Source organism: Paenibacillus sp. Cedars, assembly GCF_003184205.1.
Taxonomy (GTDB): Bacteria; Bacillota; Bacilli; order Paenibacillales; family Paenibacillaceae; genus Paenibacillus_AQ; species Paenibacillus_AQ glucanolyticus.
Map to the genome: position 1 here is coordinate 2,771,860 of NZ_CP020866.1, position 115,343 is coordinate 2,887,202.

Annotated in this window: 99 protein-coding genes, 1 pseudogene and 1 riboswitch (1 of these 101 running past the window's edge); of the genes and pseudogenes, 26 read left to right on the plus strand and 74 right to left on the minus strand. The window is 47.7% G+C overall.

What is annotated here, in order from left to right; translation table 11 throughout:
* The first annotated feature begins 33 nt into the window (after positions 1-33).
* Positions 34-684, plus strand: a complete 651-nt coding sequence (locus tag B9D94_RS14410) for a hypothetical protein (protein ID WP_148247329.1) — start codon at positions 34-36, stop codon at positions 682-684.
* Between the two features lie 1,198 nt (positions 685-1,882).
* Here B9D94_RS14410 and B9D94_RS14415 read toward each other — a convergent pair.
* From B9D94_RS14415 to B9D94_RS14445, 7 genes and pseudogenes are all read right to left on the minus strand, one after another.
* Positions 1,883-2,167 (minus strand): hypothetical protein, encoded by a 285-nt coding sequence (locus B9D94_RS14415; RefSeq protein ID WP_036639133.1) that lies wholly within the window; start codon positions 2,165-2,167, stop codon positions 1,883-1,885.
* Positions 2,168-2,340: 173 nt separating this feature from the next.
* Positions 2,341-4,197, minus strand: a complete 1,857-nt coding sequence (locus tag B9D94_RS14420) for a terpene cyclase/mutase family protein (RefSeq protein WP_148247330.1) — start codon at positions 4,195-4,197, stop codon at positions 2,341-2,343.
* Between the two features lie 369 nt (positions 4,198-4,566).
* Entirely contained in the window at positions 4,567-5,946 is a 1,380-nt protein-coding gene (locus B9D94_RS14425) for an extracellular solute-binding protein (RefSeq protein ID WP_148247331.1), read from the minus strand.
* Between the two features lie 48 nt (positions 5,947-5,994).
* Entirely contained in the window at positions 5,995-6,864 is an 870-nt protein-coding gene (locus tag B9D94_RS14430; RefSeq protein WP_006210627.1) for a carbohydrate ABC transporter permease, read from the minus strand.
* A gap of 64 nt (positions 6,865-6,928) precedes the next feature.
* Positions 6,929-7,879, minus strand: coding sequence for a carbohydrate ABC transporter permease (locus B9D94_RS14435; RefSeq protein WP_148247332.1), 951 nt, complete (start codon positions 7,877-7,879; stop codon positions 6,929-6,931).
* A gap of 295 nt (positions 7,880-8,174) precedes the next feature.
* The gene (locus B9D94_RS14440; protein ID WP_367613825.1) at positions 8,175-8,498 is read right to left on the minus strand and encodes a DUF554 family protein; all 324 of its coding nucleotides are present in this window, start codon (positions 8,496-8,498) and stop codon (positions 8,175-8,177) included.
* A gap of 38 nt (positions 8,499-8,536) precedes the next feature.
* Positions 8,537-9,024 (minus strand): annotated as a pseudogene (locus B9D94_RS14445) (recombinase family protein).
* A gap of 211 nt (positions 9,025-9,235) precedes the next feature.
* Between B9D94_RS14445 and B9D94_RS14450 the strand changes: the two are divergent.
* Positions 9,236-9,784: a GNAT family N-acetyltransferase gene (locus B9D94_RS14450; RefSeq protein ID WP_040680710.1), complete on the plus strand. Its 549-nt coding sequence runs from the start codon at positions 9,236-9,238 to the stop codon at positions 9,782-9,784.
* A gap of 322 nt (positions 9,785-10,106) precedes the next feature.
* On the opposite strand, the gene B9D94_RS14455 is transcribed toward B9D94_RS14450, so the two are convergent.
* The 11 genes from B9D94_RS14455 to B9D94_RS14505 all read right to left on the minus strand — a co-directional run bounded on the left by B9D94_RS14455 (position 10,107) and on the right by B9D94_RS14505 (position 28,970).
* A complete protein-coding gene (locus B9D94_RS14455) occupies positions 10,107-10,589 on the minus strand; it encodes an SRPBCC family protein (protein ID WP_036639145.1) in 483 nt (160 codons plus the stop codon).
* 39 nt (positions 10,590-10,628) lie between these two features.
* Positions 10,629-10,928, minus strand: a complete 300-nt coding sequence (locus tag B9D94_RS14460) for an ArsR/SmtB family transcription factor (protein ID WP_253806162.1) — start codon at positions 10,926-10,928, stop codon at positions 10,629-10,631.
* A gap of 348 nt (positions 10,929-11,276) precedes the next feature.
* Entirely contained in the window at positions 11,277-12,878 is a 1,602-nt protein-coding gene (locus tag B9D94_RS14465) for a CehA/McbA family metallohydrolase domain-containing protein (protein WP_148247334.1), read from the minus strand.
* 266 nt (positions 12,879-13,144) lie between these two features.
* Positions 13,145-16,504 carry a glycosyl hydrolase gene (locus B9D94_RS14470; RefSeq protein ID WP_148248793.1) on the minus strand — a complete coding sequence of 1,120 codons (3,360 nt, stop codon included), beginning with the start codon at positions 16,502-16,504 and terminating at the stop codon, positions 13,145-13,147.
* Positions 16,504-18,549: a glutaminase family protein gene (locus tag B9D94_RS14475; protein ID WP_148247335.1), complete on the minus strand. Its 2,046-nt coding sequence runs from the start codon at positions 18,547-18,549 to the stop codon at positions 16,504-16,506. The genes B9D94_RS14470 and B9D94_RS14475 overlap by 1 nt, the downstream gene beginning before the upstream one ends.
* Before the next feature lie 160 nt (positions 18,550-18,709).
* Entirely contained in the window at positions 18,710-20,368 is a 1,659-nt protein-coding gene (locus tag B9D94_RS14480; protein ID WP_148247336.1) for an extracellular solute-binding protein, read from the minus strand.
* Positions 20,369-20,440: 72 nt separating this feature from the next.
* Positions 20,441-21,337: a carbohydrate ABC transporter permease gene (locus B9D94_RS14485; RefSeq protein WP_006210615.1), complete on the minus strand. Its 897-nt coding sequence runs from the start codon at positions 21,335-21,337 to the stop codon at positions 20,441-20,443.
* A 12-nt stretch (positions 21,338-21,349) separates the two neighbouring features.
* A complete protein-coding gene (locus B9D94_RS14490; RefSeq protein WP_006210614.1) occupies positions 21,350-22,276 on the minus strand; it encodes an ABC transporter permease in 927 nt (308 codons plus the stop codon).
* Positions 22,277-22,321: 45 nt separating this feature from the next.
* Positions 22,322-25,399: an alpha-mannosidase gene (locus tag B9D94_RS14495; RefSeq protein ID WP_148247337.1), complete on the minus strand. Its 3,078-nt coding sequence runs from the start codon at positions 25,397-25,399 to the stop codon at positions 22,322-22,324.
* Positions 25,400-25,439: 40 nt separating this feature from the next.
* Positions 25,440-27,659 carry a hypothetical protein gene (locus B9D94_RS14500; RefSeq protein WP_148247338.1) on the minus strand — a complete coding sequence of 740 codons (2,220 nt, stop codon included), beginning with the start codon at positions 27,657-27,659 and terminating at the stop codon, positions 25,440-25,442.
* 165 nt (positions 27,660-27,824) lie between these two features.
* A complete protein-coding gene (locus B9D94_RS14505) occupies positions 27,825-28,970 on the minus strand; it encodes a GntR family transcriptional regulator (RefSeq protein ID WP_148247339.1) in 1,146 nt (381 codons plus the stop codon).
* A gap of 313 nt (positions 28,971-29,283) precedes the next feature.
* Between B9D94_RS14505 and B9D94_RS14510 the strand changes: the two genes are divergently transcribed.
* The 5 genes from B9D94_RS14510 to B9D94_RS14530 all read left to right on the plus strand — a co-directional run bounded on the left by B9D94_RS14510 (position 29,284) and on the right by B9D94_RS14530 (position 37,218).
* Positions 29,284-31,338 carry a GxGYxYP domain-containing protein gene (locus tag B9D94_RS14510; RefSeq protein ID WP_148247340.1) on the plus strand — a complete coding sequence of 685 codons (2,055 nt, stop codon included), beginning with the start codon at positions 29,284-29,286 and terminating at the stop codon, positions 31,336-31,338.
* Positions 31,339-31,946: 608 nt separating this feature from the next.
* A complete protein-coding gene (locus B9D94_RS14515; protein WP_006210608.1) occupies positions 31,947-33,041 on the plus strand; it encodes a GerAB/ArcD/ProY family transporter in 1,095 nt (364 codons plus the stop codon).
* Positions 33,038-34,594: a spore germination protein gene (locus B9D94_RS14520; RefSeq protein WP_006210607.1), complete on the plus strand. Its 1,557-nt coding sequence runs from the start codon at positions 33,038-33,040 to the stop codon at positions 34,592-34,594. The genes B9D94_RS14515 and B9D94_RS14520 overlap by 4 nt, the downstream gene beginning before the upstream one ends.
* A gap of 34 nt (positions 34,595-34,628) precedes the next feature.
* Positions 34,629-35,756 carry a Ger(x)C family spore germination protein gene (locus tag B9D94_RS14525; protein WP_253806186.1) on the plus strand — a complete coding sequence of 376 codons (1,128 nt, stop codon included), beginning with the start codon at positions 34,629-34,631 and terminating at the stop codon, positions 35,754-35,756.
* Between the two features lie 107 nt (positions 35,757-35,863).
* A protein-coding gene (locus B9D94_RS14530; protein WP_107338560.1) for an IS3 family transposase occupies positions 35,864-37,218 on the plus strand; the annotation gives its coding sequence in 2 pieces (ribosomal slippage) (positions 35,864-36,317 and positions 36,317-37,218; 1,356 coding nt in all).
* Positions 37,219-37,523: 305 nt separating this feature from the next.
* Here B9D94_RS14530 and B9D94_RS30985 read toward each other — a convergent pair.
* The 7 genes from B9D94_RS30985 to B9D94_RS14560 all read right to left on the minus strand — a co-directional run bounded on the left by B9D94_RS30985 (position 37,524) and on the right by B9D94_RS14560 (position 45,190).
* Complete coding sequence (locus B9D94_RS30985) at positions 37,524-37,700, minus strand: hypothetical protein (protein WP_006210706.1); 177 nt, start codon at positions 37,698-37,700, stop codon at positions 37,524-37,526.
* 230 nt (positions 37,701-37,930) lie between these two features.
* Positions 37,931-38,662 carry a DUF4184 family protein gene (locus tag B9D94_RS14535; RefSeq protein ID WP_063479530.1) on the minus strand — a complete coding sequence of 244 codons (732 nt, stop codon included), beginning with the start codon at positions 38,660-38,662 and terminating at the stop codon, positions 37,931-37,933.
* A 178-nt stretch (positions 38,663-38,840) separates the two neighbouring features.
* Positions 38,841-39,839 (minus strand): LLM class flavin-dependent oxidoreductase, encoded by a 999-nt coding sequence (locus B9D94_RS14540; RefSeq protein ID WP_006210708.1) that lies wholly within the window; start codon positions 39,837-39,839, stop codon positions 38,841-38,843.
* A 23-nt stretch (positions 39,840-39,862) separates the two neighbouring features.
* Positions 39,863-40,345 carry an Rrf2 family transcriptional regulator gene (locus B9D94_RS14545; protein WP_063479529.1) on the minus strand — a complete coding sequence of 161 codons (483 nt, stop codon included), beginning with the start codon at positions 40,343-40,345 and terminating at the stop codon, positions 39,863-39,865.
* A 416-nt stretch (positions 40,346-40,761) separates the two neighbouring features.
* Positions 40,762-41,412 (minus strand): response regulator transcription factor, encoded by a 651-nt coding sequence (locus tag B9D94_RS14550; protein ID WP_006210710.1) that lies wholly within the window; start codon positions 41,410-41,412, stop codon positions 40,762-40,764.
* A gap of 6 nt (positions 41,413-41,418) precedes the next feature.
* Entirely contained in the window at positions 41,419-44,511 is a 3,093-nt protein-coding gene (locus tag B9D94_RS14555) for an ATP-binding protein (RefSeq protein WP_148247341.1), read from the minus strand.
* Positions 44,512-44,560: 49 nt separating this feature from the next.
* Positions 44,561-45,190, minus strand: coding sequence for a C40 family peptidase (locus B9D94_RS14560; protein WP_006210712.1), 630 nt, complete (start codon positions 45,188-45,190; stop codon positions 44,561-44,563).
* Between the two features lie 876 nt (positions 45,191-46,066).
* Between B9D94_RS14560 and B9D94_RS14570 the strand changes: the two genes are divergently transcribed.
* The 3 genes from B9D94_RS14570 to B9D94_RS14580 all read left to right on the plus strand — a co-directional run bounded on the left by B9D94_RS14570 (position 46,067) and on the right by B9D94_RS14580 (position 48,191).
* Positions 46,067-47,266 carry a cytochrome P450 family protein gene (locus B9D94_RS14570; RefSeq protein WP_148247342.1) on the plus strand — a complete coding sequence of 400 codons (1,200 nt, stop codon included), beginning with the start codon at positions 46,067-46,069 and terminating at the stop codon, positions 47,264-47,266.
* A gap of 347 nt (positions 47,267-47,613) precedes the next feature.
* Positions 47,614-47,877 carry a hypothetical protein gene (locus B9D94_RS31905; protein WP_367613817.1) on the plus strand — a complete coding sequence of 88 codons (264 nt, stop codon included), beginning with the start codon at positions 47,614-47,616 and terminating at the stop codon, positions 47,875-47,877.
* The gene (locus B9D94_RS14580) at positions 47,874-48,191 is read left to right on the plus strand and encodes a hypothetical protein (RefSeq protein WP_172963948.1); all 318 of its coding nucleotides are present in this window, start codon (positions 47,874-47,876) and stop codon (positions 48,189-48,191) included. The genes B9D94_RS31905 and B9D94_RS14580 overlap by 4 nt, the downstream gene beginning before the upstream one ends.
* Here B9D94_RS14580 and B9D94_RS14585 read toward each other — a convergent pair.
* The 4 genes from B9D94_RS14585 to B9D94_RS14600 all read right to left on the minus strand — a co-directional run bounded on the left by B9D94_RS14585 (position 48,178) and on the right by B9D94_RS14600 (position 53,192).
* Complete coding sequence (locus tag B9D94_RS14585) at positions 48,178-49,101, minus strand: VanW family protein (RefSeq protein WP_036639174.1); 924 nt, start codon at positions 49,099-49,101, stop codon at positions 48,178-48,180. The genes B9D94_RS14580 and B9D94_RS14585 overlap by 14 nt on opposite strands.
* Before the next feature lie 183 nt (positions 49,102-49,284).
* Positions 49,285-50,535, minus strand: a complete 1,251-nt coding sequence (locus B9D94_RS14590) for a multidrug effflux MFS transporter (RefSeq protein WP_148248794.1) — start codon at positions 50,533-50,535, stop codon at positions 49,285-49,287.
* A gap of 128 nt (positions 50,536-50,663) precedes the next feature.
* The gene (locus tag B9D94_RS14595; protein WP_076151971.1) at positions 50,664-52,226 is read right to left on the minus strand and encodes an ATP-binding protein; all 1,563 of its coding nucleotides are present in this window, start codon (positions 52,224-52,226) and stop codon (positions 50,664-50,666) included.
* 183 nt (positions 52,227-52,409) lie between these two features.
* The gene (locus B9D94_RS14600; protein ID WP_148247345.1) at positions 52,410-53,192 is read right to left on the minus strand and encodes a DUF3889 domain-containing protein; all 783 of its coding nucleotides are present in this window, start codon (positions 53,190-53,192) and stop codon (positions 52,410-52,412) included.
* A gap of 290 nt (positions 53,193-53,482) precedes the next feature.
* Here B9D94_RS14600 and ureA point away from each other — a divergent pair, with 290 nt between their 5' ends.
* Positions 53,483-54,127, plus strand: coding sequence for an urease subunit gamma (ureA, locus tag B9D94_RS14605; protein WP_148247346.1), 645 nt, complete (start codon positions 53,483-53,485; stop codon positions 54,125-54,127).
* Positions 54,124-55,836, plus strand: coding sequence for an urease subunit alpha (gene ureC / locus B9D94_RS14610; protein WP_006210724.1), 1,713 nt, complete (start codon positions 54,124-54,126; stop codon positions 55,834-55,836). Before ureA ends, ureC begins: the two co-directional genes overlap by 4 nt.
* A 78-nt stretch (positions 55,837-55,914) precedes the next feature.
* On the opposite strand, the gene B9D94_RS14615 is transcribed toward ureC, so the two are convergent.
* Both B9D94_RS14615 and B9D94_RS14620 read right to left on the minus strand, forming a co-directional pair.
* Positions 55,915-56,985 (minus strand): acyl-CoA dehydrogenase family protein, encoded by a 1,071-nt coding sequence (locus B9D94_RS14615; RefSeq protein WP_148247347.1) that lies wholly within the window; start codon positions 56,983-56,985, stop codon positions 55,915-55,917.
* A gap of 67 nt (positions 56,986-57,052) precedes the next feature.
* Positions 57,053-58,864, minus strand: coding sequence for a DUF3658 domain-containing protein (locus B9D94_RS14620; RefSeq protein WP_148247348.1), 1,812 nt, complete (start codon positions 58,862-58,864; stop codon positions 57,053-57,055).
* Positions 58,865-59,076: 212 nt separating this feature from the next.
* On the opposite strand from B9D94_RS14620, the gene B9D94_RS14625 reads away from it, so the two are divergent.
* Complete coding sequence (locus B9D94_RS14625; RefSeq protein WP_148247349.1) at positions 59,077-60,399, plus strand: glycosyltransferase family 2 protein; 1,323 nt, start codon at positions 59,077-59,079, stop codon at positions 60,397-60,399.
* 9 nt (positions 60,400-60,408) lie between these two features.
* Here the strand turns inward: B9D94_RS14625 and B9D94_RS14630 are convergent, their stop codons facing one another.
* Both B9D94_RS14630 and B9D94_RS14635 read right to left on the minus strand, forming a co-directional pair.
* Positions 60,409-60,612 (minus strand): hypothetical protein, encoded by a 204-nt coding sequence (locus B9D94_RS14630; protein WP_006210728.1) that lies wholly within the window; start codon positions 60,610-60,612, stop codon positions 60,409-60,411.
* Positions 60,613-60,636: 24 nt separating this feature from the next.
* On the minus strand, positions 60,637-61,035 hold the full coding sequence (locus tag B9D94_RS14635) for a hypothetical protein (RefSeq protein ID WP_040680719.1): 399 nt from the start codon (positions 61,033-61,035) through the stop codon (positions 60,637-60,639).
* A 239-nt stretch (positions 61,036-61,274) separates the two neighbouring features.
* Between B9D94_RS14635 and B9D94_RS14640 the strand changes: the two genes are divergently transcribed.
* The gene (locus B9D94_RS14640; RefSeq protein WP_253806163.1) at positions 61,275-63,884 is read left to right on the plus strand and encodes a glycosyltransferase; all 2,610 of its coding nucleotides are present in this window, start codon (positions 61,275-61,277) and stop codon (positions 63,882-63,884) included.
* A 121-nt stretch (positions 63,885-64,005) separates the two neighbouring features.
* Here the strand turns inward: B9D94_RS14640 and B9D94_RS14645 are convergent, their stop codons facing one another.
* From B9D94_RS14645 to csaA, 14 genes are all read right to left on the minus strand, one after another.
* On the minus strand, positions 64,006-64,755 hold the full coding sequence (locus B9D94_RS14645) for a glycosyltransferase family 2 protein (protein WP_036639260.1): 750 nt from the start codon (positions 64,753-64,755) through the stop codon (positions 64,006-64,008).
* Between the two features lie 18 nt (positions 64,756-64,773).
* Positions 64,774-65,469, minus strand: a complete 696-nt coding sequence (locus B9D94_RS14650; protein ID WP_006210732.1) for a galactosyltransferase-related protein — start codon at positions 65,467-65,469, stop codon at positions 64,774-64,776.
* A gap of 29 nt (positions 65,470-65,498) precedes the next feature.
* Positions 65,499-66,452, minus strand: a complete 954-nt coding sequence (locus tag B9D94_RS14655) for a glycosyltransferase family 4 protein (protein ID WP_148247350.1) — start codon at positions 66,450-66,452, stop codon at positions 65,499-65,501.
* Between the two features lie 184 nt (positions 66,453-66,636).
* Positions 66,637-67,185: an NUDIX hydrolase gene (locus B9D94_RS14660; protein WP_063479514.1), complete on the minus strand. Its 549-nt coding sequence runs from the start codon at positions 67,183-67,185 to the stop codon at positions 66,637-66,639.
* Positions 67,186-67,209: 24 nt separating this feature from the next.
* On the minus strand, positions 67,210-67,746 hold the full coding sequence (locus B9D94_RS14665) for a GNAT family N-acetyltransferase (RefSeq protein WP_148247351.1): 537 nt from the start codon (positions 67,744-67,746) through the stop codon (positions 67,210-67,212).
* A gap of 141 nt (positions 67,747-67,887) precedes the next feature.
* Positions 67,888-68,790 (minus strand): metal ABC transporter permease, encoded by a 903-nt coding sequence (locus B9D94_RS14670; protein WP_063479512.1) that lies wholly within the window; start codon positions 68,788-68,790, stop codon positions 67,888-67,890.
* A complete protein-coding gene (locus B9D94_RS14675) occupies positions 68,787-69,725 on the minus strand; it encodes a metal ABC transporter permease (protein WP_006210737.1) in 939 nt (312 codons plus the stop codon). Before B9D94_RS14675 ends, B9D94_RS14670 begins: the two co-directional genes overlap by 4 nt.
* Before the next feature lie 3 nt (positions 69,726-69,728).
* The gene (locus B9D94_RS14680; protein ID WP_063479511.1) at positions 69,729-70,457 is read right to left on the minus strand and encodes a metal ABC transporter ATP-binding protein; all 729 of its coding nucleotides are present in this window, start codon (positions 70,455-70,457) and stop codon (positions 69,729-69,731) included.
* 1 nt (position 70,458) lies between these two features.
* Entirely contained in the window at positions 70,459-71,430 is a 972-nt protein-coding gene (locus B9D94_RS14685) for a metal ABC transporter solute-binding protein, Zn/Mn family (protein ID WP_040680720.1), read from the minus strand.
* The gene (locus tag B9D94_RS30995; protein ID WP_156515066.1) at positions 71,411-71,554 is read right to left on the minus strand and encodes a hypothetical protein; all 144 of its coding nucleotides are present in this window, start codon (positions 71,552-71,554) and stop codon (positions 71,411-71,413) included. The genes B9D94_RS14685 and B9D94_RS30995 overlap by 20 nt, the downstream gene beginning before the upstream one ends.
* A gap of 477 nt (positions 71,555-72,031) precedes the next feature.
* Entirely contained in the window at positions 72,032-72,628 is a 597-nt protein-coding gene (locus B9D94_RS14690; RefSeq protein WP_006210742.1) for an AAA family ATPase, read from the minus strand.
* 85 nt (positions 72,629-72,713) lie between these two features.
* Positions 72,714-73,142 carry a GNAT family N-acetyltransferase gene (locus tag B9D94_RS14695; protein WP_063479510.1) on the minus strand — a complete coding sequence of 143 codons (429 nt, stop codon included), beginning with the start codon at positions 73,140-73,142 and terminating at the stop codon, positions 72,714-72,716.
* A gap of 7 nt (positions 73,143-73,149) precedes the next feature.
* Positions 73,150-73,542, minus strand: a complete 393-nt coding sequence (locus B9D94_RS14700; RefSeq protein ID WP_006210745.1) for a VOC family protein — start codon at positions 73,540-73,542, stop codon at positions 73,150-73,152.
* A gap of 121 nt (positions 73,543-73,663) precedes the next feature.
* Positions 73,664-73,993 carry a chaperone CsaA gene (gene csaA / locus B9D94_RS14705; RefSeq protein WP_148247352.1) on the minus strand — a complete coding sequence of 110 codons (330 nt, stop codon included), beginning with the start codon at positions 73,991-73,993 and terminating at the stop codon, positions 73,664-73,666.
* A gap of 328 nt (positions 73,994-74,321) precedes the next feature.
* On the opposite strand from csaA, the gene B9D94_RS14710 reads away from it, so the two are divergent.
* The 5 genes from B9D94_RS14710 to B9D94_RS14730 all read left to right on the plus strand — a co-directional run bounded on the left by B9D94_RS14710 (position 74,322) and on the right by B9D94_RS14730 (position 79,727).
* The gene (locus tag B9D94_RS14710; RefSeq protein ID WP_051449171.1) at positions 74,322-76,001 is read left to right on the plus strand and encodes a spore germination protein; all 1,680 of its coding nucleotides are present in this window, start codon (positions 74,322-74,324) and stop codon (positions 75,999-76,001) included.
* Positions 76,001-77,101: a GerAB/ArcD/ProY family transporter gene (locus B9D94_RS14715; RefSeq protein WP_148247353.1), complete on the plus strand. Its 1,101-nt coding sequence runs from the start codon at positions 76,001-76,003 to the stop codon at positions 77,099-77,101. The genes B9D94_RS14710 and B9D94_RS14715 overlap by 1 nt, the downstream gene beginning before the upstream one ends.
* On the plus strand, positions 77,098-78,408 hold the full coding sequence (locus B9D94_RS14720) for a Ger(x)C family spore germination protein (protein ID WP_172963949.1): 1,311 nt from the start codon (positions 77,098-77,100) through the stop codon (positions 78,406-78,408). Before B9D94_RS14715 ends, B9D94_RS14720 begins: the two co-directional genes overlap by 4 nt.
* Positions 78,405-78,590 carry a hypothetical protein gene (locus tag B9D94_RS14725; protein WP_006210750.1) on the plus strand — a complete coding sequence of 62 codons (186 nt, stop codon included), beginning with the start codon at positions 78,405-78,407 and terminating at the stop codon, positions 78,588-78,590. The genes B9D94_RS14720 and B9D94_RS14725 overlap by 4 nt, the downstream gene beginning before the upstream one ends.
* Before the next feature lie 204 nt (positions 78,591-78,794).
* Positions 78,795-79,727 (plus strand): L-lactate dehydrogenase, encoded by a 933-nt coding sequence (locus tag B9D94_RS14730; protein WP_148247355.1) that lies wholly within the window; start codon positions 78,795-78,797, stop codon positions 79,725-79,727.
* Positions 79,728-79,811: 84 nt separating this feature from the next.
* Here B9D94_RS14730 and B9D94_RS14735 read toward each other — a convergent pair whose 3' ends face one another.
* Positions 79,812-80,399 (minus strand): LysE family transporter, encoded by a 588-nt coding sequence (locus B9D94_RS14735; protein ID WP_063479506.1) that lies wholly within the window; start codon positions 80,397-80,399, stop codon positions 79,812-79,814.
* 130 nt (positions 80,400-80,529) lie between these two features.
* Between B9D94_RS14735 and B9D94_RS14740 the strand changes: the two genes are divergently transcribed.
* The gene (locus tag B9D94_RS14740) at positions 80,530-81,084 is read left to right on the plus strand and encodes a helix-turn-helix domain-containing protein (protein ID WP_172963950.1); all 555 of its coding nucleotides are present in this window, start codon (positions 80,530-80,532) and stop codon (positions 81,082-81,084) included.
* Positions 81,085-81,161: 77 nt separating this feature from the next.
* Here the strand turns inward: B9D94_RS14740 and B9D94_RS14745 are convergent, their stop codons facing one another.
* The 10 genes from B9D94_RS14745 to B9D94_RS14785 all read right to left on the minus strand — a co-directional run bounded on the left by B9D94_RS14745 (position 81,162) and on the right by B9D94_RS14785 (position 90,117).
* Positions 81,162-81,938, minus strand: a complete 777-nt coding sequence (locus tag B9D94_RS14745) for an ABC transporter permease (protein WP_148247356.1) — start codon at positions 81,936-81,938, stop codon at positions 81,162-81,164.
* An 18-nt stretch (positions 81,939-81,956) separates the two neighbouring features.
* Complete coding sequence (locus tag B9D94_RS14750) at positions 81,957-82,733, minus strand: ABC transporter ATP-binding protein (RefSeq protein ID WP_148247357.1); 777 nt, start codon at positions 82,731-82,733, stop codon at positions 81,957-81,959.
* A 13-nt stretch (positions 82,734-82,746) separates the two neighbouring features.
* Positions 82,747-83,763, minus strand: coding sequence for an ABC transporter substrate-binding protein (locus B9D94_RS14755; protein ID WP_148247358.1), 1,017 nt, complete (start codon positions 83,761-83,763; stop codon positions 82,747-82,749).
* Positions 83,756-85,210 (minus strand): aryl-sulfate sulfotransferase, encoded by a 1,455-nt coding sequence (locus B9D94_RS14760; protein ID WP_148247359.1) that lies wholly within the window; start codon positions 85,208-85,210, stop codon positions 83,756-83,758. Before B9D94_RS14760 ends, B9D94_RS14755 begins: the two co-directional genes overlap by 8 nt.
* Positions 85,211-85,246: 36 nt before the next feature.
* Positions 85,247-85,789 (minus strand): MarR family winged helix-turn-helix transcriptional regulator, encoded by a 543-nt coding sequence (locus B9D94_RS14765; protein WP_063479501.1) that lies wholly within the window; start codon positions 85,787-85,789, stop codon positions 85,247-85,249.
* Positions 85,790-86,240: 451 nt separating this feature from the next.
* The gene (locus tag B9D94_RS14770; protein WP_063479500.1) at positions 86,241-87,404 is read right to left on the minus strand and encodes an MFS transporter; all 1,164 of its coding nucleotides are present in this window, start codon (positions 87,402-87,404) and stop codon (positions 86,241-86,243) included.
* A gap of 73 nt (positions 87,405-87,477) precedes the next feature.
* Positions 87,478-87,577, minus strand: a riboswitch (purine riboswitch).
* Positions 87,578-87,626: 49 nt separating this feature from the next.
* Positions 87,627-88,040, minus strand: coding sequence for a VOC family protein (locus B9D94_RS14775; RefSeq protein WP_006210760.1), 414 nt, complete (start codon positions 88,038-88,040; stop codon positions 87,627-87,629).
* Positions 88,041-88,158: 118 nt separating this feature from the next.
* On the minus strand, positions 88,159-88,503 hold the full coding sequence (locus B9D94_RS31500; RefSeq protein WP_228029974.1) for a helix-turn-helix transcriptional regulator: 345 nt from the start codon (positions 88,501-88,503) through the stop codon (positions 88,159-88,161).
* Between the two features lie 10 nt (positions 88,504-88,513).
* Positions 88,514-88,810: a DUF6597 domain-containing transcriptional factor gene (locus tag B9D94_RS31505; protein WP_228029973.1), complete on the minus strand. Its 297-nt coding sequence runs from the start codon at positions 88,808-88,810 to the stop codon at positions 88,514-88,516.
* Between the two features lie 62 nt (positions 88,811-88,872).
* Positions 88,873-90,117, minus strand: a complete 1,245-nt coding sequence (locus B9D94_RS14785; RefSeq protein WP_148247360.1) for an aminotransferase class I/II-fold pyridoxal phosphate-dependent enzyme — start codon at positions 90,115-90,117, stop codon at positions 88,873-88,875.
* 333 nt (positions 90,118-90,450) lie between these two features.
* Between B9D94_RS14785 and B9D94_RS14790 the strand changes: the two genes are divergently transcribed.
* The gene (locus B9D94_RS14790) at positions 90,451-92,283 is read left to right on the plus strand and encodes a glycoside hydrolase family 30 beta sandwich domain-containing protein (RefSeq protein WP_148247361.1); all 1,833 of its coding nucleotides are present in this window, start codon (positions 90,451-90,453) and stop codon (positions 92,281-92,283) included.
* A gap of 62 nt (positions 92,284-92,345) precedes the next feature.
* On the opposite strand, the gene B9D94_RS14795 is transcribed toward B9D94_RS14790, so the two are convergent.
* The 13 genes from B9D94_RS14795 to B9D94_RS14855 form a co-directional block, all read right to left on the minus strand.
* Positions 92,346-93,002 (minus strand): flavodoxin family protein, encoded by a 657-nt coding sequence (locus B9D94_RS14795; protein ID WP_253806164.1) that lies wholly within the window; start codon positions 93,000-93,002, stop codon positions 92,346-92,348.
* A gap of 221 nt (positions 93,003-93,223) precedes the next feature.
* Entirely contained in the window at positions 93,224-93,874 is a 651-nt protein-coding gene (gene catA / locus B9D94_RS14800) for a type A chloramphenicol O-acetyltransferase (protein ID WP_148247363.1), read from the minus strand.
* Between the two features lie 233 nt (positions 93,875-94,107).
* Positions 94,108-96,324: a stalk domain-containing protein gene (locus tag B9D94_RS14805; RefSeq protein ID WP_063479496.1), complete on the minus strand. Its 2,217-nt coding sequence runs from the start codon at positions 96,322-96,324 to the stop codon at positions 94,108-94,110.
* A gap of 178 nt (positions 96,325-96,502) precedes the next feature.
* Complete coding sequence (locus B9D94_RS14810) at positions 96,503-97,123, minus strand: histidine phosphatase family protein (RefSeq protein ID WP_006210766.1); 621 nt, start codon at positions 97,121-97,123, stop codon at positions 96,503-96,505.
* Between the two features lie 27 nt (positions 97,124-97,150).
* Positions 97,151-97,531, minus strand: coding sequence for a VOC family protein (locus B9D94_RS14815; RefSeq protein ID WP_006210767.1), 381 nt, complete (start codon positions 97,529-97,531; stop codon positions 97,151-97,153).
* 109 nt (positions 97,532-97,640) lie between these two features.
* Entirely contained in the window at positions 97,641-97,940 is a 300-nt protein-coding gene (locus B9D94_RS14820) for a hypothetical protein (RefSeq protein WP_231888069.1), read from the minus strand.
* 180 nt (positions 97,941-98,120) lie between these two features.
* Positions 98,121-98,633 carry a GNAT family N-acetyltransferase gene (locus tag B9D94_RS14825; RefSeq protein ID WP_148247364.1) on the minus strand — a complete coding sequence of 171 codons (513 nt, stop codon included), beginning with the start codon at positions 98,631-98,633 and terminating at the stop codon, positions 98,121-98,123.
* A 25-nt stretch (positions 98,634-98,658) separates the two neighbouring features.
* Entirely contained in the window at positions 98,659-99,213 is a 555-nt protein-coding gene (locus B9D94_RS14830; RefSeq protein WP_036639319.1) for a GrpB family protein, read from the minus strand.
* 343 nt (positions 99,214-99,556) lie between these two features.
* On the minus strand, positions 99,557-100,285 hold the full coding sequence (locus B9D94_RS14835; RefSeq protein ID WP_063479824.1) for a class I SAM-dependent methyltransferase: 729 nt from the start codon (positions 100,283-100,285) through the stop codon (positions 99,557-99,559).
* 165 nt (positions 100,286-100,450) lie between these two features.
* Entirely contained in the window at positions 100,451-100,726 is a 276-nt protein-coding gene (locus B9D94_RS14840) for a CD3324 family protein (protein WP_063479493.1), read from the minus strand.
* 168 nt (positions 100,727-100,894) lie between these two features.
* On the minus strand, positions 100,895-102,409 hold the full coding sequence (locus B9D94_RS14845) for a serine hydrolase (RefSeq protein ID WP_148247365.1): 1,515 nt from the start codon (positions 102,407-102,409) through the stop codon (positions 100,895-100,897).
* Positions 102,410-102,737: 328 nt separating this feature from the next.
* The gene (locus B9D94_RS14850) at positions 102,738-102,974 is read right to left on the minus strand and encodes an N-acetyltransferase (RefSeq protein WP_148247366.1); all 237 of its coding nucleotides are present in this window, start codon (positions 102,972-102,974) and stop codon (positions 102,738-102,740) included.
* Positions 102,975-103,006: 32 nt separating this feature from the next.
* On the minus strand, positions 103,007-104,110 hold the full coding sequence (locus B9D94_RS14855; protein WP_148247367.1) for a threonine aldolase family protein: 1,104 nt from the start codon (positions 104,108-104,110) through the stop codon (positions 103,007-103,009).
* Positions 104,111-104,370: 260 nt separating this feature from the next.
* Between B9D94_RS14855 and B9D94_RS14860 the strand changes: the two genes are divergently transcribed.
* The gene (locus B9D94_RS14860; protein ID WP_006210776.1) at positions 104,371-105,294 is read left to right on the plus strand and encodes a cation diffusion facilitator family transporter; all 924 of its coding nucleotides are present in this window, start codon (positions 104,371-104,373) and stop codon (positions 105,292-105,294) included.
* Between the two features lie 415 nt (positions 105,295-105,709).
* On the opposite strand, the gene B9D94_RS14870 is transcribed toward B9D94_RS14860, so the two are convergent.
* Positions 105,710-107,491: an ABC transporter substrate-binding protein gene (locus tag B9D94_RS14870; RefSeq protein WP_148247368.1), complete on the minus strand. Its 1,782-nt coding sequence runs from the start codon at positions 107,489-107,491 to the stop codon at positions 105,710-105,712.
* 397 nt (positions 107,492-107,888) lie between these two features.
* On the opposite strand from B9D94_RS14870, the gene B9D94_RS14875 reads away from it, so the two are divergent.
* Genes B9D94_RS14875 through B9D94_RS14890 form a run of 4 tightly spaced genes read left to right on the plus strand, consistent with a single transcriptional unit; the run spans position 107,889 to position 111,918 of the window.
* Entirely contained in the window at positions 107,889-109,379 is a 1,491-nt protein-coding gene (locus B9D94_RS14875; RefSeq protein WP_036639333.1) for a spore germination protein, read from the plus strand.
* A 3-nt stretch (positions 109,380-109,382) separates the two neighbouring features.
* Positions 109,383-110,507 (plus strand): GerAB/ArcD/ProY family transporter, encoded by a 1,125-nt coding sequence (locus tag B9D94_RS14880; RefSeq protein WP_006210780.1) that lies wholly within the window; start codon positions 109,383-109,385, stop codon positions 110,505-110,507.
* The gene (locus B9D94_RS14885) at positions 110,473-111,705 is read left to right on the plus strand and encodes a Ger(x)C family spore germination protein (protein ID WP_253806165.1); all 1,233 of its coding nucleotides are present in this window, start codon (positions 110,473-110,475) and stop codon (positions 111,703-111,705) included. Before B9D94_RS14880 ends, B9D94_RS14885 begins: the two co-directional genes overlap by 35 nt.
* A 12-nt stretch (positions 111,706-111,717) precedes the next feature.
* Entirely contained in the window at positions 111,718-111,918 is a 201-nt protein-coding gene (locus B9D94_RS14890; protein ID WP_148247369.1) for a CLC_0170 family protein, read from the plus strand.
* Positions 111,919-112,020: 102 nt separating this feature from the next.
* Here B9D94_RS14890 and B9D94_RS14895 read toward each other — a convergent pair whose 3' ends face one another.
* Together B9D94_RS14895 and B9D94_RS14900 are read right to left on the minus strand one after the other, a co-directional pair.
* Entirely contained in the window at positions 112,021-113,301 is a 1,281-nt protein-coding gene (locus B9D94_RS14895) for a histidine--tRNA ligase (RefSeq protein ID WP_148247370.1), read from the minus strand.
* A 252-nt stretch (positions 113,302-113,553) separates the two neighbouring features.
* A protein-coding gene (locus tag B9D94_RS14900) for a catalase (RefSeq protein ID WP_148247371.1) crosses the window boundary here: on the minus strand, positions 113,554-115,343 show its 3' portion. 277 nt of this gene lie beyond the right edge of the window; the window shows 1,790 of its 2,067 coding nt (coding positions 278-2,067); the start codon falls outside the window, past its right edge; its stop codon occupies positions 113,554-113,556.

Genomic DNA, 115,343 nt, shown 5'->3' on the forward strand with positions numbered 1-115,343 from the left:
AATTATGGAAAATATTAGGTTGGGGGAGTTATTTTGAAAGGACAAAAATCAAAAATTATAATCTCATTTCTATGTGGTGCTATATTTTTCTCAGGAATTACTTATGCAGCTGAGAATTATTTAAAAGCTACTCCTGTAAAATATAACAAATTACAGATTAATGGTTCTGAAACAAAATTGGAAAATCCTATCGTAACTATTAATGGTCGCTTATATGGTCCTTTAAAGGAGTTAGGCCAGGAAGCTGGTTTTTCCGTTTCATCTGGAAGTACAATTTATTTAAATAGATTCGAAAAACTTCCAATTACTTTCACACGTGACAATGTATCAATTACATTAAACTCTCTTACTAAAATTGATAAAAGCGTCCAACTAAACGTTACAATAAAAAATAATCGTGATCAGAGTGTCAAAATAGATCTTTCTCAAATTAGAGCCGATGATAATGTTAAGGGTAGAAAGATGTACACTACAAGTGAGTTATCTTCCTTCGCACCAATAAATGATAACTGGAGCCTAACTTCAAAAGGATTTTTAGATAATCAAATTGATAGCAAAAGTGAAGTCACTGGCAATATGAAGATAGGTATTACGGAAGGGACAAAAAACGTACATTTTTACTTTGAATCACGCAGCATACCAGCCTCATTTCCCTTCTATGTTGATACAGAAGGGCTGTTATAATTCATCATTATGTTAAAAAGTCTAAAGCAACACTAAGAGCGGAGAACGCAACTCAAAAAGCCAAAGATTCCAATTCCTTTGTTTCTTTATCGAAGGACGGTAAAGTGATCCGGAAATACACGGATGGACATATGACCGAGGTGAGCTATGATGGAGGATTTAAGGAACTCACATTCGATATGATTGAACTTTTGGTTAATAGGGTAATGCAATTTCCAACTCTTAAATGAGAAGGTTCATGTTAATGAACTTACACTTTAAGAGTCAGCTGTAGGAGATTTACGAAAATTAAAATTAAGAAGCTTACCGCTAGATTGCGGTAGGCTTCTTGCTTTTATCAGGACGTTCGTGGGGGAATATGGATCTTGGGGCACCTTCAAAGATATCCGATGCTGGCCTTGGAGCACAAAATTGGCAGACTCATACGTGAACAAGTAGGAAGGTTGTCTACCGTCATAGAAGTAAAAGAAACCAGGAAGCAAATAGTGGATCATATTAACCTTAGTATTCGACTTTTTGTAATGCTTCTCAAGTTGGGCCAGTAACGCCTTATCGAAGCTGGAGAGAGATCTCAGCAGCCAAGATCTTTAACCCCTAAAATATTGACGGATACAGACATAAAGTTACCTAAGGGAACTTTATTCAGACATATGTACAAAATACGAGTTTTGTGAAATAGACTCTCGGGAAAACTTAGTAATCATTGATTTCATACAAAAACCTTCAGACAGAGATATTATTTTGTGGTTGGTTCTCACTCATCTGTTTCTCGGCCCATATTGGTCTTTCTGGTTGCTTCTGGTTCTTTGAACTTTCTCTAAACTATTCTGGAACATTCAATTGGTCGTCGATGTGGTATTTAAGTTCGGTTTTCCAAAGTTCAAAAACAGATTTCATGATACGTCTAAATTACCGATTCCGCATTCCTTGGTTGTTCAAAGGTTTTTTCTTTCGAGTTCAATTCCAACATTCCAATTACTGTAAATATGGTTACATATACAACTATAACCATTTTTAAACCTACTATACATAACAAGACATGACATGCTGTCTCACCAAGCTACCCAACTCAGTAAATAAAAAAGCCGCGGATTCCCGCGACTTCTTCAACCGAACCAAACGAAGGTGCATAAACCAAACTTGCCCTATTTAAGCACCCTCTATTTTTCAACAAACAAAAACTAAAACCATTTCCTGCTTAGCCTCTTCCCCATACCATATTCCACATGCGTCTGCGATGATATCCATTTTGAGGATCGACACCGCATTCCATAAGCCACTTCGCTGCATTTTCTTTTTGACAAGGAGTAACCGGTACTCCCAAGCAATTGGACAATTCATCAATCATCCCACAGCACCTGTTATAGTCTCGCAAATCCTCGCAGCGTTTCTTGCAGAGAATTCCATACACTTGATGGAAGTATCTCGGATTCATCATTTTGCCTCGAAACGTTCCCATTAGTTCAGGATCAAGATATGCCATCTGCCTTCTCCTTTCGCAAGCTTCTTTTCATTCTCCTCAGGATTGAATAATAAATACAGTAAATGCTTATTGTTAGCTGGTTCCGCTTCCGACAATTCGTCGGTAATAAAAGCATATGCTATGTTTCCAATATGGACAGGGTGTATAACCAGAAGGCTTCGGAATATGATGAATTAGGGCTGTTTTTGGTACTTCTGCACATAATGGCTCAAGGTAAGCAGCGGCCAGACCAGCGGATAACTGTGATAATGAATATAAAAATGTCCCGGCAAACCCGCACCGGCAGGATATGTGGTTCTCCTGCCTTCTTGTCGGTTCCACTCTATTAAACGAAGGATCCCCTGATCGATCACCTCGGTTGGATTGTCGTGAACTGCAATCAGCGCATCCAAAGCCCATGCCGTATGAACGACCGTAGAGTATGGAGCCGGATTATATTTCTTAATGAAATCGCTCCGACAGGACTCGCCCCATCCCCCGTCCTCATGCCGGATTCTCAACAGCCAGTCCACGGCCCGCCGGATCGCAGGATGATCTGCCTGCAAGCCGGCAGCAGCCATTCCAGTCACCGCTGCCCATGTGCCATAGATAAAAGACACTCCCCACCGGCCATACCAGGAGCCGTCGCTCTTCTGCTTCTTCACGAGCCAGTCTAAACCGTCTTGAATGCGCGGATGGGATAAACGCAGTTTCAAGTGATTCCCGAGCAGCTCCAGCACCCGGCCGGTAATATCCGCGCAGGAAGGGTCGGCGGCAGTTTCAGCAAAATGCGGTATTCGAAATAAACGTATAATCGACGAGACACTGTTCTTCTCAAAAGCAGCCCATCCTCCATCATCATTTTGCATACGGAATACATATTGAATTCCTTTTCTCCATGCCGCGCTGTAGTCACTCTCCTGGGCTGCTAACCTGGTAAGTACGCGAATAACCGCCTGTGTATCGTCAACATCCGGATTGGCCGTGTTGCTCTCGGAGAATCCCCATCCACCGGAGGTACGATGCCGTGAGTCTCTTTCCGACTCCTGCTTCTCCAAATGCTGCAAGGAAAGAAGATACTTCGCAGCTCGCAGAATTGCGGCATCTTCCGTTGATACTCCTGCCTCCTGGAGGGTATAGGCAATCAGTGCCGTATCCCAGACGGTTGATGGGGAGTTTTGAATGTGCAGCGACCCGTCGCGCGCAGTGTAACCGAAAGAAACCAAGCCTTCTACCGCTTGCTTGATCATCGGTGAGTCCGTCTTATATCCAATGGCAAGCAGAGAATAAATCATAAAAAAGGTCGCGCTGGCATAGCTGTATTGTGTTCCGTCATTCTCAATATTTTGCAGGAGGATTTGCTCTGTTTTTTTAAGTGCGCTTCTCGACAGATAACCTTTTTTCTTTCTTTCCCGTGTGCGATTTGAACGTCTCGGTTCACGTAGTTTATGAAAATGCTGTGTTACAAACAGATGATGGATGTTGATCTCCCGAGGATGATGAAGCTTAAACTTGCGGTGGCCGAGGATCAGCAAGGAAGCAAAATGACTGCGGACATACGAGCTCCAACGGTAATAACTGAAAGAACTTGATTTGGGAAGCTGTATCAAATACAGGGGCAGCGGGAAAAAACGAGGCCAAGGATAGAGCCCGTTTAGCGCCAGCATGAATTTAGTCGAAACATGGGCTTGCTCCACACCGCCATGCTGTACAATATACTCCTCAGCCTTCTGCATCATAACGTCTTCCCGGCTTGCACAACCGGATAGCAACAGGGCTGTATAAGCTTCGACCGTAGAAGACAGATGGCCCACTTCATCGTCGTACTGCTTCCATGCGCCGTTTGGAGCCTGACGCTGCTTCAGACGCTGCGCGAGCTGCGGAATTAGCTCCGGCTTGGTATCCAGGTTTTTCAGAAGAATGATCATATTGGCATCTGTCATCGGCCCCGTTTCAAAAAGAAATCTCCAGGATCCGTCCGGAAACTGTAAGGATTTGAGATGCGAAATATAGGTTTGAATCTCTGTCTGTACGGTCTTCAGCCGACCCATTGTCGTCTCAACTCCTTGCCACATTGATAGGGTATCTCGTCACAAGAACCTGTTTTTTTATCGTATGTGGGGACAAAGCATCCGGTAGAGGCGTTTAGTCTCGGGTACATCCGCATATTTTGCACCAGGCTTAAAAGCCTGATTCCCATATCAGTAACCAGCAGCAGCAAATATCCTGAAAATATGCCGGGCTCCATTCCATCTCATAAAAAAACCGGCCACTTGGGCCGGCTTCATATCTTCACTTGATTTGGACCATGCACATTTTACAATAAACTGGAATATATTGCATATTGGCTCATATAATCATCATGATTAGGCCTGTCTCTGAGGAGCTGCGCGCTTTATGCAGTCCTCTTGTAACCTACCTTACTTAAGATTAGCAGACCATTTCTCTGCACGTGCCTGCAGATCATCCAGAAACTTCTGAATATCCGGTGCATGACCGGATGCAGCCTGGCTAATAAATCCGTTAATGGCTGGAGCGATGTCGCTCATATAGAACGGATTGGCTTCATCCATGAGTTCCGAGTGGCCAACTTCCGCGATTTCAAGCGCTTTTTTCACAAATTTATCTTCCGGTGTTACGAAATCAGCGTTTTTCAATGTGGGGGTATTCGAGAAATTTTCATACATATATTTTTGCGTCATGTAACTCGTCAAGAACTTCATCACTTCCCATGACGCATCCACATCTCTTGCATTCTTTGCCATGATGAACGGGTCGACTGCAACCCAGCCTTCGCCTTTTGGACCCAGGTTCAATACCGGCTCAAATCGGTCCAGCAGCTCTTTATTCTGCTTCGAACGGTATTCACTCATGGTTGAACCGCCGGTAGAATCCAGCGCGATGGCAATGTTGTTCTTCTCAAGCCCGAAATTCTCGGCACCCTGGGCGTTGACGAAACCGGCCGGCGGCAGCTTGGCAGCTTCCTTCAGCCATTCCAGCACCTTCACCATTTCCGGTGTGTTGAGATGCCACTTGATGTTCTTGATATCTTTCAACGACCCTTCCGCTCCCTTCGCGCCAAAAGCAAGGGTAAGCGCAACAAAGGTAGATCCGTTTAACGAGTTGCCGCTCCAATACAGGCCGAAATTGTCTTCACCGGTTTTCGGGTTTTTGCCGGTCATTTTCTTAGCTTTATCCAGAATTTCTTCCGGACCAGGCTGTGCGGTGAGTGTATCCACTCCCCAGTCTTCAAACAGCTTCTTATCATAGATAGTCATCCGGCGACCAAGGGCGACAGGAATGCCAAATTGCTTGCTGCCATCCGGGGATTTGGTGCTGTAGGAATTGTTCATGATGCCTTCCAGATAAATGCTGGGGTCAAATGAGGTGTCCTTTTCAATCAGATCGTCCAGATCCCGCAGCAGTCCTTCCTGATACCATTGGGAAGCAAAGGCTCCGCCCGTGTATAATACATCCGCGTCCCCGGAGAGCAGCATGGCCGTTTGTTTTGCTTTTACGTTCTCCCATGGGATTTGATATACCTCAAGTTTAATGTTCGGATACATTTTCTTGAACGTTTTATCCAAATATTCGTTAAGGCCGATCGTCGGATTCCCTGTCAACGCATCAATCCCGTTCTCGAGCTGCCAGCCTGCCAGCGCAACGCGAACCGTTCCTTGCATATCAGACACTTTCTCAATTTGGACGCCGCCGGTTACGTCTTTTCCCGAACTGCCAGTGCAAGCGGCCATCGTAAACACAAGTACAAAAGACAGAATAAGCAGTACCGTCTTCTTCATATCAGACACACCTCCGTAAAAAATATATGAAATTCGCGTAACGCGGGATTACTGCTTGATACCGGAGAGCGCAATGCTTTCGATAATATAACGCTGCAGGAACATATAGACGACGATAACCGGAATCAGACTCGTTGTGGTTGCCGCCATAATGATCGAAGGCTGTTGATTGATCCCGTTGTTATAGGTAAACATCGCCAGACCAATCTGAATGGTGTATTTGGTAGCGGATTTCAGAATCAGCAGCGGCCATAGCATATCGTTCCAGACGCCAAGGAACAGCAGAATAACCATGGTGGCGATAATGGGTGTACAGAGCGGAAGATAAACCCGGCTGAATACGGTAATTTCCTTGGCCCCATCCAATACCGCGGCTTCCCTTAAACTGCCGGGTAATTGATCAAAAAACGCCTTGGCTAAAAAAGTACCGAAAGCATAATTCATCGCCGGCAAATAAAAAGCCAGATAGTTGTCAACCAAACCGAGCTTGCTGAACAGCAGATACTGAGGAATCATCGTCATTTCGAATGGAATCATCATCGTGCTTAAGGCCAGCAGCAGAACGAAGTTTGCCCCTTTGAAGCGGAGTTTGGATAAGGCATATCCGGACAAAAGCGCAGACAACGAGCTGATGACAATGACCCCTGCACTAACAAGTGTTGAATTGCCAATATATCGAAACATATTGATGTTAGTGAAAGCGGCTTCATAAGTTCGGATCGAAGGCTCCTCCGGCCATATTTTGGGCGGGAAAGAGATATTGAGTCGTGCCCCCCAATCGAAGCTGGTCACGAGCATCCATAGGAACGGCACAATCATAATAAATGAACCCAGCAGCAGGGCCATTGTTAAAATAAGCTGTTGAAGTGTGATTCGTTTACGGCGTACAGGTTCCTTGGGTAAGGCTGAATCGATCATAGTTACCCTCCTGTCTTGTGAATTTACGGTTCCCTAAGGTTCCCGAATCGGCAAGGCGACCGAGTTAGTCTAAACTGTCTTTACGGCGGTTAAGCAGCATGAGGAATGCCGTCAGAATGAGTATGATCAGGAACAGTAAGTAGGATACGGCAGTGGCCAGACCCATCTGTGAAGCAAGGAACGCATTCCGGTAAATGTACAGCACGACCGTCATCAAGCTTCCTCCTGGATTGCCAGCCGTTCCCCCGATTAACCAGACATCGGTAAACCGCTTCATGCCGCCAATGGTTCCCATAATGAGCATAAACACAAAGATTGGACGCAAATAAGGAATCGTGATATACCACCACTTCCGGTACGTTCCGGCTCCATCCACTTCTGCTGCTTCGTAAAGATCCCGAGGAACACTTTGTAATCCGGCCAGGAAAATGATCGTGTTATACCCGAGCGCGCCCCACAAACTCATCAGCACAATGCTGTACCGTGCGACTTCAGGATTCGTGAACCATCCAACAGGATCCATGCCAAACAAGCCAATAACAAAGTTGATCAGTCCCTCCTTGGACGGAAAGAACAAGAACGAAAACAAGAGGCTTGTCGCAACTCCGGATACCACATTGGGCAGAAAATATACGGCTTTAAAAAAATTACGTCCCAGATTCCACTTCAAGTTGTTAATGAGGCTGGCCAGAATAAAAGACAGTACAATACCAAGCAGAACAGACCATATCCCCATCATAAATGTGTTTGTAAGCGCTTGCCAAAATAAGGAATCCTCCAGTGCGTATCGGTAGTTGCTGAGGCCCACCCAAGCGCCCGATAAATTGAGCCCAGATGTCTGATGAAAACTCATGAACAGCGCGGCGAACATGGGATAGATGGCAAATACCACAACCCCGATAATAAGCGGGGCACTGAATAGATAGCCCATCCAGTCATTGCGTGTAAACCTGAATCTTCGTTTAGCCATACTCCGATGATCCGCAGTCCATTTCCCTTCTGGGGTGGATGACAAACTGATCCTCCTCCTTTCGTTAATAACCGGATTCATGCCGGTGATTGGACAAGCGATCATGTCCATTCTGTACATGGTTATGTGGACGAATCCGGATTATGTGTTATTCTTTTTTTCACAGATGCGAACGTAAGAACAACATAGGTGTGACGACTCCTCATCGGCAGTGTATGCAATGGCCCACATCTAGGTGTATGCCTATTCCGAATAAGGAATCATAATAAATATTATGTAAACTAAAAAACGAAGAAAACCGTCCATCTCAGATATCTAACCTGAAATTGACGGTTCATCATCACATACCCAGCATCGTCTTAAGCGTAATAAACACAACCGGAATCAGCAGCGCTGGGATTAGATTCATCGTTTTGAAATGCCGGATGCCTAGTATGCTCAAGCCAGAACTCAGAATCAAGATTCCCCTAACAATGGATATTTCGGTTAACAGCTCCGGTGTGATAAAAACCAACACAGCACCGGCCAGAACATAGAATAATCCTTGCCAACAAAATAGTACAATGGCTGATAAAATAATACCGATACCAAAGGTTGACGCCAGGCGGTAGATAATCCTTCCGCTAGATTGCCTGTCGAAAATCTGGACACCGCATGCTTGAATCGCTGTTCGATCAGGGGTCTCGCTGGAAGATTCTTTCTTTACACTTTAATTTGGGATAAAGAATAGTCTTTGCTTTCATACATCTTTATGGCAAGCATGATTTTTTTTGATTCAACCTTCGGTCTCCCTCCATTTCTTCCCCTAGCTCTAGCTACCGTCAGTCCATCTTTTGTTCTTTCACTAATGATATCTCGTTCCAATTCGGCTATGCTAGTTAACATTCTAAAGAAGAATCGTCCCATTGCTGTTGTCGTGTCAATCTTATCCTGAATGGATACAAAATTAATGCCTTTTGCTTCAAAATGTTCCATAAGTTCAACTAAATGCTTGGTACTTCGACTGATTCGGTCTAATTTATAGACAACCACTGTATCGTCTTTGCGCAAAACTTTAAGAAGTTCATCTAACTGTGGACGGTTATGTCTTTTTCTTTAAAGGTCTCATCAACCCCATATTGATTCAATGCATCGAGTTGTAATGATAATGACTGATCTTGTGTGCCAACACGTGCATAACCAAATTTCAATACAAACATCCCCTTTCATACCAAAAACGGTTGTTTTTGATACGTTAACCCTCAATGCTAAGTGGCATTTATAAAGATAATTCTGATACAATATTGTTAAGCAAGAGGGCCAGATTATGGAATAATAGCTGTACTAAGATTGAAAATTTAAAATAATTTTATTAGGCTAAAAATTAGTAACCATCACGTTAACCTGTTCAAAGGGGGAAATATGAAATTGGATCCAAACATGATTAAGTTTCGAAGGCTTATATTCGAAGATTTACCACTTATGTATGACTGGATTAGAAATGACCGTTTTGTTAACCGTTTTTGGGCTTACAACAAAAAAGAACCTTATGAAAAGGTAACCCAAGAGTTTTCTGATTATATCAAAAGGGTTGAACCAACTGATCCGTATCTAATTCTTTATAATGATACTCCTATTGGTTATATACAAACATTCAATTGGAGTGATTATCCAGTATTTGAAAAGTATGTTGATCTAACTAATTCAGCCAGTTTAGACCTATTTATAGGAGAAGAGGAGTATAGAAATAAAGGACTTGGCACAAAAATTCTGTCACGTTTTCTAAGTCAGTTTGTTTTTTCCGATGAAAGTGTAGATAGGTGTATTATTAATCCAGAGGTTAACAATAGTATAGCTATACGAGCCTATGAAAAAGTTGGGTTTCAGATTATTAAAATGGTCCCAGATATCCCAGAAGAACCTGGACCTGTTTTTTTCATGAGTTTGGATCGTCATAATTTCCAAGGATAGATATCATAAAAAGAGTGATTCTTAATCAGTATCCTGTTTATTTTGTGAAAAAATCAGCAACTTTTTATGACGGAAAACCCTGTTACGACACAGATCTTTCACTTTTTCACAAGGTTACTTTCCGATTTCATGTTAAATACTTTCAAAACGCATACCCCGTCCAGTTTTTGATGGAGGTAAAATAAAGTTTTATTCCACAATCGAGCCCGTTTGTTGAAGAAACTTCGCCAAATGTCATATTGTTTTCCAACCGTGAAACAGTGAGACTACTATTCAATCTAAAAAAGACATTCAATAAAGTTCATGCTTCTGTTTTGATTAGTTATTTTTGAGGGTTATTTCTGTTCGATAAATGTTTAACTAAAACATCAAACATGTTGTTCCATCCCTGTTCAGAACCATCTCTAAATTCACGATGCGCCTTTTCAATGTCTTCTGTGGTCCATCCTTGTTCATGAGGAACCACTATTTCTTGTGTGAAAGTCATTTCGCAGCCACCATCTATGGGTTCTAATAATACGGTTATTCGGTCTATCGTTTCGCTATATTTTGGGATTTGAAATGTAAATACTAATTTGAAGGGTTTATCGATTTCAAGATATTTCCCAATAGCTTCTCCTTCTTTGGGGTCCCTAATCCTATAAGACCCTCCGACGCAAAAATCATTCTCTACAAAATTAGCTTTTTCTTCTGGATTAAATAGCCATTTACTCATCATTTCTGGGTTTACCCACGCATCAAACACTCTTTCCGCAGTGAATTCAAAACGACGTGTCATTGTTAGGGTAGTTGTTGAAGTGATCATCTCAATCATCCTATTCATAATAATTTTATCGTAATAAGTTTATTGCAGTTCCTCCTTTTTAGCGTTACTAAGCTCACGTTCAAGAGCGTCAAACTGTCTGTTCCAAAAATGTTCGTAAAAGCGCAGCCAATCCGTTGCAGATGATAAGGATTCGGCATTAAGGCGACAAGTATGTGTTCTACCTTTTACACTCCTATCAAGAATGCCTGCCCGTTCTAAGACTTTAATATGCTTAGAAATAGCTGCTAAAGACATATCAAAAGGTGCGGCCAATTCCGATACTGTACGTTCTTGAGAGGCAATAAGACGAACAATTTCTCTTCGTGTTGGATCAGCCAAGGCGTGGAAAACACTATCTAGATTATTATTTTGTTCAACCATATGGTTAAATATAATGGATATACAATAATAAGTCAACCACTCAGTTAAATATTAAAACCCTGATTTTTCTACTTAGATTAGAAAAATCAGGGTTTTATATTCCAAAAAATGTATTACCATATATTATCTGTGTTTTGTCGGCAATGCCCCATATAGTAGGTGGCTTTATTGAGCTGTTAAGTACCATAACAATTAGCTAAAACTGCCCCACTCCCAATCGCTCCTTCTTAAGCAGCGGGATAATTAACGTCATGAATAAACAAGACTGCCGACAGATCGGCAGTCTCTTTCATGCATTGCATGTATTCAGTTTTGTTCCGAATGGTTCCCATGTTTGTTCGGTTTACTATCTACAGAAACGAAGATGGGATTGGAGTAGAACCACAGATCACTATAATTTCGTTTGTTAATTTCCGCAAAACGCATCTCATGGTCTTCGATGTCCGTCTTAGGATCCATTAACGGATTACCGTTACTTGTTTCTCCTGCTACATTGACCCCAAGGTTGGTACCTCTTAGACGGAAATATTGATCCTTCGTGGCTACGGTTCGATATGTGATCACGTAGTATCCGTCCCGATCGGTCTTCCAGTCTTTGCTTGTAAACCGCTTAACGACTTTGGTAGAATCGTTGGTACTCTTGCTATATGCAGCCGTACCTGGCTGTGCCTTACCTATTACATCCCCTGCGATCAGATCGACATGATCCACCTTTACAGCATCGCCATTGTTATTTTTCTTCGGGCTTTTGAAGCGGATGGTGATCTCGATGGGCGTTCCCTTCTTAACATGAAGATCTCCACCCATTTCTGCCTGTTTGTTACCATGACGGACCTGGAAGTCCAGTGCGTTAATCAAATCGCCGAAGACAGAGAATGATTTACCTGAACGCATACCGTCCAATACGCTTTGCATGTCTTGGCCTTGTATCCAAGTGTAATTCTTGGCGTATTGACCTGGCCAATATCCGCTGGAATACAACCGGTTTTCACTAATCTCAAAATGCGAATCCGAATTCGTGAAATTCCAGAACTCGCGTCCTTCTCCGAGCAAAGCATCCCATACGCCGCCAACCTTGGCGATCATGAAGTCAGCGCCGCCATAAGTTCTGTTTTCCGGCGTTGTCAGGTTTAAGCCGCCTCGATCCGGCTCCATCTGATTCCCGGGCATGCCTTCCATTCCAAATACGACGTTCGGAGCCATGTTATTGAAGTCGCGAATGTCCGCAATGGTGTACACGGTTTTTCTAGAGGGATGGTTGAGCAAGGCGTAACTGCTATTCCGATAATTCTTCTCCAGCCAAGCCAGTGCCGTGCGAGCATCCTCCCGTGTCGTAAATGCCCTGCTTCCTTGTTTATTCCAATTCGCAACATCTGCGGGGTCGAACAACGATTCTTCACGGTTGGTGAACAGATACTCAAATTGACTGACGGCCTTCAGGCTAGATTCTGAGCCGAATTTGCCCGCAATAATACCGATACCCACATGCTCATAGGTAGGCATATCCCATTCAAACCCCGAGAAGATAATTTTGTTCTTATATTTCCCTGCTGCCTGAAGCTGCTTGATTCCGGGAACCTGGTACTGGGCCAGTCCCTGAGAGAGCGGAATAGGTCCGCCAGCAATCGCATTCCCATCTTCATCCCGTGTAGAGGTTCGAAGATGATCAGAAATTGCAATCCAGTCCAGATTGTACTCCTGAAATCCATGGTCCAGCACTTCTTGCAGGGATTGACTGGCATCATCGGATTGATAAGTATGTGCGTGGTACTCACCCGTCATCCATTTACCGTTACCTTCCGGCTTAAACTTGTAATCTTCTTCCTTCGCCGCATGGACAACCATGCCTTGCGAAAGAATGGACAAGCTGAGCGCCAAAACCATGATGGTTTTCTTCTTCAGCTGCACTTAATGGCACCTCCGAGTTGAAATAGTCACCGAACCATCTAAGCTTAATGCTCCAGGATTAGGAGATTGTCATCACAAATCGTTGATTGTGTAAGAACCGAGTCTTCAATTTTTCGACTACTAAATCTCGATGCCTTCCAGCAGGTTGAATATCCGATATTTAAAGTTTCAACACAATAATGGTATACATATTATATATTATGTAAACTTATGAGATGACGACAATGACTATAACCTACGCAGGGCTATAGTCATTTGGGGATATCTTAGTTATGACTGCGATCTTTTTCCCGGATTCGTGAACGACGCACCAACTTTACCTGTCCATTCACTCCAGAAGGCAATGCTGATTTTCCATATAAATTCTCAAGAGTATTCGCTGCACGTATAGTGATTTGGTTGTTCCCCTGCCCTGCATAGGACGTGATATTCCAGTGATAAGGCGGCCATAAACGGACACCTGCCTCCCTCTCATTCACATATAAGCAAGCTGTCTCCCTGATATCCTCGGCTTCCAGCCATAACTCATCATCTGATGCTAGTCGGAGTTGAGCCATATCCAAATTTACTTGCTGAGTGTAATCTCCCGCTCCTGAATAATAAGGATAGCCGGCCGAGTCCCAAGAACCAAACATATGTTCCGACTCCACATTTAGTGTCATATGACCTTCTATTATAAATGGTCCTAACAGAAAGGCTGGAAACGAGATCGCCGCCATCGGCTCCAATAAAGATACCGTCAGAATCTCCAGCTCATTCTCGCCCGCAACCAAATGCTTAGTGATATCTACACGCTTATAGTGGGAGTCCTGCCAAGTTGATGGGCGCAGCGCATCTTGCCGGACGCCATTAACAAAAATCTCAAGATTCCGCCTGCGCTGCAGGAAACCGATATGTGAAGGGATGTTCTGCTCAACATCGTCCAGAACCAGCTCTATCTCAGTCGGCCTGTCACTTCCGGATTTATTCGAAGGACCAGAACGACTCGCAGACTGCACAAGGCCTATCAATTCCTGTGTCATGGTAAACGTAGTCCGATACGTATTCACCTGTCCGGGCATCGTTGCATTCATTTTGGACTGTCGGTCATTCAAAGTGACCTGCCATTGATCGAGCAGAAGAACGTTCGGCTCAGTGGTTTGGAACTGCCATGGATCCTGCAGAATAGCCACAACTTCGGAGATGCTGTTCTCTTCGCTCCTGTTAAAGAACGTATGTTCTTGATGCATATATGAACTCTCACCAGATGTAACCGAGAATATGCGTAGCTCTCCAGGCGCAAAGGATAGAGTTGCACCATGGCTCAACTGCTGAACCTTTCCGCTCTTCAAGTCCCATTCTTCTATACAATCCTTCGCTGCTCCTGGATCCAGCCTGATCGTGACAGACTGCTCTGACCAATTCATCAGCCAAGTATGCAGCTGATTGTCGAACATACGTTCCACATAGATCAAATCCCGATTTCGCCCATCTTCAAGCTGCCAACGCAGGGTCGGTGAAATCCTTAGCAGCCTGCTTACATGAACACAAAATCGCTCAAACAGATCTGGCAAGGGTACCTTCTCTTGCTCATCAAGAGTTGCAGCAGTGTCGTTACATACTCCCTCTTCCTGGTCATGGTCACGTGCAGAACTATGATTGTTATCCATGATCATGGACGCTTCATGAGCCGTATCCTCTAGGGAATAATACTGAGTGTATCCCTTCCCCATTGCATATATTTCACCATGCCGCGGATGCGGCTGAAATAGCTCATTCATAAGCTTCGTCAGCTCTGGATCCTGCCGCATACGCTCGCTATGCTTCGGAATAGCCCCTACCGCAATGAGCGTTCCGCCCTGTTTAACGAAGGAAACAAGCCTCGCGGCGACATCCTTGGACATCACCTGAATCCCCGGCATGATCAAAACCGAATATATGTTCTCATCCCCGTAAAATCGATACCCTGCTCCAGGAACGATTTCTGCCTCTCTCAGCTGGCATTCATCGACATAATCATAATCAATGGAGCTGCGAAGCAGGCGATCTGACAAGATTGAGAACCATTTGTCAGCAGAAGGATGTTGATCCGATTGCCCGGACAGGAACATACATTCGTACACCGTGTGGATAGGGGACAACAATAGCACTTCGGGCTTCCGCTTCGTCGAAGCACCCAGTACACTCAAACGTCCGATATAATCAGCAAAGGACTGATAATGCGGCCAATGCGGCGCATGTTTGAATTCGGTCGGCGGGAAATCGGTCTTCCGGTATCCTGCAAATGAATAATAGAATGCATGAGGGATGAACAGGTTCACACCCAGAAATGCCATGAAATTCGCATCCAGCCGCCGTTGGCGCATGGAGTAGCCGTGACCGCTTGCACCGAAGGATTCGCAGATCACTCGTTCCTTCCCGTTCAGTTGTGCGACAGAGGCCGCTGTTTTAACGGACACGATGCGGTGTGGATTCTCCTTCGTGCCGATGCCCGCCGTGAGATAATCCACCCCTGCGTAATGGAACTGCTGCAGCACCCGCGTCTGATTCCCTTGGGATCGGGCCTGTCCCCAGACCGGCTCCTCCAGCGTATGACCGATGTATAACAAGCCATATTGCTCACACCATGTCCGGATAGCTGCATGATAGCCCTCAACGTACCAGCGGGTAATCGAATCATAATATTGCTGTTTGGTTGAGCGGCTGCCATCCGCCATGCCATATAATAAAGCGCCTAGTCTTGGGACCAGATCATACCCGTTCTCCTCTTGAAACCGCTCCCTCATCCCAAATGTCCAAGCAAAAACCATGCCCGGCAAGGTAGCGCCTACATCATTCACCGCCGTTCGGATCGCCTCCACGCCGAAGAAACCATCATGGATCATAAGCCCTGGCTCGTCGGTAAACACACCTTGAATGGTGGAGCCGTAATATTTCTGCAGAGGCAGAAACGGTTCATATGCCATCTGAATGAAGGTCTGAACGGCTTCCGGATTAAGTGTATCCAGATAATACCCTTGGGCAAACGTGATGCCTTCCGCGATTTCGCAGGACCAACAGGCCAGCACGATATAGGCGTCCTCCGTAGTCGGAGTCCAATCCCGTCCCCATAAATGTGTAATATCTTCGGGATCGTCATGCAGCAGCCATTCCTCGTCACTCCGGGTAGCACGATAAGCCAGAATGGCGATTAGCTCATTATGATCATGGCAGGCAAAATCCAGCCGTATTGCTTCTGAATCTGCCGCGCGCGAATACCTTTTCTCCTCCACCCTTAAGTAATGCATGCGATATTCCGGATGCTGCCGCGTCAGCTTACCGCCCAGCGTGCCGCTTGGCCAATTATCCTCATCGTACAGCCAAACCACCATATTTCGTTTCTCGCACTCCATTGTGCAGAATTCCAGTACCTCCATAAATGCTGGCGACAGGTATGGAATTTGCATACCATGACGAGCATGCAGAACGACACCCCCAACACCCGCTTCAAACATCGCTTGAATCTGGCTCTCCAGTTCCGCCTTCTCAAGCTCATAGTTCAAAAACCAAAAAGGCTGCGGACGATACGCGGCTTGCGGATTCATAAATTCCCGCTTCAATAGGTTGAAGTCCATACGAGCTTCCGGCTTAACGTTATTCACCTGCATCACCTGTCTTCACTCGAATTTGCGGTTGATTCATTCATGAACTCTTTCATGAGAAGTTGGATGAAGAATCCCCCGACAACGGAACGATTCTGGAAATTCATCTGCCTGCCGGAGATCGTGTCATACCAATCCGTTACCGGGACGCGAGCGGAGGTCTCATTCATGAAATCCCATAAAGGCGAGATCAATGATTGGAACAACTCCGGCGTAGTGCTCATAGAGGCACACCATACCAGCCAATCGGATTTTGTATACGTATCGCGGCTGTCCAGCGGATAGCCATACCGGTTCTGTTGCTGCTGGTAATATGCCAGCTCTTGAACCGCAACCTCTTCCGGAAACAGGTGCAAACCAAGCAGGCGGTCCCACACCAGATTGTATTTCATGCTCCATGAATCGTTCGGACTGTCAAAAGTCAGTTTATAGTGATCTCCGGCATCAGCCATGGCTACCCATTCATTGGCCATCTTCTGCGCGGCTTCAAGGTAAACGGCTCCTTCCTGTAAATTGAGTTTGTCGCACATATACGCATAAGCAGCAATGCCCAAGATCGCCTTAATGGAGAGGTTGGCGTTGTGTGCCAAATGTCCGGCAAAATCATCGGTACACAGCTGATTTTCAGGATCAAGTCCGTTCTGAAGTAAATACCCCGCCCATTTCGTAAGAAGACCCCAGTGTTCCCGGGCAAACTCCGCATTTCCCTCATACTTGCTCACCGCCGCAGCCATCAAGAGCATGTTCCCGCATTCCTCAATCGGCATTTGGTATTCAAGCTTGTTCTCGCCGTAAACCTGTCCGTTAGCCTTAGGATAAGTCCCTGCGTCATGCGGGGCAAAATCAAACGTCCAATCACGGCTCATGGCATATCTATAAATCGGACGCATCATGCCTTTAATCAATTCAAGGTTATATCGAAGGAACAACGGAATCGACGGGTAGCTGACATCGACGGTAGCGATGCATCCATTACTGAAATTCTCTTTGGAGAAAAATAGAACAGCTCCCGCTTCATCGGTTACCAATTTATGCGCGGCAATCGCCTGTCTGTACGTTAACGCCAGGATGTCCCTATACTTCTCACCGCCTGCGGCTTGGCTCTCGGTCAGCAGTTCCCGATTAAAGCGATCACATCTTCGCTGGATCTCTTCATATTGCTGGGCGCTCATTAACAGCATGTCTCGGAACGTTAACCCGTTTCGTTTCCAGTACGCATCCAGCGGTTTGTGAAAATATTCGATAGCGTGAACATCGTCATACGCAAGCATCAGGTACTGAGTCACTGGCTCTTCCTGGATGACACCCATATCAATCTCTGCTGCCATGATCGGCATGTTATCGGAAACAGCTCTCGGCTTCTGAGTATCATCTTCCGCCGGTAATTGACCGCTTAGAACATACGACTCACGAGTTGATGCGGAATGAATGACCGTCTGGATACGAGGCGTTCGAGGAACCGCCAAATAGACGTATCCCCAATCGATTCTCGTATCGTCCCCGGCAAGTTTTAGCACCGGCTGTTCCACGGTGCCCATCGACATGGCATTCCATTGCCCATCCATCACATGATGCTCCCAAGTCACCTGTTGATCCGGTGTATCAACACACCATTCGCCTGTCACATCGAAATAGATTTTCACTTGATGTGATGCTCCATCCATAGAACGAACCTCATACGTCACATAGGTGACCGGCCTTGATAACACATCGAGATCATCCAGCAATAGAGGTGTGGTGAACCGAACCTGAAGCTCGATGCCTTCCCCCTGGAATGTATACCGGGTGGTTACTGGCTCGACCGTCAGATCGGTTTGATCAAGCGTCTCAGGTTCTTGGAAATGGGTTGAATCCTGCATACCCACTCTCCCCATAAAGCGTCGGGTCTTGCCATCAATGATCGCAAGTCCCACCATACCATGGATCTTGTTCGTCCAATGCCGGGTATGATCATCGTACAGTTGATCCGCAGCGGACCATACGCTGAAATAAGGATCTACGGTTACCAGAGGTACGGACGGAGGTCTAAAAGGTCTGAAATTCGTTGTCATCTACCTTCAACTCCTTTAGTTTATTCTTCATGACGCCAAGGATCTCCTTGCGATTGGGAACTTAATACGGCGAAAGGCCTCGCCCTCCTTGTGCGTCAAGGTGCTGCGAAGCCTTTTGAGGTTTGCCGGACTCCCTTATTAAGGGAAGTCATGATTACGGTCAGTTCGGCATTTGGACAGTCACTACTTCTTTTCCTTGCAGATTTTCGTTCGTGAACTGCATGGCTTTCTCATATCCGGTGTTTCGGAGCTGCTCGCGAAGGTCGTTAATGATGCTCATCGCAGCTTCATCCGATTTGGCAAACACTGCTTCCTTCCAGGCATCTCCCATTCGATCCATCGAAGGTTTCAACATCTCCCATTCCGGTGCTTTCGTAATCACATCACCCGGATTATACGCTGTAATGACATGAATACCGTTCGGACGGAGGATTTTGCGAGCTTGCTCCATGGCATCAAGCCGTTCCTGTTCGGCCCAGATATCTCCCCCGGCAGCGGAATTAATACGGTCCAGACCCGTCAGTGATTCAAGGCCGATGCTGATGCCCTCGTTCTTGCGTTGCTTCATGTTGGTATCCGTGCTGAATTTGTCAAACCATTCTTGATTGGCAGCAGGCTTGCCGTCCTTCATGTCCCAGTGGACGCCCTGCACCCCGTACCGGGCCAGCATGAAGCCTTCGTCCGAAGCCATGAAATCGAGAAATTTCAACGCTGCGTCAACGCAGGCGCCCTTGCAGTTCTTCGTGATCGCTGTCACGTTATTGCCTTGAATACCAAGATCCACCGGCCGGTTCGGCTCAACGTCCGCACGCTCCAACGGACCGAGTGGAATGTAGTCGCTTCCTGGATGGGAGGTGACATATTCCTTGGAGGCGTCCAGTATAGCCGGGTAATGCGCGGCTAGGATGGCGATGCGACCTTGATTGATTTTCTCCTTGGCGATCGGATCTGTCTGAGTAAAGGCTTCAGGATCCAACAGCCCTTCCTCGACCAGCTTACGATAGAACAGCGTGTATTCTTCATAGCCTTTGGTGAAGAAGTCACGTTCTACCGTTCCATCGCCTTTGTCAACATAGCTGGCCCCTGAGTAGAACATGGTGTTGCCGATACCCACGGCCCAGCCGTTGCTGAACCCGCCAAGCGGAAAGACCGGCTGGCCGTTCTCCTGCAGCTTGGCGTCCTTGATTTTTTTGAGGAAGTTATAGAAATCCTCCTTCGTCACGACAGACTGCGGATCGACGCCGACCTTCTCGGCGATGTCCTTGCGAACATAGAAGCCGTAGAGCCAATCCATGCCGTCCTCGTTGGTCGCAGGCTGATTTTGGAGGAGTAAATATTTTTTGCCGTCATAAGCATCAATCGCTTTTTCGTATAATGCAGGCGGTACGTTTTCTTCCACTATGGATTTGGACAGATTCGGGTAATCCTTCAATTTGTCGGATATGTCAACCAATTGTCCTTCCTTGGCCGCCTTGATGATGCCGTCCAGCTCCCCTCCCCATGCGGGACCGGTATAAATATCCGGTAAATCCTGCGTGGCGAAGATCTGGTTGACCTTCTCCGTCTCACTGCCTTTGGTATATTCCCACTGAAGGGTAACACCGGTCTTCTCCTTAATGACTTCCTCCACAGGAGTTATCGTATCGGAGCCGTTGGAACCGTTCCAATTGTGCAGTATTTTGAGTTTGTATGAATTCTCTCCTTCAGCGCCTTCTCCGTTATCTCCGTTCCCTGATGAATTCGTGCAGCTGATCAACAAACCGCTTACCATGATGGACACGAGCAATAGGGATATGCCTTTCGACCAAATCCTGTTCAAACCAATCGCCTCCTGGAATATGGATTTCCATGATCTTGTTACAAGCCTTTGCAAATTCCGGGTCAGGATGACCTAACCTTTAACCGAACCGATCATAACCCCCTTTACGAAATACCGCTGCAGAAATGGATAAATACACAATATCGGGAAGACCGTGATGACAAGCAAGGCCATGCGGAGCGATTCTGGCGTTGCTCCTGCGCCGCTGGTACCTCCAATCGTCTGTCCGCCCTGCTGGGCTGCGCGCTGCATCGAATTGGATAGCGCCTCTGCTTCCGTCAGCATTTCTTGCAATAGAGTCTGCACCGGAATCAAATCCTTGTTGGATACGTAATAAGCACCCGAGAACCAGTCATTCCAATGCGACACCCCGATAAAGAGCGAGATGGTGGCCAGCACCGGCCCGGAAAGAGGCAGTATAATCCGCAGGAAGATTTGAAAATCGCCATACCCGTCGATGCGGGCCGATTCCTCCAGTTCCTCCGGGATCCCTTGCAGAAACGTCCGAATGATGACGATATGCATGAAATTGAACAGCATGGGCAGCACGTATACCCAGAAGCTGTTGATCAGATGCAGTTTCTGAAGCGTAATGAAGAATGGGATGAACCCGGCACTGAAAATCGTAGGCAAAAAGATATAAAAGGTAAAAAAGGAACGGCCCGGCAGCGTCTTTTTGGAAAGCGCATAGGCCATAAGCGTAGACAGGACCACATGCAGGAAGGTTCCCAGCACGGTGCGCATGAGCGTAATTTGATACGCTTTCCAAATGCGGGCGTTATCGAACACTTGGGCATAGTTTTCAAGCGTAAATTTACGAGGAAGGAAATAAATCGCCCCCTGCATCGAATCCTTGCCGTCATTCAGGGAATAAGCCAGGATGTAAATAAACGGGTAGATCATGGAGAAACCAACCAAAGCAAGAAAGGTATAGTTCACGATTGAGAACAGGGACCATTTGCGTTTCATAACGTCACCTCCTTAGAACAGGGATACATCACTGACTTTGCGGGCGATCCGATTGACGGTCAGAACCAGGATAAGCCCGATAATGCTTTGGAACAGTCCGACAGCCGCGGCGTAGCTGAGACGCCCTTCCCGGATACCGGAGTTGATCGCGTGCACGTCGAGTACGCTGCCCATGCTCGCGGTTGCAGGTCCATTCAGGAGGAGCAGCTGCTCATAACCCGCACTCATCAGATTGCCTACGGCGAGAATGAATAATATGATGGCCACATTGCGGATACCTGGAAGCGTTATGTGCCACATCTGCCGAAATCGGCCTGCGCCATCCATCTTGGCAGCCTCGTACAGCTGCTGATCTATACCCGCAATGGCGGCCATAAAGATAATGGAATTCCAACCGATGTTCTTCCAGATATCGGAGCCCACAATCATCTGATAGAACCAGGTGGGGTTGTTGAGAAACTGGATCGATTCCGTTCCTAATGAACCCAGTAAGTCATTGACCGGACCACCATACGGAGTAAGCAGTCTTTGCATCAACGTGACCACCACGATCCAGGATACGAAGTACGGCAAGTAAGATAGGGTCTGAATCGTCTTCTTGAATTTCAATTTCCGGACTTCATTTAACAGGAGTGCAAGAATGATCGGCATCGGAAATCCGATCAGCAGCTTCATGAGGCTGATGATGACGGTGTTGCGGATGATGTCGCCGGATTGATAATAATTGAAAAATTGTTCAAAGTACTTGAAGCCTGCCCATGGACTCCCCGTGAATCCGCCGACAAAGGTATAATCCCTGAAGGCGACTTGAATTCCATACAGAGGCACGTAGGAGAACAGGAAAAACCAGACAATGCCGGGCAGCATGAACAAATAGAAAAGCTTGTGCTGCCAGATTCGCTTCATCAATCGATGGTTTGTTATTCGTTGCTTAATCACATTCCCACCTCTCCTTTCTCATGGGGGGCGGGTAGACGCCCCTGCTTATACCTGCGGTAATTTTAATCGCAGCGTGATGATTTGAAATGGCGTGAAGGCTAATGCGATCTCCGATGACTCGGCAATCGGAAGCGGTGAAAGGATGTTCTCCATCAGATCAGCCATCCAGGCTTCGAGTGCCTGGAATCCAAGCCGGAGGGCCGCTTTGGCATGAGTTCCGGAAGTTTCATACAGCCGGATGATGATGTCATCGCCATCCTCGGCTTTCTTGACGGATTCCACCATGATGTACGGATGGTCCGGCTCCACAAATGCTGTCGTATAAGGCAATTGTCCGTTCTCCGGATCGGGCGGAGATGACATGGAAACCGTTCGAAGCGGGATGTTCAGTTCATGACCTCTTCGATAGACTTCGGCCTGCACATGGTTTCCTGGATGCGGATATAACGAATACGTGAACGCATGTTCTGCACGATCCGCTGCCGGATCCGGATAGGAGCTGCTGCGCAGCAAGTTCAGATCCAGCACGTTCTCGATGACCCTATGGCCATACTTGCAATCATTGAGCAGTGCGACTCCATAATCCGGTTCGGACAAGTCGATCCATTGATGTGCGCATATCTCATCTTTCGCGAAGTCCCACATCGTATTGCGGTGAGTCGGCCTGCTCAAGCTGCCGAACTGGATCTCGCAATGGACCTGATCGGCACGGATATGAACCGGAAAAGAGGTGCGCAGCATTTTACCGTCTTCTCTCCAGTCCGCGCGGGTCTCGAAATCAATCCGTCGGCTGCCCTCTGTCAGAACTACGGTTTGGGAGAGCGAGGACTCCCCGTAGCTGTATTCGAAGAACAGCCCGATTCGTGGACCATCGCGAAGCTCGCGGATGCGGCGCAGAGTTAACGGCATGCCCGGATTTACTGCATAGTCATGACGGAAATCCCAAGCGTCCCCATTGTCATGATAGACGCGAAGGTCATTGCCCAGACGGCCTTGCGGGATGACTTCACGAGCCTCGGCTTTATCCAGAATCGAGAGGATGGCACCGTTTTGATCAAATTGCACGATAAAGGTATCGCTCTCTATGCTGTGTCCTTCAGCTGTAACACGTATTCCCGAATCCCAGGTTTCCGGAACCATCTCAATGCTGGACGCTGCTTCATCCTCTGAGCTTAGATCAACTCCATCTGCGATCACGGTATAGCCCATAGACGGAACCCGCACTTTGCGCCATCGTCCTTCCATGTGAAGCCATTCCTCTCGTGTCCAAGGCAGTGAATTGAATACCACGATCCTTGCGGAGCCATCAACTTGAGATGTAATGTGATCGGCTAAAAAGCTGTAGGTGTCCGTGATCATGGCTTCTGTCTGCTGTAATAGTTCCTCATACCGTATGAGCGACTCATCGTACACACGCTGGATGGAAGAGCCCGGAAGGATGTCATGGAACTGATAGAGAAGCACTTCCTTCCAGATCGTCTCCAGCAGCTCGGATGGATAAGACCGTCCTAACCGGGCGGCCGCCAATACGGAGGCGAACTCCAATTCGCGCAGCGCTTTCTCCATCTTGCGGTTATACCGCTTGCTTCTAGCCTGACTGGTGAGGGTACCTTGATGCTTCTCCAGATAAAGCTCGCCGCGCCAAGTCTGGAATCTCGCCCGCTCTTTATTCAGCCGTTCGAAGAATTTCCACGAAGGCTCCTGCGTGACGGGGGACAGGCCAAGCAGGTTCTTCTCTCGTGACAGCCGCTCCAGATGCTCCTCACCGGGACCACCGCCACCGTCTCCGATCCCGAAGAGCATCAGCGCATGACCGGATACATTTTTATCCAAGTACTCTCGCTCTGCCTTCACGATGGAACGCGGAGCCGCCGGACTGTTGTAGGTATCCTCGGGCGGCATATGCGTCAATACGGCCGAGCCGTCGATCCCCTCCCACAGAAAGGAATGGTGCGGATACCGATTGTATTCGCTCCAGGAAAGCTTCTGGGTCATCATGTAATCGACGCCGGATTTCTTCAATATTTGAGGCAAGCTGGCGGAGTATCCGAACACGTCCGGCATCCAGAGCGACTTCATCTCCAGCCCGAATTCCTGCTGAAAGTAACGTTTGCCGTATAAAATCTGGCGCACCAGAGATTCGCCCCCGGGTACATTGGTATCCGACTCCACCCACATGGCACCTTGGGGTTCCCATCTGCCTTCGCGTACCCGCTCCTTGATCTGGGCATACAGCTTGGGATAACGCTGTTTGATCCACTCATACAGTTGGGGCTGGCTTGCGCCGAACACATAATCAGGATAGCGTTCCATCATGCGCAGCGCGGTTGAGAACGTTCTGGCTCCTTTACGGATCGTCTCCCGGATCGGCCATAACCAGGCTAAATCGATATGTGCATGGCCAACGGCGCTGATGGTGAGGACATGATCTCCTCCCTGCAAGCTCAGCTGCTCACCCAATCGTTTTTTCGCTTGCTCTAAGCGCTCTTCTGAAAACTCTGCCAGCAGCATAGAGACGTCATAGAGCGTCTGATACATCCTCTCCTTGCGGGCGCTTCCGTCAGGAAGCTGCTCTGCCGTTTCCAAGAGCACCTCCGTATCGTAGTAGAGGCTTCGGATATCCTCCCGGCTGATCGCAATCATTGCCTCTTTCAACGTTCCTCCCCGGTAGTTACCGAATAAATCGTTATTGCCCCCATCAGCCCACACTTCAATTTCCTGCCCGTTCATAAACATCTCATGAAGCTGGACAACACGCTTGCCGGGGAGCCCTAATGAAAAATCGAATTCAGAATTAACGGTGGTCAATCCTTGTACAGGTGATCCTTCTTGATCGACCAAACACAGCTCACCGCTCACATCCAGCAGCAGGACAACGTTTTCGCTTGGGCTAGCTTCCGGAATCCTGCCTGAAAATCGAAACCAGGCACAGTCCCACAACAATCCCCATCGCTCTCCATGAGCGAGTGTAACTTCCGTGCCGGACATTCGCTCTTCGTAAGTTACCGGCTCGGGAGTCACCCATGCCGTCACGTCCAACTCGGCAACCGGCTTATAAATGGCCTCCCGAAGTTTATCCAACATCTGTTTTAACGGCTCTCGTCTGATCGGTTCGTATGGCATGATGATCAACTCCTCTCTATTACATCAATCTGTTGCAGGATCAGGAGTTAGGAGCCCAATTGACATGAAGCTCTGCATTGTTCTCGTTCCCATGCTCGTATCGAAGAAGCACCGTCCTCGACTCTGGATCCCACTCCCAGATCGCAGGTATCGCTTGATCTTGGACCACATAGTGGGCGGATATCGGTTCGGCCGGACAATACAGCCGCGCTGCTGCCTGCATGTTGGCCGGACCTTTTGCTACAAATCGGAATCCTGCGGCGGATTTGGACAGACCTTCTATGCGGGAGGAAGCAGCCATGACGAATACTTCCCCAACTGGTGGACGTCCGGCTTCAACATCATAGAGCAGTGCTTGTTCTCCGGCATTCAAAGCCACCTGGCGCAGAACAGGCAGTTTCGAGTCAAACAAGTCAACAACCGGGCCTGGAATGACCAGCCGTTCATCGTTGACCGATTCATCCAGCGCAGAGGCGATAATGTAAGGCCCACGTTTGATCTTAAAATACGGCTTCGGATGCCATTGGAGATCTGGCCCGTGAAGGGTCTGAAGTGTTTCTTTCACGGACTGGCGCAGGCGGTCAGCCCCTGTCTTGGATAGGGAGAAGCTTGCCGGATGCTCCTCCAGCCAGCAAACCGCTCCTTTTCCTATCCGATGAACGCCCTCTCCCATCCCCTCAAGGCCAAGCTGTTCAAACAAATGCGCTCGAGGGGAGATGTACGTCGTTTCGTTATCTCCCACTTTGCTGTCCTTGCCGTTATAGTTCCACCATCCACGAATGCCGTGATAAGGGTCACTGTCATCGCCGACGTAGATTAACGCCCCGCCATCGTGCACCCACTGCGCAAGTGCATAATGAATGTCCGGATACTCCGGCTTGATGAATTCATAACTCAGCACAAGCGCGCGGTAGGATGCCAGGTAACCCGGATACCGCCTCACATTATCGAGCTGGAGCGGACGAACCGGAATTCCGTGTTTCAGCAGCGGCAGCGCAAGACCGTAAAAAGGGGAGAAATCCAGCAGCTCCGTATCGCCATTCTCCTGGAACCCCTCAGGATCCGTTCCATCGTATTGACCGGCTTCGGGTGCTTTCGGGTCGGGCTTCATCCGCTGAAACATTGCAGAGTCTGCGATCAGAACACCCACTTGTAACGAATCGCCTTCTGTTTCAATCACATCCTGGTCCATATTGCCGAGCGTGTGCATGACCTGCAGTAGCGTTGTTGCATAGTCAGCCGGGATATGCTCCTTGCCAGAGCCATGATCAGATGGATAAGTTCCTTTAAAGATTCTTCGCGGCCAAGGTGAGACTTCGTAATGGGCGACACCCGGATGCAGAAGCGAGGCAACAACGGTCTTCAAATAGTTCTGTTTGTAATCCGTCCAGGTGTGATTCGGATTATCTTCGATCGGATCATGCAAGAACCACATGCGCCGATCCGTTCCCCGCACCAGCTCCTGCATGATGCCGTATTCAAGGTAAGCGGTTTCAAAAGTGCGTTCCTTGCGCACCCCTTCATACACATTGGGGGTCCTCGATGTACCCGTCCAGATTTGGGCGATATAGCCGTCGATGGATGGAAGCTCAAGGAGCCCGGATTGGGGACTGACAATTCGCCACTGCGTGTAATTGATCAAGCTATGGGTCGGGACATAGAACCGAAGCACGCGGCCGTAGCGTCTTAACGCATAATCCTTCATCTCGGCACATAAGCGGTCCAGAACGCGGGTATATAAATACGCTTTCAATTTCGAAGCCCGATATTGTGCATCAGGCGATGCGTGAGGCGGAATCCACGGTTCTTTGTAATACAACTGCCACTCCCGTTTGAAAGCCTCTGAATATCCCCCGTTCACCCAGAATTCAGGCTCCTCCAGATGGATGGCCTCCACGCCGGCATCAACGGCAATGCGTATTCGATCTGCTATATAGCGGGCGAAGGAAATGGTGGGCACCATGTAAGGAATAAGCGGCTGATCGCCGTGAAGGATCATCTCCCCGTGACGGTCCGTTTGGGCTTCATCCCAATGCGAACGGCCATCAACCTCGCCATCCAGGTAGCTGTTGTATGTTCCCCAAGCGACTCCTGTCATCAGATGGACGACGTATCCTTTTTCCTTCCATGTCTGAATACGTTCCGGCATCGTATCATCAATCCCGTAGACCATCACAAAGTCGGTCTGCAGATCATAATCGGGATGATACGCAGCCGATTCCTGAAATCCGGTCCGTTCTTCCTTTCGATCTCTTGTCACATGCTTAGCCTCCCTGCTCGTGTTGGATATGGGTTGCGTGTATATTATCCATCATTTTCTAGAATATAATATATAATATTAATATATTCAATATGTTTTTTTGTATCAGCATGAAAAAAGCCTTCTCCGCTTTTATACGGAAAAGGCTTTTCTTCTTCGAGCATATCAGGTTTTGGGAACGGTCCCCGAGGTTTGACGTATCACCAGTTCGGGTTCGATCAACACTTTGCTGTAACTCTTCATTTCTCCTTGATCACGCAATATGTCCAGCAGCTTGCTGGCCGCCCGGTATCCCATATCCCGCTCGAATTGCTTAACATGTGTAAAGATGCTGAATTCCTCCACGATGGAAGTGGGGTCATCGAAGCTTACAATCGATACATCTTCCGGTACGCCTAGTCCCGCTTGCTTCGCCATCTGATAGATCTGCACACCCAATCTTCCGTTAAGCGATATGTATGCCGTCACCATTCTGTTTCGGATATAGCGGTATAAGGGGTGGGCTTCCGCATCCTTCAGCACGCTGAGCGGCTTGAAGTCCGTAATCATATGAGCTGGATTGATTAGCGCGCCCTTGTCTTTCAATCCGTCCATATACCCTTCGATCCGCTCCTGTACCGTGACGGTTTGAAGCGGAGAATCCGAGCAGATGGCAATATCCCGGTGACCAAGCTCCCACAGATGCTCAACCGCGAGCCTTGTGCCGATTCTTCCATCGGCCGCAATATAATGTGTCTCGACTCCGGGCAAATACCGGTCCATGAGTATAAACGGAAAACCGGATAACTTCATGCCGAGTATCTCTTCGTTATAATTCTCCTCATCAACCGGGAAGATAAGCAGTCCTTCTGCGCCCAGCGCTTTCAGTTCTTTAATGGCGTTCTTTTCCTTATCAAGCTTCCCGTCGGTCAACATGATCATGCTGCGATAGCCTTTCTCATTCAGAGCTTGCTCAATGCCGTCAATGAGCCTGATGGCAAAATAATCATGGATGGTGGGCATAATCACGCCAACCAATCCGGTTGTTGTTCCTTCCCTCCCCTTAATCGCAACCACGGCCGTTGATGTCGCCGGCGGGATATCCGCTTCTTCCGCTACAAAACTGCCTTTGCCCGGTACGCGAGCAATCAATTTTTCATTCGCTAATCCCGTTAAGGCATTCGCCACCGTGATTTTACTGACATGGAACTGATCCATCAGTTCCTTCTCTGTCGGTATGCGATCACCGGGCTTCATATTTTCTGATGCTATAACGTGTCTGATATAGTCCTGGATTTGTTGATACAACGGAATACGATCATTTGCACTCATTCTAATCACATCACCAATTCATTCATAATATTTGAAATATATAATATATCCTTACACATACAAGCGCAATAAACAAGCGTGAGCATATCCGCATTTAGAAACGTCATAACCTCGTTATCATGCTCTTTTTTATAAATGACTGATTCCCAAGAACGGTAGGAAGTTTTGTCGAATCCCTTGAAAAGTTATATTTGTATATATTTAATATGTGTTGTGATGCGATGTGTTACATGGCCAACCGGCCGCAAAAGGAGGACAGATGTTGCAGATACACACGCTCCAATTTTGAACCATAACAAGGAGTGAATTCGCCATGGCTCGTAGATTCACGCTTCTCTGTTTAGCCTTCCTCTGCGCTTTTTCTTTAACAGCTGGCGCAGCCTACGCTTCCGATGCGGATGTACAATCCGCTAAACCTGACGGCTCCACAAAACGCGAACTGCCAAGTTTCAAGAAGCCGAAGCACCTGGACGTTGCCGATATTTATGATGCGCCAGGTGATGTCAAATTGCTGCTAGGAACCTTGCAGGGAATCGTTAACAGGGAACAACCCCGAATCTATCTGATTGAATCCCAGGAAGAAGGCAAATGGACCTGGCTTGAGGATATGGACGTGCCTTACACGCTTCATCCAGATTATTGGGAAGTGTTCTCTGCTTATCGCAGCGAAGCCAAAGGCATGATTGTATATGATCCTGAGGTACCTGATACGATTAATGTCGCTACCACGCTCGCAGGACTGAAGAATGCCGTGGTTGCCAGCCCGGAGCTGGCCGTCAAATTGTCGAAAGCTCCGTATAAACTGAAGATCCTTGATGATCTGCGAGGTCAATTCAATAATCGGATTGACGCTTACACCTGGCAGTATGAGAACCTGTGGAAGCAGACGACACATCAGATGTTAATCGGACTTGATCCGGATACAGCGATTCGCATTCCTCCAGGTCTTCCTGAATCATTTGTTACGATTGCCGAGGAGAAGGAGCAGGTTCGGGATGCAAGCAATCGGAATACGTATTCACTCGACCTGTCCTCTCACCTGGGAACATCAGCAGTTTATCTTCGCTTTGATGATGCCTTCACCCAGGATGGTTGGGGGCCTGCGGTACACGAAGTAACGGTCAAAGCTGATGGCACAGAGATTGCGCACTTCATTGCGGGAACCCCGGAAGAAGAAGCCTATCTCTATGACAGACAGAATTCCAAATTTGCCGAAGGTCAAGGCGGTCACCGCTTCGCCGACAACGGCAATTATTTTGTATATAAATTCTCCCATCCTGCCGGAACGAAGAGCTTGACCGCCGAAGTGGATATGTGGAACCAGTACAAGGTTTCAGCCGGGAATATTCAGCCACCCTCCGCCGAGCAGCGTGAACCTTATGCGTATTTAAGAGATTACGCTGTCGCCAATAAAGCAATGGTATTCTGGCTGGATTCCAACGTGCCTGAGCAGAAAGCGCTCTTCGAGAAAATCATGTCTGATGTCAAACCGGGTACCCCTTATCTCGGCTGGTTCAGCAATGATGTAGAAGGCGAGTTCAGCTCGGTCGAGATTGCGTCCCGTTATGGCGTTTATGTTCTGGCGGCGGATTGGTTCAGCAATCTGACTGTTTTCTCGGGAACCAAGCCGAATTTAAAATTGGCGAAAACGCCTCCCAGGCCCGCCCTTGAGAACAAAATCTATGTGACCTATACCTTTACCGAAGGCGATAATTTTCAGTATAATCAGCATCGCATGCGCGTGATGTGGGATGATCCGGCCAGAGGCAAAGTTCCGATTAACTGGACTTCCAGCCCGCTGCTCTACGAGGGTGCCCCTGCGATATTGAATTATTATCTGAACACGGCAACCGAGAACGATCTGCTGATTGCAGGACCTTCCGGTGCCGGCTACTTCTATCCGGGTCCGTGGCCTGATGCAAGCTTCCGGCCATTCCTGCAGCAGACAGAACAATATTTGAAAAAGACAGGAATGACGATCCCTTACGTGCTGAATCGGGTTGACGGTCAGAACATCCCGCTCACCCCGTTTAAAGCATCCGCTTACGAGAAGGATTATAAGGCGCCCGGACTTTTCATTAGCTATGAAGACAACTATGGCATAGAAATCCTTGGCGGGAGCATGCCCGTCTCTACGATTCGCGGCATTAGCACGGCGCAAGACGGATTAAAGGTCCTTCAAGAAGCGAAAGCGAATTGGGACGGCAAATCGCCGCTGTTTATTTCCTTCGGCTTGCTCGCATGGAGCATGACCCCATCCGATGCACTGGCGCTTACCGAGCAGCTCGGAACGGATTTCAAAGTGGTCCGTGCCGATCATTATTTCTCCTTAATACGAGAAAGCTACAACTTGCCCGCTGCCAAGTAGATAATGGCTTACTAGCACTCAGGAAAATTCATAGAGGCGTCCTAACCTGAGAAATCGGGTTACGACGCCTTTTGTACATGGTGCTTATTACGATACACACCTGCCAAACATGATGGCAACGGCATTTTCGGATATATACTTAATATCATTAATTACATTTAATTAATCACGTTAACTATAAATGTTTAATCGCATTAATTATAATATTTAATTACATTAACTATTGATGTAATGTCCTCCTTAATAGTATGATTCCATCCATTCAGTGCCCTTTCTGATGGAACTGTGATCTGGTTTGAGATGCTCAATGTACAGGCGCGATGCAAGCGTGCCTGTTTCTTTTTTTGCCCAGCCAGGTTGTAGCCCATGATTCCAATAATTATTTCTTGGGTAATCGCAAAAACCACACACATTCGACATAAGGCATGTCGTTGCTCAGAAATGAACCATCCGTCATATTCACTGAGCAAGCAGATACTGGTTCGTATTGGATCTCATACCTGTCGTGATAAGAATACTCATCCAGCGTAGCGTACATAAATTTCAGCAAATGGTAAATACTCACTGTATTGAATTAGCATGTATTCCCCCATATGGAGACTAGTATAATGCCCACTAGCAAAAAGATATCCATCATTGACGTTTTCTTTATCATGCTGCTTTCCTTAGGGATTACCAACCATGTCATCTTGATCCCGCTGCTGCTACAAGCCGCAAGCCGCGATGCATGGATGGGCACGATTGTGACCATGATTCTTCACATCGGCTGGGTGTATATTCTCTACTTCATCATGAAGCGAACCCACAACCAATCCATATTTGCCTGGTTTCAAGAGCATTTTGGTAAGACGGTTGGCCGAATATTCATTACCATCTCGAGCTTCTACTTTTTTGTGATGGCGATGGTCATATTAAGAGAAACCACAACGTGGATCAGGGTCACATACTTGCCTCAAACTCCCAAAACGGTTGTTTCGTTGGTCCTTGTACTGTTATGTGTATATGTGGCCTATAACGGAATTCGTTCGATAGCCATCATATCCGGAATTCTGCTGCCCTTCGTATGGTTATTGGGACATTTTGTGGCTGTATCCAATCTGGAGTACAAAGATTATTCCTTGTTAACGCCGCTATTTGTCGAGGGCTATACTCCCACGCTGAACAGCATGGTCATTGCGGCAGCCGGCTTTATGGAGATGATTGTCCTGATTTTCTTTCAGCATCATATGAAACGCAGGATGAATTATTTTTATATCGTGTTACTGTCACTGCTGTTAGGTGGATTAACACTCGGCCCGTTAATGGGAGCGATCGCCACATTTGGACCAATTCCTGCCATGCAGGCACGCTATCCGGCATACGATCAGTGGATGCTCGTCACGATCACGAAATATATAACGCATGTCGACTTCTTGGCATTGTATCAGTGGATCTCGGGTACACTCATCCGAATCTCCCTGTTTCTGTTCATTATCACCGACGGCATGGATCTCAAGAAGCCAAAACACCGGGCTTGGACGTTGTTAGTGCTCGGGGTTATCCTATCCATACTGACTCTGAATTCTACAATTGATAGACAGATCGAATTATTCGTCCTGGGAAAATATTCGCTGGCTTTCCTCTGTTTCGTTGCATCCTTAACGCTAGTCATTGCTGTCGCTGTTTCATTTAAAGCTAAGAACAAGGGAGGTCAGAAAACATGAAGCACCATAGAATCCGAAATCGAATGCTCCAGCGTCAACCTAAAGCAAGCGGAGAAGAAGTGAAATCAGCTCCAGAAGCGACAGCAGATGAGGAAAAAGCTGATCTGGAATCATTGAATGAAGAATCTTTGCGTGCCATGTTTTCCTCTTCCGCCGATGTCATCATCACCTCATACCCCGGTAAGGACAAAGGAGCGGTTCCTGTTCTCCTCCTCTATTGCGAAGGAATGATCAATTCGATGGTCCTTACGCAGTATGTACTCCCGAATCTGGAGCATAAGCTGGGGGACTCATCGGAGTGGGATGAGCTTTCCAACATGCTGGATAAGTCGATGGAATGGAACCGGGTGGAGCAGCATGTCGAAGTGATGAAGCAATTGTTTGCGGGACGTCTGATTCTGTTCTTTTCAACCCATCAATGTTTTTACTCCATCGACATTGCCAAGATGCCGAAGAGACAGCCGGAGGAGTCCAACACTGAGGTCGCCATCAAGGGTGCGCGGGACGGGTTTACCGAAGATATTAGCACCAATGTGGCACTCATCCGCAAAAGGCTGCGCACCGCCTCGCTGCATCATGAGCGGTCGGTCGTCGGGGTCCGCAGTCAAACCAAAGTATCGCTCCTTTATATTTCCGATATTGTGCGTCCGGAGTTTATCCAGGAAGCCAAGAAACGCCTGGATGAACTTAAAGTCGATGCTCTGGTCACCAGCGGTCAGTTGGAGGAAGGCATCTGTAAGTCATCACTGTCCCTGTTTCCGCTCGTTGATTATATCGGAAGACCCGATTTCGTGGTTGAATGCTTGCTTCGCGGGCGATTTGTTTTTTTGGTTGACGGGTCGCCGATGGCCATCATCGGTCCGTGTAATCTCATTGAGCTGTTAAAATCCCCCGAAGATTCGTATTTCCCGTTTTATTTTGTCACATTCGAACGGTTGCTTCGGTTATTCGGTCTGCTCATCGCCATATTCCTGCCTGGTTTTTGGATCGCATTGACCAGTTATAACATGGACCAGCTGCCTTTCCCGCTACTTGCTACGGTAACCAATTCCAGATTCGGCCTCCCCTTCTCCGGCCCTATGGAAATATTGATTATGCTGGGCATGTTCGAGCTGTTCCGGGAAGCGGGAATCCGCCTCCCCAAGGCGGTCGGACAGACAATTGCCGTTCTTGGAGGGTTGATTATTGGTGACGCTGCAATACGGGCGGGTCTTACATCACCTACGATGCTTGTCGTTTCAGCCACGACTGCCGTCGCTACGTTTACCTTGGTCAATCAGACGCTAAGCGGAACCGTTAGTGTCATTCGACTGTACGTGCTTGCATGGTCCTCTTTGCTCGGGACGCTCGGTTTTTTCATAGGGATGATGAGCATCATCGCTTATCTCTCCGTATTGGAATCCTTTGGCCTTCCGTATCTTGCCCCCTTGTCACCGTTAACGCCGAAGGATGTGGTAAGCGCCATTCTTAAGAAGCCTTGGTTTTATAGCAAGAGGAGACCTGAAATGCTTAATCCGATAGATGGTACATCGAAAGAAGGGGATGGATCATGAGATGACGACCTGTATCCGCTTCTTAGTAAAAATCATGTTGGTCCTCCTAACGTTAAACGTCCTCTCCGGTTGCTGGGACATCAAAGAAATTCAGGACATGAATTATATTACGGCCATTGGCATCGATTATGAGGATGGGCATTTCGTTGTGTATACCCAGATGGCGGATTTCACGTCCGTTGCCAAGACAGAGACCGGAAACTCCGGGAAACCCGCACAAGTTTGGACCTCCACGTCGCGAGGCAAAACCTTGGATATGGCCATCAATCAACTGTACGATACCGCTCAGCAGCGGACCATCTGGAGTCACATTTCCAGTATCATTATCAGTGAAAAAGTACTGAAAACCCAGATCATTTCGCAACTCGATACCATCGCCCGGTATCAGGAAGTCCGTCTGACACCGTGGGTGTTCGGGACTCGGGAGTCCATTGAGGATCTCTTGACGGCACCGGCATTTTTCAATCTCTCCCCCTTGAGCACGTTGTCCCATGAACCATTGGAGGAGTATAAACAGAAATCGTATATCGTTCCCCTTCGGTACTTCGATTTTTTGGCTGTCATGACCGAGCCTGCCTGCACGGCCTTGCTTCCTAACCTTACCGTGGATCAGAAAACCTGGGAGAAGGACAGAAAACCTAATCCCAAATTGCGTGTTGACGGTGTATTTACCATCGTCAAGGACACCATGAGTGCGATCTTGACCAACGATAAACTTAACGGATTACGCTGGGTACAGGCCAACACGAAACGTTCACCCGTTCTGATCATGAATGATGAAGACTATGCTGGAGTCGTGGTTCTTCAATCGCCCAAGATTCGCAAGGAGTTAAAGATCGTAAATGGGGAGCCTAAATACGAACTCCATGTTAAATTAGACGGAAACGTCGTTGAAGCGCTTGTCGATTTCACCAAGAGCGACTATGAACGGGAAGCCGCAAAGATTGTAAGGCAAGAGATCATCGATACCTTCAGAAATGGGCTGAAAGCGAAAACTGACATTTATAGCCTTGAGCACATTCTGTTTAAACGAGAACCGGGTCTGTGGAAAAAACTGAAGCAAACCTCGCCTCTCATTATAGATGAGGACTCATTGGCTGTCGTTCAAGTTGATATTCATTTGGACCATGTCGGCATGAAACTGCTGCCGCGTCGGGATTAGGGTCGCCTGAGTTTTACAGCAAAACAAAAAAAGCCAGCCATATTCAGCATCGACTGAACTGCACCCCATTTGTTAGACATATCTAACAGTTGGAGGTGCAGTTTTTTATGACTAAATTTACGAAGGATAGCAAATTGGCATTAATTCAAGGGTATGACTCTGATCTTCTATCTCAAACAGAATACGCAAATCAAATGCGTGTAACCAAGTCTCAATTCCAATATTGGTTGAAGCTTTATGAGATACATGGTGAGACTGCCTTTACTAACGGCTATACAAATTATCCGGCAAGCTTTAAACTGGACGTACTCAATCATATGGCTCAATCAGACGCTTCTCTCATGGATACCGCTGCTTTGTTTAAGCTTCCGGACTTCTCCATGTTGTATTCCTGGCAGAGAAAGATGGAGACAGGCGGTTTAGAAGCCCTTGAGCCAAAAAAGAAGGGGCGTCCATCCATGAAGAAAAACCCCAATTCGTCTACCAAACGATCCGTAGTTGAAGGGTCTGTCGAAGCACTTGAAGAACGTATCAAACAGCTTGAAATGGAAAATGAGTATCTAAAAAAGTTGAATGCCTTAGTTCGAAACAAGGAAAAATCACCAAACAAGACAAAGCACAAGCCGTCTGGCAACTAAGGCATAAATATCCGGTGAAGGCACTCGTACAGGTGGCTGGTGTCCCGCGAAGCACCTATTACAACCTTATAAAGTGTATGAACCAACCAGATCCGAATACCGAGTTGAGAGCTGAAATTCAATCCATTTACGTGGAACATGACGGACGGTACGGATATCGCCGTATTCGTGATGAACTGACAGTCCGTGGGTGGAAAGTTAACCACAAAAAGGTTCAGAGACTCATGAAGAAAATGGGTCTTACATGCCTGGTTCGCGTGAAAAAGTATAAGTCATATAAAGGGAGCGTCGGCAAGATTGCACCGAATCATCTGGACCGCCAGTTCACGGCTGGGGCGCCAAATGAGAAATGGGTGACGGACATTACGGAATTTAAGTTATTTGGAGAAAAGCTGTATCTATCGCCCATTTTGGACTTATTCAACGGGGAAATTATCACCTATACCCTGGATTCACGACCAACCTATTCTCTGGTATCTCAGATGCTGGATGCAGGACTGAAACGTCTGCCGGAAGAACACCATCTTCTCCTTCATTCTGATCAAGGATGGCATTACCAAATGAAGTCGTATCGGCATGCACTTAAGTCGAGAGGCATTCTCCAAAGCATGTCACGAAAAGGGAATTGTTACGACAATGCCGTCATAGAGAATTTCTTCGGCATTCTCAAGTCGGAGTTTCTGTACTACAAAGAGTTTGAATGTGTGGAACATTTTAAGGAAGAACTAAAAAAATATATGGAATACTACAATACCAAACGGTTAAAGGCAAAATTAAAAATGAGTCCGGTACAGTACCGAACTCATTTTGAGAAAGCTGCCTAATGAAATAACCGTGTCTAACTTTTGGGGGTGCAGTTCATCGACGCAGAACAAGCTGGCTTTTTTTCATGAAACAATAAGGAAAGGTCCCTTTCTGAATATTGCTAAATACAGCCATGCTTGTATGCAAGACGACTGGCCGTATGCTGTTCCAATATGCGCGGCCTTGCTCCATCTACATCACCATTTCCAGCTAATTGTGAGGATCCATTTATGGCTCGTGAGGAGTTAGAGATAAGGGTCACAGATCAGATCATATATGTGTATCGCAAGTTTTTGATAGTTTCAGATAATTCCTGATTTCGCTGTTATATGATAATTTCCACGTTGTCTTCCGAGGTCAAGTCATCATATGCTATATAAAGGCCTATGCCTGCGGCGATTAGCACTAGAAGTGCCGCAATAAATGCTAATTGTTTAAGCGTAGCCGTATTCGAAGTTGCTTGCTGGTTTTTTTGATTTTTGCCCTGCGTTCCTTGGCCCATACTACATACCTCCCACTTCCCTGCCTTACCATAAATTATGATTCCAATATGAAAATGTTGTTAGGCAAACTACGCTTTTATAGTTTTCGTGACAAGAGTCCATGCACAGCTCCGGTATTTTGATCTGATTACACCCATCGCGGCCAAGTACAGACTGTAGCGGCTCCATTTCCCTTCACCGTCCTGAGGCGTCATGGACAGAAAGGGCTCTCTGCAGTTATTTGCTAATTCTATCTAGCTCTACTCCAAAAAACAAGACATGTCATAAGCAAGGCCAGCAAGAAACTGCTGATCGCCGGTACGACTAACTGCAATATAAATGCCAAGCCATCTCCATCCACCACCGTAATCATCGCCATAACCATCATGACGATAAAGATTGCTGCCCACACACACCAAAATGGTAAAATCGGATGCTGATATTTCCTTTTCTCAGGCATTACGTACAAATGGCGATGAATCCACCATACGATCAGACCCAAACCGAGGAGGGTGCTGCCATGCTGGCACAGCTTATACACCGGGATATGTATAGATCCCATTTGAATTGTTTGTGTAAGCAAGGGAATATGATTGACGAGCCATGCTCCCTTGTGCGTAAACTGATCCCACAGCAAATGTGTGGCAACACCTGTCATTCCCATGACGAGAACGAGGAGCCAGCCTTTTAATGATATGGGCAGCTTCCCTTCCCTACTCCAGCGATATGGGAACCATGAAGGTAAATACACGTGTAGAACCGGTCTTGCGACACATTCAAACAACAGGTATAGCAGCACAATCATGGGCAGATTGAACAAAATAACGCCTAAGCCCTCGTGGCTCCATACCGAAGCCGCTCGAAACCGGATAAAATACTCGAAATCCGGTGCCATGCAGCCGATTACGAGAGCAGACACTGGCAGTGATTTTTTCCTCCACCAGGGCATGGTAATGACAGGATGAGCAAATGTAAAAGGCATGGCTTCTCCTAACTTCTTCATAATTTAAGCGAATACGTTCCTTACCTTTTAACGCTCCACACGCAAACAAAGTTGCTCTCCTGCATCTGCTTCCAACCTGTTGCCTACAACACAAATGCATGAAAAAAACGCCAAGTCTCTTCAGTCGAGGACTTGGCGTTTGATTTGATGAAATCTATCACGAGCCCAGCAGTTCGCGAGCCAGCAGCCGATATACCTCAAGCCGTTTCTCCTGCGAATGGGGAATGCTGCATATCATCGCTTCCTGGAATCCGTACTGGGCTTGTTCTTCCTGCAAGCGTACGGCGATGTCTTTAACCGCCCCAACCAGATGGATCTTGCGCCCTTCTGCGATGGCCATCCGGTCGATTTCCGTTAAGGATACCTCTTGAGCCTGCTCGGGTGTCAGCACTTGAGTAATTCTGCCTTTACTCATCATCAGGCGAAAGATATCCTGCGGTAACGCCTCATACTCGGCTTCTTCCTTCGTTTCAGCTGTAGTCACCATATAGGATACATTAATCTCCGGCTTGTCCATGAAGACAGAAGGCTGGTAGTTATCCCGGTAATGGTCCAATATCTCATTACTCATCGCACCGTTGAAGAATTGTGCGAAGGAATACCCCACTCCCATCTGCGCAGCTTTGAGTGCACTATTGCCGCTGGAGCCGAGCAGCCACACCTCCGGGAGTGCTACATCTGTTGGAGCCGCGAGATTCTTCGTATACAGCTCATCTTCCGGAATCTGGTCTTGAAGCAGCTGCATCGTAATACCGAGTTTGTCATACATGTTATGCAGCATTAACTGGCGCCCTTCAGACAGTGCATACATGGCACTTGTATCGCCGCCGGGAGCCCGTCCGACGCCGAAATCAATTCTGCCCGGGGAAAAAGCACTTAGCGTTTTAAACACTTCCGCCAGCTTGAGCGGAGAATAATGCATCATCATCACGCCGCCGGTGCCGATTCGAATACGATTCGTTCTGGCGGCCAGCCGGGCTGCCGTTACTTCCGGTGCTGAACTGGCAAAGGTATTACCGCCATGGTGCTCTGCCATCCACATTCGGCTGTATCCCAGTTCATCGGCCAAGACAGCCAGTTCTTCTGCTTTATTCAAGGCACCCTCCGCTGTATTGCCACTTGTCACCGGAGCCTGATCCAATACGCTTAATCTCATGCTAATTCCATCCCCTTCTTCGGTTAGACGACCATTTTGTTGTTAATCCATTCCTCCAAACCTGCCACTTTGTCCTTAAAGCGTTCACCACACATCTCCTCCGACAGCGAAGCAATGGTCTCCCGCTTCAATACAGCTTTCCAGGAGGATTCAGCTTCTTCCATCAAATTCGTTAACAGGCAGCAGCTTTCTTCCTTTTCCAAATCCAGCATGTCCACCAGAATTCCGTGGGATGAATACAGCGACTGCTGTCCTTCCACCGCGAGGTAAACATCATAAACACGAATATCTTCAGGCTTCTTCTTTAACCTGAAGCCACCTTTAATGCCAGGCACAGACGTAATAATGTCGGCTGTGACCAGCTTTCTTAACAGTTTTTGAAAATAGGTTGCCGATGCTCCAAGCTGTTGGCTAATCGCTTCTCCAGGCAGCACCGCTTTGTCGGGCAGCATGTTGAGCAGGACCAGAGCATACACCGACTGTTCCACCCCTGTTTTCATATGCATGAACAGCACCTCGATTTTAGGTAAGTAGCATGACTCAAATTGCAGTTTCTCAATTTATGCTTAAAGCGGATAATCATTATCCACGTTATATATTATATCAGTTTTCCCCGAAAGTAAAACCTCACTGAGCTCAAATGCAATGAATTCTGATAAAACAAAGAACAAGATGGCGTCACCAACGCCATCTTGTTCAGTTTCAACGTATTTCCCTCGCATAACTACTATAAGTAATGAGGGGGCCAATTGGTATGACCATTACATGACAAAAGGCATGACATTTGTATGATCCTTATATGACTTTTATATGACAGGAGTAACTGTTCCAAACGACGATCAAACCCTATACTCGTAGATATGCATGACAAAAAAAACACCACTTTCCATAGAAAGCGGTGTTCTTGAAGATCAAAAAAATGTCAATCAAAATCTCTAAGAGCATGTTTAAGCAGTGGAATGGCCTTGGTCCGATCATTCATGCCGATTTTCTCATAGATAACGCTAATGTAGTTCCGAACCGTTCCTTCCGTGATATATAACATATCGGCGATTTCCCGATTATTCTTATATTCCGTCATCAGCTTTGCAATCTGTAACTCTCGTGGTGTCAGATTATAATGTTGTGCCGGAAACTGAGGAGCTCCGGTTGTCCTTAACCGGGCTGCTAATTTTGCCGCCACCTTCGAGGGGAGCATCATCTCGCCGCGGACCGCCTCTTGGATCGAAGTAATGATTTTGTTGGAAGAGAAGTCCTTAAGTAAATATCCCGATGCTCCATTGGCAAGACACTCTATAATGAAATCCTCTTCTGTGAACGTCGTGAGGATCAGCACGATGGTTTCCGGATGTGACTGCTTAATCTGGCGTGTTGCCGCAATTCCGTTCATAACCGGCATTTCGATGTCCATTAACACAAGCTGAGGGCGCAGCTGCTCCACCAGCTCGCAGGCGGTCTGTCCATTGTCCGTGGTGGCAACAACATCCATGTCGGGCTCCAGATTGATAATCGTCTCCAGGCCCTCACGAACAATGGTTTGATCCTCTACAATAAGTATGGTTATGCTTGACATATCTGATCACTCCTTAAGCGTGGATCGGGGCATGGTGAGTACTAGCATACAGCCTGCTCCATCCTTCGTGCTGACCTGGAAGGTACCGCCCCTTCGCCGGGTAGTTTGGCGCATCATAGTCAAACCGAATCCAAGCCGTTCGGATTCGAAGGGAAGTCCATTATTCTCGAGTGTAAACCGAATGGATTCTTCGGTCTCTATTAATTCAAACCGGAAGATTGTACACTGCCCGTGACGTATTCCGTTGGTGATCCCCTCCTGCAGGGCATGGCGGATCAGCTTCTCAGCCTCCGGCTCGAGACTGCCATCCGAAACTTCAATTTTGTGCTCCACTATAACTTCCGCATATTGCTGGGAGTCATTGATAATCTGCAGCAAGGAGTTCCGGAACGTTGCAGAGGCAGCCTCCTCCTCGGCAAGCATATGCACAGATTTCCGCATTTCATGAAGTCCTCTGCGGAGCAGGTCCGATGCATGTTTCAGTTTCTCTGTTGATTCCGGTGCGTTATGGGCAGACATTTTCAAACCGGCCTCCAGCTGAACAACGCTGGCTGTAAGAATATGCCCCACGTGATCGTGGATATCTCCAGCAATCCGATTCCGCTCTGCCAGAACGGAAACCTTCGACATAGCCCTGGCCCGTTCTTCCAAAGAATGCTCAAGCTCTATGGTTCTTGCCTCCACTTCGCGTTCCAGCGTTGCATTCCAGCGTGCCAGTTGGAGATGCAGCTCCAGACGGGCTAACAGCTCCTGCTTGGCAACGGGTTTGGCAAGATAATCATTGCCGCCGTGTTCGAAACCGGCAACGAGATCCGTCATTTGACTTTTTGCACTGAGGAACAGGATAGGCAATTCCCCCGAGTTGTAATGCTTGCGTATTTCTTCTCCTAGCTGAAGTCCGGATACATACGGCATCATAACATCCAGCAGCGCGATATCTGGTTTATATCCATTCTCGATCCACTCCAAGGCCTCTTGTCCGCTGCATGTCGACCTGTGTGAATACTTTCCGCCCAGGAACTGCAAGAGCACCTGGACATTAATCGGATCGTCATCCACGATAAGCACGGAGGGCAGCTGCATGTTAGAGTTCGCTGGCTCCCTCTCGGTCTGAACGATCTCCCAATGGGGGAATGACTCGGTCTGGATATAGTCTGTGACGGGTAGAGGAGATTCCTTCGGTTTTCCCTCACCAGTCAAGGGAAGTGTAAAGCTGAACGTTGATCCTTCACCAAGTCTGGACGTTACTCCAATGCTGCCATCATGCAGCTCGATTAACTTCTTAGTAATGGAGAGTCCAATCCCGGTACCGCCTTGCTGCGATCGATGCAAGGGATCAACCTGCTCGAAGGATTCAAAGATGCGGACCTGATCTGCTTCTGCGATCCCGATTCCGGTATCGCTTATCTGAACCGATACCTGTCCATACATTCTCCTCGCCGTGACAGTAACGGTTCCATTTTCCGTGTATGCAATCGCATTGCCGATTAAATTATGCAATATTTGCTGCAGCCTATTCTCGTCTGCCATCACGTAGATATCGTCCGGCAATTGGTGAGATAATAGGAGCCCTTTCTTCTGGGCCAATGGGTTCAGCACTTGAAGGGTCAGCTCTACGGACAGACGCAAGTTAACCGTCACGATGACCAAGCCAATCTCCTGATGCTTTAGCTTTGAGAAATCCAGTATATCGTTTACCAAATGCGCAAGCCGCTGACCGCTAACCTTCATTAGCCGCAACAGATCGACAACGGGGGATGGCAGCTTGCCGGAGCTCCCATCAATCAATGCATCCGCTAAACCGATAATGCCATGGAGCGGAGTACGCAGCTCATGCGAAGTTTTTGCCAGGAATTCATCCTTCAGCTTGTCCAGCGTTAACAATCGCTCCGATAAACGCTCCACCTGGGAAAATGCCCGGGAAAATTTCATGGACAACAATAATGCCTGCAAAAAGACAAACCCGAGTACGCCGAATTGCAGCAAAGCTGGTGTGGCCAGGACTCCATTGCGATTTAAGGTATCATTAACCGCTGTCAGGAAGATGAGACTGAACCCGAGTATGAGAAGGACAGCCCCTTCTTGTCTTTGTCTGGCTAGCCGAATGGATGCATAAACGGCATACAGGACAAGCCCTATGGAATAAATCTGAAACGGGATCAGTGAATAATCATACACCCGAATACGGGTTGTAAGCACCAGCACAGTTAAGCCCATCGTGAATAACTGCGTCAAACGCCATACCTTGCGGGACAGAAATTGAGGAAACAAGTGATAGATATATGAGATCAAAAAGAACTCGCCGACGTAAATCGTTAGATACGATGCTTTGGCAAACCATTCCCATGAGAACGCTGGGAATACTTCCAGTACAAATCTCGAGCCAACCAACATCGTTCGAACTGCAATGCAAATACAGAACAATCCGAAGTACAGCGGAGTGACGTCGTTGCGCCTCAGCATGTAAAGGATTATATGATAAACGGCGATAACCAGCAGGGAGCCGATGACAAGACTGTCTCGTACAAGCTCCTTTGACTTCTCCAGTTGCAGTTGCTTGGCATCTCCAAGCTCAAAGGCGTTATTAATTCCTCCCTTGGGATACGTAAAATTGGCAACCTGTATCAGCAGTGTTAATCGTCCATCCAAGTCGGGCTGCACGGGTACGACTAAAGATGCACCGTACTTCGGAACGGTGGAATCAGGCGTTGATCCTGGTTTTCCGGCCGAAGCTGCCAGGGTATCGTTCACCCACAAGTTGTAAGAGGAATATGCATTACGCAGCTTGAGTGCAATAGACTGTTCTGAATCAAGTCCGTTAATCGTCAAACGAAACGTTGCATATCCGTCGGCTGGAAGTTTCATTCCATTTAAGGTATAGTTCGTCCAATAATCGGGGACATTCACGTAGGCGCTGACTGAAGGAATCGTTCCCTGTTTCAGGTCAGCAGGCTCTAGCAGCTGATTCCAATAAAATGCCCACTTCCCGTTCAGCTCCAAACTCCCATCTGTGGCAAAATTCCATTCTGCAAGCTGTAACTCACCGTCCTTCACCGAAGTGGAGGACTCGGCTGCCGCAACCTTCGAATGGCAATCCACAGACAGGATCAGGTAAAAAAAATGAGTGCCGCCGCGTGTTTACGCCATTTCATGTGAGAATCGACGCTGCATCAATGTAAATTTCATCGCTTAATCGAGCATTTCCCAGCAGAGAAAGATGTCGCTTCGACGTAAAATCTTTGGGTTCGTAACTGTTAGGTGCCTTAGCTGAGGATAGCAGTTTTAATTGGATATAAGTTTCCGCCACCAGTTTACTGCAAAAAAAGTCGCGGAAGGAAGATGTAATGCCAAACTTGCCTTCGATGATTTCCCAATACATCTGTTTTTTATCCGGAAACACGGCATCATGCACCTGCTCGATAAAATGATCCAGCTGCTCATACATTTCAGGTGTTCGATCAGCATGCAGATGACGGATCGCAAACATCGTATCATAATGGTTACTAACATCCGTTGACAATCGATCCCGCAGCTTCACAATCTGAGGACCTGACTTTTTGACATGTAACCATGAATCCTCCAGATTATCGAGCGATGTGGATTCCCATAAGAGCACTTCATCGTTCGGCGCGCGTACGACCATCGCAACATGTGACCATGGGCAGTGCTCCAGCTCTTCAATGCGCAAACTTCCCTTGGCTACACCGTGAGCGAGCAGAATATCTCCGGTCTGCAGCTGCGGCTCAATCTCGTTATAAGGCACAGTGGTTTGGTTCATATTATCCCCCTTGGCTGGTGATGATCACCATAAAATTTATCCTTCAGTTTAATACTAAACGCAACCCATAAATTGTCAATCACTGATATTGGTCTCTCGCATCCTATTTGTCCATTTCAGCATCCATTTTTACTAGATACAGGTAGATTTCACTTCGTATTGGGCAGCAGTCGATTCATCAGTGAATCTGCACAAAAAGGCCAGCCAGGATTATACTCCGTTGCAGGCCTGCTTCATGTATATAGTCCCGGTCAAACTCGCCTTACGATTCGCTGATTTGCGAGCCTCTGCTGCTAGACTTCCTCCCATACTCGTTATCGAAATGGGCCGCATAATCGGCGATCTGCTGGCATCCTTTCCCAATCCATTTCAGGTGGGGTTCCAGATAATCGATGCCCATCTTCTCTGGAGGTAGCGTGAATGCGTGAATGCCGTCACATCATGACGCATGTGCTTGATTCCTAACCTGCGAACCGTATCCACATGGCGTTTAATCCGCTCAACTTTTGCTTCAAAGTCATCTCTGCCCTCCTGGACAAAAATTAGGAGGCATGGAATAGTTGCATAATGCGCTACAGGCCGTGTCGGCCCGTTCACGTAGCGTAGATCATCTGCTGCGCAGGTGAAATGTTCAGACCCAAGATCACATCAGGATAATCCTCGCTGGCAAGCACCAGATTGAGCTTTTTTGTGCTCTATCACAGATTAATGGAGGCTGCGGGCCAGCGATATTCGCAAAAGGTGAAAAGAAATGTTGATTTCATTCAAAATGACAATTTATACAAAGTGATAGACTAATTGTGAAATTTGGTTATGGTCTTCCCCATCCCTTATACTGGATAAGAAGCTAACATTTTCGAGAGGAGACCCTAATGTATGAGTGCGAACGAATCTCTGAAAAATGCGTTGTTTACTGAGGAATTCACCCAAAACCCTTATCCTGTTTACGAGAAATTAAGACAAAGCGAACCGATTCTGAATCTGAAGTTTCCTGATGGTCGCTATGGATGGCTGATCACTTGTTACGACGAGGCGGTTGCCGCGCTGAAGGAAGGCCGGTTTATAAAAGACATTACCAAAGCTTACGGAGCAGAACATAGCAGTGTATTCAGCACCAACATGCTGTTCGCCGATCCGCCGGATCACAAACGCCTCCGCGGACTGGTGCAGAAAGGCTTCACTCCCCAGAGAATTGCTGATATGCGGAGCCATATACAAGACATTGCCGATACCCTTCTGCATGAAGCCTCCGCTAAAGATACGATGAATCTCATTGATGAATATGCCTTTAAACTTCCTATTATTGTGATCAGCGAAATCCTTGGTGTACCTACGGAGGATCAGGACAAGTTCCGGGTATGGTCCAACTCCATCATCGGCGCTTCGAATCGGGAAACAAGCGAAGAGGTCGTTCAGCATATGCATGAATTTATCGCCTACTTGAAGGATTGGTTTGCCAAGGTTCGCGAGAATCCGGGCGATGATATGATCAGTCAGCTGGTCATGGCCGAGGATCAAGGGGATCGTTTATCTGAACAGGAGCTGTATGGCGTAGTCACGCTTATGATTATTGCCGGCCATGAAACAACGGTTAACCTGATCGGCAATGGCGTGCTTGCACTGCTGGAATATCCGGAGCAGCGCAAGCTGCTGCAGGAACAACCCGAACTCATTCATGGCGCTATTGAAGAAATGCTTCGTTATAACGGTCCAGTTGAATTCAGCACCTCACGCTGGGCCGCGGAGGATATGGAGTTTCACGGTGTTCAGATGAAAAAAGGCGATTTGGTCGTGGTTTCCCTGAACTCCGCAAACCGTGACGCAGGTCCATTTGAACATCCCGATCTCTTTAATATTACGCGGGAGAAGAGCCAGCATTTAGCTTTTGGCAAAGGGATACATCTATGCCTGGGGGCGCCGCTAGCCAGACTTGAAGGCGAAATTGCAATCAACACGCTGCTCCGACGCTATCCTCATTTTGAGCTTCAGGCTGGTGTGGATGAACTTAGATGGAGACCTGGCATGATCGTCCGGGGCGTGGAAGAAATACCGCTGGCCCTCCACCCTGAATCATGAGCAATCCTGGAATCATAGTCTTCAAATAACAAGAGGCGAATCCGCTAAACGGGATTCGCCTCTTACTTATAGAAAACAACACGGGATACCCGTATCGATTTCCACAACTAATTTAAGTGCATTTCACATATATACCATAATAAATATTATGTAAACTAATGTATAGGTCAGCAGCGGTTATTTACGGGACACAAACTGGCTGGCTCTGCGACATCAACCGATCAACGTTTACGCTTTTCCAGCGCGATGAAGGATCTTGAGCAGCAAGGCGTGACCTTTGTACCCGGTCGTGTAACTTCTCAGGATTTGAAATCCCGGCCGTCACCGATTCCGGTCGTGCCACGATTTTGTTTATTGAAGCTGTTCCAGATGGGATATTGGACACATTCAAGGAGATTAAAACTTCCGAAGCGTTCGAAGAACGTATGCGGATCACTGTCGAGGTCGAGGAATATTTTCCGGAAATCGCTGCTCGTAATCACTCCTGTTTCATTGTGGGCTCCTTGATGAACAGGCTTATCTTCAGACAGCGATCACTTCGATCATTCACCGCCCTTATGTCATGGAGAACCACACCCTTATTTTGGGATGCGGCGATAGTGTCTTTTTGACTGATCCGATTACAGGTCATGGCTGTAATACGGCATCCTATGCGGCTGAGCAAATCTATGAAACCCTTGTAACAAACAAGGAAGCCGCATGGGATGAAGCTGTTGGCGCAGCTTATTGGAACCGGGTAAAGGCCTATATCGTTGCGGTTACGGAATGGACCAACGCAATGACACAGCCGCTTCCGGAGCATATTGCAGGACTACTCATGAAGACCGCCGCTGACCAACAGACGGCTGATGAAATCGCGGCCTGGTTCGAAGACCCCATCAAGGCAAGGGAAGCTTTCTTGGGCAATTCCATTAATCCCCGCTGACAGGATTGTGCAGGCTGTCTTTCGTTTCCTCCGGCAATCGATTCGATATGCTAGGCACATTACGCGGCTTGTATTCAATGAGCTCAGAGGAAAATATGGATACCGTCATTCTTCCGCCACTACCGTAGGCCCGAATTAGAATAGGCTGGTTATATGCATTCTCAAACACAAAGTCGGGTCCGCCCCAGCTGACCGTCGCATCCCGCCCCGGAAGCACATAGGGAACATTACGGCTGTGGGAGTACCGCTTGACGATTTGCAATCCAGCCCGGTCGATGGCATTGAACAGTGTGGAGGATACCTGACAGATTCCTCCCCCCACTCCCTCTGACAGTTCACCTCTTACAATAACGCCTGCACGCTTATAACCTCTGTCTATCGTTCGCATGCCCACAACCTCATTGAAGGAAAAGGTTTCGCCCGGAAATACGACGGCACTATCAATCGCTTTTGAAGCTAATGCAATATTGTGGGAACGATTTTTATTACTGGAATTAAAATAAGTGACATAGTAACCGATGGGTTTAACCCGGATTGCCGCAAGAAGCTCCGTGTCCACCTTGGGATAGGTCGGGTACCATGGAGCCTCGATGGAAGCAGAGCCGGTGCCGTACATATAAGCATAGTATTGCTCCAGCAGCTTACGACGGTTCAGCCGATGACCGTTCTGTCCGGGAACAATCTGTCCGCTGCTGCCAATGCGGGCATTCTGTGCTTCAAGATATGTTTTCCGATCAAGCATATCCACCCACTGCTCGTATTTATCCATGTCCAGCAGCGGGAACACGTCAAGCGCGTGTTCGCTACGACTTACACTGGTCATGACTTTTCCTTCTTGCATAATCGTTAAATTGTTGTTATCCGGTTCATTCTCTTGCAAGAGTAAGAACAATAGGCTTACAACCGACATCCATCTCAAACCAGTTCACCCGCTTTTTCTTTAGGTTATCCTCTGTCCGTGCTTGCTCGGTCTACTACTCCGTATATTTCTTCTCTATGGTATTATGATTGCTTAACAGACAATTCATGCAAAGCCTTATAAAATGCAAAAAGAAACCCGCACCATGAAAGGTCGGGTTTCTACACAAGGTACTTATAGTGCAACGTGAGTGTCTTTGCGGCGGGTGAGCGGCATGACCAGGAATAAAAACGAACTGATCGCCAGCAATTCTGCAATGCCGATTACCGTTCCCATCGGTGCCGCCGTTGTGCCGTCACCCAGTCCCACCAGGGGACTGGCCGCTGCACCTAACAACAAGGGCAGCAAACCAAGCAGTGCCGAGGCGCTTCCCGCTGTACGGGCTTCCTGCTTCTGCATCGCGAGCGATGTTGTCGTAGCACTTACCATACCGACGGCCGATACAATCAGGAACAGCATCGGTGCAATGAATAATAATCCTCCGCCAAGCCATGTGATGACGAATAACGAGGTCCCTCCAAATGCGGCAATCACAAGTCCTGTCATTAACAGTTTCGTTTCACCGGTGCGAGAAGCCAATCTGCCTGTTATCTGCGAGAACAAAACAATACCAATTCCATTCACGGCAAAAAACAGACTGTACATCTGAGGGGAAACACCGAATATATCCTGCAGAACGAACGGAGATCCCGAGATATAAGCAAACATTGCGGCGGATACAAACGCTTGAGATAGCGCATAGCCAACGAATACACGGTCCTGGATCAGTGTACCGAATGTGCGAAATGTCTGCTTAATGCCACCGGTTGCTCTTTTCTCCCGGTTCAGCGTCTCGGGAAGACCGAAGAGGACAGCAAGCAGCATCAACACACCGATCAGGAACAATACAACAAAAACCCCGCGCCATGAAACAAAGTTAAGGATAAATGCTCCGAACACAGGCGCAATAATCGGTGCCAAACCATTGATTAACATCAGCAAAGTGAAGAATTTGGTCAGCTCGGAACCGGTGTATAAATCCCGGACGACTGCTCTGGAGATAACAATGCCCGCCGCTCCGCTTGCTCCCTGTATGAAACGAAGTGCAACCAGGACCCATATGCTAGGCGCAAATGCACAGAGCAAGGAGGTCACCGAATAAATAATCAGTGAGACGATCAGCGGCCCTTTCCTCCCCCTTATGTCACTTAACGGTCCGGCTACCAATTGTCCGAGTGCAAGTCCGAGCAAGAATGTCGTCAGGCTGAGCTGAGCTAATGAGGCAGGTGAACCCAAACTTTCTGACAGCTTGGGAAGCGCCGGTAAATACATATCAACAGATAATGGCCCAAATGCTGAAAGTGATCCGAGAATCAGAGCAAACTGAAGCCTCTTTCTGCGCGTTAGTACCATCGTAGAGCTGGCTTCATTGGTGGAAATCGACATACGAACGGTTACTTCCTTTCCTGCAACACAACGATGCATATCATGATTAATCTCTTCTCTAAAACATCCGACTGCTAAATAACTATCCTATCATAGGATATATTCCACGATATTGCTATCCATTTTTTCTAGGCCAACGGAATCCGCAAGGTAAATGTCGTACCCTTACCAAGCTCACTTTGTACGGTAATTCTCCCGCCATGATCCTCTACAATTTTCTGACACAGGGACAGTCCGAGACCCGTGCCCTCTTCTTTGGTTGTATAGAACGGATCAAAAATCTTCGCCAGATTTTCATCAGCAATCCCTTTACCTGTGTCCTCGACCCTTACCACCGCAAGCGCTTCTACTGCCTCTAGCGAGATACGAACCGTGCCGGTATGCTCCATCGCCTGAAATGAATTCCGGATCAAATTAATCAGCACCTGAATGATCTTGTCGCGGTCCATGACGATATGGATCGGATCATCGCTTAAATCGAGCGTAAATAGATGTCCATGGGAAGCAGCTTCGGATTCACATAGGGAATAGACACGGGTCATACAATCCGTAAGCGACTCAACTTTCATGTTGCTGGCATGCGGCTTGGAAAAATGCAGAAACTCCGCTGTCAATTCCCCTACCCTCGTGATTTCGCCCATAATCACCTCATACCAGGGCTGTATGTTATAGCTTTGATTTTTGGAAAGTTGTATGAAGCCTTTAATCGAAGTGAGGGGATTCCGGATTTCATGAGCCATCCCGGCAGCCAGCTCTCCCACCATCTTCATCTTTTCCGTTCGAAGGATCTCCTCCTGGCTTCTCATCCAGGAATTGCGCCGCATCTGAAATATCCGGTCCTCCGCGGTGCTGAGCATCTCCTGATAGGTTAACGCTTCATGGGGATAACACGTAATGCTGTATGTCACCTGAACACCGATATGCTCAAAGTTAAACATGCTGCTCTCGATGTTTACATGCTCCGGGAGCAGTATAGCAAAGCGATCTCCTGCGTACCGGGAAGCAGCAAGCATATCGTTCAGGAACAGCTTGCGCAGTGCGCGCGAGAAACTGATAAGAATCTCATTGGCGGTCGATATATCTTTGGCATTCAATGATTTGAAGTTGTTGATATCCAGCAGCACCAATTGAAAAGGCTTGTTCAATTTAATTAAATGCTGAACTTTATGCAAATATCCATCATAATTGAGCAAACCCGTTAAAGGATCGTGATACGTCAGATAATCATTTTGCTTATATAACTTCTTCTTCTCCGAATCGAGAAAGTTCACGAAATGAAAAGAGATCACGATGACAAAAGACGCCAAGGTATCAAACACAGAGACCAATATATGATACTTCGTTAATGGCAAATAGGTCAGACGAATGACGGAATATTGAAGAATCATGAGAAAGCACAGCGACATCGAGTCTCTAAAATTCTCTTTCTTATGAATGAGATTAATAATAAATATGTAATACAAGAGAATGCACCAATTCAATTGGCTAACATAATGAAAGGCCCCGAGGAAGAGAAATTGAACATTGCGGAGCCATTCATACTTTCGATCGAACACGACGGATAAGTACAATAGTGCTGCCAATAACAGCATCAAAGGGATGGATGATTGGTAATCCAGATAAACCGACGACACGATAATAAAGACCGATATCAAAGGAACAAATAGGAGCTTAAGGACAATAAACGGCAAAGCGAATCACTCCTAAATCGCTATATACTGGCGCAAAATGTAGAAATAACGGAGGCAAGTATCACCAAATATGGTACACCATAAGCAGACGTCTGAACAGCAGGAAAACACGACTTTCAGAAAAGCATGTGTAATTTTTTTCCTGAAAATGGTGTTATCCCTGCTTCCAAACCGTTATTCCTTTTAGAATTCCTCGTATCGTATCGTTATGAATTGATCCGTGGTCGGATTGAACACAACGATCGCATAAACGCCGAATTCACGGGTTCCCTTCTTCAACCAAAGCTTGAATTTCTCCTCCGCCAATTCGCTGGATTTCGTGGTTCTCCCCATATAGAGATAATCAATTACGTCCATATGATAATGGTCCTTCGTTTGATTTACTGCGAGATTCCCCCACTTCGCATAAGCCGGGTCTTTGCTATCAACGACATGAATTAGAGACTGCGCGATTTCTGTCAACTCCTGTTGACTGATTGCCGACGAGGCTTGATTGGCTGCCGTCAACAGATACTGCCAGTCGCCTTTTTCGAATGCCAATAGCTGGATTGAGTTGATGGGTCCCTTGTAGAACTTGGCCACGTTATGATCCGCAAGCTCCGTTTCATCAAACGACAGATAATTCAGTTGTTGTCGGTTCTTTCTTGGATACAGCTCGATCGTATACTCATTCTCAGGCTTGTGTTGATGTTGATAATGAATCTCCAAATGCTCGTCCAATCCTCCCTGTGTGTCATAGCAGCGACCATACTGATGCGTGAAAGATACGGATGGCAGCTGTGGAGGCAAAAGGATCTTCTTCCCGAAATGTACCTCACAAGTCCTCACGGCCTCTTCGACGAGCTGGGCGCCGGATTCAAGAATGGCCTGCTGGTAGTCATTAATCGAGGATTCTTCCATGCTCTGATGATCACCGGGACTTATCCCGAGCCATAATATCCCTGTCAAAAAAATGCTGTTCAGCATGTAACCCCTCCTGCTAGTCCTCAATATCAACCCTGTCTGAGCCTAAGGTTCCCGCTAAAGATGTTCCTATGCGTGATATGGCATTCGTTGGATATTCGTTAGAACTATTTTAAGAGGACTAGAACATCTTCTGTTAATTATATGTTAATTTATCTAACATAAATATTGACTAACTTTCTATGAAGTGCTACATTTATCCAAAATAAACACCATTACGCAGCGTGTCAGTCTGCATTCACAATTATACGTTATGTATTCTGACGCAAACTATTGCAAAGGGAGTGACTTGGATGCATCTTACTTACCAAGAGAGAGACAAATTATTGCTTTTTCTAGCGTCTGAATTAGCGCAGAAACGTTTGGCCCGCGGGTTGAAATTAAACTATCCTGAAGCGGCCGCACTTATTTCAGGTTACGTTGTTGAAGGTGCTCGTGACGGCAAGTCTGTAGCGGAGCTAATGGAAGAGGCGCGCCATGTCCTGTCTGCGGATCAAGTCATGGATGGAGTTGCCCATTTGCTTACAGAAGTCCAGGTGGAAGCTACTTTCGTGGATGGCACCAAGTTGGTCAGTGTTCATGATCCGATCCAAGGCACTCTCGCTTCAGCGGGTATGATTGCCGGGGAATATGATCTTCGTGATGAGCCCATCGAGCTGGTTCCTGATCGGCCCCGCATTAAGCGTGAAGTAACGAATACCGGTGATCGCCCGATCCAGGTAGGCTCACACTTCCATTTTTACGAATGCAACCCGGCCCTGCAATTCGATCGGAACGGCACGCAAGGATACAGGCTCGATATTGCCTCTGGTTTATCCACAAGGTTTGAACCCGGGGAAACTTCAGAGGTTGTCCTTGTGCAGATTGGAGGCAGTCAAGAAATTCATGGCTTTGCTGGTTTGATAAACGGAAAAACGAATGGGATGGTGAGCTTATGACAAAGATTGATCGCGCTACCTACGCCAGTATGTATGGGCCTACGACAGGAGATCGCGTAAGACTCGCCGATACCTCCCTCTGGCTTGAGATTGAAAAGGACTTTACCGTTTACGGGGATGAATGTGTTTTTGGAGGCGGTAAAGTCATTCGTGACGGCATGGGTCAGCATCCACTGGCGACCCGTGCGGAAGGCGTACTGGATCTGGTCATTACGAATGCCATCATCATCGACACCTGGGGCATCGTCAAAGCCGATATCGGGATTAAGGACGGATTCATTAGCGGCATTGGTAAAGCGGGGAACCCCCTGATGATGGATGGCGTTACCGACGGCATGATTATCGGAGTTGGTACCGAAGTCATCTCAGGCGAAAATTTGATTGTAACGGCTGGCGGCGTGGATTCGCATGTACACTTCATCAGTCCGCAGCAAGTGGAAATTGCACTTCAAAGTGGTGTGACCACATTTGTTGGCGGAGGCACCGGACCCGCCACGGGTACGCTGGCTACGAACTGTACTTCAGGGGTATGGAATTTGCAGCGCATGCTGCAGGCAACCGATGCATTGCCGATTAATATGGTATTTCTGGGGCGCGGGAACAGCAGCCGCCCTGAAGCGCTGGCGGAACAGGTGCATGCAGGCGCTGCCGGACTTAAGATTCATGAAGACTGGGGCAGCACGCCTTATGTCATCGATAAATGCCTGAATGTCGCTGAAGAGCTGGATGTACAGGTTAATATTCATACCGATACACTGAACGAAGCCGGTTTTGTTGAAGACAGCCTGCGCGCCTTTAACGGCCGGGCAATTCATACCTATCATACCGAAGGCGCCGGAGGCGGCCATGCACCTGACCTGCTTCGGGTGGCTTCCATGCCGAACGTTCTCCCCTCCTCTACCAGCCCAACGATGCCATATACCGTCAATACGCTGGATGAACATCTGGATATGCTGATGATATGTCATCATTTGGATCCGCGCATCCCGGAGGATGTTGCCTTTGCCGCTTCCCGAATCCGGGCAGAGACGATTGGTGCGGAAGACATCCTGCATGACATTGGAGCCATCAGCATGACCAGCTCCGACTCTCAAGCCATGGGCCGTGTGGGTGAAGTCGCCATCCGCACATGGCAAACGGCGGACAAAATGAAACAACAGCGCGGTCCGTTAGGTCCGGATACAAATGCTGACAATTTCCGGATTAAGCGCTACATTGCCAAATACACCATTAACCCTGCCATCACCCATGGCATCTCGAATTATGTCGGCTCCATTGAAGTGGGGAAAATGGCCGACCTCGTGCTCTGGAAGCCCGCCTTTTTCGGCGCCAAACCGGAGATGGTGCTGAAAAGCGGCATGATTGTCCATGCGGTCATGGGAGATCCGAACGCTTCGATCGCCACACCGCAGCCCTATATGTATCGGCCGATGTTTGGCAGTTACGGTGGAGCGCAGGCTGCACTTAGCGCGACCTTTGTCTCGCAATCCTCCCTAGAAATGGGGACGCTGGATCCATTAGGATTGCGAAAGCAGCTCCTGCCTGTTCAGAACTGCCGGACCGTGAGAAAAGCGGATCTTATCCACAATGGTGAGACGCCGGAAATTATGGTAGACCCTGTGACTTACGCAGTTACCGTGAATGGCGAGAAGCTGACAAGCGCACCATCTGCCAATCTGCCCCTGTCACAGCGTTATTTCCTCGTTTAACCCCAAGATATATAAGACTTCGGGATAGTAATACTAAAAAACCATGAACTGCTTACCACGCAGTTCATGGTTTTTTGTTCATGAGAAGTTTCTTAGCAGCGCATGCGAGCATGCGGTTTGAAGGTCCCTCCAGCAGCGGTTCACTTCCGCATCCTCCATAGCTGCGGACAGTCCCAGCAGTGGAAACAACTGCTGACCACAGGATAAAGCCGTATTTGCCGCTGCTATGCTCTTCGCCGTTACCTCGGCCTCTGTCTCAGCTGACAATCCGCCGACGCGAAGCAGTTCCTCCCATGATTTCTCTACCGTCACATAAAAGACGGACATGGCTTGCTCCAGCGCTGCCTTACATTCCTCCAGCTTGCCGATGATGTAAGATGAGCTTCCCCGCTGGACCGCAAGTGCCTCTGCCGCCTCCAGAAAATGCTCTGCGATCCCGGCCGCAACACCTGCAAAAGAAACTTGTGCAAAAGGAAGGAAGGGATAGCGATAGATGGTTTCTTGCTCATATCCCTTGGTCTCCGTGAGCAAGAATGTCATGTCATCCGGTACGAATGCATCCACCGTCGATATCGTATGGCTTCCAGTTGCTCGCAGACCGAAGGCGTTCCAATCTGCCAGAATGTCAATCTGCTCCGGATTCAGGATGAAGGAACGAATCTCGGATTCGCCAGGTGCTGAAGAGGATACGGCATCATTACGGTTGCGCGCTGGCTCAATGACAGCATTGGCTGTATAGGTGGTCGCATAAGTAGAACCGCTGCAATATCTCCAGCTGCCGTTCACAACATACCCGCCTTCTACCCTTGTTGCAGTCCCGGACGGCATCCCACTGCCGGCAATCACAGCTTCCCGGTATGCGAATACGCGGCGGCTGACTTCCGGATTCATCATGGCTGCAAAGAACCCACCGCCTGCCCCAATCGTAACCAGCCACCCCAAATTCCCATCGATTCTGGCGCTCTCCTGAAAAATTCGTGTTGCCTCGGGAAGCGGAGTCATTCGACCTTCAAGCTCATCAGGCACAAACAAGTGAAAAAGACGATGATCATATAGGATATCTAATACTTCCTGAGTTACTTGTCTTTCCTTGTCCATACTTAGCGCATGCTCTCTAATGGTTCGTAGCTGCTGATTCGTAAATAACATGTCGCCACCACTTTCCGTCATTCTCTGTCTATTCTATTGACACCGCACCCAGGTTGTACGAACTGGCCTACTCTTTATGAGTATCCTGATGCATGTGACTTAACATCTTGCCCAGCGATTCCATGATGGATATCCGTTGTTCTTTATGTTGTTGGTAGGTAATCAACAGTTCATCTAATAGAGCTTGGATACCACCTTCATCCACTTCCGGCTGAGGAGAAGGAGGTTTGCCGAGAGCGGCAGCATCCAACTGGCTCAATTGCTCCATCACGTCTTTCTCCGAAAGATTGATCTCCATCATCTCACGGAGCAGCGACCTCACCTTCACGACCTTGGCCAATCGCTGTTCATGGCTCCATTGCTCCTCAGGTATCGAAGGATCCACAAGAGACACGCTGTAGTTACGCATTGTACTCAGATCACCGGTATGAACTAAAGCTCCTTCCCGAATCAGGTGGCGAACCCTGTACTCAACGAATAAGTCCGGAACGGTCAGTTCGCCATTGCCGATCACATCGCCAATGATACGGGCTGATTTCTTGAAGAACCCGTGTCTGGCTTCAACCCGATATGCGGCTTCTAATATATCACCATCATAATAAGACTCCGATACCGTGTGCAGCTCCTTGCCTTTCAGCACCCGAAGTGTCCCGTCTTCGTTCAACAGCCGACTCCACTCCTCGCGGTAACCAGCCTGCTCTTCTGGCGATAGCCTCACAAGCTCGGATACGTTCAGTACGGTTTGGAGTTTCTTCGGAGTCATCTCATATGTTCCCTTATACCAGGTATTTGGATCTTGTTCATGAAGAATGCTTGTTGCATTGATCACCATGGCATCGGGATGGTCTGGCATCAAGGACAACAGCCTGCGCAGACCTAATTGTTCAGAAGCGGAATCTCCAGCCCATATAAGACAAGGCACCTCCATCAACTGCTGCGGCCATATGTGCCAACTAAACGCCGCTTGCAGCATGCTCTGCTTCCTGTCGTCTGCATATGCAGTGCTGTATCGCTCCTGAATCCATTCATTTCTGCCGGAGAACGAATGGGAGAAATCACGGTCGTTCGGAAGCGGTCCGACCATGAGGTTATCTCCCAGTGTAACTACAATCTCCCCGGGGTTCGATTGCAGCATTAATTTTAACGAGCCGGCGGTAGAGTCATCAAACGAAATATGAACTCTGGTTACATTGCCGCGGTGAATGGGAGATTCAGACAGGTATGCGTTATTCCCGATCGCCCATTCCTTGTCGAACGCTTGCAGGAAAAGTTCGAGACTCTGATGCTTGTTATCTGCAAGAAGTCTCGCTGATTCCGTGTTCATTCGATCCTTCAGCTTCAGTAGTTTCTCGTAGAAATGGTTGATGGCCGTGCTTTCACCCGACCGGTATTCCTCTTGCGTCATCTTCTCTCGAAGAGGAATGAAAGGATCATACATCTTCTGCCCCTTCCAGCCGGAATAAGCAAAAGTACGGGCAATGCCGATGACGCCAAGCGCATCCAGACGATCGGCGTCCTGCACGATTCGGCCTTCCAGGGTCCGCATTGTATTTCCCGTTCCGCCTGAAAATGACATCGTGTTTATGATTTCAAGCACTAATTCCCGGTCAGTGGTCTCAACACCGGCTTGCATCAGCCAATTCTGAACCCGCTCGTAACCCGCTTCCTTGGATTCATTTAACTTCTCGTCCGCCACGTCATGAAGCAGCGCCGACAGCTCACATATGTATACATTGGCACCTTCAAGATTCGCCAGGATACGGGCGATGCGGGTGACGCGCTGGATATGCCACCAATCGTGACCGCTCGAATCCCGTTCAAGAATCGAACGTGCAAACTCCTGGGCGTGCAATATGATCTGACGCTCATTTGACTTCATTAGATTCGTACCCCCCCTCCATCTATAAATCCGGACACTAAGCTCTATTATTCCCCATTTACCAGATGGTCGCAACCCAAGAGAATGTGAGATGCGATTTGTATCCGCCCCTCATGTAGGGGCATACGATAACAAGGAACCTGCATCATATCCATTGCACCTATGTACATATGCAGCCTTAAGGACAAGACGAGGGAAAGGAACGTGAGCGGATGTTGGTATTTATTCTACCGGGAACGCATTCTCAATTAAGCGAGAGCACCCTATCCTCGGTTCAACGCGTTTTTCCGGACGCTCGTCCGATTGTGATTCCAAGTGAAGAACGCGCTGCATGGGTCATGAATGAAGCCTTGTCCGTGGAGATGTTTCCCTGGTTTATGACGCTCTACGCTGGTGATGATGTACAGCCTCATACAAAGATCGAGCTGGACCGATGGCTGCGAACCACCTCTGACCAACTAGCAGGTTTTATTCTGAATCCCGTCCATACATTAGGTCAGCCACAAGTTTCGTCTTCCAGGGCCGCTTCACCTCCCCACATTCCCAGAGGACCCCTGATATGGCGCACGCAGGCTGTAATGAACGGCCATCAAAAGGGTTTTGCAACAAAGGATCAGCTTCCGTTTCAGAAATATGTGTTAATTGATAAACAGCTCCAATTATCCGGCCAATATGAATGGTCTGAAATTGATTGCCAAGCCATATTGTGTCATCATCGCAGGGCCCCTGCCTGGATGAAGGAAGCAGAAGAATGGTTGGCGGTGTCGCCGCTTCTTCTTGCAGCTGCCCATACCCATTCACAGCGGGCGGAGGCGGTTAGCCCCCCGCTTGTCACAATTGCTCTGTGTACTTATAATGACAGCGAGTATCTGACTTGGGCTGTCCGATCCGTGTTGGTACAGAGCTGTAAGGATTGGGAGCTTGTAATCCTCGATGATGGTTCAACGTCTGAAGAGACAGAAGCCTGCCTGCAGCATCTGCCCGAAGATTCCCGCATTACAATAGTAAGACAGCAAAAGAATCGGGGTAAAGCGCATGCATTAAACCGAATATTGCATCTATCCCATGCCCGCTGGCTGCTAGAGCTGGATGCCGATGATTGGCTGGCACCAAATGCGCTTGAAGTCCTTCTGCGAGAAGCCCATAGGGTGCAGCATGCTGACGTTATTTACGGCAATCATGTAGAATGGCTTGAGCGTGCAAACAAACAGCTGGTGTATCAAAGAGTACACACGGCCCCCTCTTCCCTGTCTTGCGATAGTCTGCGAAACGATGCATATGCTATAGCTCCGCGCATGTTTAATGTTTCTTCGCTTAAACAGGTAAAAGGCTGGAACGAAGACATGCTTTTTGAAGGAAGACTCTATGAAGATATCGATCTGCTGTCCAGACTATCCCTTCATCACAAGCTGTACCATGTACCAGAGTCGATATACCACCGCAGACTCCGAAGCTCCAGCACCACTCATCGCCATCCTCTGCACTATTCAGCATGGAGAAACTCTACAAAAGATGTGTTCAATGAATTGGAATAAGCCGATCACTCAAAGAGGCAAAATGCGAACAAATGAAATGCTCTCATTAAGTACTGTGACCACTTGTGATGTAGGGATATAATTTGAGCTTACAACCTCCACTGTAATGAATCCATCCGTTGCGGATCGTAACTGTCCCTGCAGAAATTGATTGGTTTGGATGATCTCTACCGTCCTGCCTATGAAAGTCGCCAGAATTTCCGAAAAATCCATTGTGTTCCCCTCCTCGGACTGTGATCAAGAAATAGATAAGAAGCTGCGCATCGGTATGATGGCAATACTGCCATTCGGCTCTGCGATCTGAACGAAATCCTCACCGATCGCGATCAGCGTTCCGAATACGGAGCCCGCCGTCGTTTCAACCGTCAGCCGAGTATTCAATTTTCCAGTTAACAAAGCGGTGACACTGCTGCTTGGACCTCCTTGCCGTTCGTTCACCTGCTCCTGTAATGCTTGAACCCGGGCAGTTAACCGGCTAAGCTGCAACCGGATCTGTGCCAAATTCCGTATGAGCTTACGATGAAGCATCCGGAGTTTACACCATATCGAATGTGAAGGTCGCCCCTGTTTCTTCTTTCTTCGCCCCGTGATCTCCTTACACTCCCCTTGCTGCCCCCGGCTCCAATATCTCCTCACTAGTGCATCCCCCCTGTATATACTCATTGGTACCGTATGTTACGGTCAGGACAATGGCAACCTGGAATGCCAAAGATAAGAAAATGGCCTACTCCGAGGGACATTAGGGTTCAATCAAGCCATAAGGAGACCCCGAACATTTTGGGTATTTCCGTTCCAAATGGTGATCTACCCATACAGATGATTTAGATGATACATATTTTGTTAAATAGACCTTTGCACCAGAGAGGAGGCTAATCTTGAATAAAATCAAGCAACACCGCCGCCGCAAGTCTTCTTCCAATCGATCGGCCTCACGTCAGTGGAAAGCCCGCCACAGCAGTCTGAAGTTCAACCGAAAGAAGCGGTCGGCTTCCAGGGTGTCCCCCGTTGTCTCGCTGCCAATGACGTATTCGCGGTCTTTGTTGCATACTGAACCTGAGCCTGAAAAGTCTGGGGAAGCCGACTTGCAGACGGCCGAGAAGACCGAACCTATATCCGCGCCTCTATACGATATCATGCGTTTTCCCGTAATTGACTGGCAGTTTCGATGGCAGCGTCCCCAGCAGTTATCGGAGCAGTTTGCGCAGCAAGGACATCGGGTTTTTTATGTAACGACGGAGATGGTTGGTTTAGGTAAAGAGGAAGCATCAAGGGAAGAAATCAGTCGCCAGGTAACGGTTAAAAATATTGATCGGAATGTTTGGCTTGTCACCTTATGTGCCAATCAACCGTTAAATTTGTACCAGGACGAAATGGATCTGTGGGATATCCAGTACCTGAAATGGTCAGTTGAGTATGTCCGGGATAAATTCGGACTGTTTCAATTGGTCTCCATCGTGGATCTTCCGTTCTGGACTCCACTCGTGACGGCAATGGATCAGCATCATATCGTTTACGATTGCATGGATCACCATGCCGGTTTTTCAACCAACGACCAGACCATGCTCCATCAAGAAGAACAGCTACTGCGTGAAGCCGAGCTTGTTGTAACCACCTCACAGCATCTGTACGATTGGGCCGCTCCCTATAATCCGTCCACAGTACTTATTCGCAATGCAGCAGATACTGTTCATTTCTCCAAACCGCCTAATGATAATGAACCTCTGTTCGAGCTTGAAGGGATCGATCAGCCGATCATTGGTTATTATGGCGCCATCTCCGACTGGTTTGATATTCAGCTGATCGAATCGCTGGCTCGACATCGGTCGGATTGGACGTTTGTCCTCATCGGACACACCTTTGGCTGCGACACCTCAGGCATTGAGGGTCTAAGCAACGTATTGCTGCTCGGAGAGAAGCCGTATCATGAACTCCCGGCTTATCTGCATCGATTTCAGGTCGCGTTAATCCCGTTCATAAAAAATGAACTGACGCAAGCTACCAATCCCGTCAAGCTGTACGAATATTTGGCGGCCGGCAAGGCGGTTGTCTCTACGGAGCTACCTGAAGTGAAGACCGTTGCGGGCGACATGATCTCGATTGCCAATACGGCTGCCGAGTATGAGGAGGCAATTGAAGCTGCACTGATTGAAACCGAAGCTGGCGTTATGAAGCAGCGGCAGCAATTTGCGGAGCATAACAATTGGGAGCATCGTTATGAAGCACTGAATACCCATATTGTGCAGAAGCTGTATCCCAAGGTCAGTGTCATCCTGGTGGTTCATAATAACTGCTCCTACACGCAGCAATGCCTCCACCGGCTGATGCAGCCGGGTCATTACCCTAACCTGGAGGTTATTATTGTAGATAATGCCTCAAGGGACCAAACCTCCTCCTATCTTAGAAGCCTGAGCAATCCGCTCATCAAGGTTATAACCTCGCCTACGAATCTTGGCTTCGCCGCCGGAAATACGCTGGGGTGTGAAGCATCTACGGGAGAATTCATCATATTGCTCAATAACGATACCATCGTTCCGGATGGGAGCTGGATCTCCCGTCTGCTCAGACCTTTTCAAGAGGATGCCTCGCTTGCCATGACAGGACCGATGTCCAATCATGTGGGAAATGATCAAGCGCTCGATCATTTCATAGGGGATGCTGTACAAGGCGCCAGTCCGCGTTGGCTTAGCGAGTTCTACGAGCGGTACCGGAGAAGAACCCGTTATACGGATCTCCTAGGATTCTTCTGCGTGGCTATTAAACGGAGTGTCTGGGAACGTGTAGGAACTCTGGATCCCGCATTTGGTCTGGGGATGTTTGAGGATGATGATTATTGCGAGCGCGTAAGAAATGCCGGGTACCGCCTGGCGATTGTCGAGGACGCTTTTGTATACCATCACGGCAGCGCTACGATCAAGAAGCTGAAGAATAGCGTGTACAACTCGCTATGGAACAAGAACAAAGCATATTACGAGCAGAAATGGAACAAGTCGTGGAGATTGCCAAAAGGACCGCATAGCATTTTTCATATGGTGGATCAACCTTCGGAAATAGCGTCCAGGATCCGGCAAACCGGTAAGCACGTTGTGCTGGTGCTCGGACTCACTCTATGGGAGACCAACTCAAGGCGATGGCAGCAGATCGTGAAGGGATTAACCGAAGATGAAGATCTGTTGGTGATTGTGTATACCCACTTATACCATGGCAATCTTATGGTGGGCACTCGGAAGATCGGGCCACAGCTTTATTTTACGAACCGGATTGATCTGTTCTCTGAGGTGTTATTCGATCAGGTCATCTACTGCGGATCCCCAGTTGTTCATGCGCAGATTCACTCCGAACAGTACTGGGCCGATCCCCTAAGCTATCATGAGCAGCAGCTTACATCCTTGCAGACTCGATTACCGAATCTCCGGATACTGGAGCGGATCGCAGTATCTCAAGTCGTAAACGATCTGCGCTGCTCTGTGGATCATGTAACAAAATAAAGATACTCTAAAAAAAAGGCGCCTCCGCTCTGACTGAGTTCCGCTCAGCTCTAGGAGGGGCCTTCTTTCTTCTATTCTTCTATTGTTGTATTCTTTTATCCGAAACACGCTGTTCAGATCCTCAAATCCCCTGCCGACTCAAATGGTTGATGATCACTTCCGGATGCTGGCCTTGATAAGGCTTGGTGACGATTTCATATTCCTCGGGTCTGTAATTCCAATCCGGCTGTCCGTCATTCAGCTGCACATTTACGTCGCCTCTCCGATTGTCATTAAATTTGATTTTGTTGCCCAGTGCATAGTGATAGTGATACACGTTCACATCACAGCGCCCGCGGGGAATGCTCCATATACTCCGCCCTTCCGCAGCTTCCAGCGTACAATGATGCTTCTCGTCGCGATAACGTATGCCCTGATGAGCCCGCCACATTCTGGTGATGTCGTTGGACCAGCGTTCATCCCCGGGACTGTTGACCCGAATCGTCCAAGGATCTCCCCAGAAGTTGACGAAGGGAAACTGATAGACGTCCACATCTGTACGATTCATGAGCTCTGGCAAAACCTCGACAAAACGGTCATCCATGAGCTCGTCGATGTCCAGATTCATGATCCAGTCTCCCTGAGCCTGTTCAATCAGAACATTGCGGACCACGGACTCGTTCCAATCCTCGGTATAGGGCAAGCCCTTTTGTTGAACATGCAGCAACCGGATCGGATACCGATTCTGCAGACTGTCTATTTGTTCTAACGTTCCGTCAGTACTGCCACCATCGGCGATGATGATCTCATCGGCGTATCGGCTTACACTTTCTATATATAAGGGGATAAAAGTGATTTCATTTAATACCGGAACAATGACTGACAGTCTCATCGCTAGGGTACCTCCTTATTAACAAGTTTGTTCGTGAATCAAGTTCAGCATGGCGGACATGTGGCCGCGTGCCTTTTGATACCGCTGGTATAACGCGTAATTTGAATCGTAGTTGGGATTCCCGGAAGGCCCAACGAATGGGTGCCACAAGTGAACCATTTCTCCGTCCAGTCGAACATGTTGGCCAATCAGCGTATCCAGCGCGTACGCAAATGCTTCATCCTCCCCGCCCCAGCCGATAAACCGTTCATCATAACCTCTTACCGTTTCATATGCCTCGCGGCCAAGCACATTAAACCCTCCTACAAAAGAAGATGCCTGTTCTGCTGGCATGTCAATCTTTATAGACAAGGGCCATTCGCTTGCTTGCTGCAGCACAAGCCCGGTAATATCCTCGGATAAACGCAGAATTCGGCTGAAGGGGATTACCCACTGTCTGCTGTTCACGAGCGCGATGGATTCCTTCAATAGATACGGGTCATAAGCGATATCACTGTCTGCAATGACAATAATTTCTTTGGTAGCCTGAGTGTAGGCTCGATTGATGGCTTTGGATCTGCTGAAGGGCTCCTCGGTCCCGGATATTTCGCCTATGCATAACTCGATTTCCGGCATGGACTTCGCATAGTAGCCTAACACCCATTCCAATGCACAATCTCTGGGTCCGTTACCATCCGATTGATACGGAATCAGTACCGATACGCGGTCAAACACATCCTTCCCTCCTTACTCCTAGGCGCTTCCTATTTCTTTAAATTGAATAATACGGATAACCAGAGCGGGATCACTTGATCCATGGTCCAAAATGATTCAATGTGACGTCTGCACTTCTGCCCCATACCAGCCAGCTCGTGCTTCTGTCCGATCCACTGATGGATCGAAGCAATAAAATCTTCCGGGTTGTCGCTATCCAGTATCAACCCATACGCATCCGGATGAGCCGCGGCCTTTATGTTGCCCACATGAGTGCCTAGAACAGGCACTCCACATGCATAGGCCTCCAGCGCGGGTGCTCCGCTCCCCTCATTGGCTGCTGTGATCAGCAGCAGATCCAGCTGTTGATAGAATCTCGGCATCTCTTCATATGCATACGCTCCGGCTGTTTCCACGAACCTGATCCGTTCATCATTCCGGAAGTGCTCTCGGATGTGTTTATATAATGTATTATAATTTTTGGAACGTTTGGCAGGATCCCCGGCCCAGCCAACCACCAAGTGAGCACGGCCCTCGCGGGGCGTATCTAACGGTCGAAATAATCGGTGATCCACAAAATGCCCGATATACTGCACGTCTGCCTGCGGAGCAGTCACTTGCAAAGCGCGGCTCAGCCGCTCATTCATCGCGCCTATGACTCCAACTCGGGGTATGACTAACCTGAGGAATTCCGGATCGGGGATGAGCTCATTATTCGTCCATTCGCGATATGTCTCGTAATTCTGACTGAAGTAATAATAGGAGACTGCGGCAGAGGCATCAATACGAATATGCTTGAATATACAATAGGCAGCGATGCCCAGACACATCGCACATGTTCGGTCATAAGCCTGATTAAGCTCTTCGCTGTTGTGCTGCTCCAAATACCGATCCAGATCCTGAATGGACATCAGGTATAGATCAGGATGATGACGCTGCATGACCTTTGCATGTTTCCCTAATATCCACCAGTCCACATCATAGATCAGCAGATGCCTTCCCATGAATCGCACACTCCTTTTTGCTCATAATAGATTATATTCGTCTTCGAGCCTCCAAGTTTGCTCCTTGGACATAAATGATGAATTGGTCCATATTTGCATGAAAAAAAGCCGCCCCTTGCAGATGATATTCTGCATGGTAACGGCTCTTTAGATGAAATGATGATCAAGCTGGATCAACTATCGACTAGACACTTTGATCCACGATATGCCTGTTCACTTCGTTAACGCTTAGTTGAATAAATCCCTTAAGCAAGCTCTGCAGCACTGCATAGACCAGCTCGGAATCCTGAAGCTCGTTCGCCTGAATCCGCCGCAAGCATTCCTGCACGCTCAGCCGGACCACGTCAATGTTCTCATATCCTTCGAGCTGTTGTTCAGCTTGTCTGATTCCGTCATCCGTATAATAGACATGCGCAATCTCATTGCATCTCCAGGATGCCGGGTACAGCCAGCCCAGATAAACAAGCTTGCCGCAAGTGCAGCCTGTTTCCTCCAGCAGCTCCCGGCGGGCTGCAGATTCCAGATCCTCCCCTTCATCAACGCCACCTCCAGGGAGCTGAATAACATCTTCATCCACGGCAGCGCGATATTGGCGGATCAGCAAAAACTCCTCACCTTGCTTAGCCAGAACAACAACGGATTGATGATGTTCCTTGGTATAATAGATTTTACCTGACGCTTCCTCGTAAATCGATATCCCATGATGACGAATCAACAATTTCGTTTTTCCCATGACGGTAGAATCCCCTTTTCAACCCTATGTATTTCGAGCTTCGAATTCTTCTCTCAGGAGGGAGAACAGATAAGAATCGTGGTATCCGCCTTTAAACCATAAGTGCTGCCGCAGATGCCCTTCCTGCTTCATTCCAATGCTGCGCATCACACCTGCTGACCCGACATTGCCGGGCCGGCACGTAGCAAATATCCGGTTCACGCCCAGCTCTTTGAAGCCGAACTCGGACATGGCTCTTGCAGCTTCCGTAGCATATCCCTGACGCCAGTAATGAGAATTCAAGCAGTATCCAAGCTCCGCATTCGTCTTGGAACGATGAAGACCCACACCGCCGATTAATCGGCCGTTTTCCTTCAGTACGATCGCTAACTCATAGCTGTCCCTGGGGTTCTGCTTCATCATCTGAAAAATCTCTTTCAAATAATTCGATGTATCCTCTTCCGTGTTCGGTCCCCACATCGTGTATTCAGTCACCAACGGATCTGAAGCATATGCGTGGATGCTTGCCCAATCCTCTTCCTGAAAATCCCGGATCAATAGTCTTTTCGACTCCATCTGCATATGGACGCACTCCTTGAAAACGGCTATCATTTCATGCCGCTACAGAAATTTTACTAATTATACCACATGGCTTTGAAGGTTACGTTATAAAAAAAGAAGCCTGGGCATGCTATTCGCCCAAGCTTCTTGCAACACGTAATGTCAGGATATACCATCCAGTTTCTCCTGGCTGCCGTGCGTATTGAATTTATGAAGATAACGGGAAAGCACGCCATGTTTCGGAGAGAACAGGAAGCTGATGAGAAATACGATTCCTGTTGCAAAAGCCATCGATCCTGAGATCGAGGTGTCCAGCCATACCGCGATATAGTAACCCGTGAATGCGGAGATCACGCCGAACGCTCCGCTTAACACCAGCATAATCGAGAGTTTATCCGTCCACAGATAAGCAGCCGCTGCAGGTGTTATCAGCATGGCCACCACCATGATTGCCCCCACGGCATCAAACGCGGCAACGGTTGTGATCGATACCAGCGACATGAATACATAATGCATCAACACCACGGGAATTCCGATGCTGGCAGCCAGAGCCGGGTCAAAGGATGTGATTTTCCATTCCTTGTAGAACGTCAAAATCACAATAACAACGACAAGTAATACGGCACCCAGCATAAAGGTTGCTTTCGGGACCTCACCTAACAACGGAACATGCATCAAATCCCATGGCACAAATGTAATTTCCCCCATGAGGGCATGCTTGGTATCCAGATGGGCATTGCCTACTTGGGTTGCAATCAGGATCACACCAATCGCAAACAGGGTAGTAAATACAACACCGATAGATGCATCCTGCTGGACGCCCCGGGAATTAAACCATTGAACGAGCACTGCGGTAAGCAATCCCGCCACAATTGCACCGATTAACATATGAGGACCACTTAGTTCCCTTGTGATGAGGAAAGCTGTTACGATTCCAAGCAGCACCGTATGGCTGATCGCATCTGCCATCATCGCCATTCTGCGCAGAATGAGGAACACCCCAACGATCCCGCAAGACAAACCGACAAGTGAGGCGGTCAATAATATCCATCCTGTATACGTCATTGATGGCTCCCCCTCTCCGACAGCTGTGGTTTTATAACGGCTTGATTGCTGGATTCGATATGCTCCTTTTTCTGGGAGCGCAGCTGCATCGCCTGGATAAGGAGTCCCTTCTCTGCACCAAATACGAGTGAAATGGTAAATAACACAGAGGAAGCGACTACGATGAATGGCCCTGTTGGCCATCCTTTTCCGAGTGTGCTGATCAACGTGCCGATAAATCCGGAGCCGCCGCCAAATACAGCAGACAGGATGACCATCGTTCTAAACGATTGTGTCCAGTATCTTGCACTGACTGCAGGGATGATCAGCATCGCTGCCATGAGAATGACGCCAACGGCCTGGATGCCGATGACAATCACGAGAACCAGCACCCCCATGTAAAGACTGTTCATCAGTCGGCTGTTCAGCCCCAAACCACGGGCAAAATCGGGATCGAACAGGAACAGTTTCCATTCCTTAAAACCGATCGACACAACCAGGATAACCAATACAGCCAGAATTAGCATCGTAAAGACATCCTTGCGCACCATGGACGCTGCCTGACCAAAAATAAAGTTATCAAGGCCACTTTGATTCCCGCCAGCCGTACGGTTAACAATCGTGAGCAGCATAATGCCTAAACCGAAAAATACGGATAAAATCATGCCCATTGCCGTATCTTCCTTAATGCGGCTGGAGGAACGAATCCACTGGATCATCCATGCCCCGATCAATGCGCTCACGGCTGCTCCGAGAATCATGACCAGCAGGTTCTTGCTCCCCGTCAATGCAAAAGCGATCACGACACCAGGCAGAGCCGCATGCGACAACGCATCACTCATGAGACTTTGACGCTTCCAATAAGCCAGACAGCCGATCATACCTGCTGCCATGCCTAATATCAATGTGCTTAACAGCACCCATTGCGTGTTCGGTGATAGTAGTGAGTTCAGCACAGGTTACGCCTCCTTCATCCAGCGAAGCGTACCGCCATATGCGCGGTATACATGCTCCTTCGTGAATGCTTCTTCCGTCTTGCCGTGCGCGATGACCGTACGGTTCAGGAGCAGAACATGGTCAAAATAATCCTCAACCGTTTGCAGATCGTGATGGACAACCATAACAGTTTTACCTGCCGTTTTGAGATCCTTCAGCGTGGTCATGATGGCTCTCTCGGTTGCTGCATCAACACCTGCAAGCGGCTCATCCATGAAGTATAGATCGGCATCCTGTACAAGCGCCCGGGCGAGAAACACCCGCTGCTGCTGTCCACCGGAGAGCTGGCTGATCTGTCGGCCGGCAAAATCGGCCATGCCCATCTGCTCAAGGGACGCCATTGCTTTCTCTTTATGGCTCTTGTTGGGACGTTTCAGCCATCCCACGCGGCCGTATAAACCCATCATGACAACATCCAGTGCGTCTGTTGGAAAATCCCAATCCACGGACCCGCGCTGCGGCACGTAGCCAACGCGGGTTTTGGTCTTGCTTAAGCTCGAACCGAAGAAGGAAACATCGCCAGATAGCTTCGGGTGAAGCTCCAGCATGACCTTTAACAGTGTCGATTTACCGGCACCATTCGGTCCGACGATACTGGTTAGAGAACCTTGCTCCACTTCAAAGGACACATCGTGAAGCACTTTATTTTTTCTGTAGGATGCATTGAGGCCTTGAACTTGGAGTACAGACATTTTATTCACCACTTCCTGTTAGTGCATGGTAAATCGTTTCGACGTTATGGCGGTACATTCCGATATAAGTTCCTTCCGTTGTTCCTGCTTCACCCATTGCATCGGAGAACAACTCGCCACCAAGCTTTAGATTAAGGCCATTCTTGGCGGCACCTTCGATGACGGCATTGATGGAAGCAGGATTGACACTGCTCTCAACGAATACGGCAGGGACTTTGTGCTGAAGCAAAATATCTATCGTTCCATTGATATCCGAGAGGCCGATTTCATCCTCCGTACTAAGACCCTGCAGGCCCACCACCTCCAGCCCATACATGCGGCCGAAGTATCCAAAGGCATCATGCGCGGTAACCATGATCCGCTGCTCTTCAGGAACCTGACTCAATTTATCCTTGGCTTCTGCTTGTAATTCGTCTAATTGCGCAAAATACTTCTGCTTGTTCTCTTCAAAATACGCCGCATCATCCGGTGACAGAGACTTCAGCTTCTCTACGGCAGAATCCAGGGAGGTTTTCCACAAATCGATATCAAACCACACATGGGGGTCTGTAGCCTGTGTATCATCCTGCAGCAGCTGATCCTTCGGAATGGCGTCAGCAATGGCCAGTACAGGTTTATTCTTGCCGATCTGCTCGAAAATTTCCGTCATATTTCCTTCCAGATGCAGCCCGCTGTAGAATATGACATCCCCGCTGTCCAGTTTCTTGATATCACCTTGAGTTGCGTTATATAAATGCGGATCAACGCCTGGTCCCATCAAGCTGAGTACCTCCACGCGGTCTCCCCCGATAACGGAGATCGGTTCCGCAATCTGTCCAATGGTTGTGACTACACGAATTTTCTTATCGGGCTGCTCGCCTGCCGCACCCTCCTGATCAACTTCCCCCGTTGCGCATGCAGATAATACCAGCAGCAAACTCAGTATGGCAGCCCCTATCAATATCCTGGTTCTTCTAGTCCCCTTGTTCTTCATCTTCTTCTCCTCCACTCCAATAAATGATGAGTTCACTCAATTCATTCAGATAAAATGTATAATCCCCTAAAACTCGTCCTGCCATTTGCCAATTATTTTGCTCTTGTGCAACTTTAATTCCCATGTACAAAAAATAATCCATCTATAGGCTTTTGTCAATGCAAATTTTATACTTTTTTGGTTCTCACCCTTCCTCTTCTTTTAGGAAAAGCTTGTTTTCATTAGTTTAATCGATGATTTACAGCTTGTTTTTTCATATGCGCAAAATATTTAGCTCTATATAAATATTTTAATATGATTGAAATGAAATCAGCTCCGCGACCGCAAAAAGACGACTTCTCATGAAGAGAAATCGTCTTTTTGATAATCCTGATTCAGATCTAGCTTAATATTCCACACCGCGCACTTTAGAATAGATCTTCAAGTGAGAAAATCCGCCGGAATCATTAGGTTTCACATTACGCAATACACCTTCCAATGTGAAACCGCAGTTCTCCGCGACTCTGACACTTCATTCATGTCTGGAAAAGACAACAAGATCGGATTTTTTCCCATTGGTGTTTCCATTCCCATTCAATCCTTCTCCTTGTTTAGCCACAGACTATCCAAAAAAACGGATATGTGCGAGTTTGGTTCTTATTCGGTCGATTGTTTTCTTAGCAGGGCTTCGATGATCGGGTAAAAGATCCACACGCGCCAAAGCGCCAATTGTCTCCACCACTGCATCAATCGTTAAATGGTCGGTATCAATATGATGGCGGAACACTTCACTTGAGAAACCGTCGATGCAGCGATCGATTTGCTGTGCAGCCCATGAGTTTGGACCTTCCCCTCTGCTTCGCAAACGTCGGAGGAGTATTTCCTTGGATGCGCACAGTGTAAAGTGCTGCACTGCAACCCCATCGCGTCTTAAATGACCGACAATTTCATTGAAATAATCAGCATTTGTTATCGTCATCGGTGCAATGATTAATTGATTGGATTCCTGATCCAGATACTTAAACATGGAGTAGTTGAATTCCCTCCACATGGGATAGTGCTGGAAATCACCACGTTTGACATCGGCTGGTAGATTGTCCCGAATGAAGTAACCGGCATTCTCAGGATCATACACATACGAATTCGGAATTCTTCGGTGAAGCTCGTACGCTGCCTGGGTCTTACCGGAACCAAATGCTCCGTTAACCCATATAATCATCGGTGAATCCTCCCTTCTAAGCAGGGTTATGCGCAAGGATTCTGACATCCCTTAGTACCGGAATCATACATCTTTAAGGAGGCAATTACTCTTTTTTAAGAAAATCCGGTCTTCGGCTCAACGTCTTCCCGTGGTCACGGACAAAACCATATTGCTCATAGAGACCATGGGCATCTTGTGTTGACAAGATTCCAAATAAATTGCGGTAAGTTTCATGGGTGGTAATCGTTTCGATTAATTTCTTACCCACACCCAGTCCGCGGCAGGCAGTATCCACAAACACATCACATAACCAATATACCGTGGCACCATCGGTAACGACTCGGGCAAAGCCGATCTGATGATCGTTATAATAAGCCCCAAAGCATGTAGAACCTTCAAGCGACTTCTGGATTTTCTCCTCTGACCGTTCCTTAGCCCAGTAGCTCTGGCGCAGAAAGTGCACAATTGCCTCAACATCCAACAGTGCGGGGTCACTGCTAATCAAGACCTGTTTTATGTCGATGTCCTTCATCGATCCGTTAACTCTTTTTCCCCGAGCCAAAAGCGATAACATAGTTGTCCGGATCTTTAATCGCAAAATCCTTCCATACGCCCCAATCCGCCTCCATTAATACCGGCTCCTGTACCACTTCTGCCCCTTTGGAGGTCAACTCTTCATACAATTCATCAAGTTCATGATGTGTATCCACATATGCATAGGTATCCCATGGCGTCTGTTGATCCTTGCCTGCTTGGTTTGGCGTTACGTCTGTAGCAGAATTCGCCTGAAGCAATTTGAAGCCGAGCGCAAAATCATCCCGCACAGCCCAGACGTCGTTCACGTCACATCCAAGCACCTCTTCGTAAAATAACTTGGAACGGGTAAGGTCTGATACTAAACGAACTTGAACCGAGAATTGAATTTTGCTCATTAGATCATCTCCAGCTATATTTTTCTTCCATAATACAACCGTCCAGTTCGCTTAACAAGAACTTTCCGTAAGTGGGAGCGTCCCGCCCTTCAACCTATCCAGACCGGCAGATGAATGGAACTTATGCAATCGGAGTTCCGTTGGGGAGGTCGAAATCCGGCTTCAGGAGCACAACATCCCCCTGCTCCGGAACTCCGCCGATGACGAGAACCTCAGAATCATAGCCCGCGATCCGCCTAGGTGGGAAATTCACGATTGCTACCACTTGTTGTCCTACGATCGAATTCTCATCATACCGCTTCGTAATCTGCGCACTGGTTCGTTTAATCCCAAGCGGCCCGAAATCGATCTTCATCTTAATAGCCGGAACACGGGCTTTAGGGAAGGGTTCTGCCTCTATAACCGTCCCAATTCGAATGTCCAGTTGGGTGAAATCCTCAATAGTTGCCATAACGATATCTCCTTAGTGAGTAATGAAGCATGTAATGTACACTCCACAACACGAAATTTTTTATGAAACATCTTATCATTGGGGTACGTGGCACTTCAAGGGAGAGATCCGTTAAATAGGTTTTGTCCCTGATAAATCAAACAAGAGACCACCTCAGGCGCTCATTATGATTTATGACTTCATGCTGGAATTCTTACTAAATTATACCTTAAAACCATCCGCGAAGAGCATAGTCATCGCAATCATATCCGCATAATTTTACCTGTATGTACAAAACCTAGGAACAAATAAACGTGAGTCCCTGACTCACCTCACAGGAGATGGAATTATGCAGGGTTGGCATAAAATTAAAAAATACCTCGTAGCTGACCTGTCTCAGACCCAAAATCCAAATGCTCCATTCGCATTGAGACCTTTAAAAAATGATGAAGATGCCGGATTGTTGAATGGACAAGAACCTGCCAGCATGCCACAAATCAAGCCTTTGCTTGGGGATAATGGTCCCCTCGCGATGACGTCGACATTAGAGCAGAATATCAATTGGCTGAAGGGGCATTTCTCATATCCTCAGAACAGCGGATTGGTCTTTCGTCCTTTTGTCATCGAACAAACAGGGGCGGTGGTTCAGGGCATGATTGTCCACTTGGAGAGTCAGGTGGATTCGCAGCATCTCAACCAATTCGTCATTCATCCCTTGATCAATGCCAAGCTGACGGAGGATCAGCCTTTAAGCGTGGATACTTTGAAAACTCATATTGTCACAGACTGTCATTTAACATCAACCTCTTATTTCGGAGAAATCGTCCATGAGATTCTGAACAGTTCCGCCGCTATTATCATCGATGGATTAGATACTGCGATTCTGGCTGATGTCAAAGGCGGTGAGAAAAGAGGTCTTGAAAGTCCAAAAACGGAAAATGTAGTGCGCGGTCCACAGGTAGGCTTCACTGAAGATATGCAAACCAATTTGTCTTTGCTCAGAGGACGTCTTAGCACTTCCGATCTGATCGTTGAATCCGGTGTTGTAGGCACGGTCTCCCAAACAGCCGTTTCTATTGTGTATCTGAAATCTATCACGAATGCCGAACTGGTCAACGAAGTTCGCCGGCGTATAGCCGCAGTTCGGATCGACTACATCGGGGATAGCGGAATGCTAGAACAATTGATTGAGGATAAGCCCTATTCCATATACCCGGGGATGCTTAGTACAGAGCGTCCGGATCATACGGCAGCTCAAATTGCGGATGGCTATGTTGCAATTCTGGTTAACAACTCGCCCTTCGCTCTCATCGTACCGACACAATTCCCGCTGTTCCTGCAAACCGCCGAAGACAGATATCTTCGTTGGCAATACAGTTCCTTCCTGCGAATCATACGGGCGATTGGATTTCTCATGTCCCTTTATTTACCAGCGGTTTACGTGGCGATTGCTAACTTCCATCATGAGATGATACCGACTACTCTCGTTCTTGCCATTGCGGGGACACGCGAATCGATTCCGCTTCCCGTGGCGGCAGAAGCATTTCTTCTGGAATCCATGTTTGAGCTGATCCGGGAAGCAGGCGTCCGCATTCCGAGTGTCATCGGTCCCACAATCGGTATTGTCGGCGCTCTTATCCTGGGACAAGCCGCTGTCCAAGCCAATATTGTAAGTCCGATCATGGTTATCGTGACAGCCGCCACGGCGCTCGCATCCTATACCATTCCTAATTACAATATGCAATTCACAACGCGAATCCTCCGTTTCGTTTATTTGGCATTCGCATCTTTTATGGGATTAATCGGCATCGTCTTGCTCTCCATCATTCTCTGGACAAGCTGGATGTCTGTGAACCGATTCGGCGTACCGAGTCTGGCACCCCTTACTCCTCACCCTAAAAATGAAAATACACTGCTTCGCGGCCCCCTGCAGAAACCGCTCGCGCGGCCCTTCTCTGTGCGCCCGCAACGATCAAAGAAAAAGCCGGATGGACAAGACGGTGCTCCCGAGCAAGGGGGAGAAAACTAATGTACCAGCATCATATCGGAATAAGGGAAGCCGCATCCATTGGGATCATTTTCATCATCACCAAGATATTCCTTCCTTTTCAGAGATCACTGGCGGAAGCAGGAGGTACGGCAGGATGGATGATAGCCATTATCGCCGCCATCTTCTGTCCGTTGACGTGGTGGGCGATCCGCGGTGTTCTCCGGAATGCGAAGCAAGGCTCCACGCTGATCGAAGCTACGGAAGAAATATGGGGCCTCTGGGTGGGGACCTTTTTGAATCTCGCTTACTTTTGCTTTTTCTTTGCGATAACCTTTCTCGTGCTGCGTGAATTTTCGGAGCTTCTATCCTCCGATATTTTACCGCGTACGCCGATGAATATGATTCTGATCTTTCTGATCGTTCCGATCGCCTTTGTAGCGTACTGCGGAATCGAGTCATTGGGCCGAATCTGCTGGCTTACCATTGGTTTGATTATCGGAAGTGTGCTGATTGTGCTGATTGGTGGTCTGCTGACACACGCAGAGCCCAATGCGCTGTCCCCTTTTTGGGGAACGGGGAAATCCAGGATCATCATGAGCGGGATTGCCAAAAGCTCACTGTTCTCGGAGATGCTGGTCTTTGGTTTCCTGCTGCCCCGAATGCGCAAATCCCGGGAATGGGGACGTGCGGTCTGGTGGTGCATCGCAATCTCATCCATCACCCTATTCAGCACCACTATTGTCTATCTTTATGTATTCCCGTATCCAACCGCCATTCGATTAAACGTTCCGATGTTCGAAGTCAGCCGACTGATTATATTCGGCAGGTGGATTCAACGCCTGGAGAGTCTGTTTCTGATTGCCTGGCTGATTAGCGCAGCCCTTAAACTGGCCATAGGATTATATTGCACCGCGGCCACCATGTCTCAGATTCTGCGATTACCCAGGGTCCAAACCCTCATCTTTCCACTTACACTGCTTGTTTATGGATTTGCGCTGCTCCCGAACAATGAAATGACAGCCGTGTCATGGGATGGCGGGTTTTTGCGTACCTATGGATCTATCTTCTCCATAGCTCTACCCATGTTGACCTGGTTCGCCGGAATCATGAGGCACAGAATGAGGAGACGAACTGCATGAAACTTATGAGACGGATCATTCATTGCCTTCTCATCCCTGCGATATGTATTCCCATGCTGACGGGTTGCTGGGATCGGCTGGATCCAGAGAACATGGCCTTTATTATGGCAATTGGAGTGGACACCGGCCCGAAAAATGACTATATCTATACATTTGCCGTCGCCATGCCGAAAGCCAGCAGCGGAGCAACTGCTTCAAGCGTAAGTGGATCGGATCAGAGCAGCAATAAGGTCGTCACAATCTTCTCTGAGGAAGGAGCCAATTTGTCTGCTGCCCTGCTGACAAGTCAAAGTTTTGTCGCCAGACGACTAACCTTGATCCACTCCAAAGCCCTTGTCCTAGGGGAAGAGCTTGCGCGTCAAGGCATCCTTCCTGTTGTTGGCGAGGTTGTTCGGAATACGGAGTTTAGGCGGAACGTTAATATCCTGACAACGAAGGGTCGTGCCCAGGAATATATGCATTACATTAAACCCAAGATGGAAAATGACATTAATCTATGGTTCGAACTGGAATTAGACCCTCACAATATAGGGGCAATTACACCCAAGCAGGCACGATTTCATGATTTTATATTGGACATGGAACAGCCGGGTAACGGCGCAACGTCCATTTTAACGGCTGCGCGGCCTGATATCGACAAGGGCAGTGAGAACTTGCATGATGGTGAATCTGCCAACAATTCAAATACAAGCCAGCCACTGGTTAGTGAGCATAAAGCGGGAGATTTACCAAGAGCTGGAGAAGTTCCTATCGATTTTTTTGGCACCGCAGTGTACAAGGGGCAGAAATTACGGGGATTCCTTAACGGTATGGAGACCAAAACACTGAATATGCTGCGCGGCCAGTTCGAGAAAACCGTATGGGAATTTCGCGACCCTTCCGATCCGAAGCTGAACATCAGTATCAACATGGGCACACTCACCAATAAAGTCATGCATGCACAACGTTTCGATGATCATATTCAGATCACCTTCAATATAACGATGGAAGGTGATCTGTTAGGTTCGGTTTCCGATGTTGATTATACCCAGTCGGAAAATACGAAGAAGCTGGAAACATCCATCGAGGAGCAATTAAAGGAAAGAGCTTCTAAACTGCTAAATAAAATGCTGTATAAATGGGAAGTCGATTGCTTCCACATCGGGAATCAGATTCGCGGCAGCTTTCCCACTCTTCAGGATTGGTACGCCTACAAATGGAGAGATCACATCCACACGGCCAAATACGACCTTAATATCCAATTCAAGATGAGAACGTTCGGAGACCAAGTCGGTCCCGTCATTGAAGGAGACCAGATGACAGAATGATGCTTCAGATTGCCAAGCTTACTTTGGTCGGAATCTTTTCCTTGTGGGCAGCCTTCTATGTTGGAAGTCTGACCCCTCAGCTATGGCGTCAAAAAAATTACCGCGGAGCCATCGGTGCTGCGGTTCTTGCGGGTATGACCATGGTCGTGCCAGTCCTGTTTACGCTGCTGAATGAATACTAGTCCATCCCTGCAATCAAGCGGAGCAGAGATTTATCTCCGCTTCTTAAAGTGGGAGACCTCCCTCGTCAGGCTTCATTTGCTGCTTAATTCTTCCTGTTTATGTTATCATTACTACCGAGGATGCTTTAAAGCGCAGCTGTATGCAGTTCCTCGTAAAGCAAATTCAAAGGTTTCATTAATTGATGACAAGGGAGAAGATGCACTATGGCACAAAATGAAACTCAGCGACCGTCTCGTGTGGTTATTATCGGGACAGGAGCGGTTGGAGCAACGACTGCGTATACCTTGTTCTTACGAGAGAGAGTATCTGAGCTGGTGTTGATCGATGCGAATCACGATAAAGCGCTTGGTGAAGCCTTGGATATGAACCATGGTCTCCCCTTTGCAGGAGGAGTTAAGCTGTGGGCTGGAGATTACAGCGATTGCAAGGATGCAGATATCATTGTCATTGCAGCAGGCTCCAACCAAAGACCCGGCGAGACACGGATTGATCTGCTGAAGCGAAATACGGCCATATTTGACGATATTATTCAGAACATCGTGAAATACAATGACCACGGCATCATTCTTGTAGCTACCAACCCGGTGGATATTCTGTCTTACGTTACTTTGAAAAAGAGCGGTTTCCCTGTAAATCGGGTTATCGGTTCGGGTACGCTTCTGGATAGCGCCAGATTCCGCTATTTGATCGGACAGAACAAAGGAATTAATCCGCGCAGCATTCACGCCCATATTGTCGGAGAACATGGCGATTCCGAGCTGCCGCTGTGGAGCATTGCCAACATAGCCGGTATCGGCATTGATTTGTCAGATGATGAAAGAGATGATATTTTTGACCGGACCAAGAATGCTGCCTATGAAATCATCAATGCAAAAGGCTCTACCTCTTATGCAATCGCGTTAGCGCTTGACCGGATCATCGTCTCCATACTGCAAAATGAAGGGTCGGTGCTTAATGTGTCGACACTGCTCACCGATTATCACGGCGTGTCTGACGTATACCTGGGCGTGCCTTGTGTGGTTGACCGCACAGGGGTAAGGGAAATTCTCAATCTTGAGTTCAATGACGAGGAGCTCACCCAATTTCACGCTTCCGCTCATAAGCTGAAGGAACAGATCTCCAAAATCTTTGAATAACGCCCAAGGCTTAGCGGATCCGTGATCCGTAAAGCCTTTTTTTCGTCCAGCACAGGGATAATATCATGGTCACTGAGGACAAAATCAGCTCACCGTAAAGACAGAAAAGGCGCTATAAATGAGAAGCAGCCCCATAAGTATATTGAATGGGCGTTCATATCGGGACAAAAGGCTCTGAAACAGCGAACCGCATAATGCCCAGGTCATGTTAGCGCAGAGGCCGACCAGCGTGAGTATCACCGAGAATAATGCCAGATGGGCATGCGATGAATAGAAAGGAATAACGAATGTTGAAATCGCCGTAATTCCGTATAAAATGACCTTGGGATTGATGAACTGGAAGATGAATCCGAAGAAAAAGCTGTTGAAGCCCTCCTCCTTATCGCCCCGCTCCTGTGGTTGGCTGCGTATGATTTTTACGGCCAGATAGAGCATATACAGACATCCAATGATATTCATTACGAATTGGATCTTCGGGATGAATTGATATAATACCAGATTGAAATAACTGGAGAGCAGCATAATGACCAAACATCCGGCAGCTACCCCACCTATAAATTGCAGCGTTTTTCTAAAACCATGATTTCGTGCGTTGGTCATTGAAATGATGTTGTTGGGACCTGGCGTGAATGAAGCGACAATCGCATAAGTCAACAGCGGAACGATAAACAAACTACCCACCCCTTTCTTGTATGTGTGTATGATATAATGTAATGAAATGTACGTTATAACGTCCGTACGCTATGATTATACATTAAGTATGTTATAACGCACAATATGTATACGAAGGTGGTTGATGACGTTGAAACCCATTCATCTTATATTGGCTCATAATTTGAAGAGTCTCAGAGAGCAAAGAAAGCTGAGTCTGGATAAAGTCGCGGAACTGACCGGAATCAGCAAGACCATGCTGGGGCAGATTGAACGCGGCGAATCCAGTCCCTCCATCACAACCGTATGGAAGATTGCGAACGGGCTGAAGCTTTCATTCACTTCCCTGATCCATGAACCCTACTCGAATACAGTCGTGGTATCAAGGGATGATGTGCAGGCACTAATAGAAGATAATGGAAGGATTCGGATTTATCCGCATTTCCCTTTTGAGGACGGACGGCGCTTTGAGATGTATTCCCTCGAAATGGACAAGGGCGGTTATCTTACCGCCGAGTCCCATATCGAGGGTACTGAGGAGTTTATCACCGTATTCCAAGGAGAACTTACGGTGCGCATCGATAACCAAGAATATACAGTGGGCCATGGTGAAGCGATTCGATTCACAGCAGACAAGCCCCATGTTTACCACAATTCCGGCGATTCCATGAATCGCTTGAGCATGGTTATCCATTATCCCAAGTAACAGTGAGTGTGAATTTCATAAACGCAAAACGCACCCTCTGATAGAGGGTGCGTTACGTTGTATATGAAGCCATCTCTTCACCGTCGCAATGAATTTGCGCTGACTACGCCGTATCGGGACAATAGCTTTCGGCCCAGCAATCCGACAGCACGATCTGTCAGGAATCCCATGAATCCGAGGCAGATCAGCCCGACAAAGATCCAGTCCGTACGGAAGAACAAACGTGAATTCCAGATCAGATAACCCACTCCTTCATTGGAAGCAATCATCTCTGCTCCGATAATGGCCATGAACGATGTTCCCATCGCAAGCCGAATGCCGGTGAACATGTACGGTACCGTTGCAGGTATGATCACATGAAGCACAATCTGCCACTCCGAAGCACCCATGCTGCGGGCGGACCTTATCTTATCCTCTTCCACTGACAAGACTCCGGTCAACGTGTTCAGGACCACAATGAAGAAGGTCGCATACAGAATAAGCATGACTTTGGATGTCTCCCCAATCCCGAACCAGACCAGGAACAAAGTGATGAATGCGATGGGAGGAATGAACCGGATAAAATTAAGAAACGGTTCCGCAAAGACCCGAATCGTCCCAACCTTCCCGATAACAAGTCCAGCCGGGATCGCGATCAGACTCCCAAGCGTCCACCCGAGCAGCACCCGGTATGAACTGATTCCGATGTACTGTAACAAGGTGCCATCCATCAATAGTTCGTATCCGCCTTTCGCAGTATAGGTCGGTCCCGGCAGAATTTCGGGTCCGTACACAAGGGACAGCAGCTGCCATATCCCAAGTCCGGCCATCCAGAACAGGATGTGCAGCAACCCTTTTTTTAGTCTGTTGCTCATGTGGTCTTCACCTTCTCTCTACTCATCAAAGTGCGATTGGATTTGGTTGTACAGCGTATGAAAGCCGGGATCTGACAAGTCTCTCGGGTAGGCAAGCGGCACCTCGTAGATGTCCGTTATTCGGGAGGATGGACCCGCTGACATGATGCCGATTCGTCCCCCCATCAGAAGCGCCTCCTGGATATCATGCGTCACGAAGATAACGGTTTTGTCCGTGTCTTGCCATATCCGCACCAATTCCCGCTGCATCGTTCGCCTTGTCATGGCATCCAATGCACCGAAGGGTTCATCCATGAGCAGAATTGCGGGATCATTGGATAGTACCCGAGCGAGTTGAACACGCTGTTTCATCCCGCCCGACAGCTCTCTTGGATACTTGCTCTCATGGCCTGAAAGCCCCACCAGCGAGATGAATTGATTGGATATTTCCTCTCTCTTCGCCACAGGAATTCGTTTCATGCGGAGACCAAATTCCACATTTTCTCTAACGGTAAGCCATGGAAACAACGAAGAATCTGCCTGCTGGAATACAACCGCGCGGTCTTGGCCCGGGCGCTCCACCTCCTTCTCCCCCACTCTCACTTGACCGGAGGTCTTGGATACGAAGCCCGCAATCAGACTGAGCAGCGTTGACTTTCCACATCCGCTCGGACCCAGCAGAACAAAGAATTCTCCGCCCTTTACCGCCAGATTGACATTTTGGATAATATAATGCAAATCACCGGCTGTGGGCTGTGCGTAGCTCTTATTCAACTGTTCGATATGGATTTCATTCTGACTTGACACGGCTCTCATCGCCTTCATCTCCTTACTTTAAATCGATTACACGTTCCGGGAATGCTTCTCTTACCAAATCCAAATTCAATTTATCGTTCAGCTCAAAATCTTGCTCGATCATCCCGTTAGCTACCATATAATCCTTCTGGCCCTGTAATCCTGCATAGGCCTTATCCGTAAATCCAAGCTTCCATGGATTCTTTGGCAGATCCTTGAAGGTGGCTTCTCTCGGCTGCTTGACTTCCTCATACATGATGTCGGCGGTTTCCTCAGGATGGGCCTGGGCATAAATCGATGCTTCATCCAGCGCCTTCAGAAACTGGACGAAAACTTCCCTATGGCCCTCCAGCAGCTCGTTTGAAGCGATCAGTCCTGTTCCGAGCCGTACCGGGGTCTTCGACATATCCGACAGCTCTTTCGCTTCCGCAAGTGCGCCAAACTTCTCGTTCAGCACTGCACCGTATACCCAAGCCGCGTCAATCTCACCTTTTTTGAGCGCTACGTAGGCTTCGTCAAACCCTCCTTGTCCGATTAACTCCACATCGGACAGGGCAACCCCGTTTTCCCCAAGGTAAACGTCCCATAGATAAGGCACGAACGTCCCCCTGGAGAAGCTTAGCTTTTTACCCTTAAGGTCAGCTGCACTGCCGATTTCTTTACGAACGAACAGCTTCCATTCATTTGCACTCAGATCCGTCGCTGTCCCGGATGAAGCGAATATCGAGTAATCGCCTTTGCTGACAGCATTCAGAAGTGGAAAATCAGCTCCGAATGCCACGTCCACCTGCTTGATGAATAAGGAGTTAACGCCTTCTGCCGGCGTGGCGAAGTTTACCAGTTCCGCATCAATTCCATGCTTCTCGAAGATCCCTTTGTTTTTTGCCACCCGAAATACGGTATTTGTGGAGATATCGGCGATTTTCAGTTTGAGGCGGCTTCCTTGCTGATCGCCTGAGGCGTTTCCGCAAGCACCAAGTACGCTGGTGGCGAGAATTGTACCCAGCAGCAGAACACACCAACGCTTCCAAATATGTCGGCTACTATTCATCGCGATCCCTTTCTTTCTGCACGACTTCATCCGTTCGGGCTACGCAAAGCGCGCCTTCACCATACGAGATCGTACCTTCAACCTCCACACTGGTTACGGCACCTCTGGGCGCCGCGCCCGGAAGGCGGTAATCGGCAACATCGATCGGCACGAGTTCCGTTTCCACAGGCAAATCGAGCTGAGGCACCCATTCATATGGAACCCGGTAAGCGCGATAGACCATGTTGGAGTTGCGGCTGTTCTTATAAGGAGAGATATATTCCCACACCAGCTCAAATTCTCTTGTCACTTCGAATATCCGACCGTCTGCGCCTTCGGTTATCAATGTGTTGCCATTCGGAAGCCGCTGGGCCGAACTGATATAGGGGCTGTAGAAGCGATAAGAATCGAGCGGAGCCTGAAAGCCGGCCTCTGTTGGTGTATACTGCCATTCAATCTCCAAAGTGACCGGGTTAATCTCCAGAATGCGGGAATGGTCGCGACGGGCGATTTTCAACCCATCCTCCGATTCGGGGTTTGGCCGTCCATACCCGCCCCAGCCGCCGTTGTCGAAGATCAGGATGTTGCCTTCTCCCGGAAGGCCCTTCGGAATGAGATGGGCATGATGCTGGCCGATGATCCAGCCGATATGCTTGGTTTCCGCGGTTGAATAGTCGGGGCCAAGCCTCCACACGATATTCCCGGTGCTTTTATCAATGATGGCAATGATATTGCTCTCCCGTGCGTCCCAGATGATATTGTCGGGATGGAACCGTTCGTCTCCTGTGTCATAGAACTTGTTAGGGCCGAGCACCGAGGCTGAATTGATGTGCATCCAGTCCCCTGCGTGGGCACCGAAGCCACGGGTATTGGGATCATGGGATAATGCCAGCTTGGCATCCTCATCAAATCCGAGCTCATGGAAGTGGTCGCTGACCGCCCACTCCCAGATTACGTTTCCTTCCCAATCCACTTCGATAATCGTGTCATCGAGCAGCTCAATATCGGATATATCGGGACGCTTCACATTTTTATGTGCCAGAATAAGGGTGCTACCGGAATCCACCTTCGGTTCTTGCCCCGGAACATAATAACCGACGGGATTCCCCTCACGCTGGTAGTCATGATGCTGGCGAGCCATCCACTGAGCCGGATGTCCCGGGTCCTCTATGTATTCATAGTGATCAAACTTCCAGACGATATTGCCGTCCCAGTCCACCTGCACGAGATTGGTCTCATCCTGAAATCCGTATTTCGGATCACGCTCGGATGTGCTGCCAAGAACATAGCCTCCCGGGAACAACTTATTCGGAAACCCCCGTAGTCCTTTCCACAAATGAACCTCCCTGCCATTCATGTCGATTAATAGCGCACCTGTCTCCGCCGCTTGATAGATCGTGTAACCGCTCCATGCCTTCGCAGGGTTATATACCGTTGTGCCTGTTGGATAAATCGTCGGATGTCCCATCGTTCTCTACTCCCTTTCGTTGATTAATGAATAGATTCAATAAGAGATAAATTTGTTCGTACGCTTCGGATGGCTTACGTTTGTCTGTGAAATGTCTGCGAATGACTTATCAGCTGAATGGGTCTGCCCGAGTACGGAGACCGCAAATCCTTCCAGACGATCATTCAGCTGTTTAAAAAAAGCGATTTGATCGCTTAACTCCTCTTGCGAGAACGCCCCAAAAATGACTTCAATCATATACCCGCCCATGTTTTCGTTACGCTTCAGCATCTCTCTTCCCGCATCCGTGATGGCAAGCGCAATCGATCTCCGGTCGGTCTGGCTCCGCCTTCTAACCGCAAAGCCGCCAGCCTCGAGTTTGTCACATAAAGCCGTGACCGCCCCGGATGTGAAATCCAGCTGTTCGGCTAACTCGCCCAGTCTCTGTTCCCCATCACGATGTATCGTATTTAGAATCAACAGGCCAGGTAACGAAATGCCTTCCACTGATATTTTGTCGCGCTCCTTCACGAATCTGCGAACCATCCTGCGAAAATGCCAATCGGCTTCCTCCAGCAATGCCCAATCCTTCTCTTCCATGCCGCTCCTCTCCCGGGTCATACACCTCCGTATGCCAACCTATCAGCCTATGGGTTTGTTCTCACTACAACCTGGTGTGGTCGTTATGAATATACAGAAAGGCCCCTATTTACGCTTCTCGCTGCAATCACGAAAAACAGTAAACAGGAGCCTTTGGTGGACCAATCGGCTGATCATATTGTTTAATACTGAGATAATGAACAATCATTTAATGATGGCTAAATGAAATTGCTTGTCGCTTAGATTAAACCAATTAATGACACCTGTCAAGTAGGGATTAATTTTAAAAAAGAGAGGACTTGCTGTTTAAGCGCCCTCTCAGTCAGAATTCGTTCGATTATCTCGATAACAAGCAATGGTTAAATAGGCACCTGCTTTTTTTGGAGCGAGGATGTTAAAAAACAGCTGCCATGATGACAACTGCTTTGATAATAATCAATTACATCATAGACTATTTGCCAGCCTTCAGTGCCAGCGCAGGTCTTGTTAAGGAATAGACAGCACAGACCAATGCCACTATAACGACTCCTCCGCCTACCCAAGCCGTGCTGGCAACCGAGCCGCCCTGTTCCAATACGAGCCCTCCGATTGCTGATCCCATCGCGATTCCGATTTGCAGCGCGGAATTGTTGAAGCTCTGCTGAATATCGGACGAAGCGGGATCGACTTGAATCAGGTAATTTTGCAGTGGCGGAGCCAGGCTCCAGCTTAATGCGCCCCATACCATCATCACGACTAAAAATACACCAATCGAGAACGTTGAGAAGGGCAGCAGGAACAGCACCAGGATAAAAGAAGTGATAATAATCACGATACTCTTGTGTGATCCGATCCGATCGGCAAGTGCGCCTCCGAACGCCCCGCCTCCAACGGCCGACAGTCCGAACAGGAAGTAACAGATACTGATCCAGTACGGAGTCAAGCCGAGTTCCGATTCGAGAAATGGCGTAAAATAAGCGTAAATGGTGTAATGCCCTGCCAGCATAAACAAGGTCGCCAGATGGGCACCAGCGATTTTGGACTTGCCCAGCGCTTTGATCTGCTGAGACAACGGTATTACATTTTCAGGCTTGATCCGATCCAGGAACATATAGATCAGCACCATGGAACCGATGGACAGAATGCCGATGCCAAGGAACAATACTCTCCATCCAAAAGCTTCACTGATTAAAATACCGAGCGGCACCCCGAGCACCAATGACGAGCTAATCCCCATATAGATAACGCCCAGTGCTTTTGCCCGGTGTGCGGGTTCAACGACTTTAGCTGTAATCGTAAGCGATAAGACGATGATAAGAGCAGTACTCATAGCAGTTAATATTCTGGCACCCATCAGCAGCACAAAGTTCGGGCTCACGTACGCCAGCAAGTTACCGACGAAGAACACAAATAAGGAAATGATATAGAGCCGTTTGCGTTCCACCTTTGCCGTAAGTGCAAGGAGAACCGGTCCCGAAATCGCATAGACCAATGCGAATACCGTAATCAATTGCCCTGCCGTGCCAAGCGAAATGTTTAAATCATCTGCAATCAGCGGCAGAATTCCGCCAACAATAAGTTCTACCAATCCTACGGATATGGTTGAAATCGCTAGAATTAATACTTTCAGATTCATCTGGAATGAAATCCCCTTTCTTCGAAGTCATATTTGCTTATAGTCAACCAAAAAAAATAAATCCCGATTACAAAAAATGAGATACATTTTCTGTAATCAGGATTTTACGGTTCCTGGTAGAGACCCTCAGACCATATTAATGAGGTTATACATTCAAATTCAAATATTCAGTTCCGTTGCGCAACAATCGATGATTAATTTATCATATCCCTTACAACATAGTCAAGCCCAATTAGGATTCCAGCAAACCTCCCAGAGATGTCCGTCCGGATCGAGAAAATGACCGGAGTATCCTCCCCAGAATGTGTCTTGTGCCGGCACGGTAATCGCAGCTCCCGCCCTTTTGGCTTGCTCCATCACCTCATCCACTTCTTCCTTGCTGCCCACATTGTGTCCGATGGTTAACTCTGAGGAACTCACAGGAGACAAAGGAACATTCGCTTCAATCGACAGGTCTTTGCGATTCCATATCGCCAGCTTCACGCCCGCCTGCAGGTCAAAGAACGCTACCGCTCCATGCTCAAATTCAGTCCCCATGATCCCTTCGGTCGGAAGACCGAGCCCATCCCGATAAAACTTTAGTGAGCGCTCAAGATCATCAACGCCAAGTGTCAATACGGATATGCTTGCTCTCATTTTGCATGACCTCCTGTACATCATTATTATAACCTCTTATTCATTTTCGTTGATTTAGGCAATAAAGGATTGTAAAAAACGGACATCCTTGAAGCTTTCACACCTTCATTTCTATCCCTTAGGGCATAAATGCCTGTTTTGGTGACATGCCGTATAAACGCTTGAAGCTGTTAATAAAATGAGGCTGATCATAGTAGCCGTATTGTGCAGCGATTTCGGGAAACCGGGTGGGTTTGGTCCGGCGCATCTCCTGCAGCAAATTTTGAAATCGAATAATATCCGTCATTTCCTTCGGACTGACTCCCAGTTCCTTCTGGAACGTTCTTCGTATGTTTCTCTCGCTATAATTAAGCTTGTCGGCCAAGTCATGAATCGTCATTCTTCCTCTTGCCGCGTACAAATACTGCATGCCATGCTTCAGCAGCGGCTCGGAACGGACATGATTCAGTCTGATGACGTTCAATAAAAACGTTTCAATCAGTTCGATCCTGCGTAAGTATTATAGCTTCATAACCGGACATCAGACCGGCAATAAATCCAGAGGTTGAGGCTTCCAGCAACTTCAGATTAAATATAATATCTACGCAACCATCCGGAAGAATACGATGAAGACGATGATGTTGAAACGGTAAAACTTCATAATGCATTGTCCAATAACAGGCCACATAAGGAGTCAATGGCCAGCTTGGCAGGTATTCCTGATAGGTATAAGAAGAATCAGCAGATCGATTCTCCAGCGTCGGTGCTTGTACAGGGACATAGTTCCGCATGTGCTCACCCTTTAATCAATGGATTAGCTAATTAACCCGTATGACTTTTTACTCTAGGTCCTTTACGTGGAGGGACTCGCATGCTCCCTAATAAACTTCCCGATCCGCTGTGCTGCTTCCTGCAGGGCTGCCTCTTCCTGGACAAGTGCTATCCGCACATAACCCTCGCCTTCGCTGCCAAAGGCATCTCCCGGGATAACCGCTACCCCGGTTGCAAGCAGCAGCTCGCGGGCGAAACGCCGTGAGCTCCATGGCGCCGATGAATTGCGGAACCCCTCTGGGAGCCGAGCCCATAGAAACATCGTGGCTTCCGGCTTCGGTACGTTCCATCCTGCTTCGGCCAGTGAGGCTACCAGGATGTCGCGGCGCTGCTGATACAATGATGCCACGCCATCCTCCTCTTCGCTATATGCCATTGCCTGTTCCAACGCATAAACAGCTGCGGCCTGAATCGGCTTGAATATGCCAAAATCAATGTTGCTTTTTAACTCCCGGAGTGCTCCAACCGCATCTGCGTTCCCCGCAACGAATCCGATGCGGCAGCCGGCCATGTTAAAGCTTTTTGAGAAGGAATGGAATTCAACCGCAATCTCCCGGGCGCCTGGAACCTGGAGAACGCTAACAGGACGGTAACCGTCAAAGCCCATTTCAGAATAAGCAAGATCATGCACCACGAGCACGTTCCATTTTTTCGCCAAGCCCACCAATTTTGCAAAAAAAGCCAGATCCGCCCGCACCGCTATCGGATTCCCCGGAAAATTCAACAAAATAAAAGTCGCTTTTGTCCAAATCTCCTCGGGGATGTCATCCAGATCGGGCAGAAATTCGTTCTCTTCCTTCAACGGAAGATACCAAGGCGTTACACCCGCAATCGCAAGGGCTCCCGTATAGATCGGATATCCCGGATTCGGCACAATCGCAATATCTCCAGGATTACATACAGCTTGAGCCAGGTGCGATAATCCATCCTGAGAACCCATTAAAGACAGAAGTTCGGTCTCTGGATCGACTTCCACGCCAAATCGGTGCTTCATCCATGCTGCTGATTGTCCGCGGAACTCCGCGCTTCCTCTTGTACCCGGATATGTATAGTTCTCTTCTTTCAGCGCCTCCTGGCTCAGCGACTCACGAATTTCAACTGAAGGACCAAGATCAGGGCTGCCAATGCTCAAATCGATAATATGTCGTCCTGACTGAAGCGCCTCCAGCCTCCACTCGCTAACCTCTGAGAATATGGAAGAACCCAGCTGTGAGAGTTTGTCCGCACGCCATGATCGCTCCGATGTATGTTTATTCAAGGTTTCCACCTACTCCGTTTTTTCCTCATATTATAGCATGAACCCCATCAGTCTCGAATACCTGCCTGGGGCTGCAGTGGGGCGTTTGCTGTAGGTGTATTTGCCGTAACGTCACGTTGTCATAGGCTGGATCAAGAACATTGATAGGCATAAAACATCTGGAGTTAAAGCTTCATAATGGAATCCAGCATACCCAAGACCATATATCATCGTAAAAACAAATACCTTTTCGAAAAAATGATACACTAAAAACGTTTTAATTCGATGGTAAACTAATCCAAAGAAAGGAGGAATTGTACTTTTGCAAACGCTTAATCCAAATGAATTGAAGGGGGTTTGGTCATGTTAAAGTTCAAGTTGAATATGAAAAAGCCGCTGCTCTTTCTATCCATGCTGTCCGTAATATGGAGCGGCTCGGCCCTGAGTTCTCTGCCGATTAAGGCGGCGGGACCATCGGTTGAGGTCTGGATGACTCGCGATAATCTTAGCACTGCTTTGCAAAGGCAGGGCGATATCGTCTTCCAGCAGGACAGTCCCGGTAATCAGCGAACCATTGATGTGAATGACTTTTTGAAATATCAGCAAATGGATGGTTTCGGTGCCTCCATGACCGACTCATCCGCATGGCTGATCAGCCATCAGCTGTCGGATTCGAAACGTGCCGAGGTCATGGAGCGATTATTCGGTCAGAGCGGCATCGGACTCAGCATGCTGCGCCAAACGATTGGCGCTTCGGATTTCAACTGGGAAATGTACAGCTATGCAGATACAGCCTGGGACTGGAACCTGAACAATTTCAGCATTAACCGCGACAAACCTTACATCATTCCCATGGTCAAAGCAGCCCTGACGAAAAACCCACAGATTAAGGTGATGGCTTCTCCTTGGAGTGCGCCGGGCTGGATGAAATCCACCGGTTCCATGATAGGCGGCTATCTGAACCATGATTCTTACGAGGTATACGCACAGTACCTTCGTAGATTCATTCAAAGCTACCAGTCGGAGGGCATTCCGATTTATGCCATAACGCCTCAGAATGAACCGTTGTTTAACGGTTCGAACGAATATCCGACCATGTATATGTCGGTGGATGATCAAACTAAATTCATCCGCGATCATCTGGGGCCTGCCCTTCGCGGCAGCGGTTTACAGACCAAAATCATCGCTTATGACCATAACTATGATCAATATGCGTATCCGCGGGACGTCCTGAATAACGCGGCCGCCGCCTCTTATATTGCCGGCAGCGCTTTCCACCATTACGGCGGGGATGTCACTGCCATGACGACGCTTCATAACCTGCATCCGAACAAGGATATCTGGTTTACCGAGGGAGGCTTCGGCTCATGGAATGACGGCTTTAAGAACCAGATCCGGGAGATGATTAACGTTACCCGGAACTGGTCCAAATCGTACATTTTGTGGAACATTGCGCTGGATCATAATAACGGCCCTTCCCTGCTCTCCAACAGCATTAACTATGGTATGCTGCGAATTCGTTCGGATGCGCAAGATCAAGTCACTTATAACAATCAATATTATGCGATGGGACACTTAAGTAAATTTGTCGTACCTGGAGCATACAGAGTGGATACCAATACGTATGCTAACAGCCTGGATAATGTCGCTTTTCAAAATCCGGACGGGTCCAAAGTGCTCGTAGTCGCGAACTCCGAGAATCAGAACCAGACCTTCAAGGCCCGATGGGGCAATCAATCATTCACCTACACCATTCCCGCTGGTTCTGCTCTGACATTCAAGTGGTACGGGGAGACAACCCGGGACGTGATATCGTTAAAAGCATCGGCTAACGGCAAATTCGTCGCTGCTGAGGACGGGGGCAACAGTCCCTTGATCGCCAATCGCGATGCTGTGGGCGGTGCGTGGGAATCCTTTGAACGAATCAATCTGGGCATCGGAAATTATGCGTTTAAATCCATGGCCAACGGACGGTTTGTTGCTGCAGAGAACGCGGGGGCCTCGCCATTAATCGCTCGAAGCGGCTCCATCGGGACATGGGAAACGTTCCAGGTTGCCAGCGTTAGCGGCGGCGTTACCTTGCGAGCTGCTGCGAATAGCCAATTTGTCAGCGCGGATAATGCCGGGGCTTCTCCCCTCATTGCCAATCGGAGCACCGCATCGGGATGGGAAACCTTCCAGATCAGTGTTCATTAATGTATGATCCAAAAAAGCGTACACCGCCTCACAAGGGGTGTACGCTTTTTTTCTTGTTGCGATCAAGACCAGACCTTAGTGCTTCGAACAGAATCCTTCTGATAGTCCGAATATTTCCGTTCAAAAATATCGTACCCCAACTGTTCAGCAGCCATCAGCGGCGATTGGATATCCAGCGCTACCTCACCACGGCTGTTACCTACTCCACGAACTGCCCCAACGAATTCAGAATGAGTGTAACGAGCGTATTCCTGTATCTGATGAATAATGCCTAAGGCCGCACCCGGATAGGTTTCCTCCGATGCAAGCGTCAAACCAATCCGTTTGTTAGACATTCCTTCCGATATCACAGACGAATTTTTGTACGAGGCCGCGTAATAACAGAACAAGCGATCGAAGAATGCTTTCATCTGGGCAGATAAGCCATACCAATAGATCGGGGAACAGAATATTACGCCATCCGCCGGGACAAACTCTCCCATGATTAAGGATTCATAGTTATCCTGTATCGAGCATTCTCCACTTGGGAGCCGGCAAATCCGGCAGTCATGAAGAAAACTAGAGATGAAGTCATCTACAAAATGCAAAGCCACCTGCGTGCCCTTCTTCTTGGCCCCTCGCTTAACTGCGGCAGCCAGCGCGGCAGAGTTCCCGTCTCGTCTCGGGCTTCCAACAAGCACTAACAATTTCTGGTTCATGTTCTGGTTCTCAAGCATCATCCGATCCCATCCCATCCCTTCATGCACGTGGTCTAATTCTATCTTTTAGCATAAGGTCATTGGGAATCGTTGTAAAATCGTTTGTATTCATGACGATATCATTCATTTTGATGACCATGTCGACTTGAAATCTTGTATATAACCGATGCTCCCCTCTGTAAAACACAAAAAACGACTGCGTGAGCAGTCGTTTATCGAATAGTAAATGTACAATTACTTTATCATAGCCATTCGTTGCACGAATCAGCTAAGGTCTGCAGATCTTGGAAGAACAAACTTGCATGATATCCATCGCACACGGCATGATGTACCTGCAATGCGATGGGTAACAACATGCGACCTCCTTGCTCGGCAAATTTGCCCCCGGTAATGATCGGCCGAAAATCGGTGTTCCCGTTCGTCATATTCAGATTGAAACCTCTAAAGCTTGCCCAGGGTATCATCGATATGAAAAATGTATTCGGAGGGGGATTTTCTTTAACGAAGATTCCCTTCACGTCACGATAGCGTTCCATATCCTGCTCATATCGATTATGAAACCGAGAGAAATCATCTGAAAACTCAGTCCATACGCAGGAGAAGGTCTGGTCATCGTGATGAAAATAGGTGTAGCTCGGTGTCATGGAATCCCAGTAACCTAACAACGGTTTGGGATGATATGAAGTTCTGAACTCTACCCGCTCGTTGACCACTCTAGTTACCATGTAAATAAAAGCAGGATAGAACTTTAATCCCCTAGCCCTCAACGACTGAAGCAGCAAAGATACATCAACGTTTAAAGTCATGCTGTACGTGCATTCATGAACGGACGTATAATGCTCGAAATACGGTTTTCTGGGCCACTGCTTAATATCAATCACATTAAAATTCATCGGTCTTATCCCTCCTAAAAATATAAATCATTTCATTTTAGGAGGGTACATCCACTGATTTGACCACCATTCATCACTCCAGTATGGTCCGTCAACCCGACGGAGTCTATACCCAACACTTTATCATTCATCTCTTCATTTTCCAATAAAAAAAAGACCTCATCACTCTTCAACCTGTGACCCGGTCTTGAACCAGGTACAAACTGAAGTGATGAAGTCTTCCGTATGGTGTATTAATGAACCGTGTCTGGCATCTGGGTAAACAGCAGATTGACGGGCAGGTTACTTCCCGGCGCTGCTGTAAGCATAATTTCAACCTTTTGCTCGTAATCACCTGTGCGATACAGAACCGCTTGCTCGCCAGGAGATACCTGTCCGAGGGAATAGATTGGTACAATCGTACCATTCATCATCGCATAGCCAGAGTATTTACCGCCCCTAGGGTTAAAGGAGATCAGTGTATTTGGAGCCACGCGATCCAGCGTGATTTTGTACAAGACGCCGAAGTTGCCTGTATTGTGCGTGATATCTCCGACCATAGGATCCATTCCCTGCAAGTTAGGGTCATCCTGGTTATCTCCCAGAACGAGACGCTGGGATTCCGCACCAACGAGCTCGGAATAACGGATGATGCGTGTTGAATCCGGGTAAGTTCCGCGGTTATGCACCCCATCGCGGTCCAGGATCGGCAGTGTTCCCAGCACCTTCAATGGATCGGACTTCTCATCGATCATAACGACATCGAATTGAATCGGCTGGTCGCTGTACATATCCGAGTAAAGGGAAATAACATGTCCCTGTTTCATTCGGATCTCGCTCAGCTCTGTCATAACCAGCTTCTGTTCACCTGGAGCAAGCGTAACCGATGTTCTCTTCGATCCATCCTGCATGGATTGGAAATAGTATTGCACGGATTTTTTGCCTGCAGCCGTTGCAATCGGGGATGGCCCAGCAAATCCCAGGTAATCTTGTCTCAATGTCACAGGTGTACTGTTCTTGTTCGTTGCAATTACGTACATTTTGACATTCTTGTTCAGATTGTTCACATGGTGAATCATGAAGCGCATGTCTCCAACCGCTGTCTCACGATAAACGATACCTTCTGAATTTACCGTTTCAGGGCTGTTGCTGCGGATCAGCGTGCTGGGCTCATCGTTAAAATCATAATTGATTTTCGGACGGGACGTCACGTTGCCAAGGAACGAGAATTTCTCCCCTTCCGGAATGAAGAGCATATTAAAATCTTCTTCTGTATACAGTGTTTCATTGGTTACATAAACCGTCGATTCATAACTGGAGCTAAGTCCCTTCTTATCGGTAACGGTCAACTTAATGGTATGAACGCCGGGTGTAAAGAAGGCATAGCCCTTGTTCTCCCACTTATACGTCAGATCCTCGGTCTTGTCTTGATCATCCGAGCTCTTGTCCGTATACGTGATCAGCTCGCCCATTTTATATTCCGACTTGTCAGTTTCGAACATTGCCACAGGCGGAAGATTGGGCTGAATGACCGTGATCGTTTGACTGTAAGGATCACTCCACGTTCCGGTAGAATCCTGTACAGAGTACGTGACTATGTATTGACCTGGTGCGTCGAAGATATCCTGATTGCCTTCCCAACGCTCGTTGATAATCTCGCCTTGCACATTCTCAACTTGCGGTGTATAGGTAACTGTAGTTTCTCCTGCGAAAATCTCTTTAGGCCCTACCGTAAATTTGGCAACCGGCTTGCTAACCAAACTCATGATGACACGTTTACCTACGTTATCCACTTTATACGGGATTTCCAGCGCCTGCGTAATCGCTGTCAGTGGAACCATGAACGTGCTGTTGGTCTGATAGGAAGTCCCTTTCATATCTTTGGATACACCGTTTACGGTATACTTGCTGCTGTCTGTCTTAAAACGAAGCTCGTTGGTTCCTTTTGTGATAACCGTTTCCTTGGTCTTCTTATCGTAAGTGACCTTGAAGCCTACGCGGTCCACAAGAGCACGAATGGGAACATAGGATACTCCTTTTTTGACTTGCATGGGTTGTGGTGCATTGTAGGTGACACCGTCTTGAATCATTTTTGTGCTGTTAAAAAAAAGAATAAGTTCTTTTCCGCTTGCGACTTGCTGGCTATTGCTGTTGTTCTGGTTGCCCTGCACTTCCGTTGCCGTGGCTGGTTCTTTAACTTCACCGGTTTCCTCAGTGACAGGCACGTCCGTTGTTCCTGCGTTATTCGTCTCTTGAGCCCCTTCTGTCTCTGTTGTTTCAGGTGTCTCTTGAGTCGTATCGTTGGCCCCGGATTTCACTGCGTTAGATGCCGCGGTGTTTTGCTCATACACTTCTTGGGTGACTGGTGGCTGTGTCTTGTCTGCGGCATTTGCATCCGCGCTCGCCGGATAAGCTGCAGCTAATTGGGCAACAGCCAGTACGGTAAGCAATGATCGTTTCTTCAGTTTCATTCCATAACTCCTTCTAATCCTTTTTTGATATTTAATGAGGTCATACTATTAGACGTAAATTTTGGTAAAAAAGTTTCTCTGATCCGTTAATAATATTTAAGATGATGTAGAACTGTGTCACAAACTTAGTAAAAAACCCGTAACACCAATGTGACCGTTACGGGAGAGACTGAACCTATCAGGTCGCAGCCAAATGCTCTTGCCAATTCGTTGCCATTATGACCTTTTTCCCACTCGGTTCATATTGCCATAGATGGACGCCCGTATCGCCAGTAGGAATGAATATCTCGGAATGATAGGGAAGATTCAAGAAAGCTCGAAATAACATCGAGATCATGCCACCATGGGAAACAATACAGACTCTTTGTAACTCAGGCTTGCTATCCATTGTCGTAAACAGCTTGGATATGAAGTGTTCCGCCCTTGCTCTGAACTGTACTTCAGATTCTCCGCCCTCAATGGCATCATGCCGCTTTCTTCCCCCGGCCGGTATCGGATACTTCATTAATGCTTCATCTCTCAACATCCCAGCGATGACGCCATTATTCTGCTCCATGAGATCATTGTCATAGGTTACAGGCACTTGCGTCAATTCAGCAATAGCTGCCGCGGTTTGCTTGGCCCGAATCAAGGTGCTGCAAAAAATCGCATCCAAGGCGTAATTACGCTGAATCCACTCGGCCAGAAGCTGTGCTTGCTGCAACCCGAGATCGGTAAGAGAAAAGTCAGCCCGTCCTTCACACCGATTTAAAATATCCGCTTCCGATTGTCCGTGTCGTACAACCATAATCTCAACCATGTGTAAGCCTCCGTTTAACATCCGCACTCAGGTTTGTTGTTTCTTGCCAACGGCAATCCAGCGCCCATCCACATCCTCAAACACAAACTCATGGTTGTTATAATCCGTCGTGGACAATGGTCTGACAATCTTCACATCCAGGTTCATTAAATCTTCCTGAATTTCGTACTGATTACAAGTAATAAAATACGCATCATATCCGTAGCCATAACGAATCCGATTCGGCACGACTTCAATCTCCGACTTGGTTAACACGATCTCTATGGAATCCTGATAGAGACACACATGCGGTTCTCCTGAATCCAGATAGGCAACCGCACGAAACCCAATCCGCTCATAGAACTCGATTGTTTTTTGAAAATCAGCGGTCGGAAAGATTTGCAAGCAGTGCGTAAAACCTCTATCCATGATCCTATCTCCTGTCTTGTTATCAATTATTTGTCTTTCTCGTTTTCTCGCTTAAAATTCCCGGTCACTTAGCCATGATCAGTTGGACATCTTTAATGTTTGCTTCTTTTCATCTATCCATGTTTTTTGCTGTAGTACCAAACAGATGAAGGATACCCAAGTAGAATGGGTACAAGGCCAATGCAGCCATGGCAATAAGTCCTGTCACAGGGTTAGGTTGATCTGCTGGTTCGGTGATCGGCAGCCATGAAACGAGAATACTGACCAGTATCACGAAATAGGGAAACCACAGGATAAGCGAAAAATAACTTGCTTTACGGCCATCCAGCCAATGCCTGATCAGCTTCGGAAACGCAATGTTGGATACGGTGATGCCAGCCACGCAGAAGGCCAGGATTAGCTTGTTCACATGACTTAACTCCCAACCTGTTACTCGACTGATTCGGTAAACATTGGCCATCAGTTCAAGGACTGCGAAAGGGAACATTGCATACAAAAAACTCGAAACATTTAATCGAATGAAGAATCTCATGTACCCATCTCCCGGCAATCCTAAGAATTGAAGAATTTATCCTCAGTGGAAAATGATTTATTTCCCTAACTCCTTAATTAGATATAAATTCAGATCATCATCAGCGCATACCATTTCGCCGGGAACAACAGGCACAAGGTTGTACATAATGCCGTTTCCGTCGGGAATGTAACCGCGCCGGGCATAGATTCTTTGTGCTGGACCATAGTCCTTGTACAAGCCCACACCAATTCCGATACGCGGCAGCTTTTTACTCACGATGGTTTCGAATTGTTCAATGATCCTGTTCGCTACACCGTTCCTTCGGTACTCAGGAAATACGTTCAGATCATTGATCTCCGGAATGTTCTGATCTCGAAAGTACGGATAGTCCGATTCATATTTCAAGTGGGCAACTCCGGCCAATTTGTCATTAACAAAAGCTAACATGGTGACACGAATACCAATCTGGTTTTCAAATTCACACAGATTATAATACTCTTCCGAACGGTGTATATTTTGCTGCAGGAATCCTTCTTTCCAGGTGCATTTAAGCTCCGTGCTATCTAATACTTTCAATATAATTTCCATACGATGTACCTCACTGATATGTATTTTATGGGAGGAGGCTTCCTTGTCCTCCGGATAACTCCAATACTCGGTTTACAAAATCTGATTTTCCTACCATATAGCCCTCGCGATCATGCCGGAAGACGGTGGACAACTCTTTCTTCAAAATGGCGTATTCCACAACCCATTCAGGATGATGAAGGAGGGCATCCCGAAAAACAATATGCCTATGCAATTCACGGCTTTCTTGATCGCAGACATATACATGTTGAGCAAGTTTCAATTCAAGCCCATCGCTGTAGGGGACATAATCATCCTTTCTCCCAAAAGCCTCTCGGCCCTCGACGCCTAAATTCCCCTGATGATAATAACCTAGGGTTTCGAGTTTCGCTATAACTGTAGGAAGCGATTTCATAGAATCGATCACTACATCGATATCCAGAACAGGTTTTGCAGCCAGCCCCGGGATGGAGGTGCTCCCTACATGCTCGATTCTCAATACATCGTTACCAAGCGTATGCTCAAGTATGGTCTTGATCTCAAGAAACTTTTTTGGCCATTCCGGATTGTACTCTTCGATGATTACGGGTTTTGGACTCATATGTACGAGATGCCTCCAGTAATTGTGTAATGTGTAACGAACAGGTCTATGATGATTTACCTGTAAGACCGTATTTCAGCCTCAATCGCTTCCGCATCTTGATGCTCTAGCCCATGCAAAGCCTCTTGCAAATGCCGTTAACCTCTATTTTAATAGTTTTCCTGATGTTGGTAAATCATTAAGAAACAATATTTATAATTTTGTCACCATTTCTCTGACAGTATAAAGCGCGGTTCCATATAAAAAGCGGCCAAGACACTCGTCTTAGACGCCATTTCCTCCTGTACCATACCAGATCCTATACCGCGTTCCACGTATACTGCAACAATGGCCCGTCTAGCCCCTATTTTCTTGCCGATATCAATAGAAACATGGGGCGATGGCATTCCTCTTCCCATTCCGGATGGGACATGATCTGTTCATCGGACGGCCCCCAGTCTTCTACATGGGTAATCGTGAAACCCAGCCCTATCATCATATTCAAGTAGGTTCCCATCGTCCGGTGCTGCTTAACAACGCCATCGGCTAACCAGTTCGTCGTACGCATCCCCTCATATTGGTAGTTATCAACAGGCCATGTGTTGTATCCATTTGGATGCTGGATCCATTCAGGACGGATCGATGCGGTGTATATCGGATGCTCAACAGAGCACACCAAGCTTGCCCCAGGTTTGAGTGATGAGTACACTTCCCCCATCAGACCCGACAAGTTCTTAATATAATGAAAAGCCAGGGAGCTGTAGACCAAGTCATACGACTCCGGCTCTAATTCCAGGACCTCCATATCGGCTCGAATATAAGTAATATGAGAATCCTGCGTTTCGGCCCTTCCCCGCGTCAGCATGTTCTCGGATACATCGACCCCTAACACCTTAGTGGCACCGTGTTGTCTGGCCCAGCGGCTGAACCATCCGAACCCGCAGCCTAAATCCAGCACATGAGCTCCGGTTAGATCCGGCAGCATGGATCGCAGGCTCGACCATTCAGGAGCACCATCCAGTCCGTGGACAGATCGGCTAAGTTGACTATACCCTTTAAAGAATTCATCATTATCATATATGTTTTGAGTCATAAACATGAAGCTCTCCCTTCTTAGTTATACCTGATCTAAACTTAGCTTCTTTAGGCTGACAACTCAAGTTCATGTTTAATTCTGAATGAATCAGGATCGCGCGAAAGAAGACATAAAGCGACATCTGATGAATCCGCGTGGGTATCATCGAATGTCGCTTTAATTCTAGAGTTTCATTTTCTCACTCCGAATAATTCTACGGATGGATGGCTCCGTTAAATAATATCGCTCGGATAGGGCTTGAATGGAATCACCCTTCACATAGCTCTCCAGAATCATCTGATTCCGAATATCCAGATCCTTCTTTATCCCGGTTTGCTCTCCCCAGGACTTCCGATTCTCCGACTTTCTCGGAATATAAATATAACTTCCATCAATATAATGTTGAATGGTTTTGACTATGTGTTCAGGCAAAATATCTAGTGCTTTCTCGTATTTCATTCTCCCTGCTCCTATATACATAGAATCGTGTAAATAGCGAGCAAAGCACTCACATGAAATATAAGCCGCTATGGGTATAGAAGTAGGCTCCGAACAAATCTTTGTTCGCTTATCTCCGTGCTGCTTTGCTCGGAGCCTGATTTAACGGTTTGAACGGTTGTGCTTCTACTATGAGCCATGCATTTCACCTCGCTGAAAAGAATGGGATCGTTCATTATTATTTTCTATTCTAACAAATTCAATTTCCTTCGTGCCAGGTTCAAATAACAACATGGTAGAAAATTGGCAAACATGCCCGTTTGAACCCAGTTGAAAGGTCACGGACGTTTTAATGTTAAACACGGCAATATAAAGTTCAAACTGAAGGTCGCTAACGTGTGTGAGGGGGAACTGCATGGAATTGAAGGTTGCCCGAAGCTCTCCCTCATCCAGCTCAACAACCATTTTGCCGTATCCCGGGTGTTCATAGGTTCCCGTAAAATGCAGTAATGAGAGCGTTAATGGAATGACGAGTGCTTTCACGTCCGGAAGTGTCTCACCCTCTGCTGTCGGCTTAATTTCCACCTCGGATGCTTTCATTTTTTCCAGCGCTTGCGCACTCCAATCCTCTACCTCTCCACCCAGCATACGGTCAAAAATATGATTGGCAATCAGCACGGGAAGGGGGGTGCCATTGAGATTCGATAAAACAACGATACCTATTTGCTCCGCCGGAATAAAGGCGACATGAGCAGTGAACCCATCAATATTACCTCCATGATATACCATGCGTGAACCGCGATATGGCTCGATTGCCCAGCCAAGACCGTAACTCGCCATATTCGTCTGGTTCAGATTGATCTCCGTCATGTCACATACCATGTGGGGCGAATGTATAGCTTGCAGCATTTCTTTTGACACGATGTGCTGGTCATCATAGATCCCATGATTTATCTGAAACTTTACCCAGTGTGCCATGTCCTTTATGTTGGAATTAATTGAACCCGCCGGACCAATGGTATCGATGTTGCGGAATGGTATTGGTTTAGCTTGTTCTTCGAGAAGTATGTAAGGTATTGCAAAATCATGCTGAAGCTGCGTCTGATCCACCGAGAACTGACTTGAGGTCATACCAAGCGGTGTAAATATCCGGTTCTGCACAACCTCTTCCCAAGAAGAATCACTTACATATTCCACAAGATATCCTGCCACCATGTACATTATATTCTGATACTGCCACTTCGCCCTGAAATCCTCATTCGGCTCCAGATATTGCAGACGATGTATGATCTCTTCTCTCGTCAGGGCGGAATTGTACCACATCAGATCATGTCTGGGTAAACCGGAACGATGGCACAACATGTCCCTGATGGTGATTCTCTCCGTTGCAAAAGCATCAAACATTTTGAAGGTAGGAAAATATTCCTTGACGGGCTTGTCCAAATCCAGTTTCCCTTCATCCGCCAGGATTCCAGCAGCGAGCGCAGTAAAGGCTTTCGTGGATGAACCGATGGCAAAGATGGTCTCACTTGTCACAGGAAGTCCCTGATCGATATTTCGATGACCATAACCCTCCATCATGATGATCTCATGATTCTTCACAACCGCAACAGATAATCCGGGAACCTTCCACGCCTTCATCTGCTCTTCGATATAGGTATGGATCCCGTTCAATGATTCCATACCGGTTAATAACTCACTCATATCATCGGCCCTCTCCCTCACGCTTCGTTCATTCGATCACAATGATTTTGTGCAACTTGTAATCTTGGACATTCGACGTGCCCACACGGGATACCTTGTAGTACGGTTACAAGTAACCACTATTCTCTGACGCTTATCTATTAAGAAGAGAGGGATCAAGGAGAGTTTGGGATGTACGAACCCGGCCCTCGTTCCCTATAAGCGAGTCAGGGATCGATATGTGGAAAACTTGAAACAAGTATAGTTGTATACGTGACAAAAAAGAAGCCTAAGGATCTATATCCTCAGGCTACGATCAACAACACGATCCATTTGTTTTACACACTGATTAAATATCTTTACCTAAATAGATCACTGTCAGGTTATGATTCATAACCTTTTCCTTAAACTTGGTATAACCTAATCTTTCGTAAAATGCGAGATTTTTCGTGCTTTTGTGACCTGTGAACAGCTCTGCCTGGTTAACATCACTATAATGGTTCTCAACAGCGTTCATGTAAGCATCGTGCTGTAGGTCAAGTATTGCAGGTAAATCCCCGATTTCTGCTTTGCCGATGGCGATCATTTTCCATGAGCTCCTCTCCATATAGGTCCTTTTTATGGATGCACAGCCTCTAGCAGCTTCTCATTCAACACACGGAAGGCTTCTTGAATGGCTTCCCTCGGCGTCTTGCCGTATCGTTCCCCTATATGAACCTCAGATTGGCAATGATCTTCACTTGCCTCTTTAAGATAACTGATAAATCCGATGCCGGTCGTATTGTAAATATCCATCAGGATCGGTTCAAGCTGATTCTTGCCCAGTTGAAAGTACACATGAAACATGTTGGATACCGGAACTATAGGCTTAGTGACAACGGCATGACACTGATTAAACATCGCAGCCAGCTCTTTGGCCTCTTCATAATAACGGCCCATCTTCTCTATTCTCTGTTTATAATAGTACTCCGAGCTGATGATATACGGGTACAGACTGACCAAATCACCGCCATGACGCCGCTTCCATACTTTGGACTTAGCCAGGAAATCATTGTCGCCAGCCAGAATGGCTCCGGCAATCCCTCCGATGCCCTTGTAGAACGACACATATACACTATCAAAAAGCGCGCAGATCTCTCCAGCGGTTCTCTGATAATAAGGCGTAATTTCAAACAATCTTGCCCCATCCAGATGCAGCTTTATGCCTTGAGATCGACAATAGGCCGAAATGGCCTCAAGCTCCGCGTAATCGGGTAGCTGCCCTCCGATTTCACGCTGCGGCAGTTCAAGCAGCAAACAAGCAATGTCGCTATTCAGATTCTGAACATCTTCGAGTGTGATCAAACGATCCTCGCCAGCAAGGAGAATTGTCTCAATCTGATGCAGCTCCTTAAGCCCATCCTCTTCGTGAATCTCCAAATGGCACAGCGGGTGATACGCTACCCGTTTCAGTTCGGCTTCATCACACCATATCCGCAGGGCAATCTGCTGCGCCATCGTTCCGCTTGGAAAAAACACGGCCGATTCCTTCCCTAATTCGTCTGCCATAAACTTCTGAAAATCTTCAATAACGGCACCATTGCCGTACATATCTCCCGCCTGAGACCCGTCCACAGGCTGAAATGCCTCCAATAACACCTCGACATTCCTGCGACTATGCCCAATCAATGGATATGTAGTCTCATTATAAGCTTCGCCAAGAGATTTATGTTGTTCGTTCATAAGGTCAGTCACTCCTTCTGTTCAATTGAGTGGATATGGCCGTGCCGGATGATGAATCGCCTGCCCCTTAAGCATACTAGATAACGAAACAAGTGAGAATTAAATTAATTTCAATTGAATAATTCCCGGAAAAACTTGACAACTCCTAATTAAAGAAATAACATTATATATGAACATATGCTCATATTTAATTCATGCTTGTATTACAACCATTTAATCAAAATGTTAACATCATTCATTTGGAAGGGGAGTTTTTGATTATGCATCAACATAACCATCAACACGGACATGATCATAGCCATCATGATCATGCCCGGTCAGGGAATAAGAAAGGACTTCGCATTGCCTTGATCATCACGGTTGGCATCATGATTCTGGAGTTTGTCGGAGGATTGCTGACCAACAGTCTGGCTCTGTTATCGGATTCGGGCCATATGTTAAGTGATGCCAGTGCTTTATTGCTCAGTTTGGTAGCTCTATGGTTTGCCACAAAGCCTTCATCACCGAATAAAACCTATGGATTTTACCGTTTTGAAATCTTGGCGGCTCTTTTAAATGGTGTCGCATTGTTTGTCATTGCCGGATTTATCGTGTGGGAGGCGATCCAGCGTTTCAATGACCCTCCGACTGTTGCCAGCGGGAGCATGATGCTGATCGCCGTTATCGGATTGCTAGCTAACCTTCTCAGTGCCTGGTTCTTAATGCGAACGGGTGATGTGAAGAACAATGTAAATCTCCGCAGTGCTTACCTTCACGTCATTGGGGATGCGCTTGGCTCTGTGGGTGCTATTGTCGCCGGGATTGTCATGATTGCTTTCGGCTGGTATATTGCCGATCCCATAATTTCCATCCTGGTATCGATATTAATACTCAAAAGTGCCTGGAGAATCATACAGAATACGGTTCATATTCTAATGGAAGGGGTACCGGCATCCGTAGACCCAGAGGCCGTAACGAAGTCATTGTTATCCATTACAGGGGTTACAGGTATCCACGATCTTCATATTTGGACGATTACGTCCAATTTCGACTCCTTGAGCTGCCACGTTGTTATCGCAGATGACATAGATAGCTTTGATGTTTTACAGCAAGCCATCGACCTTCTGGACACCCAGTTCCACATCGAACATGCCACGATTCAGATTGAGAATACCGCTATCGTTCATAAGAAGAATAAAGTCTAAAGCCCTTCCCTGCGGCAGCCCTGTAGTTCGTTAAAAGGGGAAAATCTGCTGCTCATGTTTACCCTTTTTACAAGTTCGGTGGACCTCCATAATGAAAGTATCAAGACATTCCGCATGGATGAAGCGAATTTATGAATGTCTTGCAGGGAGGTCACATGAACAACGATATATATACGCTGGAGAAGTTACATGAGTATCAACAGACAAGATTGGATGAACTTGATCGTCAGGGAAGATTCGTTATTTATGACGAGACAGGAATAAGCAAATCCCAACGCGCCGCCAAAAATGTCCGTCTTCTCGATAAGCTTTATGGCTTCTTTCGAAAACGCAGATCACGAAGAAGCCATCATAAATCTTTATAAATCAAAAAGAGCAAGCGAGGATGTTCTCGCTTGCTCTTTTTGTTGGCGGATCACACCCGCCAAATTTGCTTAAAATCCAGCCAGCCCAGATTATTGATGACTACACCCTTGTATGATGAATGTAACTGCGCTTGAAACTTGGAATGAATCAAGAATGAGACCTGTGCCTCCTCCCGAAGCCTTTCCTCAATGTTCGCCAAGAGATTCAGCCTTTCCTTGCACTCCTCACTGGCAAGCGCATCATCAATGCATTCTTTCACCCAGTCGTGCAGCGACGGATCCATGAATTCCTTGACAACGCTGTCCTCCTGCTCGTAATTTTCGATCAAGCATACTTCTTCACCAGGCAGAACAAGACCTTGCAGGATACAATCCATATTACTCATCACTTCTGGTTTGTGAATGGTGTCCATCTTCTCTTCGCAGATGATCAATTGAATGCCAATGGCAGCGCATTGATTCTGAACCCATTCCGCATCTTCCATATGATGAGCGAGAGAACCCATTCGAATGGGGGAACCGTCATAACCTGACTGCTGCAGCAGTTGTTTAGCCAAATCCGGATCGAATCGATCTTTGTGGTAAGCCGCTCCATCGTCTATCAGAAAACCTCTGGCCGGATACAGTCTGTACTCCCCTAATTCACGTACCATTCCGGACCGATTGAGAATCAGGCTGAAAGCACGTCGAAATTCGATGGATTGATATGGCCCCGGCTTCCTCATGTTCCACGTAATCAAGGTGGTACAGCCGTTCAGAGATTCAACGGTGTCCATGCCACTCATCTCTTCCGTAGGATCGCTTGGATCCGAATCCTGCAGCAACCGCTCCCACCTGACATCAGAGTGCTCTGCATCTTCCGGCATAAAGATGATTTGGACGCTGTCCAAGTGCGGCCGCCCCTGATAATAATAGGGACTCGCCCGAATAGACAATCGATCCTCCGTCCATTCCTCTACCTGAAAAGGTCCCGTCCCCACAGGAAGCTTCCAGTATTGCTCCTCATTGAAACGGAGCAAATGCTGCGGCACAATCGACATGCACGTGGCAGAGAGATACCGTATAAAGATCCGATTCGGTTTATTGAGGATAAATCGAACTTCGCGAGGAGAGACCACTTCAACGTTTTTTAGTTCGCGTAAGATCCAGCGGTTTCTTTTTCGTCCCAAGCGTTCCATCGTAAATTTCACATCATCTGCGGTTAATTCTTTGCCGTCATGAAACAGAATCCCTTTCCGAAGATGGAAGGTCCAGACCGTTGCGTCATTGTTGTTCTCCCAGTGATGTGCAATCGCCGGAAGATACTGATCCGTAGCGTTCTCATAGATCACCAAGCGGTCGAATATCTGCTGGATCATATGAGCCGGAAAGCTGTAGTAGCATTCTGCGGGATCCAGCGTATCAATTAACCGGTAGACGGGAAGCCGCAAGGAATCCCTTGCTTCCTCTCCCTCCTTCTCCTCCTTGCAGAACCCGAAATGCCCATTCATCCATTCCACATAAGACTCATGCGTGCGGATTTCCTCACCGTAGTTGCGCATCAGCTCAAAGGCTTGTTTATATTCTCCTTTTTCCGTGAGCTGTTGTGCCGCTTCCTGCAGCAGCGCTTCCTTATCCGCCTGAAAAGTCAGCATGGAACGTATCCCTCTTCCACGGCCTGCCTTCCAGATGATCCATTCCTTCTCTTCCAGCTTGCGCAGAACCAGCTTGGCGTTTCGAGCTGAACAATACAGCGTGTTGGCAATCTGTTCAAGTGTTACTTCCGTAGCCATGCTGGCTGGAGCGTTAACAGCAAGCTTTTGGTGCAGCATAAAATATTGTTCGTGCAGCATTGCAATCCGCTCCCTCCTGGTAAATTCTATACGTTTTATTTTACTCGGAGATCGATGGGAGCGCGAGTGCCTTTTCGGTAGAAATCAATTATAGTCAAACATGACAAAAACGAGTTCAATGAATATTTGCATGGGACAATCTTCCTACACGTTATAAAGGATCTCCTCGAAACGTAGAGCATTATTTTCCACGACCGGCCTTTTTGTTGTTTTAAGCCAGAACGAATAAATTTCCTTAATCATGCAAGACTACCTGTATCTAGAGCAACATCATAAGGTGGTTATCCGCATGATACGATTTAGAAATCGAAAAAAACCGCAAAAAAATCCGAATCTGACCACTCGCAGAACGCCTGGTACACCAGAGAAACTGACGGGCTGCTTAGAGTCTGATTTAATGATCGTACGCTCCTGCTTAGGAGACAGTGACGACATCGAAATTCGCCATCTGCATATTTTCAATGAATTTCAAGGCGTTATCATCTACTACACAACCTTGGTCGACACCCTATCCATATATCGTGATATTCATAAACCACTGATGTATAAGCCTCGTCATCTGGAGGACAAGTCTATTCATTTGGATAATCTGATGGACACCCTGATGAATGAGACTTTGTACATTAGCGAAACGGCACGGGTATCTGATGGAGCTGACATTCTGGATGCCATTACAGAAGGCAGCACCGTGCTGCTCATCGATGGCATTCCCGGCGGCCTTGTGCTCGACACAAGGCAAATTGAGAAACGAGGTATCGAGCAGCCCCAAACCGAACATTCCATTCGAGGTCCGAAGGACGGGTTTATCGAGGTATTGGATTCCAACATCTCCCTGCTGCGTGCTCGTATCAAAGTGGGCGATTTTCGAATAAAAATTGTTCGCATTGGAAAAAGAACGAAAACCCGAGTCGCCTTATGTTACATCGAGAGCATTGCCAATCCCAAACTATTGAAGGAAGCGGAGAAACGACTTTCCAAGATTGACATCGATGGCATCCTGGATTCCGGCTATATTGAGCAGTTCATAGAAGATCATCCCTACTCCCCATTCCCTCAGGTTCAAAACACAGAACGACCGGATAAGGCCACTGCCTCCATCCTCGAAGGAAGAGTTATCATTATGGTCGATGGGTCCCCTTTCTCCCTTATCATTCCGGCGGTGTTCAACCAATTCTATCAAGTGACGGATGATTATTCGGAACGGTTCATCATGGGGAGCCTGGTTCGATTTATCCGGCTTCTGGCGATCGTCTTCTCCCTTATATTTCCTGCCCTGTACGTCTCCATTATCTCCTTCAATCCGGAGATGATTCCGACAGACTTCGCCGTGGCCGTGGCCGGTGGGCGGGCCGGTGTCCCCTTCCCTGCCGTTGTGGAAGTATTACTCATCGAGGTGTCTATGGAAGTGCTGCGGGAAGCGACGCTTCGATTACCGCAGCAGATCGGCGGTGCATTGTCCATTGTCGGCGTGCTTGTTGTTGGCGAGGCCGCCGTAGGGGCAGGCTTTGCCAGTCCGATCACGGTTGTCGTCATCGCGCTGACCACGATCGGTTCTTTTGCTACACCAGCCTACAATGCGGCCATCTCGATCCGAATGCTCCGATTCCCTCTGCTGATCGCCGGTGGGATGTTCGGGCTTTATGGCCTCATGATCGGTCTGATCATCATCATGAATCACCTGCTGTTCCTTGACTCGTTTGGCGTTCCATATATGAACCCGGTAACTCCGGTAAGCAAACAAGGGCTGAAGGATTCCTTGATTCGAGGACCGCTCTGGAGTTTCAAGAAGCGGCCCAGCCATCTGCATACCCTGGATGATGATCGATTAGGCTACGAAGGAGTGCCGAAAGCTGAACCTGTTCTTCAATCCAACAAGCAAGGAGAATAAGTCATGCAAGCTTCCTCACATATCACGGAGCGGCAGGTCGGTGCAGTGGTCATTAGTGCCATTATTGGTGTGGGCATACTTGCCCTGCCGCGAATAGCCGCAGAAGAAGCCAACACGGGGGCTCCTCTTGTCACACTGCTTGGAATCGGAATCGCGTTTATCGGTTTGCTCCTGCTCACGCTGCTGGGCATTCGCTTCCCTCGTGAGAGTATTTTCGAATATGGACAGAGAATTATAGGGCGCCCCTTGGCTTATGTGTTTAATACATGTCTGGCCGTCTTCTTCATCTTGCTGACCGCTCTGGCGGTGCGCGAATTCGGAGAAGTCATTACATCAGCCGTCCTCCGGCGGACTCCAACAGAAGTCACCATTATCACCATGATGATATTAGTCGTAATGGCTACAAGACAGAAGCTGTTGAAATTCACATATTTCCATGTCTTCTATCTCCCGTTCATATTAGTCCCGGGGCTTGCCATCGTCCTGGTGTCCTTGCAAAATGCTGAACTTCTGAATCTTCAGCCGATTATCGGGAACATTCCTGCACGATACGGAAAAGGGGCATTAACGATTGCCGCCTTGTTCCAGCCGGCTTTTATCGTTACACTGCTGATCCCGGCTATGCAAACGCCAAAAAAAGCAATCAAATCCTTTCTGGGCGGCATTTTCATATCAGGTACGCTGTATATGCTGATTGTCTGCGCCGCTGTAGCTGTATTCGGACCGCATGAGATCAATCATCTCATGTGGCCGACTCTGGAACTCGCGCGGGCCACCACCATTCCGGGTGACACCTTGGAGCGCCTCGATGCTATTTTTATCATCGTATGGGTGGTCTCGGTCTTTACCTCACTCGCAGCAAGCTACTATATATCGATTAATGGTGCCCAGAAGGTATTCGGAAGTCAGGATCATCGTTTCATTAGCCATTTCTTTCTCCCTTTCGTCTTTATTCTGGCGATGATCCCCAAAAGCGTGTTTTCCTTGTACGTGTTTGTGGAGATTGTGGGAATAATCGGACTGGTGCTGACCATAGGCTATCCCTTCATATTACTGATCGTGGCTTTATTGAGGAAAGTTAGAGGTGAACCGCATGGGAATTCTAGCGAAGTGCAAGAGACAGATTAGCTTTATGCTTCTGGTTTTATTAGTGCTCTCACTGACAGGCTGCTGGGATCGAATTGAAATCGAGGACCGGGCCTTGATTCTGGGGATTGGCATTGATGAGGCTGAGGAAGGGGCAAGCAGTACAGAAGATTTAACTACCCATTCCAGGGAAGAAGCAGCGCCACTGGACAATCGCATGATTCGATTAACGGCGCAGATTGCCGTACCCGGCCTTATTCCGTTAGGTCCTGGCGGTAATGGAGGCTCGGCCGAGGGCAAAGAAGAACCGGTCTGGGTGGTTAGTGTCGTGGGACATACCATTAATGATGCCATGAATAATCTGCAGCAGGAAATTGCGGATCCCCGGTCATTGATTCATCTTCGAGTCATTGTTGTCAATGAGAACGTTGCACGTAGAGGCATGGACGATCTGAATGATTATTTGCGCCGTAATCAGGAGGTTCGCCGATCCACATGGCTGCTGATAACCGATAACAAAGCGGCGGATTTAATGGGAGTTGCTCCTCCATTAGAGCGGGTACCTACCTTATATTTATTGGCCATGCTTGAGAAGGCTGCCGACATGGGGAAGTTCCCGAAGAATTCTCTCTCCAACTATTGGAATAGTGAATCGAAGCTGGGGCAGAACGCCTACCTGCCCTACGTATCGATTCGTCAAAAAGAAAACATTCTGATTAAAGGCTTGGCCTATTTTAATTCCAATAAGCTGGTCGGTACGACCACACCCATCGAAATCGGTGCTTACATGGCGGCTAAGGGATTTAATCCCGGGGGTTATACCGCAATGTACAATGTTCCGGGTATTGGATTTGTTACGATCCGTGCTACAGAGCGCCAGTCCAACATCAAAGTCGACATACGGAATGGTAAACCTCATGCAACGATAAACGTCCGAATCCAGGCTGAATTGGCCGAGAAATACAGTCCCAAGCCAGGGATGGACGATCAGGAAGAGTTGAACATGGCTGAGAGGGGATTTAACCGGTTTGTCAAAGAAATGATCACGAGTTTACTTGAGAAAACTCAAAAAGACAAATCGGATATTATAGGTTTCGGTGAGATCGTAAGAGCAAACAACCGGGATTACTGGCACAAACACATTCGTGACAAAAATGACTGGGCCCTGTTGTACTCCAACATGACGTACACTATTCATGTGAGCTCCGATATAAGAAGAGTCGGCATGAAGGTAGATTAGGGGGTAATTGATATGGTTTCTGTGTTTAACTCTGCAGCTTATGCAAGCGTGATGCTCCTTGGATCGGGTCTAATGATGCTGACGGTCGACCGGAAAAATTATAAAGCAAGAAATATGAAAAAGGAGTACAGCTATTCCATCATTTTAGGAGTACTGCTGATCGTGCTGTCCGTCCTTGCCATCTGGAGTTACTTTACGATATTTCATACTTGACCGATGGTATGTAGATGGAAAGACCCCGCGCTGCCGCTTCCGGCAAAGCGGGGTCTTCGTGTATCCAAGCTGATGCAAACCGCTTGGTTCATGCGTGTTGATTCATGAATTCTGCTTCATGAATGCCACGACTTCTTCAAGCCGCATCTGAACCTCCGTATTCTCGTGCATATCCTTCAATCGCACCTGTCCCGCAGCCGCTTCCTCTTCGCCGATCAGAATGACATACGGGATGCCATCGGAAGAGGCCTTCGACAGCGTCTTTTTCAATTTCCGTCCGTTATGAGCGAATTCGGTACGTAATCCTTGGTTTCTGAGGACTGCAGCTGCTCGAAGCCCTTCCGGAATGGCATCTCCTATCGGAATAACAATCACCTCCGGCTTGCTCGTTCCCATTGGGCGGTTGCGGATCATTTCCATGATGGATTCCATTCCGAACGACAGCCCAACCGTCGGATAGGCAATATCATCCCTTCCGACGAGGTGTGCGATAATGGCATCATACCGTCCCCCTCCGCCCAGGCTTGGACGGTAGCTGCCCGAGACATCAAAGATTTCATATACGGTACCCGTATAGAAAGACAATCCGCGTGAAAGAAATGGATCGAACACACAATCCTGCTCAAGCCCTACTCGCTGCAGCATGTCTTGCAGCATCTGGACTTCACGTGCACCGGGGTTGTCGCCTACGCGGTATCTCCCGACAATCTGTTCGAAGGACGGCTCTTTAAGATCAACAAACTCAAGGATGTGATCGCAAACCTCAGGAGCCAGCACCTTGCTCACCAGTTCTTGCCGAACTCCTTCCCTGCCAATCTTCTCGATCTTGTCGAGCGTTAGCATTACCGTTGATTTCATCTCTGCGGGAACGCCCATCGATTCAAGCACCTCCCCCAAAAATCGGCGGTTATTCCATCGGAGGAGAACCGGAATCTCCAATCTCCGAAACGCTTCAACTGCGAGCTGCATCAGCTCGACCTCCGCTTCCGGACCCGGAATCCCCACCACATCGACATCGCATTGCAGAAATTCCCGCAATCTTCCCCGCTTAACGGGTCCATCCCGAAAGACCTTCCCCATCTCAAACCGTTTAAACGGCAGCTCGATACCGGGGTTAAAGGCAATCACCTTGGCAAATGGAATCGTCAAATCGTATCGTAGACCCAGGTCTCGCTTTCCCTGATCGGTCAGCTGATACATCTCCTTCTGAATTTCTTCTCCGCCTGCATACTTCGAAGACAACAGTTCCCGCTCATTCAGGATGGTGGATTCCATCTCCTCATAATCATAGCTCTCAAACACGTCGCGCAGTGTGGACTGCACCTTTCGCCGAACGGCCTGCTCCTTGCCAAAATAGTCGTTTGTCCCTTTTACGTTCTGCACCTTAGATCATCCTTTCTTCTTCTGAAAATAAAAAACGCGCCGGACCTCTTGGTCCCGCGCGCTTGGTATGCGGCAGGGAGGCCAACGCGAACAGCGTCAGCCCACCCTGATTGGTTACAGGTGTGCTAACGCTGCTTGTGATGATGAAGTTGATTCCATTGGATGTTCATCATGATATAATCCCCTTCACTCCATAAATGATTAAAGGGAATTATACCTTAATCCATTCCTGTATTCAAGCAATACCCAAAGTTAAATAGCGCGCGTCCAATGACGATGCGCAGCGATTGCCTCCATGAAGGCTTGTCCGAACGGTTTAAGCTCCTCATTCTCCTGAGCAATCACGATACCTTCTCCATTTGCGGATGGCAGCAGATTAGCCCCTTCCGCAATAGCTCCGATTGGCTTGAAATGCTGGTAGGCTTCCTTGATAAAATCGAGAGTCTTCGGCTCAGTCAGGAGCTCCGACACGCTTAAGGCGCCCCCTGCGACAAGCACCGCGTCAAACAAGACCGAATCAGCCCCGAGGAGGGAATGCTGAACCTCCAGCTCCCCGCTGGTTTTACCCTTAATGGTCCCCAGCTTCGGACTAACCACTTCGGCGATGATGCCCGCTTGCTGCAGCTGGGATAACACAAACGGCAACTCGTCCGTGAATCCGTTACCTGCAAGCACAGCCACCTTACGCGTTAAGGGCAGCTTTACCGTATTCATCATGCTCAGCGCAGGCGAAGACTCACTGGAAGCCGAACCGCTGGTTTGGGGAGGAATCGTTCCGATGCCTTCCGAAATGCGGGTTGCGAGATCACTGTCGACATGAGCAAACAGATCAACGACCTGCTGGCGGATTTCCTTCCGCTGCACCTTGCCAAGCTCGAATTGGAAAGCGGATACGATATGCATTTTCTCCACATCCGACATACTGTTCCAGAACATCGCCGCCTGGCTGAAGTGATCCTTGAAGCTATCGCTGCGGGCCTGGACCTTGCGTCCCTCAACCTTCTCCGTATAGTGCTCGTAGCCGCCTTTCTCAGGCGCAACCGGCTTCGGCGTATTGCCGGCGATGCCGTTCTTGTGATAGCTGACCGGTCCCTTATTGATGGTCATGCGGTGCATACCATCCCGCTGGTTGTTGTGAACCGGCGCAACGGAACGGTTGATCGGAATTTCATGAAAATTCGGTCCGCCCAGCCGGGATAGCTGCGTATCGGTATAAGAGAACAGACGACCTTGCAGCAGTGGATCATTCGTGAAATCAATACCGGGAACGACATGTCCGGGATGGAATGCGATTTGTTCCGTTTCGGCAAAGAAATTATCCGTATTGCGATTCAGTGTCATTTTGCCGATGATTTTTACCGGAATGATCTCTTCAGGCCATACCTTCGTCGGATCGAGGATATCAAAGTTAAAATCGAACTCGGCCTCCTCCGGAATCATTTGCACGCCAAACTCATATTCCGGATAATTCCCGGACTCGATGGCATCCCACAGATCACGGCGATTAAAGTCGGGGTCCTTCCCTGCCAGCTTCTGCGTTTCGTCCCATACGAGGGAATGTGTGCCGAGTACCGGTTTCCAGTGGAATTTCACGAAATGCGCTTTTCCCTCCTCATTCACGAAACGGAAGGTATGCACGCCAAAGCCCTCCATCATCCGAAAGCTTCGCGGGAGCGAGCGGTCGGACATTGCCCACATAATCATGTGCGCACTTTCTGTGTTGTGAACAACGAAATCCCAGAAGGTATCATGAGCGGACTGGGCCTGCGGAATCTCGTTATGAGGCTCCGGCTTTACCGCATGAATGAAATCGGGAAACTTCATCGCATCCTGAATAAAGAATACCGGCATGTTGTTCCCCACCAGATCATAATTTCCTTCTTCCGTGTAAAATTTGGTCGCAAAACCGCGTACATCCCTGACCGTGTCAGCTGAGCCTCTGGAACCTGCAACTGTGGAGAAACGGACGAATACCGGTGTGACCACGGAAGGATCCTGAAGGAACTTGGCTTTTGTATAGTCTTTCATCGATTCATATACCT

What these genes read in the sequence shown, in the direction of transcription:
- B9D94_RS31505 (WP_228029973.1), bottom strand. Translation starts at nt 88,810, where the DNA reads ATGCGGAACTATGTCCCTGTACAAGCACCGACGCTGGAGAATCGATCT.
- B9D94_RS14535 (WP_063479530.1), bottom strand. Translation starts at nt 38,662, where the DNA reads ATGCCTTTTACATTTGCTCATCCTGTCATTACCATGCCCTGGTGGAGG.
- B9D94_RS14420 (WP_148247330.1), bottom strand. Translation starts at nt 4,197, where the DNA reads ATGGGTCGGCTGAAGACCGTACAGACAGAGATTCAAACCTATATTTCG.
- B9D94_RS14750 (WP_148247357.1), bottom strand. Translation starts at nt 82,733, where the DNA reads ATGAGAGCCGTGTCAAGTCAGAATGAAATCCATATCGAACAGTTGAAT.
- B9D94_RS14455 (WP_036639145.1), bottom strand. Translation starts at nt 10,589, where the DNA reads ATGATCACTTCAACAACTACCCTAACAATGACACGTCGTTTTGAATTC.
- B9D94_RS14725 (WP_006210750.1), top strand. Translation starts at nt 78,405, where the DNA reads ATGATGCTTCAGATTGCCAAGCTTACTTTGGTCGGAATCTTTTCCTTG.
- B9D94_RS14755 (WP_148247358.1), bottom strand. Translation starts at nt 83,763, where the DNA reads ATGAATAGTAGCCGACATATTTGGAAGCGTTGGTGTGTTCTGCTGCTG.
- B9D94_RS14415 (WP_036639133.1), bottom strand. Translation starts at nt 2,167, where the DNA reads ATGGCATATCTTGATCCTGAACTAATGGGAACGTTTCGAGGCAAAATG.
- B9D94_RS14560 (WP_006210712.1), bottom strand. Translation starts at nt 45,190, where the DNA reads ATGAACCAAACCACTGTGCCTTATAACGAGATTGAGCCGCAGCTGCAG.
- B9D94_RS14620 (WP_148247348.1), bottom strand. Translation starts at nt 58,864, where the DNA reads ATGAAGTCAAATGAGCGTCAGATCATATTGCACGCCCAGGAGTTTGCA.
- B9D94_RS14645 (WP_036639260.1), bottom strand. Translation starts at nt 64,755, where the DNA reads ATGAGACTGTCAGTCATTGTTCCGGTATTAAATGAAATCACTTTTATC.
- B9D94_RS14680 (WP_063479511.1), bottom strand. Translation starts at nt 70,457, where the DNA reads ATGTCTGTACTCCAAGTTCAAGGCCTCAATGCATCCTACAGAAAAAAT.
- B9D94_RS14690 (WP_006210742.1), bottom strand. Translation starts at nt 72,628, where the DNA reads ATGATTATATGGGTTAACGGAGCATTTGGTTCCGGTAAGACCCAGGCA.
- B9D94_RS14525 (WP_253806186.1), top strand. Translation starts at nt 34,629, where the DNA reads ATGTTGGTCCTCCTAACGTTAAACGTCCTCTCCGGTTGCTGGGACATC.
- catA (WP_148247363.1), bottom strand. Translation starts at nt 93,874, where the DNA reads ATGAATTTTAATGTGATTGATATTAAGCAGTGGCCCAGAAAACCGTAT.
- B9D94_RS14665 (WP_148247351.1), bottom strand. Translation starts at nt 67,746, where the DNA reads ATGCAGATGGAGTCGAAAAGACTATTGATCCGGGATTTTCAGGAAGAG.
- B9D94_RS14830 (WP_036639319.1), bottom strand. Translation starts at nt 99,213, where the DNA reads ATGAGTCCAAAACCCGTAATCATCGAAGAGTACAATCCGGAATGGCCA.
- ureA (WP_148247346.1), top strand. Translation starts at nt 53,483, where the DNA reads ATGCATCTTACTTACCAAGAGAGAGACAAATTATTGCTTTTTCTAGCG.
- B9D94_RS14520 (WP_006210607.1), top strand. Translation starts at nt 33,038, where the DNA reads ATGAAGCACCATAGAATCCGAAATCGAATGCTCCAGCGTCAACCTAAA.
- B9D94_RS14470 (WP_148248793.1), bottom strand. Translation starts at nt 16,504, where the DNA reads ATGCAGGTGAATAACGTTAAGCCGGAAGCTCGTATGGACTTCAACCTA.
- B9D94_RS14510 (WP_148247340.1), top strand. Translation starts at nt 29,284, where the DNA reads ATGGCTCGTAGATTCACGCTTCTCTGTTTAGCCTTCCTCTGCGCTTTT.
- B9D94_RS14475 (WP_148247335.1), bottom strand. Translation starts at nt 18,549, where the DNA reads ATGACAACGAATTTCAGACCTTTTAGACCTCCGTCCGTACCTCTGGTA.
- B9D94_RS14625 (WP_148247349.1), top strand. Translation starts at nt 59,077, where the DNA reads ATGTTGGTATTTATTCTACCGGGAACGCATTCTCAATTAAGCGAGAGC.
- B9D94_RS14660 (WP_063479514.1), bottom strand. Translation starts at nt 67,185, where the DNA reads ATGGGAAAAACGAAATTGTTGATTCGTCATCATGGGATATCGATTTAC.
- B9D94_RS30995 (WP_156515066.1), bottom strand. Translation starts at nt 71,554, where the DNA reads ATGGGAATTAAAGTTGCACAAGAGCAAAATAATTGGCAAATGGCAGGA.
- B9D94_RS30985 (WP_006210706.1), bottom strand. Translation starts at nt 37,700, where the DNA reads ATGGGCCAAGGAACGCAGGGCAAAAATCAAAAAAACCAGCAAGCAACT.
- B9D94_RS14540 (WP_006210708.1), bottom strand. Translation starts at nt 39,839, where the DNA reads ATGAGATTAAGCGTATTGGATCAGGCTCCGGTGACAAGTGGCAATACA.
- B9D94_RS14805 (WP_063479496.1), bottom strand. Translation starts at nt 96,324, where the DNA reads ATGAAACTGAAGAAACGATCATTGCTTACCGTACTGGCTGTTGCCCAA.
- B9D94_RS14885 (WP_253806165.1), top strand. Translation starts at nt 110,473, where the DNA reads ATGGGAATTCTAGCGAAGTGCAAGAGACAGATTAGCTTTATGCTTCTG.
- B9D94_RS14450 (WP_040680710.1), top strand. Translation starts at nt 9,236, where the DNA reads ATGAAATTGGATCCAAACATGATTAAGTTTCGAAGGCTTATATTCGAA.
- B9D94_RS14730 (WP_148247355.1), top strand. Translation starts at nt 78,795, where the DNA reads ATGGCACAAAATGAAACTCAGCGACCGTCTCGTGTGGTTATTATCGGG.
- B9D94_RS14695 (WP_063479510.1), bottom strand. Translation starts at nt 73,142, where the DNA reads ATGAAGGACATCGACATAAAACAGGTCTTGATTAGCAGTGACCCCGCA.
- B9D94_RS14485 (WP_006210615.1), bottom strand. Translation starts at nt 21,337, where the DNA reads ATGAAACGCAAATGGTCCCTGTTCTCAATCGTGAACTATACCTTTCTT.
- B9D94_RS14655 (WP_148247350.1), bottom strand. Translation starts at nt 66,452, where the DNA reads ATGGGAAGGCATCTGCTGATCTATGATGTGGACTGGTGGATATTAGGG.
- B9D94_RS14720 (WP_172963949.1), top strand. Translation starts at nt 77,098, where the DNA reads ATGAAACTTATGAGACGGATCATTCATTGCCTTCTCATCCCTGCGATA.
- B9D94_RS14715 (WP_148247353.1), top strand. Translation starts at nt 76,001, where the DNA reads ATGTACCAGCATCATATCGGAATAAGGGAAGCCGCATCCATTGGGATC.
- B9D94_RS14745 (WP_148247356.1), bottom strand. Translation starts at nt 81,938, where the DNA reads ATGAGCAACAGACTAAAAAAAGGGTTGCTGCACATCCTGTTCTGGATG.
- B9D94_RS14425 (WP_148247331.1), bottom strand. Translation starts at nt 5,946, where the DNA reads ATGAAGAAGACGGTACTGCTTATTCTGTCTTTTGTACTTGTGTTTACG.
- B9D94_RS14790 (WP_148247361.1), top strand. Translation starts at nt 90,451, where the DNA reads ATGTTAAAGTTCAAGTTGAATATGAAAAAGCCGCTGCTCTTTCTATCC.
- B9D94_RS14855 (WP_148247367.1), bottom strand. Translation starts at nt 104,110, where the DNA reads ATGAACGAACAACATAAATCTCTTGGCGAAGCTTATAATGAGACTACA.
- B9D94_RS14585 (WP_036639174.1), bottom strand. Translation starts at nt 49,101, where the DNA reads ATGTCGGTTGTAAGCCTATTGTTCTTACTCTTGCAAGAGAATGAACCG.
- B9D94_RS14430 (WP_006210627.1), bottom strand. Translation starts at nt 6,864, where the DNA reads ATGATCGATTCAGCCTTACCCAAGGAACCTGTACGCCGTAAACGAATC.
- B9D94_RS14860 (WP_006210776.1), top strand. Translation starts at nt 104,371, where the DNA reads ATGCATCAACATAACCATCAACACGGACATGATCATAGCCATCATGAT.
- B9D94_RS14710 (WP_051449171.1), top strand. Translation starts at nt 74,322, where the DNA reads ATGCAGGGTTGGCATAAAATTAAAAAATACCTCGTAGCTGACCTGTCT.
- B9D94_RS14880 (WP_006210780.1), top strand. Translation starts at nt 109,383, where the DNA reads ATGCAAGCTTCCTCACATATCACGGAGCGGCAGGTCGGTGCAGTGGTC.
- csaA (WP_148247352.1), bottom strand. Translation starts at nt 73,993, where the DNA reads ATGGCAACTATTGAGGATTTCACCCAACTGGACATTCGAATTGGGACG.
- B9D94_RS14515 (WP_006210608.1), top strand. Translation starts at nt 31,947, where the DNA reads ATGCCCACTAGCAAAAAGATATCCATCATTGACGTTTTCTTTATCATG.
- B9D94_RS14850 (WP_148247366.1), bottom strand. Translation starts at nt 102,974, where the DNA reads ATGATCGCCATCGGCAAAGCAGAAATCGGGGATTTACCTGCAATACTT.
- B9D94_RS14770 (WP_063479500.1), bottom strand. Translation starts at nt 87,404, where the DNA reads ATGAATCTGAAAGTATTAATTCTAGCGATTTCAACCATATCCGTAGGA.
- B9D94_RS14845 (WP_148247365.1), bottom strand. Translation starts at nt 102,409, where the DNA reads ATGAGTGAGTTATTAACCGGTATGGAATCATTGAACGGGATCCATACC.
- B9D94_RS14795 (WP_253806164.1), bottom strand. Translation starts at nt 93,002, where the DNA reads ATGATGCTTGAGAACCAGAACATGAACCAGAAATTGTTAGTGCTTGTT.
- B9D94_RS14545 (WP_063479529.1), bottom strand. Translation starts at nt 40,345, where the DNA reads ATGCATATGAAAACAGGGGTGGAACAGTCGGTGTATGCTCTGGTCCTG.
- B9D94_RS14590 (WP_148248794.1), bottom strand. Translation starts at nt 50,535, where the DNA reads ATGTCGATTTCCACCAATGAAGCCAGCTCTACGATGGTACTAACGCGC.
- B9D94_RS14615 (WP_148247347.1), bottom strand. Translation starts at nt 56,985, where the DNA reads ATGTTATTTACGAATCAGCAGCTACGAACCATTAGAGAGCATGCGCTA.
- B9D94_RS14835 (WP_063479824.1), bottom strand. Translation starts at nt 100,285, where the DNA reads ATGACTCAAAACATATATGATAATGATGAATTCTTTAAAGGGTATAGT.
- B9D94_RS14495 (WP_148247337.1), bottom strand. Translation starts at nt 25,399, where the DNA reads ATGCCATACGAACCGATCAGACGAGAGCCGTTAAAACAGATGTTGGAT.
- B9D94_RS14630 (WP_006210728.1), bottom strand. Translation starts at nt 60,612, where the DNA reads ATGGATTTTTCGGAAATTCTGGCGACTTTCATAGGCAGGACGGTAGAG.
- B9D94_RS14670 (WP_063479512.1), bottom strand. Translation starts at nt 68,790, where the DNA reads ATGACGTATACAGGATGGATATTATTGACCGCCTCACTTGTCGGTTTG.
- B9D94_RS14760 (WP_148247359.1), bottom strand. Translation starts at nt 85,210, where the DNA reads ATGGGACATCCGACGATTTATCCAACAGGCACAACGGTATATAACCCT.
- B9D94_RS14685 (WP_040680720.1), bottom strand. Translation starts at nt 71,430, where the DNA reads ATGAAGAACAAGGGGACTAGAAGAACCAGGATATTGATAGGGGCTGCC.
- B9D94_RS14890 (WP_148247369.1), top strand. Translation starts at nt 111,718, where the DNA reads ATGGTTTCTGTGTTTAACTCTGCAGCTTATGCAAGCGTGATGCTCCTT.
- B9D94_RS14765 (WP_063479501.1), bottom strand. Translation starts at nt 85,789, where the DNA reads ATGGAAGAGAAGGATTGGGCATTGCTGGAGGAAGCCGATTGGCATTTT.
- B9D94_RS14600 (WP_148247345.1), bottom strand. Translation starts at nt 53,192, where the DNA reads ATGCTGAACAGCATTTTTTTGACAGGGATATTATGGCTCGGGATAAGT.
- ureC (WP_006210724.1), top strand. Translation starts at nt 54,124, where the DNA reads ATGACAAAGATTGATCGCGCTACCTACGCCAGTATGTATGGGCCTACG.
- B9D94_RS14840 (WP_063479493.1), bottom strand. Translation starts at nt 100,726, where the DNA reads ATGAAATACGAGAAAGCACTAGATATTTTGCCTGAACACATAGTCAAA.
- B9D94_RS14815 (WP_006210767.1), bottom strand. Translation starts at nt 97,531, where the DNA reads ATGGATAGAGGTTTTACGCACTGCTTGCAAATCTTTCCGACCGCTGAT.
- B9D94_RS14875 (WP_036639333.1), top strand. Translation starts at nt 107,889, where the DNA reads ATGATCGTACGCTCCTGCTTAGGAGACAGTGACGACATCGAAATTCGC.
- B9D94_RS14700 (WP_006210745.1), bottom strand. Translation starts at nt 73,542, where the DNA reads ATGAGCAAAATTCAATTCTCGGTTCAAGTTCGTTTAGTATCAGACCTT.
- B9D94_RS14870 (WP_148247368.1), bottom strand. Translation starts at nt 107,491, where the DNA reads ATGCTGCACGAACAATATTTTATGCTGCACCAAAAGCTTGCTGTTAAC.
- B9D94_RS14550 (WP_006210710.1), bottom strand. Translation starts at nt 41,412, where the DNA reads ATGTCAAGCATAACCATACTTATTGTAGAGGATCAAACCATTGTTCGT.
- B9D94_RS14825 (WP_148247364.1), bottom strand. Translation starts at nt 98,633, where the DNA reads ATGGAAATTATATTGAAAGTATTAGATAGCACGGAGCTTAAATGCACC.
- B9D94_RS14505 (WP_148247339.1), bottom strand. Translation starts at nt 28,970, where the DNA reads ATGAGTGCAAATGATCGTATTCCGTTGTATCAACAAATCCAGGACTAT.
- B9D94_RS14775 (WP_006210760.1), bottom strand. Translation starts at nt 88,040, where the DNA reads ATGAGAGCAAGCATATCCGTATTGACACTTGGCGTTGATGATCTTGAG.
- B9D94_RS14810 (WP_006210766.1), bottom strand. Translation starts at nt 97,123, where the DNA reads ATGGTTGAGATTATGGTTGTACGACACGGACAATCGGAAGCGGATATT.
- B9D94_RS14570 (WP_148247342.1), top strand. Translation starts at nt 46,067, where the DNA reads ATGAGTGCGAACGAATCTCTGAAAAATGCGTTGTTTACTGAGGAATTC.